At 52.9% G+C, this 115,343-nt stretch carries 110 protein-coding genes, 1 tRNA gene, 1 pseudogene and 1 riboswitch (2 of these 113 only partly in view); of the genes and pseudogenes, 57 read left to right on the forward strand and 55 right to left on the reverse strand.

The window, feature by feature from the left end:
- A protein-coding gene (rlmG, locus tag OGV75_RS03060) for a 23S rRNA (guanine(1835)-N(2))-methyltransferase RlmG (RefSeq protein ID WP_016157532.1) crosses the window boundary here: on the forward strand, positions 1–344 show its 3' end. The gene continues 793 nt to the left of window position 1, outside the view; 344 of the gene's 1,137 nt are visible here — the last part of the coding sequence; its start codon lies beyond the left edge, outside the window; it ends in the stop codon at positions 342–344.
- A 56-nt stretch (positions 345–400) separates the two neighbouring features.
- Here the strand turns inward: rlmG and OGV75_RS03065 are convergent, their stop codons facing one another.
- The 4 genes from OGV75_RS03065 to OGV75_RS03080 all read right to left on the reverse strand — a co-directional run bounded on the left by OGV75_RS03065 (position 401) and on the right by OGV75_RS03080 (position 6,085).
- Positions 401–2,419 carry an oxidoreductase gene (locus OGV75_RS03065; protein WP_016154607.1) on the reverse strand — a complete coding sequence of 673 codons (2,019 nt, stop codon included), beginning with the start codon at positions 2,417–2,419 and terminating at the stop codon, positions 401–403.
- Positions 2,420–2,560: 141 nt separating this feature from the next.
- Complete coding sequence (locus OGV75_RS03070; protein WP_049040409.1) at positions 2,561–3,628, reverse strand: ABC transporter ATP-binding protein; 1,068 nt, start codon at positions 3,626–3,628, stop codon at positions 2,561–2,563.
- Positions 3,625–5,013: a phosphohexomutase domain-containing protein gene (locus OGV75_RS03075; RefSeq protein ID WP_286480330.1), complete on the reverse strand. Its 1,389-nt coding sequence runs from the start codon at positions 5,011–5,013 to the stop codon at positions 3,625–3,627. Before OGV75_RS03075 ends, OGV75_RS03070 begins: the two co-directional genes overlap by 4 nt.
- 25 nt (positions 5,014–5,038) lie before the next feature.
- Positions 5,039–6,085 (reverse strand): LacI family DNA-binding transcriptional regulator, encoded by a 1,047-nt coding sequence (locus OGV75_RS03080; RefSeq protein ID WP_016154604.1) that lies wholly within the window; start codon positions 6,083–6,085, stop codon positions 5,039–5,041.
- 211 nt (positions 6,086–6,296) lie between these two features.
- Here OGV75_RS03080 and OGV75_RS03085 point away from each other — a divergent pair, with 211 nt between their 5' ends.
- Genes OGV75_RS03085 through OGV75_RS03105 form a run of 5 tightly spaced genes read left to right on the forward strand, consistent with a single transcriptional unit; the run spans position 6,297 to position 11,924 of the window.
- Entirely contained in the window at positions 6,297–7,583 is a 1,287-nt protein-coding gene (locus OGV75_RS03085) for an ABC transporter substrate-binding protein (protein ID WP_016154603.1), read from the forward strand.
- A gap of 9 nt (positions 7,584–7,592) precedes the next feature.
- Positions 7,593–8,459, forward strand: a complete 867-nt coding sequence (locus OGV75_RS03090; RefSeq protein WP_016154602.1) for a carbohydrate ABC transporter permease — start codon at positions 7,593–7,595, stop codon at positions 8,457–8,459.
- Positions 8,460–9,287, forward strand: coding sequence for a carbohydrate ABC transporter permease (locus OGV75_RS03095; RefSeq protein ID WP_016154601.1), 828 nt, complete (start codon positions 8,460–8,462; stop codon positions 9,285–9,287).
- Between the two features lie 11 nt (positions 9,288–9,298).
- Positions 9,299–10,882, forward strand: coding sequence for an alpha-glucosidase (locus tag OGV75_RS03100; RefSeq protein WP_286480331.1), 1,584 nt, complete (start codon positions 9,299–9,301; stop codon positions 10,880–10,882).
- Positions 10,866–11,924, forward strand: coding sequence for a glycoside hydrolase family 130 protein (locus OGV75_RS03105; RefSeq protein ID WP_019077748.1), 1,059 nt, complete (start codon positions 10,866–10,868; stop codon positions 11,922–11,924). The genes OGV75_RS03100 and OGV75_RS03105 overlap by 17 nt, the downstream gene beginning before the upstream one ends.
- Before the next feature lie 209 nt (positions 11,925–12,133).
- Here the strand turns inward: OGV75_RS03105 and OGV75_RS03110 are convergent, their stop codons facing one another.
- From OGV75_RS03110 to ebgR, 4 genes are all read right to left on the reverse strand, one after another.
- Positions 12,134–13,567 carry an amino acid permease gene (locus tag OGV75_RS03110; RefSeq protein WP_016154598.1) on the reverse strand — a complete coding sequence of 478 codons (1,434 nt, stop codon included), beginning with the start codon at positions 13,565–13,567 and terminating at the stop codon, positions 12,134–12,136.
- A gap of 65 nt (positions 13,568–13,632) precedes the next feature.
- Positions 13,633–14,082, reverse strand: coding sequence for a beta-galactosidase subunit beta (locus OGV75_RS03115; protein ID WP_016154597.1), 450 nt, complete (start codon positions 14,080–14,082; stop codon positions 13,633–13,635).
- The gene (gene ebgA / locus OGV75_RS03120) at positions 14,079–17,171 is read right to left on the reverse strand and encodes a beta-galactosidase subunit alpha (RefSeq protein WP_286480332.1); all 3,093 of its coding nucleotides are present in this window, start codon (positions 17,169–17,171) and stop codon (positions 14,079–14,081) included. Before ebgA ends, OGV75_RS03115 begins: the two co-directional genes overlap by 4 nt.
- A 206-nt stretch (positions 17,172–17,377) precedes the next feature.
- Entirely contained in the window at positions 17,378–18,361 is a 984-nt protein-coding gene (ebgR, locus tag OGV75_RS03125) for a transcriptional regulator EbgR (RefSeq protein WP_016157523.1), read from the reverse strand.
- Between the two features lie 209 nt (positions 18,362–18,570).
- On the opposite strand from ebgR, the gene OGV75_RS03130 reads away from it, so the two are divergent.
- The gene (locus OGV75_RS03130) at positions 18,571–18,903 is read left to right on the forward strand and encodes a tRNA-binding protein (RefSeq protein WP_016157522.1); all 333 of its coding nucleotides are present in this window, start codon (positions 18,571–18,573) and stop codon (positions 18,901–18,903) included.
- Positions 18,904–18,993: 90 nt separating this feature from the next.
- Here OGV75_RS03130 and ygjG read toward each other — a convergent pair whose 3' ends face one another.
- The gene (gene ygjG / locus OGV75_RS03135) at positions 18,994–20,373 is read right to left on the reverse strand and encodes a putrescine aminotransferase (protein ID WP_049259762.1); all 1,380 of its coding nucleotides are present in this window, start codon (positions 20,371–20,373) and stop codon (positions 18,994–18,996) included.
- 430 nt (positions 20,374–20,803) lie between these two features.
- Here ygjG and OGV75_RS03140 point away from each other — a divergent pair, with 430 nt between their 5' ends.
- A complete protein-coding gene (locus tag OGV75_RS03140) occupies positions 20,804–22,324 on the forward strand; it encodes a methyl-accepting chemotaxis protein (RefSeq protein WP_016154592.1) in 1,521 nt (506 codons plus the stop codon).
- 53 nt (positions 22,325–22,377) lie between these two features.
- Here the strand turns inward: OGV75_RS03140 and OGV75_RS03145 are convergent, their stop codons facing one another.
- On the reverse strand, positions 22,378–23,052 hold the full coding sequence (locus OGV75_RS03145; protein ID WP_161623113.1) for a PadR family transcriptional regulator: 675 nt from the start codon (positions 23,050–23,052) through the stop codon (positions 22,378–22,380).
- Between the two features lie 236 nt (positions 23,053–23,288).
- Here OGV75_RS03145 and OGV75_RS03150 point away from each other — a divergent pair, with 236 nt between their 5' ends.
- Positions 23,289–24,062 carry a siderophore-interacting protein gene (locus OGV75_RS03150; RefSeq protein WP_019077743.1) on the forward strand — a complete coding sequence of 258 codons (774 nt, stop codon included), beginning with the start codon at positions 23,289–23,291 and terminating at the stop codon, positions 24,060–24,062.
- Here OGV75_RS03150 and OGV75_RS03155 read toward each other — a convergent pair whose 3' ends face one another.
- Entirely contained in the window at positions 24,063–24,911 is an 849-nt protein-coding gene (locus OGV75_RS03155) for a helix-turn-helix domain-containing protein (RefSeq protein WP_047358672.1), read from the reverse strand.
- Between the two features lie 67 nt (positions 24,912–24,978).
- Here OGV75_RS03155 and cfa point away from each other — a divergent pair, with 67 nt between their 5' ends.
- The gene (cfa, locus tag OGV75_RS03160) at positions 24,979–26,133 is read left to right on the forward strand and encodes a cyclopropane fatty acyl phospholipid synthase (RefSeq protein ID WP_019077741.1); all 1,155 of its coding nucleotides are present in this window, start codon (positions 24,979–24,981) and stop codon (positions 26,131–26,133) included.
- A 65-nt stretch (positions 26,134–26,198) separates the two neighbouring features.
- On the opposite strand, the gene OGV75_RS03165 is transcribed toward cfa, so the two are convergent.
- The gene (locus OGV75_RS03165) at positions 26,199–27,857 is read right to left on the reverse strand and encodes a glycerone kinase (protein ID WP_131346913.1); all 1,659 of its coding nucleotides are present in this window, start codon (positions 27,855–27,857) and stop codon (positions 26,199–26,201) included.
- A gap of 561 nt (positions 27,858–28,418) precedes the next feature.
- On the opposite strand from OGV75_RS03165, the gene OGV75_RS03170 reads away from it, so the two are divergent.
- Positions 28,419–29,516: a glycerol dehydrogenase gene (locus OGV75_RS03170; protein WP_016154586.1), complete on the forward strand. Its 1,098-nt coding sequence runs from the start codon at positions 28,419–28,421 to the stop codon at positions 29,514–29,516.
- Positions 29,517–29,608: 92 nt separating this feature from the next.
- Complete coding sequence (gene dhaR / locus OGV75_RS03175; protein ID WP_080859518.1) at positions 29,609–31,534, forward strand: dihydroxyacetone kinase operon transcriptional regulator DhaR; 1,926 nt, start codon at positions 29,609–29,611, stop codon at positions 31,532–31,534.
- Here dhaR and OGV75_RS03180 read toward each other — a convergent pair.
- The 4 genes from OGV75_RS03180 to OGV75_RS03195 are packed head-to-tail and all read right to left on the reverse strand — an operon-like array spanning position 31,512 to position 34,027.
- Positions 31,512–32,042, reverse strand: coding sequence for a cob(I)yrinic acid a,c-diamide adenosyltransferase (locus tag OGV75_RS03180; RefSeq protein WP_101701238.1), 531 nt, complete (start codon positions 32,040–32,042; stop codon positions 31,512–31,514). The genes dhaR and OGV75_RS03180 overlap by 23 nt on opposite strands.
- Positions 32,043–32,396 carry a glycerol dehydratase reactivase beta/small subunit family protein gene (locus OGV75_RS03185; protein ID WP_016154583.1) on the reverse strand — a complete coding sequence of 118 codons (354 nt, stop codon included), beginning with the start codon at positions 32,394–32,396 and terminating at the stop codon, positions 32,043–32,045. It abuts the gene before it with no gap.
- Between the two features lie 16 nt (positions 32,397–32,412).
- Positions 32,413–33,576, reverse strand: coding sequence for a 1,3-propanediol dehydrogenase (dhaT, locus tag OGV75_RS03190; protein WP_016157511.1), 1,164 nt, complete (start codon positions 33,574–33,576; stop codon positions 32,413–32,415).
- A gap of 22 nt (positions 33,577–33,598) precedes the next feature.
- Positions 33,599–34,027, reverse strand: a complete 429-nt coding sequence (locus OGV75_RS03195; protein WP_047358664.1) for a GlcG/HbpS family heme-binding protein — start codon at positions 34,025–34,027, stop codon at positions 33,599–33,601.
- A gap of 391 nt (positions 34,028–34,418) precedes the next feature.
- On the opposite strand from OGV75_RS03195, the gene OGV75_RS03200 reads away from it, so the two are divergent.
- The 8 genes from OGV75_RS03200 to OGV75_RS03235 all read left to right on the forward strand — a co-directional run bounded on the left by OGV75_RS03200 (position 34,419) and on the right by OGV75_RS03235 (position 42,255).
- Positions 34,419–36,086 (forward strand): propanediol/glycerol family dehydratase large subunit, encoded by a 1,668-nt coding sequence (locus tag OGV75_RS03200; protein WP_095715260.1) that lies wholly within the window; start codon positions 34,419–34,421, stop codon positions 36,084–36,086.
- 11 nt (positions 36,087–36,097) lie between these two features.
- On the forward strand, positions 36,098–36,682 hold the full coding sequence (locus tag OGV75_RS03205) for a propanediol/glycerol family dehydratase medium subunit (protein WP_016154579.1): 585 nt from the start codon (positions 36,098–36,100) through the stop codon (positions 36,680–36,682).
- A gap of 2 nt (positions 36,683–36,684) precedes the next feature.
- A complete protein-coding gene (locus OGV75_RS03210) occupies positions 36,685–37,113 on the forward strand; it encodes a diol dehydratase small subunit (RefSeq protein ID WP_003024721.1) in 429 nt (142 codons plus the stop codon).
- Between the two features lie 10 nt (positions 37,114–37,123).
- Positions 37,124–38,935, forward strand: coding sequence for a diol dehydratase reactivase subunit alpha (locus OGV75_RS03215; RefSeq protein ID WP_286480333.1), 1,812 nt, complete (start codon positions 37,124–37,126; stop codon positions 38,933–38,935).
- Positions 38,936–39,048: 113 nt separating this feature from the next.
- Positions 39,049–39,372, forward strand: a complete 324-nt coding sequence (locus OGV75_RS03220; RefSeq protein WP_071524484.1) for a DUF1889 family protein — start codon at positions 39,049–39,051, stop codon at positions 39,370–39,372.
- Positions 39,373–39,864: 492 nt separating this feature from the next.
- Positions 39,865–41,289 carry a site-specific integrase gene (locus OGV75_RS03225; protein WP_096940674.1) on the forward strand — a complete coding sequence of 475 codons (1,425 nt, stop codon included), beginning with the start codon at positions 39,865–39,867 and terminating at the stop codon, positions 41,287–41,289.
- Positions 41,286–41,900: a hypothetical protein gene (locus OGV75_RS03230; RefSeq protein ID WP_096940675.1), complete on the forward strand. Its 615-nt coding sequence runs from the start codon at positions 41,286–41,288 to the stop codon at positions 41,898–41,900. Before OGV75_RS03225 ends, OGV75_RS03230 begins: the two co-directional genes overlap by 4 nt.
- Positions 41,901–42,048: 148 nt before the next feature.
- The gene (locus tag OGV75_RS03235) at positions 42,049–42,255 is read left to right on the forward strand and encodes a helix-turn-helix domain-containing protein (protein ID WP_064542224.1); all 207 of its coding nucleotides are present in this window, start codon (positions 42,049–42,051) and stop codon (positions 42,253–42,255) included.
- 108 nt (positions 42,256–42,363) lie between these two features.
- On the opposite strand, the gene OGV75_RS03240 is transcribed toward OGV75_RS03235, so the two are convergent.
- On the reverse strand, positions 42,364–42,546 hold the full coding sequence (locus tag OGV75_RS03240; protein WP_096940676.1) for a YlcI/YnfO family protein: 183 nt from the start codon (positions 42,544–42,546) through the stop codon (positions 42,364–42,366).
- 139 nt (positions 42,547–42,685) lie between these two features.
- Here OGV75_RS03240 and OGV75_RS03245 point away from each other — a divergent pair, with 139 nt between their 5' ends.
- The 9 genes from OGV75_RS03245 (at position 42,686) to OGV75_RS03285 (ending at position 49,615) form a co-directional block, all read left to right on the forward strand.
- The gene (locus OGV75_RS03245; RefSeq protein ID WP_096940686.1) at positions 42,686–42,928 is read left to right on the forward strand and encodes a host cell division inhibitor Icd-like protein; all 243 of its coding nucleotides are present in this window, start codon (positions 42,686–42,688) and stop codon (positions 42,926–42,928) included.
- Positions 42,921–43,121 (forward strand): hypothetical protein, encoded by a 201-nt coding sequence (locus OGV75_RS03250; protein WP_096940677.1) that lies wholly within the window; start codon positions 42,921–42,923, stop codon positions 43,119–43,121. The genes OGV75_RS03245 and OGV75_RS03250 overlap by 8 nt, the downstream gene beginning before the upstream one ends.
- Positions 43,122–43,125: 4 nt before the next feature.
- Positions 43,126–43,425, forward strand: coding sequence for a DUF4222 domain-containing protein (locus OGV75_RS03255; RefSeq protein WP_096940678.1), 300 nt, complete (start codon positions 43,126–43,128; stop codon positions 43,423–43,425).
- Positions 43,422–45,221, forward strand: coding sequence for a DNA primase family protein (locus tag OGV75_RS03260; RefSeq protein ID WP_096940679.1), 1,800 nt, complete (start codon positions 43,422–43,424; stop codon positions 45,219–45,221). Before OGV75_RS03255 ends, OGV75_RS03260 begins: the two co-directional genes overlap by 4 nt.
- A gap of 330 nt (positions 45,222–45,551) precedes the next feature.
- Positions 45,552–46,130 carry a DUF4145 domain-containing protein gene (locus tag OGV75_RS03265; RefSeq protein ID WP_096940680.1) on the forward strand — a complete coding sequence of 193 codons (579 nt, stop codon included), beginning with the start codon at positions 45,552–45,554 and terminating at the stop codon, positions 46,128–46,130.
- A gap of 144 nt (positions 46,131–46,274) precedes the next feature.
- A complete protein-coding gene (locus OGV75_RS03270; protein WP_096940681.1) occupies positions 46,275–46,478 on the forward strand; it encodes a hypothetical protein in 204 nt (67 codons plus the stop codon).
- A 12-nt stretch (positions 46,479–46,490) separates the two neighbouring features.
- Positions 46,491–48,311 (forward strand): ClpP-like prohead protease/major capsid protein fusion protein, encoded by a 1,821-nt coding sequence (locus OGV75_RS03275; protein ID WP_286480336.1) that lies wholly within the window; start codon positions 46,491–46,493, stop codon positions 48,309–48,311.
- Positions 48,312–48,518: 207 nt separating this feature from the next.
- Positions 48,519–49,001: a DUF1441 family protein gene (locus tag OGV75_RS03280; RefSeq protein ID WP_096940683.1), complete on the forward strand. Its 483-nt coding sequence runs from the start codon at positions 48,519–48,521 to the stop codon at positions 48,999–49,001.
- Between the two features lie 71 nt (positions 49,002–49,072).
- Positions 49,073–49,615, forward strand: a complete 543-nt coding sequence (locus OGV75_RS03285) for a HEPN domain-containing protein (protein WP_096940684.1) — start codon at positions 49,073–49,075, stop codon at positions 49,613–49,615.
- A gap of 475 nt (positions 49,616–50,090) precedes the next feature.
- Here OGV75_RS03285 and OGV75_RS03290 read toward each other — a convergent pair.
- Positions 50,091–50,166: transfer RNA gene (locus OGV75_RS03290), tRNA-Ile, on the reverse strand.
- Between the two features lie 125 nt (positions 50,167–50,291).
- On the opposite strand from OGV75_RS03290, the gene mug reads away from it, so the two are divergent.
- Positions 50,292–50,798: a G/U mismatch-specific DNA glycosylase gene (gene mug, locus OGV75_RS03295; RefSeq protein WP_053388745.1), complete on the forward strand. Its 507-nt coding sequence runs from the start codon at positions 50,292–50,294 to the stop codon at positions 50,796–50,798.
- Between the two features lie 45 nt (positions 50,799–50,843).
- Here mug and rpoD read toward each other — a convergent pair whose 3' ends face one another.
- From rpoD to rpsU, 3 genes are all read right to left on the reverse strand, one after another.
- Entirely contained in the window at positions 50,844–52,688 is a 1,845-nt protein-coding gene (rpoD, locus tag OGV75_RS03300) for an RNA polymerase sigma factor RpoD (RefSeq protein WP_016154549.1), read from the reverse strand.
- Positions 52,689–52,852: 164 nt separating this feature from the next.
- The gene (dnaG, locus tag OGV75_RS03305) at positions 52,853–54,598 is read right to left on the reverse strand and encodes a DNA primase (protein ID WP_003828467.1); all 1,746 of its coding nucleotides are present in this window, start codon (positions 54,596–54,598) and stop codon (positions 52,853–52,855) included.
- 240 nt (positions 54,599–54,838) lie between these two features.
- Complete coding sequence (gene rpsU, locus OGV75_RS03310) at positions 54,839–55,054, reverse strand: 30S ribosomal protein S21 (protein ID WP_001144069.1); 216 nt, start codon at positions 55,052–55,054, stop codon at positions 54,839–54,841.
- A gap of 235 nt (positions 55,055–55,289) precedes the next feature.
- Here rpsU and tsaD point away from each other — a divergent pair, with 235 nt between their 5' ends.
- On the forward strand, positions 55,290–56,303 hold the full coding sequence (tsaD, locus tag OGV75_RS03315) for a tRNA (adenosine(37)-N6)-threonylcarbamoyltransferase complex transferase subunit TsaD (protein ID WP_003024694.1): 1,014 nt from the start codon (positions 55,290–55,292) through the stop codon (positions 56,301–56,303).
- A gap of 48 nt (positions 56,304–56,351) precedes the next feature.
- On the opposite strand, the gene ureG is transcribed toward tsaD, so the two are convergent.
- From ureG to ttdA, 10 genes are all read right to left on the reverse strand, one after another.
- The gene (ureG, locus tag OGV75_RS03320) at positions 56,352–56,969 is read right to left on the reverse strand and encodes an urease accessory protein UreG (RefSeq protein ID WP_016154547.1); all 618 of its coding nucleotides are present in this window, start codon (positions 56,967–56,969) and stop codon (positions 56,352–56,354) included.
- Positions 56,970–56,978: 9 nt separating this feature from the next.
- Positions 56,979–57,650: an urease accessory protein UreF gene (locus OGV75_RS03325; protein ID WP_213239528.1), complete on the reverse strand. Its 672-nt coding sequence runs from the start codon at positions 57,648–57,650 to the stop codon at positions 56,979–56,981.
- Positions 57,650–58,108 carry an urease accessory protein UreE gene (ureE, locus tag OGV75_RS03330; RefSeq protein WP_016157501.1) on the reverse strand — a complete coding sequence of 153 codons (459 nt, stop codon included), beginning with the start codon at positions 58,106–58,108 and terminating at the stop codon, positions 57,650–57,652. Before ureE ends, OGV75_RS03325 begins: the two co-directional genes overlap by 1 nt.
- A gap of 9 nt (positions 58,109–58,117) precedes the next feature.
- Positions 58,118–59,821, reverse strand: coding sequence for an urease subunit alpha (ureC, locus tag OGV75_RS03335; protein ID WP_286480357.1), 1,704 nt, complete (start codon positions 59,819–59,821; stop codon positions 58,118–58,120).
- Positions 59,814–60,134 (reverse strand): urease subunit beta, encoded by a 321-nt coding sequence (locus tag OGV75_RS03340; RefSeq protein WP_016154543.1) that lies wholly within the window; start codon positions 60,132–60,134, stop codon positions 59,814–59,816. The genes ureC and OGV75_RS03340 overlap by 8 nt, the downstream gene beginning before the upstream one ends.
- A 9-nt stretch (positions 60,135–60,143) precedes the next feature.
- A complete protein-coding gene (locus tag OGV75_RS03345; RefSeq protein ID WP_016154542.1) occupies positions 60,144–60,446 on the reverse strand; it encodes an urease subunit gamma in 303 nt (100 codons plus the stop codon).
- Positions 60,447–60,456: 10 nt separating this feature from the next.
- Positions 60,457–61,281, reverse strand: coding sequence for an urease accessory protein UreD (locus OGV75_RS03350; protein WP_200084175.1), 825 nt, complete (start codon positions 61,279–61,281; stop codon positions 60,457–60,459).
- A 123-nt stretch (positions 61,282–61,404) separates the two neighbouring features.
- Complete coding sequence (locus tag OGV75_RS03355) at positions 61,405–62,868, reverse strand: anion permease (protein WP_046276256.1); 1,464 nt, start codon at positions 62,866–62,868, stop codon at positions 61,405–61,407.
- Between the two features lie 48 nt (positions 62,869–62,916).
- The gene (gene ttdB / locus OGV75_RS03360; RefSeq protein ID WP_016154539.1) at positions 62,917–63,522 is read right to left on the reverse strand and encodes a L(+)-tartrate dehydratase subunit beta; all 606 of its coding nucleotides are present in this window, start codon (positions 63,520–63,522) and stop codon (positions 62,917–62,919) included.
- Positions 63,519–64,427 carry a L(+)-tartrate dehydratase subunit alpha gene (gene ttdA, locus OGV75_RS03365; protein ID WP_047358656.1) on the reverse strand — a complete coding sequence of 303 codons (909 nt, stop codon included), beginning with the start codon at positions 64,425–64,427 and terminating at the stop codon, positions 63,519–63,521. Before ttdA ends, ttdB begins: the two co-directional genes overlap by 4 nt.
- A gap of 212 nt (positions 64,428–64,639) precedes the next feature.
- Here ttdA and ttdR point away from each other — a divergent pair, with 212 nt between their 5' ends.
- Entirely contained in the window at positions 64,640–65,581 is a 942-nt protein-coding gene (gene ttdR / locus OGV75_RS03370) for an L-tartrate utilization transcriptional activator TtdR (RefSeq protein ID WP_213239529.1), read from the forward strand.
- A gap of 31 nt (positions 65,582–65,612) precedes the next feature.
- Here ttdR and plsY read toward each other — a convergent pair whose 3' ends face one another.
- Positions 65,613–66,230 carry a glycerol-3-phosphate 1-O-acyltransferase PlsY gene (gene plsY / locus OGV75_RS03375; protein ID WP_047358671.1) on the reverse strand — a complete coding sequence of 206 codons (618 nt, stop codon included), beginning with the start codon at positions 66,228–66,230 and terminating at the stop codon, positions 65,613–65,615.
- A 106-nt stretch (positions 66,231–66,336) separates the two neighbouring features.
- On the opposite strand from plsY, the gene folB reads away from it, so the two are divergent.
- Together folB and bacA are read left to right on the forward strand one after the other, a co-directional pair.
- The gene (gene folB, locus OGV75_RS03380; RefSeq protein ID WP_003828442.1) at positions 66,337–66,705 is read left to right on the forward strand and encodes a bifunctional dihydroneopterin aldolase/7,8-dihydroneopterin epimerase; all 369 of its coding nucleotides are present in this window, start codon (positions 66,337–66,339) and stop codon (positions 66,703–66,705) included.
- A gap of 86 nt (positions 66,706–66,791) precedes the next feature.
- Entirely contained in the window at positions 66,792–67,610 is an 819-nt protein-coding gene (gene bacA, locus OGV75_RS03385; RefSeq protein ID WP_016154535.1) for an undecaprenyl-diphosphate phosphatase, read from the forward strand.
- A 52-nt stretch (positions 67,611–67,662) separates the two neighbouring features.
- On the opposite strand, the gene OGV75_RS03390 is transcribed toward bacA, so the two are convergent.
- Both OGV75_RS03390 and OGV75_RS03395 read right to left on the reverse strand, forming a co-directional pair.
- Positions 67,663–68,898 carry a multifunctional CCA addition/repair protein gene (locus tag OGV75_RS03390; RefSeq protein WP_047358654.1) on the reverse strand — a complete coding sequence of 412 codons (1,236 nt, stop codon included), beginning with the start codon at positions 68,896–68,898 and terminating at the stop codon, positions 67,663–67,665.
- A 61-nt stretch (positions 68,899–68,959) separates the two neighbouring features.
- Positions 68,960–69,580: a TIGR04211 family SH3 domain-containing protein gene (locus tag OGV75_RS03395; RefSeq protein ID WP_016154533.1), complete on the reverse strand. Its 621-nt coding sequence runs from the start codon at positions 69,578–69,580 to the stop codon at positions 68,960–68,962.
- A 241-nt stretch (positions 69,581–69,821) separates the two neighbouring features.
- Between OGV75_RS03395 and OGV75_RS03400 the strand changes: the two genes are divergently transcribed.
- From OGV75_RS03400 to glgS, 4 genes are all read left to right on the forward strand, one after another.
- Positions 69,822–71,123: a CYTH domain-containing protein gene (locus OGV75_RS03400; protein WP_065554300.1), complete on the forward strand. Its 1,302-nt coding sequence runs from the start codon at positions 69,822–69,824 to the stop codon at positions 71,121–71,123.
- 125 nt (positions 71,124–71,248) lie between these two features.
- Positions 71,249–74,089, forward strand: coding sequence for a bifunctional [glutamate--ammonia ligase]-adenylyl-L-tyrosine phosphorylase/[glutamate--ammonia-ligase] adenylyltransferase (gene glnE / locus OGV75_RS03405; RefSeq protein ID WP_286480337.1), 2,841 nt, complete (start codon positions 71,249–71,251; stop codon positions 74,087–74,089).
- 59 nt (positions 74,090–74,148) lie between these two features.
- The gene (gene hldE / locus OGV75_RS03410) at positions 74,149–75,582 is read left to right on the forward strand and encodes a bifunctional D-glycero-beta-D-manno-heptose-7-phosphate kinase/D-glycero-beta-D-manno-heptose 1-phosphate adenylyltransferase HldE (protein ID WP_075848574.1); all 1,434 of its coding nucleotides are present in this window, start codon (positions 74,149–74,151) and stop codon (positions 75,580–75,582) included.
- A gap of 307 nt (positions 75,583–75,889) precedes the next feature.
- On the forward strand, positions 75,890–76,096 hold the full coding sequence (gene glgS, locus OGV75_RS03415) for a cell surface composition regulator GlgS (RefSeq protein WP_019077704.1): 207 nt from the start codon (positions 75,890–75,892) through the stop codon (positions 76,094–76,096).
- A 34-nt stretch (positions 76,097–76,130) separates the two neighbouring features.
- On the opposite strand, the gene ubiK is transcribed toward glgS, so the two are convergent.
- Positions 76,131–76,427 carry a ubiquinone biosynthesis accessory factor UbiK gene (gene ubiK, locus OGV75_RS03420; protein WP_003024618.1) on the reverse strand — a complete coding sequence of 99 codons (297 nt, stop codon included), beginning with the start codon at positions 76,425–76,427 and terminating at the stop codon, positions 76,131–76,133.
- Positions 76,428–76,559: 132 nt separating this feature from the next.
- A riboswitch (FMN riboswitch) is annotated at positions 76,560–76,709 on the forward strand.
- 106 nt (positions 76,710–76,815) lie between these two features.
- Between ubiK and ribB the strand changes: the two genes are divergently transcribed.
- Complete coding sequence (gene ribB / locus OGV75_RS03425; RefSeq protein ID WP_016154529.1) at positions 76,816–77,469, forward strand: 3,4-dihydroxy-2-butanone-4-phosphate synthase; 654 nt, start codon at positions 76,816–76,818, stop codon at positions 77,467–77,469.
- Between the two features lie 83 nt (positions 77,470–77,552).
- Here ribB and dsbI read toward each other — a convergent pair whose 3' ends face one another.
- Genes dsbI through assT form a run of 3 tightly spaced genes read right to left on the reverse strand, consistent with a single transcriptional unit; the run spans position 77,553 to position 80,733 of the window.
- Positions 77,553–78,230, reverse strand: a complete 678-nt coding sequence (gene dsbI / locus OGV75_RS03430; RefSeq protein ID WP_286480339.1) for a protein-disulfide oxidoreductase DsbI — start codon at positions 78,228–78,230, stop codon at positions 77,553–77,555.
- A 14-nt stretch (positions 78,231–78,244) separates the two neighbouring features.
- Positions 78,245–78,913, reverse strand: coding sequence for a thiol:disulfide interchange protein DsbA/DsbL (locus OGV75_RS03435; protein ID WP_019077701.1), 669 nt, complete (start codon positions 78,911–78,913; stop codon positions 78,245–78,247).
- Between the two features lie 23 nt (positions 78,914–78,936).
- Entirely contained in the window at positions 78,937–80,733 is a 1,797-nt protein-coding gene (gene assT / locus OGV75_RS03440) for an arylsulfate sulfotransferase AssT (protein ID WP_286480340.1), read from the reverse strand.
- A gap of 397 nt (positions 80,734–81,130) precedes the next feature.
- On the opposite strand from assT, the gene OGV75_RS03445 reads away from it, so the two are divergent.
- Positions 81,131–81,307, forward strand: a complete 177-nt coding sequence (locus OGV75_RS03445; protein WP_016154525.1) for a hypothetical protein — start codon at positions 81,131–81,133, stop codon at positions 81,305–81,307.
- A 65-nt stretch (positions 81,308–81,372) separates the two neighbouring features.
- On the opposite strand, the gene zupT is transcribed toward OGV75_RS03445, so the two are convergent.
- Positions 81,373–82,146 carry a zinc transporter ZupT gene (gene zupT, locus OGV75_RS03450; RefSeq protein ID WP_016157488.1) on the reverse strand — a complete coding sequence of 258 codons (774 nt, stop codon included), beginning with the start codon at positions 82,144–82,146 and terminating at the stop codon, positions 81,373–81,375.
- Positions 82,147–82,293: 147 nt separating this feature from the next.
- Here zupT and ygiD point away from each other — a divergent pair, with 147 nt between their 5' ends.
- Positions 82,294–83,082 (forward strand): 4,5-DOPA-extradiol-dioxygenase, encoded by a 789-nt coding sequence (gene ygiD / locus OGV75_RS03455; RefSeq protein ID WP_286480341.1) that lies wholly within the window; start codon positions 82,294–82,296, stop codon positions 83,080–83,082.
- A gap of 85 nt (positions 83,083–83,167) precedes the next feature.
- On the opposite strand, the gene OGV75_RS03460 is transcribed toward ygiD, so the two are convergent.
- The 3 genes from OGV75_RS03460 to tolC form a co-directional block, all read right to left on the reverse strand.
- Entirely contained in the window at positions 83,168–84,328 is a 1,161-nt protein-coding gene (locus OGV75_RS03460; protein WP_016154522.1) for a glutathionylspermidine synthase family protein, read from the reverse strand.
- Positions 84,329–84,333: 5 nt separating this feature from the next.
- Positions 84,334–85,011, reverse strand: coding sequence for a DUF1190 family protein (locus tag OGV75_RS03465; RefSeq protein WP_016154521.1), 678 nt, complete (start codon positions 85,009–85,011; stop codon positions 84,334–84,336).
- Between the two features lie 147 nt (positions 85,012–85,158).
- Positions 85,159–86,637 (reverse strand): outer membrane channel protein TolC, encoded by a 1,479-nt coding sequence (gene tolC / locus OGV75_RS03470; protein WP_100250039.1) that lies wholly within the window; start codon positions 86,635–86,637, stop codon positions 85,159–85,161.
- Between the two features lie 199 nt (positions 86,638–86,836).
- On the opposite strand from tolC, the gene nudF reads away from it, so the two are divergent.
- From nudF to parE, 5 genes are read left to right on the forward strand one after another with little or no spacing between them, the layout of a single operon-like run.
- A complete protein-coding gene (gene nudF / locus OGV75_RS03475) occupies positions 86,837–87,469 on the forward strand; it encodes an ADP-ribose diphosphatase (RefSeq protein ID WP_016154519.1) in 633 nt (210 codons plus the stop codon).
- Complete coding sequence (locus tag OGV75_RS03480) at positions 87,466–87,888, forward strand: DUF1249 family protein (RefSeq protein ID WP_003024582.1); 423 nt, start codon at positions 87,466–87,468, stop codon at positions 87,886–87,888. The genes nudF and OGV75_RS03480 overlap by 4 nt, the downstream gene beginning before the upstream one ends.
- Before the next feature lie 24 nt (positions 87,889–87,912).
- The gene (gene cpdA, locus OGV75_RS03485; protein ID WP_016154517.1) at positions 87,913–88,740 is read left to right on the forward strand and encodes a 3',5'-cyclic-AMP phosphodiesterase; all 828 of its coding nucleotides are present in this window, start codon (positions 87,913–87,915) and stop codon (positions 88,738–88,740) included.
- Positions 88,740–89,321 carry an esterase YqiA gene (gene yqiA, locus OGV75_RS03490; RefSeq protein ID WP_003024575.1) on the forward strand — a complete coding sequence of 194 codons (582 nt, stop codon included), beginning with the start codon at positions 88,740–88,742 and terminating at the stop codon, positions 89,319–89,321. The genes cpdA and yqiA overlap by 1 nt, the downstream gene beginning before the upstream one ends.
- Before the next feature lie 28 nt (positions 89,322–89,349).
- Positions 89,350–91,242: a DNA topoisomerase IV subunit B gene (parE, locus tag OGV75_RS03495; RefSeq protein WP_003024571.1), complete on the forward strand. Its 1,893-nt coding sequence runs from the start codon at positions 89,350–89,352 to the stop codon at positions 91,240–91,242.
- A 100-nt stretch (positions 91,243–91,342) separates the two neighbouring features.
- On the opposite strand, the gene OGV75_RS03500 is transcribed toward parE, so the two are convergent.
- The 4 genes from OGV75_RS03500 to qseB all read right to left on the reverse strand — a co-directional run bounded on the left by OGV75_RS03500 (position 91,343) and on the right by qseB (position 94,384).
- Entirely contained in the window at positions 91,343–91,657 is a 315-nt protein-coding gene (locus OGV75_RS03500) for a putative quinol monooxygenase (protein ID WP_016154515.1), read from the reverse strand.
- 30 nt (positions 91,658–91,687) lie between these two features.
- The gene (locus OGV75_RS03505; protein WP_016154514.1) at positions 91,688–92,269 is read right to left on the reverse strand and encodes an NAD(P)H-dependent oxidoreductase; all 582 of its coding nucleotides are present in this window, start codon (positions 92,267–92,269) and stop codon (positions 91,688–91,690) included.
- Positions 92,270–92,378: 109 nt separating this feature from the next.
- Positions 92,379–93,728 carry a quorum sensing histidine kinase QseC gene (qseC, locus tag OGV75_RS03510; RefSeq protein WP_286480342.1) on the reverse strand — a complete coding sequence of 450 codons (1,350 nt, stop codon included), beginning with the start codon at positions 93,726–93,728 and terminating at the stop codon, positions 92,379–92,381.
- Positions 93,725–94,384: a quorum sensing response regulator transcription factor QseB gene (gene qseB, locus OGV75_RS03515; protein ID WP_046276171.1), complete on the reverse strand. Its 660-nt coding sequence runs from the start codon at positions 94,382–94,384 to the stop codon at positions 93,725–93,727. Before qseB ends, qseC begins: the two co-directional genes overlap by 4 nt.
- A 152-nt stretch (positions 94,385–94,536) precedes the next feature.
- Here qseB and OGV75_RS03520 point away from each other — a divergent pair, with 152 nt between their 5' ends.
- From OGV75_RS03520 to ftsP, 4 genes are all read left to right on the forward strand, one after another.
- Positions 94,537–94,932: a YgiW/YdeI family stress tolerance OB fold protein gene (locus OGV75_RS03520; protein ID WP_016154511.1), complete on the forward strand. Its 396-nt coding sequence runs from the start codon at positions 94,537–94,539 to the stop codon at positions 94,930–94,932.
- A gap of 118 nt (positions 94,933–95,050) precedes the next feature.
- Positions 95,051–97,309 (forward strand): DNA topoisomerase IV subunit A, encoded by a 2,259-nt coding sequence (parC, locus tag OGV75_RS03525; RefSeq protein ID WP_286480343.1) that lies wholly within the window; start codon positions 95,051–95,053, stop codon positions 97,307–97,309.
- A gap of 195 nt (positions 97,310–97,504) precedes the next feature.
- Positions 97,505–98,242: a 1-acylglycerol-3-phosphate O-acyltransferase gene (plsC, locus tag OGV75_RS03530; protein ID WP_016154509.1), complete on the forward strand. Its 738-nt coding sequence runs from the start codon at positions 97,505–97,507 to the stop codon at positions 98,240–98,242.
- Positions 98,243–98,313: 71 nt separating this feature from the next.
- Positions 98,314–99,726, forward strand: a complete 1,413-nt coding sequence (gene ftsP / locus OGV75_RS03535; RefSeq protein WP_046276172.1) for a cell division protein FtsP — start codon at positions 98,314–98,316, stop codon at positions 99,724–99,726.
- Positions 99,727–99,742: 16 nt separating this feature from the next.
- Here ftsP and OGV75_RS03540 read toward each other — a convergent pair whose 3' ends face one another.
- Positions 99,743–101,218 (reverse strand): TrkH family potassium uptake protein, encoded by a 1,476-nt coding sequence (locus OGV75_RS03540; RefSeq protein ID WP_016157477.1) that lies wholly within the window; start codon positions 101,216–101,218, stop codon positions 99,743–99,745.
- Between the two features lie 199 nt (positions 101,219–101,417).
- Here OGV75_RS03540 and OGV75_RS03545 point away from each other — a divergent pair, with 199 nt between their 5' ends.
- Positions 101,418–103,589: a YgiQ family radical SAM protein gene (locus OGV75_RS03545; protein ID WP_003024532.1), complete on the forward strand. Its 2,172-nt coding sequence runs from the start codon at positions 101,418–101,420 to the stop codon at positions 103,587–103,589.
- An 85-nt stretch (positions 103,590–103,674) separates the two neighbouring features.
- Here OGV75_RS03545 and OGV75_RS03550 read toward each other — a convergent pair.
- The 3 genes and pseudogenes from OGV75_RS03550 to yqhD all read right to left on the reverse strand — a co-directional run.
- A pseudogene (locus OGV75_RS03550) lies at positions 103,675–103,855 on the reverse strand (hypothetical protein); the annotation flags it as partial.
- Positions 103,856–103,903: 48 nt separating this feature from the next.
- Entirely contained in the window at positions 103,904–104,731 is an 828-nt protein-coding gene (gene dkgA, locus OGV75_RS03555; RefSeq protein WP_286480345.1) for a 2,5-didehydrogluconate reductase DkgA, read from the reverse strand.
- Positions 104,732–105,037: 306 nt separating this feature from the next.
- Complete coding sequence (gene yqhD / locus OGV75_RS03560) at positions 105,038–106,201, reverse strand: alcohol dehydrogenase (protein WP_131346881.1); 1,164 nt, start codon at positions 106,199–106,201, stop codon at positions 105,038–105,040.
- A gap of 194 nt (positions 106,202–106,395) precedes the next feature.
- Between yqhD and OGV75_RS03565 the strand changes: the two genes are divergently transcribed.
- Positions 106,396–107,295, forward strand: coding sequence for an AraC family transcriptional regulator (locus OGV75_RS03565; protein ID WP_029139662.1), 900 nt, complete (start codon positions 106,396–106,398; stop codon positions 107,293–107,295).
- 77 nt (positions 107,296–107,372) lie between these two features.
- On the opposite strand, the gene yghB is transcribed toward OGV75_RS03565, so the two are convergent.
- Together yghB and metC are read right to left on the reverse strand one after the other, a co-directional pair.
- Positions 107,373–108,032, reverse strand: coding sequence for a DedA family general envelope maintenance protein YghB (yghB, locus tag OGV75_RS03570; protein ID WP_046276174.1), 660 nt, complete (start codon positions 108,030–108,032; stop codon positions 107,373–107,375).
- Positions 108,033–108,163: 131 nt separating this feature from the next.
- Positions 108,164–109,351 (reverse strand): cystathionine beta-lyase, encoded by a 1,188-nt coding sequence (gene metC, locus OGV75_RS03575; RefSeq protein ID WP_016157474.1) that lies wholly within the window; start codon positions 109,349–109,351, stop codon positions 108,164–108,166.
- 250 nt (positions 109,352–109,601) lie between these two features.
- Between metC and exbB the strand changes: the two genes are divergently transcribed.
- Both exbB and exbD read left to right on the forward strand, forming a co-directional pair.
- A complete protein-coding gene (gene exbB / locus OGV75_RS03580; protein WP_286480346.1) occupies positions 109,602–110,336 on the forward strand; it encodes a tol-pal system-associated acyl-CoA thioesterase in 735 nt (244 codons plus the stop codon).
- 6 nt (positions 110,337–110,342) lie between these two features.
- On the forward strand, positions 110,343–110,768 hold the full coding sequence (gene exbD / locus OGV75_RS03585) for a TonB system transport protein ExbD (RefSeq protein ID WP_016154501.1): 426 nt from the start codon (positions 110,343–110,345) through the stop codon (positions 110,766–110,768).
- Between the two features lie 71 nt (positions 110,769–110,839).
- Here the strand turns inward: exbD and OGV75_RS03590 are convergent, their stop codons facing one another.
- Both OGV75_RS03590 and OGV75_RS03595 read right to left on the reverse strand, forming a co-directional pair.
- Positions 110,840–111,247, reverse strand: a complete 408-nt coding sequence (locus OGV75_RS03590; protein WP_142418105.1) for a cytoplasmic protein — start codon at positions 111,245–111,247, stop codon at positions 110,840–110,842.
- A 1-nt stretch (position 111,248) separates the two neighbouring features.
- On the reverse strand, positions 111,249–111,653 hold the full coding sequence (locus OGV75_RS03595; protein ID WP_137351820.1) for a hypothetical protein: 405 nt from the start codon (positions 111,651–111,653) through the stop codon (positions 111,249–111,251).
- A 104-nt stretch (positions 111,654–111,757) separates the two neighbouring features.
- Here OGV75_RS03595 and OGV75_RS03600 point away from each other — a divergent pair, with 104 nt between their 5' ends.
- Positions 111,758–112,261: an ESA_00282 family adhesion-associated protein gene (locus tag OGV75_RS03600; RefSeq protein ID WP_016154498.1), complete on the forward strand. Its 504-nt coding sequence runs from the start codon at positions 111,758–111,760 to the stop codon at positions 112,259–112,261.
- 68 nt (positions 112,262–112,329) lie between these two features.
- Here OGV75_RS03600 and OGV75_RS03605 read toward each other — a convergent pair whose 3' ends face one another.
- Positions 112,330–113,370, reverse strand: coding sequence for an aldo/keto reductase (locus OGV75_RS03605; protein ID WP_046276176.1), 1,041 nt, complete (start codon positions 113,368–113,370; stop codon positions 112,330–112,332).
- A 155-nt stretch (positions 113,371–113,525) separates the two neighbouring features.
- On the opposite strand from OGV75_RS03605, the gene yghX reads away from it, so the two are divergent.
- Both yghX and OGV75_RS03615 read left to right on the forward strand, forming a co-directional pair.
- Positions 113,526–114,413 (forward strand): YghX family hydrolase, encoded by an 888-nt coding sequence (yghX, locus tag OGV75_RS03610; protein ID WP_049268743.1) that lies wholly within the window; start codon positions 113,526–113,528, stop codon positions 114,411–114,413.
- A 214-nt stretch (positions 114,414–114,627) separates the two neighbouring features.
- Positions 114,628–115,343, forward strand: the start of a protein-coding gene (locus tag OGV75_RS03615) for a methyl-accepting chemotaxis protein (protein ID WP_181633239.1). The gene runs 925 nt beyond the window's last position; the window shows 716 of its 1,641 coding nt (coding positions 1–716); its start codon is at positions 114,628–114,630; its stop codon lies beyond the right edge, outside the window.

Below are 115,343 nucleotides of genomic sequence, written 5' to 3' on the forward strand. Positions count from 1 at the left end.
TGGCTTCAAGCCGCTTGAACGTGGAAAGTAACATGCCTGAAGCGCTGGATCGCTGTGAGTTTATGATCAACAACGCGCTGTCGGGCGTCGAACCGTTCCGCTTTAACGCCGTGCTGTGTAACCCACCGTTCCACCAGAAGCACGCGCTGACGGATAACATTGCCTGGGAGATGTTCCACCACGCTCGCCGCTGCCTGAAAATCAACGGTGAGCTGTACATTGTGGCTAACCGTCACCTTGACTACTTCCACAAGCTGAAGAAGATTTTCGGCAACTGCGTGACCATCGCCACCAATAATAAATTCGTGGTGCTAAAAGCGGTCAAAACCGGTCGCCGCCGCTAATCGTGTGTGCCGGATGGCGGCGTGACCGCCTTATCCGGCCTACGAAATACATACTGTTAAATTTCCAGCGCCAGCGTCGTCCCTTGGGCAATAGCGCGCCGGGCATCCAGCTCCATCGCCACATCGCAGCCGCCGATCAGATGTACCGTTTTACCTGCCGCGTGGAGTGGATCAACCAGTTCACGGCGCGGCTCTTGTCCGGCGCAAATCACCACGTTATCCACGTTAAAGATCAACGGTTCACCGTTCAACACGACGTGTAACCCATCATCATCAATTTTCTGATAGCTAACTGCCGGGATCATTTTCACGCCGCGTGAGAGCAGGGTTGCGCGATGGATCCAGCCCGTCGTTTTCCCTAAACCTTGTCCCGGTTTGCTGGCTTTGCGCTGCAACATCACTATCTGGCGCGGGCTGCGGGATAAGTGCGGGCCTTCCAGGCGTAAGCCGCCAGGCTGTTGCAGGCTGGTGTCGATCCCCCATTCCACGCAGAATTCCGCAATGTTTTGGCTGGTGGGCTCACCGGGCTGGCTCAAATACATGGCGGTATCAAAACCGATCCCGCCGCAGCCAACGATCGCCACGCGTTTGCCCACCGGCATTTTATCGCGCAGGACGTCGAGATAGCTGAGCACTTTAGGATGCGCGATCCCCTCGATCGGTGGCATACGTGGCTCGATCCCGCTGGCGAGGATCACTTCATCGAAGGGGTACAGATCGCGTGCGCTGACAAAGTGATTCAGCTTCAGCGACACGCCAGTCACATCGATCATCCGGCGGTAGTAGCGCAGGGTTTCATAGAATTCTTCTTTGCCGGGGATCTGCTTAGCGATATTAAACTGCCCGCCAATCTCGCTATGCGCGTCAAACAATGTCACGTGATGACCGCGTGCGGCGGCATTAATGGCGAAGGCGAGGCCTGCAGGACCTGCTCCGACAACCGCCAGATTTTTCGGCACAGTGGCGGCAACGATCGGCATTTTGGTCTCATGGCAGGCGCGCGGATTCACCAGGCAAGAGGTGACTTTGCCGACGAAAATCTGATCCAGGCAGGCCTGGTTACAGCCGATACAGGTATTGATCTCATCCGCTCGTCCGGTTTGCGCTTTTGACAGCAGTTCGGCATCGGCGAGGAACGGACGGGCCATCGACACCATATCGGCATCGCCACGGGCCAGAATGTCATCGGCGACTTGAGGATCGTTAATGCGGTTGGTGGTGACCAGTGGGATCGTCACATGCCCTTTCAGCTTACGTGTCACCCAACTAAACGCACCGCGCGGCACCGGGGTGGCAATAGTGGGAATACGCGCCTCATGCCAGCCAATACCGGTGTTAATAATGGTCGCCCCTGCAGCTTCTATCGCCTGCGCCAGTTGGACGGTTTCGTCGAAGGTTCCGCCGTTTTCCACCAGATCGAGCATCGACAGGCGGAAGATAATAATAAAGTCATTACCGGCACGCTGGCGTACCGCGCGCACCACTTCCACGGCAAAACGCATGCGGTTGGCATACTCGCCGCCCCATTCGTCATTGCGCTGATTGGTACGCAGAGTCAGGAATTCGTTGATGAGATAGCCTTCCGAGCCCATCACTTCGACGCCATCATAGCCCGCTTCCCTCGCCAGTTGAGCGCAGTGGGCAAAATCTTCAATCAACTGCAGCACCTCATCGTGCGTCAGCTCATGCGGCGTAAAGCGGTTGATTGGCGCCTGAATGGCAGAAGGTGCCACCAGATGCGGTTGGTAGCTGTAACGGCCAGTATGCAGGATTTGCAGGGCGATTTTGCCGCCTTCGTCATGCACGGCGTCGGTAATGACGCGATGATGTGCAAGCTGGCTGGTGTCGTTCAGCATCGCGCCGCCTTCCATCCCCACGCCGGAAAGCGCAGGCGCAATACCTCCGCTCACAATTAACGCTACGCCATGACGGGCGCGCTCGGCGTAGAACGCGGCCAGCCGTTCTGCACCGTCGGGATACTCCTCCAGCCCGGTATGCATTGAACCCATCAGCACGCGGTTTTTAAGCGTGGTGAAGCCTAAATCGAGCGGGGCGAACAGCGACGGATAGCTCATAAAGGTGTCCAGTATGTAAAATTATTGTTATGTGGTCGGATGAGTTAATAATTTAGCCGTCGCCGCGTAAAAGGGAAAAGGGGAATGCCGTGATTGTGATGGGATTCAAAAAATGCCCCTGCGGACGCAAGGGCAAGTGGGTCAGAACGCCAGTCGTTTACCCAGACCGTCAAAGAGATGCAGGTGCGACTCTTGTACGGTGAGCGTAAGTGGTGTATCCGGCATGAAGCTAAGCTGTTGAAAAGACTTCAGGCACACGGGGTGGCCGGCTAAATCCAACCACACCAGCGTAGAGTCGCCCTGTAATTCACACAGCCGGGTACGACCTTGCAATGTGAAATCCCCGGTCTGCTGGTACTGCATATGCTCCGGGCGGATGGCGACAAACAGTTTGTCCCCGTCGCTAACGCCTGCGGGCTGACGGGTGAGGCGGAAGACGAGGTTATCGGCGATATGCAGCGCGCCTTCACGCCATACCGCTGGCAGAACATTGATTTTCGGCGTGCCGATAAACTCAGCGACAAACAGGTTTGCCGGGGTGTTATACAGCTCCAGCGGCGTGCCCACCTGCTCAATTTTTCCCTTGTAAAGCACCACGATGCGATCGGCCAGCGTCATCGCCTCCACCTGATCGTGCGTTACATAGATCATGGTGTTTTTCAGGGTGTTATGCAGTTGCTGGATCTCCTGGCGCATCCCGACCCGCAACGCGGCATCCAGGTTAGACAGCGGTTCATCAAACAGAAACAGTTCCGGTTGCTGGACAATAGAACGCCCGATCGCCACACGTTGGCGCTGCCCGCCGGACAGATTCTGCGGCAGCCTGTCCAGCATCTCTTCCAGCTTCAGCATGCTGGCGGCGTGAGCGACCCGCTTATCAATCTCGGCGGCGGGCGTGTTGATATTACGTAAACCGAATGACAGATTTTCCCTGACGGTCATATGCGGGTAGAGGGCGTAGGACTGAAACACCATCGACAGGTTGCGTTTGCCCGCCGCAAGCCTGGTGACCTCTTTTCCCCCCATCACCAGTTTACCGCCGTCGGGGATTTCCAGTCCGGCGATGATCCGCAGCAGCGTGGATTTCCCGCATCCGGAAGGGCCAACCAGCACAATGAACTCCCCGGAGGCGATCTCCAGCGACAGATTTTCAATGATGGTGTTCTTGCCCCAGGCTTTATGAATATTGCTCAGGCTTAGCGCGGTCATAACCTCTCCTTGTCAGAATCCCAGGCTGCAATCAGCGTTAAAAGTTCATCGGTTTTGCGCGCCAGCAGTGCCGTATCCGCGCGGGTTTCCACGTTCAGGCGCAGCAGCGGCTCGGTGTTGGAGGCGCGTAAGTTGAAGCGCCAGTCAACGAAGTCGATGCTCAACCCATCGCAATCGTCACGCAGGCCGCCGGCTTGCAGATAGTGAGCGGCGATGGATTGCATGACCGATTGCGGATCGGCCACCGTCAGATTGATTTCGCCGGAAACCGGAAAGCGCACCTGGGCGTGTTCGATATACGCCGACAGCGGACGGCTGTCGCTGCCGATAATTTGCAGCAGCAATACCAGTGGGATCATCCCGCTGTCGCAATAGCCAAAATCGTGGAAGTAGTGGTGGCCGCTCATTTCTCCACCGTAGACCGCGTCCTCTTCGCGCATCCGCGCTTTGATAAAGGCGTGCCCGGTTTTGCTGATGACCGGGATTCCGCCGCAGCGAGTTACAACGTCCAGCGTATTCCACGTCAGCCGCGGGTCCAGAATGATGTGACTGCCTGCGGAGCGTTGCAGGAAGTGCTCGGCGAACAGGCCAACCAGGTAGTAGCTCTCAATAAAGCGGCCACACTCATCAAAGAAGAAGCAGCGATCGAAATCGCCATCCCAGGCGATGCCGAAATCAGCCTGATTCTCGATAACCGCCTGCTGGGTGATGAGGCGGTTTTCCGTCAGCATCGGATTGGGCACGCCCGCCGGGAAATGACCGTCCGGCTGATGGTGCAGGCGAATAAACTCAATCTGAACGCCCGCACGGGCCAGTCCGTCGGCGATCGCGTCAAGCGCAGGCCCGACGGTGCCATGTCCGGCGTTGGTCACAATACGTAACGGGCGAGTCGGCGGATGCTGAAGGAAGCGCAGCAGGCAGGCAATCCAGGCGGGGCGATTATCATAAGGGATGAGGCTGCCACGATGGACAATCGGTGCAAAGTCGTTGCGCTCCGCCAGCGCTTTTATCTCCAGCAGGCCGTTGTCGTTACTGATCGGACGCGCCTCTTCGCGCACCAGTTTCATACCATTGTACTGCGCCGGGTTATGGCTGGCGGTAATCTGAATGCCGCCGTCGGCACGCAGTTCCCGGGTGGCGAAATAGATCTCTTCGGTGCCTGACAGCCCAAGGTCGATAACATCCACGCCGCTGGAAATCAGCCCGTCGGTCACGGCGGATTTTAACGATTCCGAGCTAAGGCGAATGTCGGCGCCGATCACTACCCGGCGCGGATGGCGCCAGGCGGCGTAAGCGCGACCGATGCGAAAGGCGATATCCGGCGTCAGGTTGACGCCAACCTCACCGCGAATGTCGTAGGCTTTAAAACAGGTTAGTTCATCCATAATCTACTCTTCTGTAATTAATGAGTCAGGCTGACTCCCGAATGATGAGCTGGTAAGGCAATTCATAGTGGGTCACCGGTCCTCTGGTGAGCAGCAATTTGACGGCCATTTCCCCTTTCTTTTCCGCGTCTTGCGCGATGGTGGTCAGGCGTATTCCCGCCACCTCAACGGCGAGATTATCGAAACCGGTAACGGCAACCCGCTGCGGAACCGCCAGCTGCTGCCGTTGGCAGTAGTGGATCGCGCCGACGGCGAAGCGATCGGAAAGGCAGATAAGCGCAGTGATCTCCGGATGGGTTTCCAGTAACGCTTTGGCCGCCTGTTCGCCGTGTTCTTCATCGTGTCGGGTTTGATACAGCCAGCACGTATCAAGGGCGAAGCCGCGCTGCTGGAAAACCTCCCGGCAGGCATTCACGCGGGAGAGCATCAGCAGGTTGTCGCCGGTGACGGGGGCGGTCAGATCGCACATTCCCTGCGCCGAGGGCTGTGACGGAAAGGCGATGATGCCGAAATGTCGATGACCTTTATCGGCCAGATAGCGGGCAATATCGCGCATGGCGCAGGCGTTATCGATGGAGACGCTGCTGTGGTCGGGAAACTGAAAATCGAGCGTGACCACCGGACGCCCATGAGCCAGCGCGTGCTGGATCATGGCCGCATTGTTATGCGTGGCGTTGAGAATATAGCCATCAACCAGGGTGTTGAGCGGCGTCTGTTGCCGCTTACGCAAAGGGATCAAGACCAGATTGACGTTTTGTTCTTCACACTGGACGGCGATCCCCCGCATCAGCGCAATGTCGTGGGGATCGATAAACACGTAACTCATAGAGTCGTTGAATATCACGCCGATGGTGTCAGATTTGCCGGTACGCAGCGCGCGCGCCAGCTTGTCCGGTCCCTGAAAGCCAAGCTCGCTGGCATATTGCAAAATTCGCTGGCGCAGCTCCGGAGATAATTTTTCCGGATTATTCCATGCGTTCGACACCGTGGTATGGGAAATACCCATAATCTTGGCCAATGATTTTATCGTAATACGTTTCTTATCTTTATTATCATTAACGTTTATTTTCATGTTTAATATATTTGCTTGGTTTATATATTGGCGTGAATTATTTATTTCAATCGTCCATTGCGTTGAACGTTGATGCAAAGTTTAACGTTAAACAAAAATCGTTTTGTGATTTGTTTAACGTTAAACATAAAAAGGGGGTGTTAATTTACGCTCCATTCAATAGCAGGGTAGCGGTAAATCAATACTTATTGAAAGTAAATGGAGAGTTATCGTGAGAGTTGTAAAATTAGCTAAATTAACAGCCTGTGTACTATTCGCATTTTGTATTTCTGGCTGCGGTCCGGATGATAAAAAATCCGCAGAGACAGCAAAAACGCCAATTAAAATGTGGGTGGCACCAAACGAAAATGAAGAAGCCTTCTGGAATACTATGGTTAAAGAATGGAATAAAGACCCGGCGCATACCCCGGTCGAATTTACGCCCATTCCTGCCGCCAGCAGTTCTGAAGAGGCAATAATGAACGCGCTGGCTTCCGGCACGGAACCCGATATTTCCAGTAATATCTTTATCGGTTTTGCCAGCCAGTTGGTGGAAATTGGTCAGCTTGAAGACCTGTCTAAAATGAGTGGTTTTAATGAACTCGTTAATAACCGACAGATGGGCAAAATTATTCCTGCCTGGCAATTAAACGGCGAGCAACACGTTCTGCCAATCTATATTAATCCTATCGTCTGGTGGTGGCGGGGCGATTTACTCAAGCAGTATGGTTTTGATCATGTTCCGACCCGTTATGATGAGCTTTATCAACTGGCAGAGCGCCGGGCGGCGGATAATAACGGCTATGTTATCCAGATGACTGCCGGGAAAAACTGGTGGGAACGCTGGTTCGATTTTATTCCGCTTTATTATGCGCAAAACGGCGGTAAACCTTACCTCGCGGGTCATCAGGCGACGTTTGCCGATCCTGCCGGACAGGCGGTACTGACCTTTATGGGGAAAGTCTTTAACAGCAAGTGGAGCAGCTACGACTTCACCGCCGCCGACGATCCGTTAGCGACCGGACAGGTGCTGGCATCCGCGCGCGGTCCGTGGGATATCGCTCGCTATCACAAGCAGTATCCGGAGATCCTCAAAACGCTGCAAATTGGGCCGATGCTCACCGAGAAAGGCGACGCGCACCCGTATACGTTCGGCGACAGCAAAGGGGTGGTGATCTTCAGTTCCAGCAAGCGCAAAGCGCAGGCGTGGGCGTTTATTCAGTGGGTCTTTAACAACGCCGAGCACGACCGGAGCTGGCTGGAGCTGACCGGTATGCCGCCAGCACGCAGTGATTTAATGAGTAATCCGCTGTTTGTGAATTACTTTGAGAAAAACCCGCTGGAGAAGGCGATCGCTTCTTACGTGGACGTCGCGCTGCCGCCAGCGGCCACTACGCAAACCACGGAGATTCAGCGCAGCATGACGCAGATGCTGGAGCAGGTCATTTTCAACCACGCCGATCCGGCAGCCACCCTCGATAAATCCGCGCAGGAAATTAACACGTTGCTGGCGAAATAAGGGGAAAAAATGGCTGGATATGAATCCCGCACCGGAGGCCTGTTGGCCTCCACGTGGATCGGTTATTCGTTGCTGTTCTGGTTTTATCCGCTGTGCTGGCTGGTCGTGCTTAGCGTGACGAACTGGCAATTTATTGGCACGCCGACGTTTAGCGGATTACAGAATATCATTGGCGTGTTTCATGACGCGTTATTCTGGCAGTCGATGTGGAACGTGTGCCGTTTTTTAATGTGGTATATCCCGATTGTCTTTCTTGCCTCGCTGCTGTTTGCCGCGGGATTACGAAAAATTAAGTACGGGAAAAGTTTTATTGCCCTGAGCTTTTTACTGGCGAATATCTCTTCGGGGGTGGCCTATTCCATCGTCTTTGCAAAACTGTTCAGCGAATACGGGCCGGTCAATCAATTTTTACAGGCCAGTTTCGGCATCTCTGTGCCCTGGTTTACCAACCCTGACTGCGCCATGTTATCCATTGCGTTAATTGTTACCTGGAAATTCGTCGGTTATTACGGGCTGATTCTCTATTCCGGGATGGTGGCGATCCCCGCGGATATTTACAGCGCGGCGCAGTTGGATAAAACCGGGAAGTTTAAGCAAAGTTGGGCGATTACCCTGCCGATGATGAACGCGCAAATCGTGATGGTGATGGTGCTGGCGATTACCGTGGCGTTCAGCATCTTTACCGAGCCGTATCTTATCACCGGCGGCGGACCGCTCAACAGCACCACCAGTCCGATGGTGGTGATGTATGAAGTGGCGTTCCAGAAAATGAAGCCAACCTGGGCGGCGACCATGTCGATTATCGTTGCGGCATGCAGTTTCCTCGCCATCTGGGTCTTCCGCAAAGTATTCGAAAAACATATCGAGATTGTGTGAATGAAGAAACTGACTCCCTTAACGCTGCTCATTCACGCCGTGATGTTTTTGCTGGCGCTCACCTGGCTGTATCCTTTTATCTGGATGGTGATCTCCTCGTTGAAACCGACGGCGCAAATCTACACGACCGGGCTGTTTTCCGGTCATCTGACGCTGGAGAATTACGCTTTTCTGTTCGATAACAGCAACCGGGCGGACAAACCTTTTTTGCGCACCCTGGTTAACTCGCTGTTCGTGTCGCTCACCATTACCGTCTGCGTCACGCTGACCTCAATGCTGGTGGGATATGCCGTCGCGAAAACCGAGTTTCGCGGCAAAAATGCGTTTCGCAACCTGTTGATTGTGCAGATGGTTTTCCCGGTCTTTATGTTCATCATTCCACAGTTTGTCCTGATGCGTGAACTGGGGCTGATCAACAGCTACGGGGCGATGATCCTGCCGTATGCGATGAGCGCCTGGGGCATTTTTATGGTTTCGCAGAGCTTTAAAGGCACGCCGAATGATTACCTGTACGCCGCAAGGCTCGATCACGCCAGCCTGTGGGGGATCTTGCGGCATGTGATGATGCCGCTGAATAAATCCATTCTGGCGATTGTCGCGCTGTTCACCTTTTCCAGCTCATGGGACAACTTCCTCTGGCCGCTGATCGTGATGCGCGAAGTGGACAAAATGCCGTTTTCGGTGCTGCTCGCCACCTTCAGCAAATCCTATGGCATCTACCTGGGACCGGTGCTGGCGGGGTCGGTGGTGCAGATGCTGCCAATCGTTGTCCTGTTTATTCTGTTCAGAAAATACTTCCTCGAAGGCATGTCGTTATCACTGAAATAAGGAACGTGACGGTGAAAAAGCAACCGTGGTGGCAGGCGTGTACCTGTTATCAAATTTATCTGCCTTCGTTTTGCGACGGCAATAACGACGGGCTGGGCGATTTTCCGGGCCTGATTTCCCGGCTGGATTATTTGCAGGCGCTGGGCATCGGCGCGGTGTGGATCACGCCGTTTTATCCCTCTCCGCTGGTGGATAACGGCTACGATATCAGCGATTACTGCGCCGTTGACGCCCGTTTCGGCACTCTCGACGATTTTCGCCGGGTGGTTGACGGCTGCCACGCCAGAGGCATTCGGGTGATTATCGATCTGGTGGTCAATCACGTCTCCTCAGAACATCCCTGGTTTCGCGATGCGTGGAATAATCCGGGCAGCCGCTATCGTGATTATTTCCTTTTTCGCCGCCAGCCGAATAACTGGCGTTCTTTCTTTTCCGGCAGCGCGTGGACCGCGGAGCCTGACACCGGCGAATTTTATTACCATAAATTCGCGCCCGGCCAGGTGGATCTCAACTGGGCCAACCCCGCGGTGGAACAGGAAATTTACCGGGTGGTGGATTTCTGGGTTACGCAGGGGGTGGACGGTTTTCGCTTTGACGTTATCAACTTTCTTACTACCGACGGCATTGGGCCTGATAACCCGGAAGAGAACGGCGAGCAGCGCCATGAATTTGACATCAATCAGCCGCGACTCCCGGAGACGCTGCAACGGCTGTGTGCCCATGTTCGGGCGCAGGGTGACTATTTCCTGATTGGCGAAATCGGCAGCGAAGACCCTGACGTGCTCAGCCGCTATCAAAGTCCGCAGCTGATGGACGTGGTGTTTAATTTTAATATCGGCAGCCAGAAAACCTTTGATGTTTCCCGTCTTTTCAGCCAGTTAAAAACCACGCTGGTTGCGCAGTCGGGTTTACCGACGCTGTTTTTCTCCAGCCATGATATGTCGCGGATGATCAGCCGCTTTGGCGAAAACGAGCGCGATACCGGGCGGGCGCTGGCGGTGCTGGCGCTTCAGCTAACGGTGAGCGGCGTGCCGTTTATCTTCCAGGGAGAAGAGCTGGGGGTGACCGACTACCGTCCGCAAACGGCAGAGCAGCTTTTTGATATTCAGGGAATAACCCATTACCGCACCGCCCTTGCCGCAGGCAGCAGCCCGCAGCAGGCGCTGGCGCTGGCTATTGAACATTCGCGGGATGGTTCGCGTGCGCCGCTGCCCTGGCGCGACGCCCCCTTTGGCGGATTTTCCTCCGTCGTGCCGTGGATGCCCGTCGGCGGCGATATCGCCCTGATTAACGCGGAGCGCCAGCAGCAGGATGAGACATCGTTCTGGCATCAGTACCGACGGCTGATCGCCCTGCGCCACCGCGTTGCGGCGCTGCATCAGGGACAGCAGGACTCGCTCGACCTCACTGACGAATGCGTCTGGTTTACCCGTTCGACGGCGGCGGAGCAGGTCTGGGTCGCCATCAACTTTGGTGCGCCCGTTCGCAATCCGTGGCAGGAGATTGAGGCTGAAGTGCTGTACGGGGAGGACGCGCAATGGATTGGCAAGAATCAATGTTTGATCAAAAGGAGAGTACATGGACAGGCACAGTAAAAACCCGTTGATTACCCCGGCGGACGTGACGCCTTCACTGCCCGGCAGGAAGGTCGATTGTGTTTTCAATGCTGGCGTAACGGAGTGTGACGGGGAGATCGTTTTGCTGCTGCGGGTGGCGGAAAGCGTGATCAATTCCGACCCGCAGCAGCGTGTCGTACCGCTGTTGGAAAAAACCGATGCGGGCTGGGTACAGGCCACCGCGAGTTTCGATCGTCGCGATGAACGCTATGATTTCAGCGATCCGCGGGTGATCGTGCTGAAAAGCGATCCGGCGCGGGTGTGGCTGACCTCTATGTCGCATCTGCGTCTGGCGCGCAGTCGCGACGGGGTGAACTTCCGGATTGACAGCCAGCCGTTTATCATCGCCGATACGCAATATGAAGAGTTCGGCTGCGAAGATGCGCGGATCACCCGCATCGATGATACCGCGTACATCAACTACTCGGCGGTGTCGTCGCTGGGGATCTCTACCGCGTTAGCGGTGACCAAAGATTTTGTCACGGTGGAGAAAAAAGGGTTGATCCTCTGCCCGGACAACCGCGACGTCTGCTTTTTCCCGGAAAAGATCGCCGGTAAATATCACGCCCTGACCCGTCCGGCCCCGTGCCACTTCGGTCATCCGGAAATCTGGATCTGCGAGTCGCCGGATATGTTGCACTGGGGCAACCATCGCCACCTGCTGGGACGGTCCGGCGATGCCTGGGACTGCCGTAAATCAGGCGGCGGCGCGCCGGTATTAAAAACCGATCGCGGCTGGCTGGAGATCTACCACGGTGTGGATGCCGATCAGCGCTACTGCCTTGGCGCGCTGCTGCTGGATCTCAACGAGCCGACCCGCATTCTGGCGAAATCACCGGTACCGTTGCTGGAGCCAGATGCGCCCTACGAGCGCGAAGGCTTCTTCGGCAACGTGGTGTTCACCTGTGGGGCGCTGATCCGCGATGAGACGCTGCACGTCTGGTACGGCGCCGCCGATGAGTGTGTGGCGCTGGCGACAATGCCGCTGGACAAACTGTGGCGGCATCTGGGGGTTGAATAAATGCCGCAGAGCGTCCTGGGTTGCTAAACCTCCTTCTGGCAGGGGGCGATTCACACGTTGCGGCCGCTGGTGGACGAATCTTTGCTGCAAATAATGAAAGTACACAACAGAAGAGCAGGGCAATAAATGCCCTGCAAGTCTGTATATTTAATTTCACATTGTATTTCAGGTGAGCAAGAAAACAGACCGCTCTAATCGTTATTAATATTTTAATTAATATCTGACGCGGGAGCCGCCTCAATAGCTTTTTCTTCTTTGGTTAGCCCTTTGATGTATTTACTGTATTTCCACCAGGCAAAACCGAGAAAAATAACAATCCCCCCGACGTTATAGAATATAATTGTCATGATGTTACCGCCGGTCGGGAAGGTCGAGGCAATAAACCCGATGGTGAAAAGGACAATCAGCATCGATACCACAATAATGCCGGTTTTTTGCGAACCCATACGGAAGTCGCGCGGTAAGTGGTCCAGTTTTGCGCGCAGATTCAGGTAAGCCAGCATAATAAACAGCGGCGGCAGCATCGATGCGGCGGCTGTCATGTTGATGATGGTGTTCATTAAATCCTGCACGGTATTGGAGCCGAGCGTTGGGATAATCATCAGCGGGATAACAATCAGGAACTGAATCCAGGCTGCGCGGGCCGGAACGCCGTTTTCATTCAGTTCGACGGTTTTTTTACCGAAAATTCCCGCCGGAATTTCAGAGAAGAAAATTTTCACCGGCGTTGCGGTCCACATCAGCAGAGAGCCGAACATCGCGGTAAAGGAGACCAGGCCGACAAAGCGGTTAACGATCAGTTCCGGCAGGCCAAAGTATGCCGCCAGGCCGTGGAATACCTGTACCGAACCACCGGTAAATTTCAGCTCTTTGCTGCTCACGAAGACGTTGATCAGTACCGAGGAGATGGAATAGAGCACGCCAATAAAAATCCCGGCAATGATAATAACCTTCACGAACGATTTGGACCCGCCCTTGACGTCGTTGACGTACACTGCCACCGACTCCGCACCGCCTGCCGCCATAAAGATCCAGGTGGTGATACCGAGGAAGGCCCAGTTAAAATTCGGGATCATTGCGTCTACGGTGATAGGGTCAGCAGGCTGTACGCCGCCAACCAGCGCAGTACCCGCCAGCAGGATGTAGGACAGGGTCAGCAGCAGCATCAATGTGGAGGTGACCGAAGTAATTGGTCCTAACATTTTTGCGCCGTTGGTCGAAACCCAGGTGGAGAAGGCAAACAGCACCATACTTAACACAGTGGTTGCGAACGGCGTCAGAATGTATTCGTAGCCTAAAAAAGCATATGAGGCGTAGGCGATAACACGGGGTAACAGCGAGGTAAAAAAGAACAGGTTAACGAACCAATAGGTATAGGCGGTAATAAATGCCCAACGTCCGCCCAGCGAACTTTTCACCCATGCATAGACACCGGCTTCGGAGTTTTTATTCAGCGAAACAAATTCAGCGATGATTAAGCAGAACGGAATAAAGTAGAAGATCGTCGCGAGGAAAAACATCGGTGCGGATGCCAGACCCAGCTCAATATTATTGTTGATAACGTTATTAAAACTATAAACCGCGGCAAAGGTGAGTGAAAGTAAGCCGAACTTGCCGATGGTATTACGTTTGGTATCAGACATAGCACATCTCCGATTCCTGATTATTATAGGGTACTGGCGGCGCAACGTCGGCGCCGCCTGTGTTTTTATTTATTATGAAAATAACCATCTTCGATGGTGACTTTGAGTACGACTTTCTTCACTGCGTTATTACAAATAAAACGATAGGCTTCATGGTTGTCACAAATAACCATTTGTCCTTCGCGCACTTCTACGGTTTTTCCACAGCCTTTCAGATATTCGCGATCGGTTTCATCGCGATAATATTCAACCACCTGGAGATCCTCTTTGGCGGCATACTCTATTTTTTGCTGTCCTTGCAGGTAGTAATGGATCTCAAAATAACGACGATGACCGGTAAACAGCGCATCGGTCGCGGAGTCTGTCTCCACGCGATAGCTCAGGGAATCACCGATAGAGTGGGCGACGCCTGGTTGAATATTATCAATATTTTCAATCGCTTCGACGCAGCGCTGCCACTTCTTCCCGGATGCGTAAATTTGTTGGAACTGCGCTAAGTTGTCGATGATCCTCATTTTGTATTCTCACTGTGCAAATTCGTGGAAAAGAACCCGGTACCAAAGATGCGGCTGGCGGCGGTTTGAGCGCTAGATTCGCTACCGGAAACCGGCAACAACGTGAAGCCGTAGCTGAACGAACGGAACCAGACGCGCCAGGAATCAAGCACCTCGCTTCCCCACGAGTTGGAGCCTAAGCCCAGCACCTGGTGGTCCAGATTCAGGGTGATGTCATCGCTGCGCTGCAGCGCATTACAGTGCTGTGCGGCAAAGATATTTTCTGGCGTATAGCGCCAGGCGCTCAGGTTGACAGGGCGCTGCGGAATCACCAGCAGACCGTTGCCGTGGCGGTTGGTTAGCGTTGCCCAGCGCACGTCCTGACGATTGCCGTTGTTTTGCGGGAACGGATAGTTTTCGAACATCTCATCCACGCTGCTGCGCCAGATATCGATGATGTTGGCCTGCTGGCTATCGGCATAGTTTTCACCGGGACCACGTCCGTAATACGCCACCTGCCCCAAATCGCCGTTGATGCCCATCGTGAAGCCGATGCACGGAATAATGTCCCGGTACTCGCCGTAAGGCTGGCCGGAAAGCTCCACGTTCAACTGACCGTCTGCGGCAATCCGCCAGCGGTAGGTACAGCGCATACCGAAATCAAATACCGGCGGGGCGATAATCGTCTGGCTGGTTATCAACAGCGCGTCATCGGTTTGCTCAATGGCAAAATCGCGCAGATGCTCCTGCATAATCTGTAAATGATTTGGTTGCCAAAGGCCTTCGAACTCTTGTTTGTGGTTATCAATGGTTGGTTTGAAGAAATTAATCTTCGGTTCACGGGTAATCAGTTCCTCACCGTTAACGGTCCAGCTAATGGGCTTACCGTTCAGTTTTGAGAAGGTCAGATGGAAGTTATAACCGCGTATGGTGCAGCTCTGGCGGCTGTCTTCCAGCGTCAGAGGGGTAGCGTTTTTCAGGCTAAACGGTACGGCAGCCGCCGTTTTGGCCTTCAGCGGGAACTGATAAGTCGCGATGTGGTGCCCGGCTTCGCTGTATGCCGTACGGGAATCTTTCGTCACGATGACGTTGAGGAACGCTTCGCGCGCATCCAGCTCCGGCAGTGTGCATTGCACCAGGGTATCGCTGTCAGGAGGGACGTCGCGCAGTTTTATCTGCTGAGCAGAAAGCGTATCTCCTTCGGCGCGAACCTCAATATGCAAGGTGTAGTCGTCAAGCGTGGTAAACCACAGTTTGTTTTCTACCCGTAGCTCGCCGCGAGCCAGATCCTGTGCGCGTACTTTTACTGGCGCAATCACCTGCTTGTATTCCTGCAGACCCGGCCCCGGGGTTTGATCGGAATAAATCAGGCCATCAAGGCAGAAGTTGTAGTTGTTCGGATAGTCGCCGTAGTCGCCGCCATATTTGTACCAGACGTTGCCGTCGTCATCTTTGGCCTGAATCCCGTGATCGCACCACTCCCAGACATAGTGTCCCTGAATGCAGTCATGCTGATAAAAGACGTTCTGATATTCCGTCAGCCCGCCGGGACCGTTGCCCATGGCGTGAGCATATTCGCAGATGATGCGCGGCTTAGGATGTGGATATTCGCCAAACTCATTCATCAGCGGCACACGGGTGTACATGGTGGAGATGATATCCACCACTTCGGCGTCACGATCTTCTTCGTAATGGATCAGACGCGTGTCATCCAGCGCTTTCGCGGCGTGATACATGGCGCGGATGTTACAGCCGTATCCGGATTCGTTGCCGAGCGACCAGATGACGATCGACGGGTGGTTTTTTTGTGCATGGATGTGGCGCACGATGCGCTCAACGTAGACGTTTTCCCACAGCGGATCGTCTGTTATCCGGCTGATATCGCCGATATTGGCGAAGCCGTGAGATTCAACGTCGGTTTCGGCCATCACGAACAGACCGTAGATATCGCACAATTCATAGAAGCGCGGATCGTTCGGGTAATGAGCGGTACGCACGGAATTGATGTTGTGCTGCTTCATTAACAGCAGATCTTTTTCAACGCGATCCATGCCAACCGCACGGCCTTTAAGATGATCGTTGTCGTGACGGTTAACGCCATGCAGCATCACGTAGCGGTTATTGATGTAAAACAGACCGTCGCGAACTTTGATATCGCGGAATCCGACCCGCTGTGGCACGACCTCAAGGAGATTGCCGTTGGCATCTTTCAGCGTCATCACCAGATGATAAAGATACGGCGATTCCGCTGACCACTGCTGCGGCGCGCTAACCTTGAAATTAAAAGCGGTGCGGGTGTGTTGATCCACTGCCAGATTGTTAATCACGCCGCTATGCAGCGCCTGCTCACCGTCAAACAAGGTGTATTCGAGCGACGCCATCGCTGGCGTGGCAGCCAGGTTTTCCAGCGCAATGTCGCAGGTGAGGGTGGCGTCGCGATAGTCATCATCGAACTCGGTGCGAACGGTAAAATCCTGAATATGGGTCGCCTGTTTGCCTACCAGATAGACGTCGCGGAAAATTCCCGCCGACCACCACATGTCCTGGTCTTCAACGTAAGTGGAATCAGCCCATTGCATTACGCGAACGCACAGCAGGTTGTCACCGGTCTTTACCACCGCGCTGATATCAAATTCAGCCGTCAGGCGGCTGCCTTTGCTGAAACCGACGTACTGACCATTCACGTAAACTTCGAAGTAGGTTTCTACGCCATCAAATTTAATCAGCGTTTGTTTGCCCAGCCAGCCTTCGCTGAGGGAGAAAATGCGCTGGTAGGCTCCGGTGGGGTTATTGGTTGGAACGTAGGGGACATCAATCGGGAAAGGAAAACCTTCGTCGGTATACTGCAGTTTGCCATGTCCTTCCATCTGCCACATGCCTGGGACGGTGATGCTGCCCCAGTCATTCATAAACTGCGACGTAAAGGTTTCCGGCACCTGCAGCGGATGCTCAAAGAACTGAAAATTCCACTGACCGCTTAGCAACTGAAAGAGGCTGCTGGTTTCGCGGGCAAACGAGCGAGCCTGCGCAACGGAGTCATAAGAGAAAAAATATGCGCGTGGCGCCAGTCGATTTTCGTGGGTGAGCTGAATGTTTTCCCAGCGATTCATAAGGCCTCCCGGTGGAGAAAAATCGGAACCATTCATTTTAATGGTGAGTAAGTGTAATTGATGGTGATTTTAGTAAAAGTTTTACTAAAATATAGCGAGTGAGGTGATTTACTTTAACTGGATCACGAAAATAATGGGGCGCAGAAAATAATGCATGACAATGCGCGCCCGGCATCAGAAGAAACCGGGCGTGTTTACTGGGGATTTTAGCGGGTGGTGCCGCGCAGTTTCAGCTTGCTGGGAACAAAAACCAGCAGAGGAAGCGCACGCCCGTCGCGGGCTTTCTCAAACAGCAGGTTGACGCCCTGACTGCCCATCATTTCTGAATGGATGCGAACGGTGGAAAGCGGAGGAAAGGTGAAGCGCGCTGTCGGGATATCATTAACGCTAATCAGCGAAATGTCCTGCGGAATGTTCAGGCCACGCTCGTGAATGGCGCGCAGAACGCCAATAGCAATCGAGTCTGAAGCCACAAACAGGGCACCGGGATAGTCGGCTTTCGCCAGCATTTTTTTGGCCAGTTCATACCCTGATGAACTGGAGAAACCGCCGCGATAGATGTCCTGTTCAGAAACGACCTGCTGCAGACGACCGTATTCGACAAACGCAGCTTCACGGATATCTGCCTTGCCGGGTTCGTCTTCACCGCCGATGAAGCCAATGCGAGTGACGCCCTGGGCGATGAAGTAGTCGATACTCTCTTTACTGATGCGGGCCAGATCGATATCGACGGCGTCATATTCGCTGCCGGGTTCATGGAAATCGATAAAGCAGATGTTGTCGGTAAGCGCTGCTGCTGCATTACGCAAAGCCGAAGAAGGCTTGCCGACAATAAGAATGCCGGTAATGTTTTTGCTCTCCGGTAGCCCACTGTGCTCATAGCAGTTGGTCAGTTCGATCCCCAGCTTCTCACACTGGGTTTCTATTCCGTGACGGATCGCGAGATAGTAAGGATCGTTGATTTCCAAATCCTGCTGGTAGCTGTAGAGCGCCAGAATATGCTGGGGGCCGAGCGCGCTGGTCTGGTTTTTACGAGCACTGCTGGTTTTGTACTCCAGTTTTTCCGCGATCTCCAGAATGCGATGCTTGGTCTCTTCTTTTACATTCAGCGTGGGGTCATCGTTTAAAACCCGGGACACTGTCGCCAGGGACACGCCAGCTTCGATTGCGATGTCTTTAAGTGTTGCCATGTTTGCCTTTTCCCTGAGTTACCTGCGCATTGTAAATGAAGTGCTTATCTATTCATCTGTTTTCAGTAAAAAAAGTACGTTTAATTGACATGCCTGGGGTAAAACTGGGCTTTCAGAGTGTGATGACTACGTCATTTTCCCGCTTTTGAGAACCATGCCAAGAAAATATTTTGCTAGTATTTAGTAAAATTTTACCAAAGGAGAACACAATGGATACCGTCGCATTTGCTGATTTTGCCCGAATGGAAATACGTGTTGGAAAAATCGCACAGGTAAAACGCCATGACAATGCTGATAAGTTGTATATCGTGCAGGTGGATGTGGGAGAGCGTACGCTGCAAACCGTGACCAGCCTGGTGCCTTATTACAGCGAAGAGGAGCTGATGGGGAAAACGGTGGTGGTGCTGTGTAATCTGCAAAAGGCCAAAATGCGCGGGGAAACGTCAGAATGCATGTTGCTCTGCGCTGAGACGGACGATGGCAGCGAAAGCGTGCTGCTGACGCCAGAACGCCTTATGCCAGCGGGTGTGCGGATTGTTTAAGTTGTGCTAATTGCCGGATGGCGGCTACGCTTTTATCCGACCTACATTTGATCCCGTAAGCCTGAGATGCGCAGCGCCATCCGACATGTATTACACCTGCTCCACGCTCACCCGTAATGCTGCCAGGGCTTTGCGCGTCGATCGCAATACCAGATCGCATTGCTCGATCGTTAACGTTAACGGCGGTTCGATACGGATCGTCTTTGCATTGTTTAGCGTGCCGGCAACCAGTACCCGCTGGCGGAACATCTCACTGGCAAAGTTGTAGCCGATTTCATTATCGACAAACTCAATTGCCATCAGCATGCCTTTACCGCGTACATCATGCACCAGGTCTGGGTACTCCCGCGCAAGCTGGCGGAAACCATCCAGCAACATATCGCCTTTCTGCTCCGCCTGAGCCGGTAAATTTTGCTCCAGCAGGACGTTAATGGTGGCTAGCGCAGCCGCACAAGCGAGCGGGTTGCCGCCAAACGTGGTGGTATGCAAGAAGGGATTATCGAACAGGACGGAAAACACCTCTTCGGTGGCAATGGTTGCGCCAATTGGCATCACGCCGCCGCCCAGCGCTTTGGCCAGACACATAATGTCGGGCTGCACGTTTTCGTGCTCGCAGGCGAACATTTTGCCGGTACGACCCATGCCGGTCTGCACTTCATCAAGGATCATCAGTGCGCCAAACTCATCGCAAAGTTTACGCACGGCGGGCAAATACCCTTGCGGTGGCAGGATCACGCCCCCTTCACCCTGGATAGGTTCGAGGATCACGGCTGCGACGTCGTCACCGGTCTTTTTACACTCGCTGAGCATGGTGCGCATCGCGTTAATATCGCCAAACGGCACATGGCGGAAACCCGGCAGCAGCGGCATAAACGGTTTGCGGAAGGTTGATTTAGCCGTGGCGGACAGTGCTCCCAGTGATTTACCGTGGAATGCGCCGCTGGTGGCAATGAACGTAAATTTACCGCGCGGCGATTGATACGCTTTCGCCAGCTTCAGAGCGGCTTCAACCGACTCGGTCCCGCTGTTACAGAAAAAACTGTATTTCAGTTTACCTGGCGCCAGCGCGGCGAGGGTTTTTGCCAGCATGGCCCGCAGAGGGTCAAGTAACTCCTGGCTGTGCAGAGGTTGTTTCGCGAGTTGATTCTGTACGGCGGAAACCACGACTGGATTACGGTGCCCCACGTTGAAAATTCCAAATCCACCCAGGCAATCGACGAACTCCTGCCCCTGGGTGTCGACAAGCGTATTCAGGCTTCCCGCTTGCCACTCTACGGCTCCGTAATCCCCGCCTGCAGTTACAGATTTTCGATACTCTAAGAACCCCGGATTGACATGCTCCTTGAAGTATTCAATCACCTCTCGGTTTAATGATTTCATTTCCTCATGATCAAGCGTGCGCTTTTCGATGAGATTCAGTGCGTGTGCGCTGCAGGCCAGGGCCGATGCGCTGGAAGGTAACCTGTTCAAAATATGCTCCCGGAGCTCGCGTATCACATGATACTGATTTAAGTATTGCAGCGATTGCGCCATTCCGGCGCGCTTAGCAAAAATCGGGATAAACACCAGGAAACATCTCATTCACGCAACATTTAATTCTAATGTTTAACATTTGCTGGCATTTTGCCCAGGTTAAGACCGCGAAAACAGATCGGAAAAGCACTTTTCTGCGCTAAAAGTGAGCAATGTTTGCACTGTGACGGTGCGTTGGTAGAAGTGCAGTTGAATAGTTACTGAATGAAAGTATTTTAAATCAATGGATTAGAATGCGTACAGATTTTGAGGTTTAATCGCAAATTGCGATCTAAATCAAATTTAACAACTAAAGATAAAAAAATTATCGCCGAAATAACATAAGCCGAAAGAGTTAACAACCAGATAACCTGCACAGGACGCAATCATGTCTTCTCATCCCTACGTTAGTCAGCAAAATACACCGCTGGATGATGATATCACCCTCATGTCGACCACCGATTTACAAAGCTATATCACCCACGCGAACGATACCTTTGTCCAGGTCAGTGGCTATCAACTGAATGAATTGCTCGATAAGCCGCACAATCTGGTTCGTCATCCGGATATGCCAAAAGCGGCGTTTGCGGATATGTGGTACACCCTGAAACAGGGCGAGCCATGGAGCGGGATTGTGAAAAACCGGCGTAAGAATGGCGATCACTACTGGGTAAGGGCCAATGCGGTGCCGATGGTGCGGGAAGGTCGTGTCACCGGATATATGTCGATTCGTACCCGGGCCACTGACGAGGAGATTGCGGCGGTAGAGCCTTTATATAAAGCGCTGAATGAAGGGCGTTGCAACCGACGTATCCATAAAGGACTGGTGGTACGCAAAGGCTGGCTGGGTAAACTCCCGGCGCTGCCGATTCGCTGGCGAGTGCGCAGCGTAATGGCAATTATGTTTATCGTACTGGCGGCCGCATTGCAGCAAATGGGCGCCGAATGGCCGTTACTGCTGATAAGCGCGCTGGTGATGATGCTGGGAACGGCTATTTTCGAATGGCAGATTGTGCGTCCTATTGAGAATGTCGCTCGTCAGGCGCTAAAAGTGGCGACCGGTGAACGAAACAGCGTGTCGCATCTTAACCGCAGTGATGAACTGGGCCTGATGCTGCGAGCGGTTGGGCAACTGGGGCTAATGTGCCGTTGGCTCATCCATGATGTCTCCAGTCAGGTGAGCTGTGTGCGCAGCGACAGCGAAACGCTGGCGAAAGGCAGCGATGATTTAAACAAGCATACGCAGCAGACCGTAGAGAACGTGCAGGAAACGGTGACCACCATGAATCAGATGGCGGCATCGGTGAAGCAAAACTCAGAGACCGCCGCCGCGGCCGACAAGCTCTCCATTGCAGCCAGCAGCGCGGCGACGCACGGCGGCGAGGCGATGGATACCGTCATCAAAACTATGGACGATATCGCCAACAGCACCCAGCGGATCGGCACCATTACCACGCTGATTAACGATATTGCTTTCCAGACTAATATTCTGGCCCTGAACGCCGCTGTTGAAGCCGCACGGGCGGGTGAGCAGGGGAAAGGGTTCGCCGTGGTGGCGGGAGAAGTGCGTCATCTTGCCAGCCGCAGCGCCAGTGCAGCCAATGATATCCGCAAGCTGATTGATGCCAGCGCCGATAAGGTGCAGTCCGGATCCGACCAGGTTCACGCCGCAGGGCGCACGATGGATGATATTGTGGCGCAGGTGCAAAACGTGACGCAGTTGATTGCCCAAATCAGTCACTCAACGCTGGAACAGTCAGATGGTCTTTCGAGCCTGACTCGCGCAGTGAATGAATTAAGCAACATTACGCAGAAAAACGCCGAACTGGTTGAAGAGAGCGCCCAGATTTCCGCGATGGTGAAACATCGCGCTGGTCGTCTGGAAGATGCAGTCACGGTGCTGCATTAATATTAACGATAAAGGCGGAACGCAGGGTGAACGCGTTCCGCCTGCTCTGTAGATTAATCCAGTTGAGTAATATCCAGCGCAGCGCGATCGATAATACCGATGATTTTTTTGATCTGCGCATCGCTGGTATCACCATGATTGACCCGTAGGTCCAGCACGGCTTTGAAGTTCTCCAGCGCGCGTTTCATCTGCGGGTTCTTGCGTAATTCAAAACCCACGCAGCGGGCTTTAATACGTTCGTGGATATGTTCCAGATGCTCACGGTTTTCATCCAGCCACTGCTGGCCCTGGGTTGTGATCGCAATCTGTTTACGCCCGCCTTCCTCGTCGCTGATGGTGATCAGCTCTTGATCCTGCAAGAAATCCAGCGTCGGATAGACGACGCCCGGGCTCGGGGTATAGTTGCCCTGAGTCAGGGTTTCAATCGCTTTAATCAGCTCATAGCCGTGGCTGGCGTCGCGGGTCAGGATATCCAGAATGACCAGGCGTAATTCTCCGTGACCGAAGAAGCGCTGGCGACGACCGCCGCCGCGACCGTGGCGGTGTCCACAACCCTGTTCGTGGTGATGTTCTTTGTTGCAGCCTTCATGGCGATGTTCTTCACCTTTGCAGCAACCGGCATGGTGTTCGTTGTGGCGGCCTTCGTGGTGATGTCCTTCACCCTTGCAGCAGCCTTCGTGTTGGTGCTCTGTATGCTTGCAGCAACCTTCATGATGGTTTTGCATCATCGTCTCCTGATGTGTTTTAGATATATCTAATTTATATCTAAATATCATTTTTGCGCAAGGCTATAAAATATTTTTTATTTAACTTTATGATTTTTATCTGTTTTAAAGAGGTTGTTTTAGCCGGTTAATCAGAAGTCGACTATATCAAAAAAGTGCTTGCAATCTTTCTGATTAGCAATCATTATCATTTAAAAATTAATTTAGATATATCGTATTATCTTTCCGAAGGCGAAAAAATGACAAAAAACACCTCACGCTACCCGCAGCGCGTTCGCAATGAACTGCGTTTTCGGGAACTTACCGTCCTGCGCGTAGAACGTATTAGCGCGGGCTTTCAGCGCATTGTACTGGGCGGTGACGCTCTGGATGGTTTTAGCTCACACGGCTTTGACGACCATACCAAGGTCTTTTTCCCTGAACCGGGCAGCCACTTTGTGCCGCCGGTTGTCACCGATGAAGGTATTGTCTGGGCTGACGGCGTGCGTCCGATATCCCGTGATTACACGCCGTTGTATGATGAAGCACGCCATGAGCTGGCACTGGATTTCTATATTCATGACGGTGGCGTGGCAAGTACGTGGGCGATGAATGCCCGCGAGGGTGACAAGCTGACGGTAGGCGGACCGCGCGGTTCTTTGGTGGTGCCAGAGGACTATGCGTATCAGGTTTACGTGTGTGATGAATCGGGAATGCCTGCGCTGCGCCGACGCCTGGAGTCGCTCAGCCGTTTAGCGGTACGTCCGAACGTCACGGCGCTGGTAAGCGTGCAGGATGCCGCGTACCAGGACTATTTTGCCCATCTCGACGGATTTACTATTCAGTGGTTTATCGGCCATGACGAACAGGCGGTGAATGAACACTTATCGCAGCTAAGCGTGCCTGCAGATGATTATTACATCTGGATTACCGGCGAAGGTAAGGTGGTCAAAAACCTGAGTGCTCGCTTTGAAAGCGAGGCGTTCGATCAGCAACTTGTTCGCGCAGCGGCTTACTGGCATCAGCGTCGTTAATCAGTAATTAGATGGCGGAACGCCAAACGCCTGGCGGAATGCGTAGCTAAATGCCGCGGTGCTTGAATACCCTACGTCGAGCGCCACGGCGGTCACGCTTTTATTTTTCTTCAGCATTAATACGGATTCCAGAATACGCATTTTTTGCTTCCAGACGCTGAAAGGCAATCCGGTTTCTTTTTTGAAATGGCGTGAAAAGGTACGGGCAGACATACCCAGATGCTGCGCCCAGTATTCAACCGAATGCTCCAGCGCCGGGGATTCTTGTATTGTTCGGCAAACTTTGGTTAATTCGCGATCCTGCGGCCAGGGTAATACAAAAGCGACTTCCGGAAGCTGCAGAATAATGTCGACCAGGACGCTAACCAGCTTGCCCTCTTTTGACTGGCTATCATAATGGCCCGAAATTAAATTCGTGGCGTAATGAATAAACTCTCTGGCGAAATCACTGATAGCCACCACTTTACATTCATTGATGCTCTCTTCAAGAAAGCTCGGTTTAATATCCAGATTCTCTAAATACACATCATCCAATGCCCAAACCGCATGCTCCGTATTATTCGGGATCCAGATGCCATAATGCGCCGGGATTATCCAGCACTTGCCGGCAACATCAATACGCATACTGCCTTTGCGGGCGAAATGAAACTGCATAAAAGAGTGTGAATGCTGTGGAACATGATGATTGGCTTCCAGGACATAAGAGCGAAAGTAAACATCCTGCGGCAGTTCCGTCATGGAGTTATCCGGGAAGGAGTTCCACTGTTTTTGCACGAGAGTTTCCATAAATAGATCGTCAATGCTCCCGATGGTGTGTCCGCTGCTCGATAGATCTTGTCCGCGGATCATAATACATACACTCTTTTTTCCATAATAATCTTGCGTAAGAATTTTTAGCCCACCTTTGGTAAATACCATGAACTCGCTTTGTTCAGATGCTGTCATCGTCAATGAAACAAATGATAACTGGACCCGAATGGGAAAAGAGCTGCTTTCGCAAGCGGATATCAGGATTAATGGCTCCCGTGCCTGGGACATTCAACTTCATCATGCCGGTTTCTTTAAACGGGTACTGCAACAAGGCTCGTTAGGGCTTGGCGAAAGCTATATGGAAGGCTGGTGGGACTGCGAGCGGCTCGATATTCTGTTCTGCAAAATCCTGAAAGCAAAACTTGACCAGCAGATGCCGGGTAACCTGAAAGATATTTTACGTATTGCCAGCGCACGCCTGTTTAATTTGCAGTCGCGGAGCCGCGCGTGGATTGTCGGCAAAGAACATTATGATATTGGTAACGATCTCTTTGCGCTGATGCTTGATCCGCATATGCAATATTCCTGCGCTTACTGGAAAGATGCGACCACATTAGACGATGCGCAAAATGCTAAATTAAAAATGATCTGTGAGAAGCTACAACTTAAACCGGGTATGCGTTTACTCGATATTGGTTGTGGCTGGGGTGGGCTGGCGGAATATGCGGCGCGTCATTATGGCGTGGCGGTGGAAGGCGTCACCATTTCTAAAGAGCAGCAAAAAATGGCGCAGCAGCGCTGTGAAGGACTGGACGTTAAGATTCTGCTGCAGGATTATCGCGACCTCGATAAACACTACGATCGCATTGTCTCGGTGGGGATGTTTGAACATGTCGGGCCAAAAAACTACGACACCTATTTCAGCATCGCCGACCGTTGTTTAAAACCGGACGGACTGTTCCTGCTACATACCATTGGTAGCAATAAAAAAGGGATGAGCGTCGATCCGTGGATCAATAAATACATTTTCCCGAACGGCTGCTTACCGGCGATCTCCCATATTGCCGAAGCCAGCGAATCACGGTTTGTGATGGAAGACTGGCATAACTTTGGCAGCGATTACGATAAAACGCTGATGGCGTGGCACGAGCGCTTTAATCAAGCATGGCCGGAGCTGTCATCACGTTATTCCGCCACCTTCAGAAGAATGTTTAACTACTATTTATGCGCCTGCGCCGGGGCTTTCCGCGCCAGAGATATTGAACTTTGGCAGGTGCTGTTTAGTCGCGGCGTAGAGGGCGGGATCCGCGTTTATCGTTAACGTTCTGCCTGATAAGCGAAGCGCCATCAGGCAGTAAATACCTGAGAAGCGCTCCTTGTTACATCTTAGCCCAGCTCACTCTCCGCTAGCGCTTTAAACACCATCGCTACGGCGTGCGCGCCGGGGTCCATGTTTCCGAGCAGGCTTTCGCTGCTCAGATACGATGCGCGACCCGCATTGGCTTTGCTCGACAAACAGGTTCGTTCGGCTCCCGCTTGCGCGGCGTCGAATGCGGCCTGCAGATTTTTCGGCTGTGTGAGCAGCGAAGTCAGGGCCGGTTGCAGCGCATCAATCATCGTGCGATCGCCTTCGTCTGCGCCGCCGTAGAACTTCATCTGCGCCAGCCCCGTATTTAGCGCTTCGACAACGTTAGCGCCCTGTTCCAGTTTCTGCCCGGCGGCGGTAAAGAAGATTGACATCAGCACACCGCTGGAACCGCCCATCACCACGGTCAGACGTTCGCCAATCAGCGCGAACAGCGTGGCAAGGTTATCCAGCGGCAGCTGCTGGCGATGCAGCAGGCTGGCAATTTCACGCGCGCCGGCGGCAAAGGTCGAACCGGTATCGCCATCGCCGACTTTGGCGTCCAGCGCATTCAGATGAGTCTCCAGATCGGAAAGGGTTGCGGTGACCAGCTCCACAATCCCGGCCACCAGGGCGTTTGCCGAAGGCTGGAATTCCACGCGGGCGCTACGCTGAGATGACGCTATGCAGCTGATTTCACGCGGTGGGACCGGCGTCGGCCAGTTGCTGGTTTCCACTTCGGTGAGCAGTGCTTTTTCGATGCTCTCTTCCAGCACGATGGCCGTCAGTGAGAAGCCTTTCATATCCAGCGCAGTGACCAGCGAGGCCGGGCCAATTAGCCAGTCGATACGCGAGTGCAGCGGGCTGCTGGCGAGTTCGCGGGTGATGATGGCCATTTCGGCCACGGAAACGCCGCCAAGATTATTAATCATCACCGCCAGACGACCGGTTTCAGGCAGGGCGGCCAGCAGTTTATCCACCATCAGGTTCACCACTTGCGCACTGTTTTGGGTGTCGATAACCGATGCGCCTGGTTCGCCGTGAATGCCCATACCCAGCTCCGCATGACCCGGATGATGACGAGGGGCTGCGTCGGTTTCTTGCGGCAGATGACAGCTGGAAAGCGCTACGCCCAGGCTAAAGGTGTTGCTGGCTGCGTACTGCGCTTCACGCAGGACGGTGGCGAGGTTATAGCCGCGTTCGGCAAAATAGCCTGCGATTTTATGCACCAGGATAGTTCCCGCAATGCCACGTGGGTGTTTGTTATCCGGCAGGGAGATGTCGTCGCCGACAATCAGCATTTCAACGTTATAGCCAAGGCGACGCGCCTTCTCGGCGGCGAGACCGAAATTAAGACGGTCACCGGTGTAGTTTTTCACAATCAACAAACAGCCAGCCTCACCGGTCACCGCCTGAATCGCAGTCAGTACAGCATCCACGCTCGGGGAGGCGAAAACGTCGCCGCAGACCGCAGCGGTTAGCATGCCTTTACCGATAAACCCAACGTGCGCGGGTTCGTGTCCCGAACCGCCGCCGGAAATGACCGCTACGTTATTTTTATTAAGGTCACGACGGACCACGATGCGAATGGCCGGATCGCTTTCCAGACGCGCCAGGTTATTCCATGGGCTGGCGATAATCGCCCCGTCGATGACGTCGCTCACAAGATGGGTGCGTTGGTTAAAAAAGAATTGAGACATAACGGCTCCTCGAGGTTGAGTGAAAGACAAACCCCCGAATGTAGGATCATGGTGCGGAGGCAATGAAGAGATTCTGGCGAAGTCAGCGTGGAAAAAAACAACGCTAAAATGAGTTTCATTACGGAACGCTGGCGTTGTTTTTTGTTCCGAAATGAAACTTAAAAAGGCGGGGAATGATCATAATGCGAGCTCGCTCGACTTTTTTCTCCTGCGATCAGCGCCGCTCATACGGCGCAGCCAGCCTTTTTTTGCCGGTTTTAATACAACTGCATGAGTAAAAGAGGAACTGAGCTTCGTGTTTGCTGGAGATTTGGGGGTAAATGAACGGATCGGGATCGCAAACCTTATCATTTTTGTGGATAAGCGTTCCAGAATGGAACGTGCGTCGTTTTTATCTGTTTCATATCAGAACAAAATGACGAAAGATTTTTTTGTTCACGCCTCGCCATACAGTTATTGCATCGCTCCGGTACCTCCTGTTTTTGCCGACAGCAACAGGCCAAACAGGTTAACGCCAGGGCTCACCATGTAAAAACATGTACTTATTTGAGGATGAAAGGAATGCTAAAAGTTATTCAATCTCCAGCCAAATATCTCCAGGGCCCTGACGCTTCCACCTTATTTGGTCAATACGCTAAAAATCTGGCGGACAGCTTTTTCGTGATTGCGGATGACTTCGTGATGAAGCTGGCGGGAGAGAAGGTACTCAATGGCCTGCACAGCCACGACATTAGCTGCCACGCGGAACGCTTCAACGGTGAATGCAGCCATATTGAAATTAATCGCCTGATTGCCATTCTGAAACAGCATGGTTGCCGCGGCGTGGTTGGGATTGGCGGCGGGAAAACGCTGGATACCGCCAAAGCGATTGGTTACTACCAGAAGCTACCGGTGGTGGTGATCCCGACTATCGCCTCTACCGATGCGCCAACCAGCGCGCTGTCGGTTATCTATACCGAAGCCGGTGAGTTTGAAGAGTATCTGATCTACCCGAAAAACCCGGATATGGTGGTGATGGACACCGCAATCATTGCCAAAGCGCCGGTACGCCTGCTGGTGGCCGGGATGGGCGATGCGCTCTCAACCTGGTTTGAAGCGAAAGCCTGTTATGACGCCAGAGCGACCAGCATGGCGGGCGGACAGTCCACCGTAGCGGCGCTGAGCCTGGCGCGCCTGTGCTATGATACCCTGCTGGCGGAAGGCGAAAAGGCACGCTTTGCCGCGCAGGCTGGCGTGGTGACCGATGCGCTGGAGCGTATTGTCGAAGCGAACACTTACCTCAGCGGCATCGGCTTTGAAAGCAGCGGTCTTGCAGGGGCGCATGCTATCCACAACGGTTTTACGATTCTGGAAGAGTGTCACCATTTGTACCACGGTGAAAAAGTCGCCTTTGGCACGCTGGCGCAGCTGGTGCTGCAAAACAGCCCGATGGAAGAGATCGAAACCGTGCTGAATTTCTGTCAGAAAGTAGGCCTGCCGGTAACGTTAGCGGAAATGGGCGTAAAAGACGACATTGACGGCAAGATCATGGCCGTGGCCAAAGCGACCTGCGCAGAAGGTGAAACCATCCACAATATGCCGTTCCCGGTGACGCCTGAGAGCGTACATGCCGCGATACTGACGGCAGACCTGCTGGGACAGCAGTGGCTGGCGCGTTAATCAGTCGTCGGTAAGTTTTTATCCGGCATCTTCTCCCCCCTCTGACAGTCTCTGCCGGAGGGGTTGTCTATGGTAAAACAGCGGAAAGGGATATGACGACGCACACTCAGGACATTGGGAAGGAAGTCTCTTCGGTCATTGCCCAGTCATGGCATCGTTGCAGCAAGTTTATGCAGCGGGAAACCTGGCAGGCGCCGCATCAGGCGCAGGGCCTGACCTTTGAGTCGATCTGTCGTCGCAAAACGGCGCTGCTGACGATTGCTCAGGCCGCGCTGGAAGATGCCTGGGAGTTTATGGACGGCCGTCCGTGCGCGTTGCTAATTCTGGATGAATCAGCCTGTATTCTCAGCCGTTGCGGCGATCCGCAGACGGTGGAGCAACTGGCGGAGCTCGGTTTTCGCGACGGCAGTTACTGTGCGGAAAGCATTATTGGCAGCTGCGCGTTGTCGCTGGCGACGATGCCGGGGCAGCCGACAAAAACCTCTGGCGATCAACACTTTAAACAGGCGTTGCATCCGTGGTCGTTCTGCTCTACGCCAGTATTCGATAACCATGGTCGACTGTTTGGCTCCATCTCGCTGTGCTGTCTGGTAGAGCATGAGTGCGTTTCTGATTTATCCCTGACGCTGGCGATTGCCAGAGAAGTCGGCAACTCATTGCTGACTGACAGCCTGCTGGCTGAATCCAACCGCCATCTGAACCAGATGTACGGGCTGCTGGAGAGTATGGATGATGGCGTGATGGCCTGGAACGAACAGGGCGTATTGCAGTTCCTCAATGCGCGCGCGGCTCTGCTTTTGCATCTCGACGCGCAGGCCAGCCAGGGGAAGAATATTAACGACCTGCTCAATCTCCCCATGCTGCTGCGTCGGGCGATCAAACATGCCCGCGGCCTGAATCATGTCGAAGTCACCTTTGAAAGCCAGCACCAGTTTGTTGATGCCGTCATCACCCTGAAACCGATTGTTGAAGAGCAGGGCAACAGCTTTATCCTGCTGCTGCATCCGGTGGAGCAAATGCGTCAACTGATGACCAGCCAGCTCGGCAAGGTGAGCCACACCTTTGAGCAGATGTCGACAGACGATCCAGAAACCCGACGTTTGATCCACTTTGGTCGTCAGGCGGCGAGGGGAAGTTTCCCGATCCTGCTGTGCGGGGAAGAGGGCGTCGGTAAAGAGCTACTGAGTCAGGCCATTCACAATGAAAGCGAACGCGCCAGCGGGCCGTATATCGCCGTGAACTGCCAGTTGTATGCCAACAGCGTACTGGGGCAGGATTTTATGGGCAGTGCGCCTACTGATGATGAAAACGGTCGGCTGAGCCGTCTTGAACTGGCGAACGGCGGCACGCTGTTTCTGGAAAAAATTGAATATCTGGCGCCGGAGTTACAATCCGCGCTGCTGCAGGTGATCAAGCAGGGGGTTTTAACACGCCTGGATGCCCGGCGGCTGATTCCGGTGGATGTCAAAGTGATCGCTACCACCACGGTTGATCTCGCGAATCTGGTGGAGCAAAACCGCTTTAGCCGTCAGTTGTATTACGCGCTGCACTCTTTTGAGATCGTTATCCCGCCGCTGCGGGTGCGGCGTAACAGTATTCCATCGCTGATTTATACGCGGTTGAATAGCCTGAAAAAACGCTTTTCATCCAGCCTGAAGATCGACGACGACGCGTTGGCACAACTGGTGGCCTATTCGTGGCCGGGTAATGATTTTGAGCTGAACAGCATTATTGAAAATATCGCCATCAGCAGTGATAACGGCCATATTCGGCTGAGCAATCTGCCGGATTATCTGTTTGCCGAACGCCCGGGTCTGGAGACGGCATCTTCACTGCTGCCCGCCAGCCTGACCTTTACCGCCATCGAGAAAGAGGCGATTATCCATGCCGCCCGCGTGACCAGTGGGCGTGTTCAGGAGATGTCGCAACTGCTGAATATTGGTCGCACCACCCTGTGGCGTAAGATGAAGCAGTACGACATTGATGCCAGCCAGTTTAAGCGTAAACATCTGGAGTAGTTTCTTCGATTCTGGCCATCGAGAACAGCGCATCCGACAGCCGGTTGATATAACGCCTGGCCTCATCGCGTAACGTCAGCGTTCTGCCCATCGCGATGAGGATCCGCTCCAGCCGACGCGTCAGGGTTCGCGCAACGTGCAGCTGTGCCGATGCCAGATTTTTCCCCGGAATAACAAACTCTTTGAGCGGGCCGCTTTGCGCCATATTGCGGTCAATAAGCTGCTCCAGCGCCTGAATATCCTCTTCGCCAATACGCTGTTTTAAGCGTGTGAGTCCTTTCTGATCGCTGGCGAGTTCCGCCCCCAGTACGAACAGCATCTTCTGCATAGCGTGCAGTTCCTGGCGTAGCTCGGCCTGGCGCGTGCTGGCATAGCAGACGCCAAGCTGGGAAATCAGTTCATCCACCGTGCCGTAGGCCTCAACGCGGATGTCGTCTTTATCGATACGACTGCCGCCAAACAGCGCGGTCGTGCCGTTATCGCCGGTTCGGGTATAGATGCGGTACATTTATTTTATCTCGCTGAAGGGAAGAACTTTAACCAGTTGACCGGCATTGGCGCCGAGCGTGCGGATCTGTGCTGTCCCGGCGCGGGTATGCCCGCAGACCAGCGCCCGATCCTCGGGCAACTGGGCATGGGTTAAGGCAATATCTCCGGTGGCGTTGAGACCGAGACCCACGCGCAGCGCCGAACTTTTGGCCGCCAGTTTGCCGAGAGCCAGCGCGCAGTCATGATCGTCGCAACAGATTGCCCGGCAGGGAACGCCTTGCTCTTCCAGTCCCCAGCACAGCTCATCAAGCACGCGAGTACCCTGCCAGCGTGAGTGATAAAACAGATGTACGCCCGGTGATGAAAGTGACATTGCGCCCCCTACGTTATCAGAATGCCTGACGGAAGATCTCGGCAATTTCTTTCTCGTTCCCTTTGCGCGGGTTGGAGAAGGCGTTGCCGTCCTTCAGCGCCATTTCCGCCATATACGGGAAATCGGCTTCTTTGACGCCCAGATCGCGCAGATGCTGCGGAATACCGATGTCGGCGGAGAGGCGGGCAATAGCATGAATGGCCAGCTCGGCGGCATCCATGGTGGAGAGTCCGTCAGTGTTTTCGCCCATAAACTCTGCGATGTCGGCAAATTTTTCCGGGTTAGCGATCAGGTTATAGCGTGCCACGTGCGGCAGCAGTACGGCATTCGCCACGCCGTGCGGCATGTCGTAAAGACCGCCAAGCTGATGCGCCATCGCGTGAACGTAGCCGAGGTTGGCGTTGTTGAAGGCCATACCCGCCAGCAGGGAGGCGTAGGCCATGTTCTCGCGAGCTTTCAGGTTGCTGCCCAGCGCCACGGCCTGGCGCAAGTTACGGGCGATCAGGCGGATCGCCTGGATAGCGGCAGCGTCGGTGACCGGGTTGGCATCTTTGGAAATGTAGGCTTCCACGGCGTGGGTCAGGGCGTCCATCCCGGTGGCCGCAGTCAGTGGGGCTGGCTTGCCGAGCATCAGCAGCGGATCGTTAATGGAGACCGACGGCAGGTTGCGCCAGCTGACAATCACAAACTTCACTTTGGTTTTGGTATTGGTCAGCACGCAGTGGCGGGTAACTTCGCTGGCGGTACCGGCGGTGGTATTCACCGCAACGATCGGCGGCAGCGGGTTGGTCAGGGTTTCAATTCCGGCATAGCTGTAGAGATCCCCTTCGTGAGTCGCCGCGATACCGATGCCTTTACCGCAGTCATGCGGGCTACCGCCGCCAACGGTAACGATGATGTCGCAATGCTCTTTCCGAAAGACCTCCAGGCCGTCGCGCACGTTGGTGTCTTTGGGGTTTGGCTCAACGCCGTCAAAAACTACGACGTCAATACCGGCTTCACGCAGATGTGTGAGGGTTTTATCTACCGCGCCGTCTTTAATTGCCCGCAGACCTTTATCAGTGACCAGCAGCGCTTTTTTACCGCCCAACAGTTTACAGCGTTCGCCGACCACGGAAATAGCATTGGGGCCAAAGAAGTTCACATTTGGCACCAGGTAATCAAACATACGATAGCTCATAATATACCTTCTTAGATTTAAATTATAATTCAGAGAAACAATTTAATGCGGTTTCTGCTAATAATCTGTCTTGTTCGACGGTACCGCCACTTACGCCAACGGCACCGATTAATTCGCCGTTTAATATGACAGGTAAACCGCCGCCAAAAATAACAATTCGTTGTTGATTGGTGAGCTGCAAGCCATATAGAGAGGCACCTGGTTGTACCGCATCGGTAATTTCATGGGTACCCTGTCGCAGGCAGCAGGCGGTATAAGCTTTATTAAGAGAGATATCACAGCTGGTGACAAACGCGTCGTCCATACGTTGCATTAGCAGCGTGTTCCCGCCGTGATCCACCACGGAAAACACCACCGGAACGTTGATTTCAAGCGCTTTAGCCTCGACGGCCTGCGCCATTTTCTTTGCAGCCGCCAGCGTAATGGTGGCGATTTGTTGGCTCTTATTCACAGTCTCTCCTGAAAAGGTTGTAGGGCTGAGGTCACGAAAATATCGCGCAACAGCTATTTTTATCATTGGCTTTATCTTATTTTCTCGCCCCGCGTTATTAAGTCAATAGGGTGGGAATTTCAAAAATATTACGTTCAGTTTCCTGTTGCGGTGTTTATTGATAATGATCATTTAACCTCGTCACAATTCGCGGTGAATATTCCTGAGCCGCGTTTCAATATGAAACGATGGTTTTTTATTACGTGCCAAATTGGAACGAAATTAATTTTATTTTTTTATTGTCCTGCTCATTTAGAGTTCGGCTATTGCTGATGAAAGGCGAATGCCGGGTGTTGTGTCCCCGGCAATACGGCCCGGCGTCCCTATTTTTTATCTTTTGAGTCCATAAACTATGAGAAGATCAAAACGATTCGAAGTGCTTGCCCAGCGGCCTGTAAATCAGGATGGGCTAATTGGCGAATGGCCTGAAGAGGGGCTGATCGCAATGGAAAGCCCTTACGATCCGGCTTCGTCGGTGAAGGTGGAAAATGGTCGTATTGTTGAGCTGGACGGCAAGAGCCGCGCCGAGTTCGACATGATTGACCGGTTCATTGCCGATTACGCGATTAACGTGCCCGAGGCCGAGCGCGCCATGCAGCTCGACGCGCTGGAGATCGCCAGAATGCTGGTGGATATCCACGTCAGTCGGGAAGAGATCATTGCCATTACGACTGCCATCACCCCGGCGAAAGCGGTGGAGGTGATGGCGCAAATGAACGTGGTGGAGATGATGATGGCGCTGCAAAAAATGCGCGCCAGACGCACCCCCTCCAATCAGTGCCACGTGACCAACCTGAAAGATAACCCGGTACAGATTGCTGCCGACGCTGCTGAAGCGGGGATCCGTGGCTTTTCCGAACAGGAAACAACGGTCGGGATCGCCCGCTATGCGCCGTTTAACGCCCTGGCGCTGCTGGTGGGGTCCCAATGCGGTCGCCCCGGCGTGCTGACGCAATGCTCCGTTGAAGAGGCCACGGAGCTGGAACTGGGAATGCGCGGGCTAACCAGCTACGCCGAAACGGTGTCGGTATATGGCACGGAGTCGGTGTTTACCGATGGCGATGATACGCCGTGGTCAAAAGCGTTTCTTGCCTCGGCGTATGCTTCTCGTGGTCTGAAGATGCGCTACACCTCCGGCACCGGCTCGGAAGCGCTGATGGGCTATTCCGAAAGTAAATCGATGCTTTATCTGGAGTCGCGTTGCATTTTTATCACCAAAGGCGCGGGCGTACAGGGGTTACAAAACGGCGCGGTCAGCTGTATCGGCATGACCGGCGCTGTGCCGTCGGGGATTCGCGCGGTGCTGGCGGAAAACCTGATTGCCTCGATGCTCGACCTTGAAGTGGCCTCCGCCAATGACCAGACCTTTTCCCACTCCGATATTCGTCGTACTGCTCGCACCCTGATGCAGATGCTGCCGGGCACCGACTTTATCTTCTCCGGCTATAGCGCGGTACCGAACTACGACAACATGTTTGCCGGGTCGAACTTCGACGCTGAAGACTTCGATGATTACAACATTCTGCAACGCGATCTGATGGTTGACGGGGGCCTGCGTCCGGTCACGGAAGAGGAGACAATCGCCATCCGCAATAAGGCCGCGCGCGCCATTCAGGCGGTGTTCCGCGAACTGGGCCTGCCGCTGATTAGCGATGAAGAGGTGGACGCCGCCACTTACGCTCACGGCAGCAAAGATATGCCCGCGCGCAATGTGGTGGAAGATTTGGCTGCCGTGGAAGAGATGATGAAACGCAATATCACCGGGCTGGATATCGTCGGCGCGTTGAGTTCCAGCGGCTTCGAAGACATCGCCAGCAATATCCTCAACATGCTGAGGCAGCGTGTTACTGGTGATTATCTGCAAACGTCGGCCATTCTGGATCGTCAGTTCGACGTCGTCAGCGCCGTTAATGACATCAACGATTATCAGGGACCCGGCACCGGCTATCGCATCTCTGCCGAACGTTGGGCGGAAATTAAAAATATTGCGGGCGTGGTTCAGCCCGGCTCGATCGAATAAGGCGGTACACAGTGGAATGCACAACTGAACGTAAGCCGGTTTTCACCTTGCAGGTGAGCGAAGGCGAGGCGGCTAAAGCGGACGAACGCGTGGATGAAGTCGTGATAGGCGTCGGCCCGGCCTTTGATAAGTATCAGCACAAAACATTGATTGATATGCCGCACAAAGCGATTTTGAAAGAACTGGTTGCCGGCATTGAAGAAGAGGGCCTGCATGCTCGGGTGGTGAGGATTCTGCGCACTTCTGATGTTTCATTTATGGCATGGGATGCGGCAAATCTCAGCGGTTCTGGCATCGGGATTGGTATCCAGTCGAAAGGAACCACGGTGATTCATCAGCGCGATCTGCTGCCTCTGAGCAACCTTGAGCTGTTCTCTCAGGCTCCGCTGCTGACGCTGGAAACCTATCGCCAGATTGGTAAAAACGCCGCGCGCTATGCACGTAAAGAGTCGCCTTCGCCAGTGCCAGTGGTTAATGACCAGATGGTACGCCCCAAATTTATGGCCAAGGCCGCGCTGTTTCATATCAAAGAAACCAAACACGTGGTGCAGGATGCTGCGCCTGTCACGCTGCATATTGCACTTGTAAGGGAATGACCATGAACGACAACATCATGACCGCGCAGGATTATCCATTAGCGACCCGCTGCCCGGAGAAAATCCAGACTCCTACCGGCAAACCGCTAACCGATATTACCCTTGAGAATGTGCTGGCGGGCCGCGTAGGTCCGCAGGATGTGCGTATTTCTCAGCAAACGCTGGAGTACCAGGCGCAGATTGCCGAACAGATGCAGCGTCACGCCGTGGCGCGTAATTTCCGTCGTGCGGCAGAGCTTATAGCAATCCCGGATGCCCGTATTCTTGAAATTTATAACGCGCTGCGGCCGTTTCGTTCTTCGTTCGCCGAGCTTCAGGCCATTGCCGATGAACTGGAACATACCTGGCATGCCACGGTGAACGCCGGGTTTGTCCGCGAGTCGGCAGAGGTGTATCAGCAGAGAAACAAGCTGCGTAAAGGCAGCCAGTGACGGAGGTTGTATGCCGTTAATTGCAGGGATTGATATCGGCAACGCCACCACCGAAGTGGCGTTGGCGCAGCATGGCCGGTTTATCGCCAGCGGGATTGTCGCCACGACCGGTATGAAAGGTACACGGGACAATATTGCCGGGGTGGTGGCCTCCCTGCAGCAGGCGCTGAATAACACCCTGTGGTCGCTTCAGGACGTGGCGAAAATCTGCATCAACGAGGCGGCACCGGTGATTGGCGATGTGGCGATGGAAACCATCACTGAAACCATCATTACCGAATCAACAATGATTGGGCATAACCCGCAAACGCCCGGCGGCGTTGGCGTGGGAATGGGAACTACCATCGCCGTGGAGAAGCTGGCGGCGTTGAGTGAAGATCGGTTTACCCAGGGCTGGATCCCGCTGGTTGGCGAGGAGAGGGATTTCCTCGAGGCGGTTTGGTTTATCAATGAGGCACTGGATCGCGGCGTCAACGTGGTAGCGGCGATCCTCAAAAAAGATGATGGCGTGCTGGTGAACAATCGCCTGCGTCGAACAATGCCGGTGGTAGATGAAGTCACCCTGCTGGAGAAGGTGCCGGAAGGTGTGCTGGCGGCGGTGGAAGTGGCGGCCCCAGGACAGGTGGTGCGTGTGCTGTCGAATCCTTATGGCATCGCGACCTTCTTTACCCTGACGCCCGAGGAAACGCAAACCATCGTCCCCATCGCCAGGGCGCTAATTGGCAACCGTTCCGCCGTGGTGCTGAAAACCCCGCAGGGTGATGTGCGCTCAAGGGTGATCCCGGCGGGTAAGATCTTTATCCGCGGCGAAAAGCGTGGCGGTGAAGCCGACGTAGCGCAAGGCGCACAGGCCATTATGCAGGCGATGAGCACCTGTGCGCCCGTGTGCGATATTCGTGGTGAAGCAGGTACGCATGCAGGCGGCATGCTGGAGCGAGTGCGTAAGGTGATGGCCTCGCTGACCGGTCACGACATGAACGCGGTGTATATTCAGGATCTGTTGGCGGTGGATACGTTTATTCCCCGCAAGGTGCAGGGCGGTATTGCCGGGGAGTGTTCAATGGAGAACGCCGTTGGCATTGCGGCGATGGTGAAATCCGATCGCTTACAGATGCAGGCCATCGCCAGTGAACTGAGCGTCCGGTTAAACATCCCGGTTGAAGTCGGCGGCGTGGAGGCCAACATGGCTGTCGCCGGTGCGTTAACAACGCCCGGATGTGCTGCACCGCTGGCGATCCTCGATTTAGGCGCAGGCTCTACCGATGCCGCCATTATCAATAGCGATGGCGTTGTGAAAGCGGTCCATCTGGCTGGCGCGGGGAATATGGTCAGCCTGTTGATTCAAACCGAGCTGGGCTTAAGCGATCCGTTTCTGGCGGAGGAAATTAAAAAATACCCGCTGGCAAAAGTGGAGAGCCTGTTCAGCATTCGCCACGAGAACGGCGCGGTGGAGTTTTTTCGCGAACCGCTCAGTCCGTCAGTGTTTGCCAAAGTCGTTTATCTGAAAAACGGCGAGCTGATCCCCGTAGATAACCAGACCTCGCTGGAAAAAATTCGGTTGGTGCGCCGACAGGCCAAAGAGAAAGTTTTTGTGACCAACTGCCTGCGCGCTTTACGCCAGGTGTCACCCGGCGGCTCTATTCGCGATATGACTTTTGTGGTGCTGGTGGGCGGCTCCTCGCTGGATTTCGAAATCCCGCAGATGATCACCGACGCGCTGGCGCATTACGGCGTGGTTGCCGGACAGGGCAACATCCGTGGTACCGAAGGGCCGCGTAATGCGGTAGCGACCGGGCTGGTTTTGGCCGGGATAGCGAATTAATCGTGCAGAAAACAGCCGCCGCAAGCGTTTAGCTGCGGGGTAAATCAAATAAAGGTGATGTTCTCTTTGATATCCCGGCGGAGTTGGGTACATAGTATAAATGTGTCTCTCACGTGGTTAATTTTAAGGATAAGAGCATGCCAACAGCAATTGAGAAAGCATTGGATTTTATTGGTGGTATGAACACTTCGGCGTCAGTACCCCATTCAATGGATGAAAGTACCGCTAAGGGAATCTTAAAGTATTTGCATGACTTAGGTGTGCCAGCAAGTCCAGAAGCTGTGATGGCACGGGGTGAGCAGGAGGGATGGAATCCCGAGTTCACGAAAAAAGTGGCCGGATGGGCAGAAAAAGTGGCCTCCGGTAACCGCATCCTTATCAAGAACCCAGAGTATTTTTCAACCTATATGCAGGAGCAGCTCAAAGAGCTAGTTTGAGCTGACTATCGAATCAAACTCTAACGGACGTTTCCATCTCTGGATGGCGACGTCCAGAGGGGGACAGTGACCAGCTTGTTGCTGGACAGAGGCATCCCGTAATATATCTTCAGGCCCCGCCTGCCGTATTCTTCCCGGCTCTTATTTCACATTTTGGTGCGAACAGATATTGATTTGTTCCAGCAGGAATCCTTTTGGCTCGCGCCAACAGCTACGGAAGAACCCCCAAAAAAAAGGACCTGCGATTTCTCGCAAGTCCTTGATTTTTGGTGGCCCCTGCTGGACTTGAACCAGCGACCAAGCGATTATGAGTTAGAATGCAATTTCTTACCTTAAAATACTTATCTATAATTTTCAGTAACTTAATTGATACCGAAATACTGTATAAATAACCAGAAATACTCTAAAATACTCCTTTGCGGTATCCTATAGGTATCCTAGAGCAAAACAAGCGATTTGCAGGATACCCCGATCGCTTGGTGTGGAGTGTTTGTGGAAACATTCAAATTTACGAAAACAAAGCTCGAAAACCTCCCACCAGCCGAACGTGGACAGGTTGAGTACGGCGATACCATTGTTAATGGCCTGCGCATCCGTATTGGCACCAGTGGTGTGAAAAGCTTCTGTATCTCACGTAAGAGAAATGGAAAATTCATTCGTGCCACGCTGGGCCGTTTCCCGGACCTTACTATTGATAACGCCAGAGCAAAGGCTCTCGAGATGCTGGGCGACGTAGCGACCACCGGGAGAAATCCTAATGTGGAAAAGCGTGTCAATGAGAAGGCATCTGTCACGCTTGCCGATGCGCTGGATGCCTATATAAAGAACCGTGGCCACCGCCTGAAACCCACAACCGAAAAGCAGTATCGCGCTATCTTGCAAAATTACTCCGGCGACTGGATGAAACAATCACTCGCGACCATTTCGCGTGAACGTGTTGAACATCGGCATAAAGCGGTGACTGATGGTTCTGTCTGGTTTGGCGCTGATAAAGAAACGCTCCGAGCAGGGGTAGGAACCGGTAGTAAAGCCCAGGCTGACCTGTGGGCCAGAGCACTCCGCGCAGTTTATCGTTTTGCACATGATCATTATCGTGACGAAGAAGGGATAACGCTGTTACCTGACCCGCCAACACTGGTGCTGAGTACAAAACGTCAGTGGCATGGCACGATCAGAAAGACGGAGCGCATCCGCACCCATGACTTTGCTCGTTGGTTAAATGCCGTTGCTGTAGTTCGTGATAAGGCCGAAGAAGGACGAGACGATGTAGCGGCCGCAATATGTGACGCTGTAGAAATGTCGATGTTCACCGGGCTGCGTAAATCTGAAATATTCGAACTAACCTGGAGTCGAGTAAATATTGGCGGTCGTTATTTCTGGATAGATACCACCAAGAACGGCGATCCACTCGAGCTGCCAATCACTGAAACTCTGCTGAATCTGTTCCGGCGCCGACTGAAAATGAAAAACGGAAATGAGGCTTTAGTATTTCCTGGAGTTAAAGGAGTCATTAAAGAATATCGCCATGTAATTGATCGAATCAGTGCCGCCACCGTTCCAGACCCCAATCCTGATTTGCTCCAGCCAATCCCATTCAAATGGCACGATGCCCGCCGTACATTCGGTACAGTTGCCGAGCTGGTGGGCGTTGGTAGTTATATTCTCAAACGACTGATGAACCACCGAACGATGCGTAGTGCAGATGTTACTCAGGGCTATCTTCATTTTGGTGCTGATGAACTACGCGAGCCAGCTACCCGAATTGAACGGGCCATCCTGGAACATGCTGGGTTTGTGGAAAGCAAGAAAGCCATTGATGCACAATTATTGTCTGCTTTAGGCAATTTGACTGATGAAGAGAAGCGTAAGATGCTTTTTGAAATACTAAGCCAAAATCATATGCAGGTTAAGAAATGAGTTATTTAAAACGAGTGGATGCCGAGCATGTGGCAAGAATGTATGCCTTTCAGCAATTGGTAAAAAGTTACTCTTCGGAAAACGCCGATGAGCATGTGAATCGTATTGAAAAAGAAATAGCTGGGAAAACTATTAAAGAAAAGAAATGGATAGCGAATAGCCTCACCGAAATGCAAATGGTAGAGAAAAACAGGCCGTTATCGGATGATGAAAATGTGTTGGTTAAAGCTGTGAACGTACTAACAGTTCTTGGATATACAGATCTAGCCAAGGAGTTAGGCGCTTTGGCAGACAGAGTTGGGCGATGTGTGACGTTATCAGATGTTTATATGAATCACATTATTGACGGTGCGGTGAAAAAAAATAGAAGTGACGCAGCCTCAGGACACCGACATCATTTGCATGATGAAATTGTGGCAATTATCAAAACCACCTGGGAGAAAAACCCTGCTTTATCTAAAAAGAAAATGATCGCAAAGTTGATGAATCGTTATGAGGGGCGAGTGGATGAAGGAACGGTGGATAGCTGGATAAAAAAAGAAAAGTTATTACCGCCTAAGCCTAAGAAATACATTAATTCTGATTTGGTTTTTCCACCGGAGTACGCATAGCGCTAGATTACAAAATAGGGAGGGGGAATAGCTGATACCCCTCCCCATAAGTAGCTCTCCATCCTGAATATTTGCTTCTCACCTTATTGGCGAAAAATCAAAACATTAGAGTGGCCTCGTTGTTAACCAATAATACACGGAGCTACTTATGCATTTGGTTGAATCGAATTATTCTAAAAGACTCACTCGTAATGAGGCCGCAGCTCATCTTGGTGTGAACCCCCAGACGTTGGCTAACTGGGCGCATACTGGCAAGGTAAAAATTCCCTTTCATAAGGTCGGTCGGAAGGTCATTTACTTCAAGTCTGATCTGGATGCTTATCTGGATTCCACCCGCAGAACGCAGACGGTTTAAGGGGCTGGATATGGTACATAAAACAAAGGCGGCCATGCCGGGCCGCCAGAGTTACAACGTCTTATTGAAGCGTATACAAGGTACCAGGCCCAGCGCTGGTGGTCAAAATCAGGCTTTTGGCTCAATACCTAATTTGCGAAGCTTTTCCCGGCAGGCTTCTTTAACCCATGAGCTGAATTGTCCCGGGCCAGCAGCATCGTTGATTTGTTCCAATAATTCATCTTCAAAGCGAATATTTTTTTTGGTGCTGCCTGAACGCTCGAAAGCTGCCTTTAAATTTTTATCTTGCATCGGTACGTACCACAGGGTTAAACTCAAAACATCATGGTACGTACCGTTTTTGGTTTATGCAACCATGAAATTAACGAAGCCCGGAAGTGGTGGAACACTAACCGGGCTTCTGACCAAACCGTTAATAGGAGTAACAGTTATGGCTGGAATACAGCATACCCAAACTCACCCCAAATTTACATGGCTATTCCTCGGTATACCGAAGGGGCAGACCTGCACGCCTGTAGTTATCCGCATTGCCGCCGACACTGAAGAAGAAGCCCGCGAATGGTATTCCCGCTGGGAGCTAACCTTTGCCGCGAAGATTCGCTCTGAGTGCTCTCTGTACCAGTACGCCAACGGCGCTTACGAACTGAATGTGATGGGTGGGCATCATGGATAACCAAATCCCTATGCTGAATGTCTCACTGCATGTCTCCCCTAATTTTTCCGGGCGTATTTTGCTTTATGTTGAAAATGGTTTAGTTAAAGGAGATACGGTATTACGTCCGGATGAAATTATAGGTACGCCATCACTCTTTGATCACATCCTTGAACGCGCTGGTTATCGCGTAACGCCAGTCAAAAAGGACTAACGCCATGAAAAAGAAAATTAACAGCTTAACTGCTGGTGGCCAGACTCGGCCTGAAATCCTCCCGGGCGATATTTTCCAGGATAACCGGGGCGAACGGGTAACGGTGAAAATGGTTACTGATAACCGAATTACCTATATCAGGGATGGGTATTCCGGAGAGTGCGTTTTCCCTGTTGAACGATTCAAAAGGGAGTTCAACCCGGTAAAACGCCAGACGTTCAGCGAATGGTGCAAATCGAATAACACAGCAGAAAAAATACAGAACCTGCGGGCGTTGATTGCCGCTAAGAGAGCGGGCAAATGAAACGTGCACCGAACTTAAAATTTCTGCCAAAGGAAAAATTTACAGAGGCAGTCATTTTTGCCGGGACTGATGCTTACGCTCATGCAAAGGGATGGGAAGAGGGGCTGGGTAAACAAATTGCCGAAGATACAACGCCCCCTGTCTGGCTGGGGCCAAAGCAACTGGCGGAACTGGATAACCTTCAAATTGTTGATAAAGGTCGCCGTAGTGCCCGTGTATATATTGCCGGAGATATCGAGCCGATACTGATTAACGCCATTGGTGCGAAGCTGGCGTGGGCAGGAGTGCAGGACGCCAAATTATATAAGGGCATTCCGGATCGCCAGCCAGAGGACTGGCATGATTATCTGGAGAGGATCCGAACGGATAGTATCGTTGTCGATCTTCCGGTTACAAAACGCGAACCAGCCCATATCGGAGTAGCACCGGCATTGAACCAGATGGGGGCCAGCCAACGCGGTGAAGTCTTACTGGCGCATTATGACGGCGACCTGGCAATTCACGCCGACTCTGACACGGTGCACCACTATAACGGCGTGGTGTGGAATCCGCTTCCGGACAAAGAGCTGCAGCGCGAAATGGCGCAAATTTACATTGATGCTGAGGTCGCCTATTCGCAGAACGCCGTCAAATCGGCGGTGGAAACCATGAAACTGAGCCTTCCGGTTATGGGGGTGACAGAGCGAAATCTGATTGGCTTTAGTAATGGGGTATTTGATACCCGAACAGGACAATTCAGGCAGCACAGCAAAACAGACTGGTTGCTGATCGCAAGTGAACTACCGTTCAGCCCACCAGCAGAAGGAGAAACGCTGGCCAGCCATGCACCGAACTTCTGGAAGTGGCTCCGCCGTTCCGTGGCCAGTAATGACCGTAAAACAGATCGCGTGCTGGCAGCCTTGTTTATGGTGCTGGCGAACAGGTACGACTGGCAATTATTCCTGGAGGTAACGGGGCCTGGTGGCAGCGGTAAAAGTGTGATGGCAGAAGTCTGCACCATGCTGGCAGGTAAGGCTAATACGGTCTCAGCCAGCATGAAGGCGCTGGAGGATGCAAGGGACAGGGCGCTGGTGGTGGGCTACTCGCTGATCATTATGCCTGATATGACCCGGTACGCGGGCGATGGTGCAGGTATTAAGGCCATAACGGGTGGTGACAAGGTGTCTATCGATCCGAAACATAAAGCGCCATATTCAACCCGTATTCCGGCAGTGGTGCTGGCGGTCAACAACAATGCTATGACATTCAGCGATCGCAGCGGGGGGATCTCGCGGCGACGGGTGATATTCAACTTTTCGGAGGTTGTACCGGAAAACGAGCGAGACTCGATGCTGGCAGAGAAAATAGAAGGGGAACTGGCTGTAGTTATCCGCCATCTGCTTACACGTTTTGCAGACCAGGACGAAGCCAGGCGGTTATTGTATGAGCAGCAGAAATCAGAGGAGGCTCTGGCGATCAAACGAGAGGGGGATTCGCTGGTGGACTTCTGCGGTTACCTCATGGCGTCTGTAGTGTGTGACGGGATGTTTATCGGCAATGCCGAGATAGTACCATTCAGCCCACGAAAGTATCTGTATCACGCCTACCTCGCCTACATGCGCGCCAATGGTCTCAACAGGCCCGTTTCGTTGATGCGGTTCGGAACAGATATGCCTGGCGCAATGGCTGAATATGGTAAGGAGTACCAGAAGAGGAAAACAAAGCATGGGATACGTTCCAACGTAACTCTGCACGATGATTCAGACGACTGGATGCCATCATGTAACAGTGTTTCTGACAGTGGTGGGATAGAGTAAAGTTACGGATAAAGTGTTCACCAGTATTCACCGTGTTAAAAAGTTTATCTATAACAGCGGGTTAAGGGGTGAACACTTATTTATTAAGTATTCACCAGGTATTCACCTGTTCACCTTTTGACTGTTTTTTGTTCTAAATGGTGAAGGGTAGGGTGAACACTAGTGAATACCTGAAAGAAGAGTATTCACCATATAACTACATGAATTTAATTAAAAAATCCGTGATGGTGAACAGGTGAACACTTAAACGTATATTTTTTAATTTTATACTTTCAGATTAAGCAGCTAAGAGGGAAAATGAGGCCTATGGAGAGTGCCTGAGGAACATAAATGTCTACGATAGTTGATTTGGTGTCGGTTCTGGTTTGGCCCGGAGTAACCATTTGGTTTATTAAAAAATACGGTGATGATGTTAAGTCTCTCATACTAAGATTATCTCGTATCAAAATGGGGGGCGCTGAGGCGGAATTCGCTGAAAATCTTGATGTGGCTGAGGCACTGGCTGTTGATACTCCAGTAGTAAATATTCAAGATGCCGTACACGATGAAGATACCGAGTTTTCTCGCAGATTATCTGCTCTACAACGAATCGCTGATGTTTCTCCTCGAGCTGCAATAATGGAGTCATGGCTATTAATTGAGGAAGCCGCAGGTAAAGCTGGGTTCGTTCAGGGCGCGACGATCCCTCGCATAAACATTCCTCTTTTTTTAGATTGGTTGGCTCGTGAACATAGAATAGATAAGAACACCGCTAAATTAGTAGAAAAAATGCGGCATTTGCGAAATTCAGCCGCACATTTAAGAGATTTCGAATTAACACGAGATGAAGCTGAACGTTATCTGAAACTAGCAACAAGACTTTCTCTTATCATTGTCGACCCAGAAGTTGATCTCGTTAATAAAGATTAACTATCGGCAACAAGAATGAACCGGCATTAGCCGGTTTTTTTACATCCAAAATTCATTTACCACTTTTAATGGTAAATAATGGTTTAACTACCACATTTATTGATCAATACTGTATGTACATCTAGTACATATGGAGATCCAGAAGTGACTAAACAGAAAGCAATGTCGGTATATATCGATGATGAAACCACCTTAGTGCTCAATCGTCTGCGTGAAGAAATTCGCCAGCGCTATGAGCGTGAAGGTATCCCCGGTAATGCCCCCACCATTGGCTGGCTTGCTCGTTCCCTGCTGCGTGAAAAATTGGGGATGGCTCCTGCAAAAAACGACGCGCCCGGTGCGCTGTAAGGCTGGTCTGCAATGGAAATATCACTGTATGAACCGATAGAAGGGATGACGGCGAAACGCTTCCGTGATGCCCTGCAGGTGGCACAAGGCCCGGTAACAGTCGCAATCAATAGCGGTGGCGGAAACGTTACTGACGGAATGGCGATTTTTAACGCCTTACGCGGTTACAAAGGCCATACGGTTGCCCGCATTGATGGTATTGCCGCATCAATGGCGACCATCGTTGCGCTGGGAGCTAAACGTGTTGCTATGGCCGATAACGGCTGGTGGATGGTTCACAATCCTTGGGGGGTTATGGCGGGTGAGGCTGGGGACATGCAACGGCATGCGGAAGTGCTGGAAAAAATCGGTAAAACGATGCTGGCCACCTATGTAGCTAAATCCGGTCTTCCCGAAGCGGAAGTAAAAGCCATGATGGATGCAGAAACCTGGCTGACGGCAGCGGAGGCAAAAGAAAAAGGTTTTGTGGATGAAATCTACCCGGCAGAAGGGCAGATGTTCGCGATGGCGCCGGGCTGTGATTCGCTGGTGGCCAAATTTACCCGAACGCCGGAACAACTGCGTGAAGCGATGAAGACCACCAGCCAGCCAGAAAACACAGAGCAGAAAGCAGATGTTCTTTTTGCTGCTTTTACGGGGCATGAGTGGGCGGCCGGTATCCGGGCTGAGTTTGTGAGCGGCTCCATCACCGAGGCACAGGCCCGACAAAAAATTCTAACCAATCTGGCTGCGGGAACGACACCGTGCGCCGGACCAGGAGCATATAACGTGTACTCAGGTAACGGGAACATTGTAGGGGACTCAGTTAAGGCGGCATTGCTGGCGCGTACAGGGCTGGAAAAAGCTGAAAAAGATAACCGTTATAACGGCTATACGCTGCGGGAACTGGCGCGAGCTTCGCTGGTGGATCGTGGAGTAAGTGGTATTCCGGGGAATCCGCTGGGTATGGTCGGAATGGCGTTTACACACAGCAGCAGTGATTTTGGTGGCATCCTGGCGGACGTTGCGAATAAATCTCTGTTGAAAGGCTGGGATAACTCGCCTGAAACATTCCAGCAGTGGACGAAAAAAGGGACTCTGCCTGATTTCAAAGTATCCCATCGGGCTGGTCTGGACGGCTTCAAGTCGCTGCGAGAGGTTCGCCCGGGGGCTGAATATAAATATGCCACGACCTCAGATCGTAGCGAGCCAATTGCTCTAGCGACTTACGGCGAACTGTTCAGCATCGATCGCCAGGCCATCATTAACGATGATATGAGCGCTTTAACCAGCATTCCTCAAAAAATGGGCGCGGCCGCAAGCCGTACGGTCGGGGATCTGGTCTATGCCGTGTTGCTGGGCAATCCCAAAATGGGTGATGGCAAAGCGATTTTCGATGCAGTACATAACAACCTGATGAAGATTGCACTGGATATCCCGGGGCTGAGTGCCGGGCGAAAAGCGATGCGTATGCAGAAGAACGGCGCTGGTGCTGTTCTTAATATCCCGCCACGCTTCCTGCTGGTTCCGGTTGAATTGGAGGATAAGGCCAATCAACTGATTCGTTCCACCTCGTTACCTGAAGCGCAGAACAGTGGAGTATTCAACCCATATAACGATGCGCTGACTGTCATCACGGAGCCGCGGCTGGATGCTGAAAGCCTTAAGGCTTGGTACATGCTGGCGGGGCAGGGAGAAGACACAATCGAGGTGGCTTATCTGGACGGCATTGAAACGCCATACCTGGAGCAGCAGCAGGGCTTTACCGTTGATGGTGTAACGTTCAAGGTACGTATTGATGCGGGAGTTGCCCCACTTGACTGGCGTGGCATGGTGAAATCAGAAGGGGCGTAATACATTCTGGTGGTAATCCTTTTGGCGGTCTTCGGGCCGCCTTTTTTACGGGTCCTCCTGGCGATTATGTACACCGAGGGGGCGACGACACGCGGAAAACGGCTGATTTTTCGCATTTTATGCGTGCAGCAGCGACAGGTTAACTAACTGAAAAATAATGATTCAGGTTGCTTTTGCTGCAAAAGTGACCGTGCAGCAGAGGTAAGAATGAAACTGAGTAAAACGCAGGTAAATGTTACGCAACTGGCGGAGCTGGTGGGCATGAACCGAAACCTTGTTGCCCGGCGTCTGCGCGATATGGAGCTGGCTGGCGGTAATGGTGAAAATCTCAAGTTGTACGAACTAGGGGCAGCGCTTCAGGCATTACTGACACCATCAATGAAAGAAAATGGTGAAATGTCGCCGCAGGACCGAAAAGCCTGGTATCAGTCAGAAAATGAAAGGCTGAAATTTGAAGCAGCCTCACGAGAATTGATTCCTGTAGAGGAAGTGGCCCGCGAATATGCATCACTGGCTAAAGCGGTAGTAATGATGCTGGAAACCCTGCCAGATATTCTGGAACGTGACTGCGCTCTTACACCAACAGCCGTTACACGTGTCCAGACCATTATTGACGATCTGCGGGATGAAATGGCGAGAAAAATTGCCGAAAGTGATTCATGTGATGGTTGGCCTGCGGCAATGAGCTAATGACTGAGATAATCAACCATTGTATAAGAGCATTATCTTCTTAATTTCGTTGATAGTAATGGGGCTGTAAGATGAAAGATAGGATTACAAATGACCGTAAACATCCTAACCATTGGTTTAATCGGGCGTCTGACCTAAAAGCTTCCGCTCATGTTCTTTGGTTAACTATGCAATCAGATAGTTTACAAAAAGAAATGGGATATGGTGGAGGTTTTTCTTTGAAGGTTGCATGCCACCCAGTTTATGAAATGCTCTGCGGGTTGGCATTAGAGTTAATTCTTAAAGCTGTTATTGTTCAAAAAAATAAGCTAGTGCCAAACAGTCATAATTTAAATCACTTAGCTAGTATGGCTGATATAAAAATCAACAAGACAACTGCGGACTTACTGAAATTTTATACAGAAGTGATCATCTGGTCGGGACGCTATCCTGTCCCTCGGGATTGTGACGACGAGAAGTTAACAGATTATTGGAAATTAGTTTCGAATACACTGACAGAACGTGTAGGAAAGGTTGGAACATTGCAAATTCGCCGTAGTAATGGGGCATCCAATTGGGATAATTTTAATGAGATTTATAATTTATTTATGAAGGATTTTAAGTTCGGTGTTTAAGAGAACCTGATTACAAACTTTGAGAGACTGCGGCTTAACTTGTAGAGCTAGCCTTCATTAAGGGTGGCCCGACTTTCGTCGGGCCGGGCTTGTTACGCTGTTACTTACGTAATACATAGACAAGAGCAACACTAACTGGCAGAGCAACAAATGGGCTTAGACCAATATTGCTTAGCGTCATTAGCAAGCCACTCAAGGCAAGCATACGCTTTGACAGCAGGTCTGAGCCCTTAATAGAGTTAGTCATTGAGACCTCCATTAGGGGTTCCTGCCGTCTCATGAAGAGTTGGGAGCAAGAAATACAGACCCGTAGCGCTTGTGTTCTTAGAACATCTTCCAGTGAAAGAGGCCGCTACGACCCAACTGGACGTTTAGGCTTTTAGCCAAACCGTTACTCCAAAATACCTAGTTAAAGTATCCTATAGGTATCCTAGAGATTCTTTAAATTCACGATTCCTCGCAAACCCTTGATATTTGGTGGCCCCTGCTGGACTTGAACCAGCGACCAAGCGATTATGAGTCGCCTGCTCTAACCACTGAGCTAAGGGGCCGTGGCGGTGGATTATAAAGTAACTCCGCGTTGCAATCCAGACATAAGCGTACGGATGCTGTTTTTATAAACAATGTATTTTCAGTCCGTTATACTTGTTCCTCTGATGTATTGATGGGAGTAATTATGGTTAAGGACATACTGGCGCCGGGGCTGCGGGTGGTGTTTTGCGGCATCAATCCGGGGTTGTCTTCCGCAGGTACAGGATTCCCCTTTGCACATCCCGCTAATCGCTTCTGGAAGGTCATCCATCAGGCGGGATTTACCGATCGCCAGCTCAAACCCGAAGAGGCACAACACTTGCTGGACTTCCGTTGCGGCGTGACTAAATTTGTCGACAGACCGACGGTGCAAGCCAATGAAGTGAAGTTACAGGAGATGCGCAACGGCGGTCGTAAGCTCATTGAGAAAATAGAAGAGTATCAGCCCGCCGGACTCGCAATCCTTGGGAAGCAGGCATTTGAGCAGGGCCTCAGCCAGCGTGGGGCGCAGTGGGGAAAACAAACGCTGACTATTGGCGCGACGCAAATATGGGTTTTGCCGAATCCCAGCGGGTTAAGCCGGATTACGCTGGATAAACTGGTGGAGGCGTATCGGGAAGTGAATGACGCCCTGGCCAGACGGGGACTATAAAGAAAAACGCCACCTTGCGGTGGCGTTTATGCTTATGCGGCGAGATTAATCGTCGAGGAAGCTACGCAGCACTTCAGAGCGGCTCGGGTGGCGCAGTTTACGCAGCGCTTTCGCTTCGATCTGACGGATACGTTCGCGGGTAACGTCGAACTGTTTACCGACTTCTTCCAGTGTGTGGTCGGTATTCATATCGATACCGAAACGCATACGCAGAACTTTCGCTTCACGGGCGGTCAGGCCTGCCAGAACGTCGTGCGTTGCGGCACGCAGGCTCTCGGTGGTAGCAGAATCCAGCGGCAGCTCGAGGGTGGTATCCTCGATGAAATCACCCAGATGCGAATCTTCATCGTCGCCGATCGGCGTTTCCATGGAGATAGGCTCTTTAGCGATCTTCAGCACTTTACGGATCTTGTCTTCCGGCATCAGCATGCGTTCAGCCAGCTCTTCCGGCGTCGGCTCGCGGCCCATCTCTTGCAGCATCTGACGGGAGATACGGTTGAGCTTGTTGATGGTCTCAATCATATGTACCGGGATACGGATGGTACGTGCCTGATCCGCGATCGAGCGGGTGATCGCCTGACGGATCCACCAGGTTGCATAGGTAGAGAACTTGTAACCACGACGGTATTCAAACTTATCAACCGCTTTCATCAGACCGATGTTACCTTCCTGAATCAAATCCAGGAACTGCAGACCACGGTTGGTGTATTTCTTGGCGATAGAGATAACCAGACGTAAGTTCGCTTCAACCATCTCTTTTTTCGCACGGCGGGCTTTCGCTTCACCGATGGACATGCGACGGTTGATGTCTTTAACCTGCTCAATGGTCAGGCCGGTTTCTTCTTCAATCTGCTGCAGTTTCTGCAGTCCGCGGTGAACATCATCTGCCACGTCGTGCAGTTTTTCAGACCACGGTTTGTTCATCGCGATTGCCGCATTGAACCAGGTTTCGCTGGTTTCGTTGCCAGTGAACAGGGTGATGAAGTTTTTCTTCGGCATTTTGCACTGCTCAACGCAGAGCTTCATGATCAGACGTTCCTGAGTACGCACGCGGTCCATCATGACGCGCATGCTGTTTACCAGGTAGTCGAACTGCTTCGGCACCAGGCGGAACTGTTTGAACACTTCAGACAGCTTCTGAATTTCTTCCTGCGCGGCAGCATGGCTGCGGCCTTTCGCTTTGATGGTGTCGCGAGTGATTTCGTACTGAGTACGCAGTTCACCGAATTTTTCACGCGCTAATTCAGGGTCGATGCTGTTGTCGTCATCGCTGCTGTCGTCGTCATCTTCTTCATCTTCGTCTGCATCGTCATCCATCTCTTCCTGAGAGAGCTCAGAACCGACGTGTGTCGCCGTTGGCGCCATGTCTTCTTCCGCGTTCGGATCGACAAAGCCGGTGATCAGATCGGAAAGACGCGCTTCTTCAGCTTCTACACGATCGTATTGCTCAAGCAGGTAGGTGATGGCTTCCGGGTATTCGGCAACGGAGCATTGAACCTGGTTAATCCCGTCTTCGATGCGTTTAGCGATGTCGATTTCGCCTTCACGGGTTAACAGTTCAACGGTACCCATTTCACGCATGTACATGCGGACCGGGTCAGTTGTACGACCGATTTCGGACTCAACGCTGGACAGAACCTGGGCAGCCGCTTCTTCCGCGTCTTCATCGGTGCTGTTGGAGGTTTCAGCAAGCAGCAGATCATCGGCATCAGGTGCTTCTTCCATCACCTGAATACCCATGTCATTGATCATTTGGATGATGTCTTCGATTTGATCTGAATCGACGATATCTTCCGGCAGATGGTCATTGACCTCGGCATAGGTCAGATAGCCTTGCTCCTTACCACGTTGGACAAGTAGCTTCAGCTGTGACTGCGGGTTTTGCTCCATAAGACGGTATCCACACTTAATTCGTTTGATTGGTGTTGGGCGGTAAAACCGCCAACGGCAAAACGAGGGCATACTTATATTTTGCCGCTGCCTCTCCGTGCGGCTGTCGGGGGCTTCCCGAGCGATATTCGGCAGTTAAGCCGTTAAATACTTTTGTCTTTCTGTTATTTCTTGGCCAGTTCCTGATTCAGCGTCCAGAGTTCCCGGCGTTCTTCGCTGCTTAAACCGTGTGTGCGCTCACGAGCTATCAACTCTTCCTGGCGCAGCTCAAGCATCGAATCAAACATATGGTTGAGTGAGTCGGTGAAGGTTTTTTCTGCGATATCTTTATCTGCTATATCGTCCCACATCGACAGTTTTTCAAGGGTCGCAGCATCATTTGTGCCACGATAGTGTTCTAAAAGTTGTCCGGTGGTCAGACCTGGCTGAGCCAGACAAGTGTTGACCAGTTCTCTGAATAAGCCAAGTCCAGGCAGCTTATTGCTATCCAGTGCGCCTAACGGCGGAACCAGCGGGGCGAGACCCGGGTTCTGTACCAGCAACCCTATAAGTATACGCATGGTCGTACGTTTTAGCTGTGGAACAGGGCGGGAAGCCCCATTTTCTGCCAGTTTTGGCATTAAACGTTCAAGCTGACTGTCATCCAGAATGCCGAGCTTGTTTCCCAACTCCTGTCGCAGATAAATGCGTAACGTTTCGCCTGGTACCTGAGTAATCAGCGGTAATGCCAGCGTGCTGAGCTGTGCGCGTCCGTCCGGGGTACTCAAATCCACCTGCGGCAACAGGCTGTTGAATAAAAACGCGGAGAGTGGCAGCGCCTGCTCCATCCGGGCTTCAAAGGCCTCTTTCCCTTCTTTACGCACCAGCGTATCGGGGTCTTCGCCGTCAGGTAAAAACATAAAGCGTAGCTGGCGTCCGTCTGTCATATAGGGCAGTGCGGTTTCCAGCGCGCGCCATGCTGCGTCGCGTCCGGCACGGTCACCGTCGTAACAGCAAATTACGTTGTTCGTCGCGCGGAACAACAACTGGATGTGATCGGCGGTGGTTGACGTCCCAAGGGATGCCACAGCGTAGTTAATGCCGTATTGCGCCAGCGCCACCACATCCATATAGCCTTCTACCACTAACAGGCGCTGCGGATCGGCGTTATCCTGCTGGGCTTCATAAAGGCCATACAGCTGGCGACCTTTATGGAAAATATCGGTTTCCGGGGAGTTGAGATACTTCGGCAGGGCATCGCCCAGCACGCGTCCACCAAAACCAATGACTCGACCACGTTTGTCGCGGATGGGGAACATCACCCGTTCGCGGAAGCGATCGTAACTGCGTCCCTGATCGTTGGTGACCAACATTCCCGCATCGACCAGCGATTTACGATTCTCAGCATTGCCGCCAAACCGTTTCAGGACGTTGTCCCAGCCGGGGGGCGCAAAACCAATAGCAAAACGGGTGATAACGTCGCTACTTAATCCTCGCTTTTCCAGGTACTGGCGCGCGGGGGTAGCGGCGGGTTGCATCAAAGACTGTTGATAAAAAGTGTTCAGGCCGTCCATCAATTGATAAAGGCTTTGCCGTTGATGGCGCTCTATCTGACTAGGGCCACTGCCTGCTTCATAGGGCACTTCAAGGTTGTGCATTGCGGCCAGTTCTTCGACGGTTTCCACAAACTCGAGCTTGTCGTAGTTCATGAGAAAGTCGACGGCGTTGCCATGTGCGCCACACCCAAAGCAGTGATAAAACTGTTTCTCACCGTTTACGGTGAAAGAGGGGGTTTTTTCGTTATGGAACGGACAGCACGCGTGATAATTTTTGCCCTGCTTCTTCAGCTTTACCCGCGCGTCGATGAGATCGACAATGTCGGTTCTTGCCAGCAGGTCATTTATAAATACGCGTGGAATTCGTCCAGCCATATGCCCCGTTTATTTTTTTATGACTTATATACACAAAATCATTCAAGATGCTTCAAGACGGCAAGGGAGCGAATCCTCAGGAGCGTACATCAGTACGTGACTGGAGGGAACGACTGCAGCCAACGCAGAGGCAGCTTGAATGATGACGCGTATAAACGAAAACAAGCCGCGCATTCCTTCCGGAAGCACGGCCTTACAACTACAACTCTGTCTGAATTGAGAGCCTTGGCTCTCAATGGATTAGTACAGACGAGTACGGCGTGCGTTTTCGCGAGCCAGTTTCTTCGCGTGACGTTTCACAGCAGAAGCTTTAGCGCGCTTACGTTCAGTAGTCGGTTTTTCATAGAACTCACGACGACGAACTTCCGCCAGAACACCTGCTTTTTCGCATGAACGCTTGAAGCGACGCAGTGCTACGTCGAACGGCTCGTTTTCACGTACTTTAATTACCGGCATGTAACTCTCACCTTTATAAATTCGGTTTGCCGCTGGCATCAACGCCAGCTTATTTCAAAATGGTGCGGAATTTTACTGCAATTGCTGCTGCTTTGTAAAGCACCGACGCGATTTTGAAAGGGACTTTTATAAGGATAAGGAGTATACACGAGCGGAACTCCTGGGGCGAACAAAGTTTTACATCAACCCGCATTGGTCCTACACTGCGCGGTAATAGAGCGAGGTAAAACAAGTCATGCGTGTACTGGGTATTGAAACATCCTGCGATGAAACCGGCATCGCCATTTACGACGATGAAAAAGGTCTTTTAGCCAACCAATTGTATAGTCAGGTGAAATTACACGCTGACTACGGCGGCGTAGTGCCAGAACTGGCCTCGCGCGATCACGTACGTAAAACCGTACCGCTGATCCAGGCCGCGCTGAAAGAAGCGGGACTGACGGCAAAAGAGATTGATGCGGTGGCGTATACCGCAGGTCCTGGTCTGGTTGGCGCGCTGCTGGTCGGCGCAACCGTAGGACGTTCGCTGGCGTTCGCTTGGGGCGTACCGGCAATTCCTGTGCACCATATGGAAGGGCATCTGCTGGCGCCGATGCTGGAAGATAATCCCCCTGCTTTCCCGTTCGTTGCGCTGCTGGTTTCCGGCGGTCACACGCAACTGATCAGCGTCACCGGTATTGGGCAGTATGAATTGCTGGGTGAATCGATAGATGATGCCGCTGGTGAAGCGTTCGATAAAACGGCCAAGCTGCTGGGGCTGGATTATCCTGGCGGCCCAATGCTGTCAAAGCTTGCATCGCAAGGCGTTGAAAAACGCTTTGTCTTCCCGCGCCCGATGACCGACCGTCCGGGTCTGGATTTCAGCTTCTCCGGCCTGAAAACCTTCGCCGCGAATACCATTCGTAATAACGAAAATGACGATCAGACGCGTGCAGATATCGCCCGTGCGTTTGAAGATGCTGTGGTTGATACGCTGATGATCAAGTGTAAACGCGCGCTGGATCAAACCGGTTTTAAACGTCTGGTGATGGCGGGGGGCGTGAGCGCTAACCGTACGCTGCGCGCAAAACTGGCCGAGATGATGCAAAAGCGTCGTGGCGAAGTGTTTTACGCGCGTCCGGAATTTTGCACCGATAACGGGGCGATGATCGCCTACGCGGGCATGGTGCGTTTTAAAGCGGGTGCAACGGCGGATCTTGGCGTGACCGTGCGTCCTCGCTGGCCGCTGGCGGAATTACCGGCGGCATAAGCACATAATATTGTAGGCCCGGTAAGCGTAGCGCCACCGGGCAATACTCTACTCCCGCAGCATCCCTTTCTCTTCCAGAAACGCGATAATTTTTTCCAGACCCTCTCCGGATTTTAAATTACTAAACGTCCACGGACGCTCGCCGCGCATGCGTAGGGTATCGCGCTCCATCACCTCCAGCGAGGCGCCCACGTAAGGGGCCAGATCGGTTTTATTGATCACCAGAAAATCAGATTTGGTGATCCCCGGGCCACCCTTACGCGGGATCTTCTCGCCTTCGGCAACGTCGATCACATAGATCGTCAGATCCGCTAATTCCGGGCTGAAGGTGGCGCTCAGGTTATCGCCGCCGCTTTCCACAAAAATCAGATCCAGATTGCCGAATTTCTCGCTCAGCGCCTCTACGGCGGCCAGATTCATCGACGCATCTTCACGGATAGCGGTGTGCGGGCAACCGCCGGTTTCCACGCCGACGATCCTGTCTGGCTCCAGTGCGCCTGCTTCGGTGAGAATGCGCTGATCTTCTTTGGTATAGATATCGTTGGTTACCACCGCCAGTTGATAGCTGCTGCGCATGGATTTGCATAACGCTTCCAGCAGCGCCGTTTTGCCGGAGCCAACCGGGCCGCCAACGCCCACGCGCAGGGGATGCTTGTTGTTACTCATTTTTTCTCCTCAGGAGCGGAATAATCGGGAATATTGGGTTTCATGCCGGGCAGATGCGATGGCCGCCAACGGCGTTGCGGAGCCGAGGCTGGCGTCAGGACACGCCAGCGCCTGTGCCAGACCTTGTGCATACCGGTTGCAGAGCGCAAAGATCAAACGCTGGGCCGCCTGCTGCCCAAAAGGGACCAGTTTGACGCCAGCCATCACTGCGCTCTCAATCCAGCTGTAGCCGAGGCTTAATGCCAGCTCCGTCAGGGGGATTTTCCAGCGCACGCCCAGCCAGGCCATACCGCAGAGTTGGCTGTCGACAAAGAGCGCGCGCCACTCCCGCGAGCAATCTGCTTCCCAGTCGGTGACCAGCCGCGTAAACGCCGCGCCCCGACTGCGTTCTTCATCCCGTAGTTCGCGGGTTTCCCGACAGGCCAACAGGTAAGCGATCCAGCGGCGTGCTGCAGCCAGATCGTCCTGCTCGCAGGCGCGATACAGTCTCGCCAGTAGCGGTAGGTCGACGGTAAAGAAGTTCTGCTCCATCTGCTGGATTTGCCAGTCAGAGAAGTCATCGGCGCTTTTCACCCAGCCGATTTCAACCGCCCACTCCAGACCCTGGGACCAGGTAAACGACCCCACCGGGAGAGCGCTGCTGGCGAGCTGCATCAGACGCAGCTGTTGGATGTTATGCATCAGTGCGCATGGGCGTGATGATGCCCGTGTGATTCACTGGCATAAGCGCCTGCTTCCGGTTCAAACGGTAGTTGAGCGAACGTCACCTCCAGGCTGAACTGGCGCAACATGGCGTCCAGCACATGATCGTGATGGTAGCGCAACTCATCCGGCAGAATTTGCAGCGGAACGTGGCGATTGCCGAGGTGATAACAGGCTTTGGCGAGCAGGAAAGGATCGGCGCAGCGCACCACGGAAACTGACTCCGGCGCGGCGATCACTTCGATCACCTCGCTGCCATCTTCGGTGGTCAGCAGATCACCACTGCGTAACAGCAAACCGCGCGGAAGCATTAGCCCGGCTTCGCGACCGTCGTTCAACGTCACTCTGGCACGGCTTTTTACTCGAATATCAATGGGTAGCGTGACGCTTGCGGTGACGCGGTGGGCGTGGTCAAGGCGTTGGGTCAGGTAGATCATCGTCACTCCTCAAAACAGGAAATAGCGTTGCGCCATCGGCAAAACGTCTGCCGGTTCGCTGGTGATAAGTTCGCCATCAATGCGCACCTCATAAGTCTGAGCATCGACGGTGATATTGGGTTGCAGGCCGTTGTGGATCATGTCGGCCTTTTTCACCGTCCGACAGCCTTTGACGACGGCGATGGCGCTTTGCAAATTGAGCTGCTGCGGGATGTTTTGCGCGTTAGCGGCCTGCGAAATAAAGGTCAGCCGAGTACGATGCCGCGCCGCGCCAAGTGCGCCGAACATCATGCGGTAATGCACCGGCTGCGGGGTGGGGATCGAGGCGTTGATATCGCCCATCGGCGCACAGGCGATCATCCCGCCCTTTACGATCGTCGCTGGTTTTACGCCAAAAAAGGCTGGGGACCACAGCACCAGATCGGCCAGTTTGCCAGGCTCAACGGAGCCAACTTCGTGGGCGATGCCGTGGGTTAGCGCCGGGTTGATGGTGTATTTGGCGACGTAGCGTTTAACGCGCTGGTTGTCGTTGTCGCCTGTTTCTTCTGCCAGCGGACCACGCTGAACCTTCATGCGGTGCGCCACCTGCCAGGTGCGCAGGAGCACTTCGCCCACGCGCCCCATCGCCTGTGAATCGGACGAGGTCAGGGAAAACGCGCCAATGTCATGCAGCACATCTTCGGCAGCGATCGTTTCCCGGCGAATGCGTGATTCGGCAAAGGCCACGTCTTCGGCGATATCCGGATCGAGGTGGTGGCAAACCATCAGCATGTCGAGATGCTCGTCGATGGTGTTGACGGTATAGGGCAGCGTCGGGTTAGTGGAGGAGGGCAGAATATTCGGATGCGCGCAGGCGGTGATGATATCTGGCGCATGGCCGCCGCCCGCGCCTTCGGTGTGGAAAGTATGAATGGTGCGATCGCCAATCGCCGCCAGCGTATCTTCAACGAAACCGGACTCATTGAGCGTATCGCTGTGCAGCGCCACCTGGATATCCATCTCCTCTGCTACTTCCAGGGAACAGTTGATGGCGGCTGGCGTAGCGCCCCAATCTTCATGGATTTTCAGGCCAATGGCGCCCGCGGTGATTTGCTCGCGCAGGGCGTCAGGGTTTGAGCCGTTGCCTTTGCCGAGCAAACCGATGTTAACCGGCAAGGCGTCTGCCGCCTGCAGCATGCGCGCGATGTACCACGGACCCGGCGTGCAGGTGGTGGCGTTAGTTCCTGCTGCCGGGCCGGTGCCGCCGCCGATCATCGTCGTTACGCCGGAAACCAGCGCCTCCTGTGCCTGCTGTGGGCAGATCCAGTGAATATGCGTATCCACACCGCCCGCGGTGACGATCTTGCCTTCCCCGGCGATGACTTCAGTGCCCACGCCGATCGGGATCGTAACGTCGGGCTGAATATCAGGATTACCCGCTTTGCCGATGGCGAAGATCCTGGCGTCCTTGATGCCGATATCCGCTTTCACGATCCCCCAGTGATCGACGATCAGGGCGTTGGTTATCACCAGATCCACACACGCTTGCGCGCGCATTTGTCCCTGACCCATGCCGTCGCGGATCACTTTCCCGCCGCCGAATTTGACCTCTTCGCCGTAGGTGGTGAAGTCTTTTTCCACCTCAATCCACAGGTCGGTATCCGCCAGACGTACCTTATCGCCGGTGGTTGGGCCAAACATGTCGGCGTACGCCTGCCGTGAAATTTCACTCATCATTTGCCTCCAGTGCCCCCATCACTTCGCTGCGAAAACCCACGATCCTTTGTGCGCCAGCGACGCGCACCAGTTCGACTTCGCGTTTTTGTCCCGGCTCAAAACGTACCGCCGTGCCCGCAGGAATGTTTAGACGAAAGCCGCGTGCAGCCCGCCTGTCAAAGCGCAGCGCCGGGTTCACCTCGGAAAAGTGATAGTGCGATCCCACCTGGATGGGTCTGTCGCCATGGTTTTCCACCACGATCGTACAGGTTTCCCGCCCCTGATTGAGCGCGATATTGCCTTTGGCTATCTGATATTCACCTGGGATCATTGCCGCTCCTTAAACGATCGGATTGTGGACGGTGACCAGCTTTGATCCGTCCGGAAACGTCGCTTCAACCTGAATATCTGGGATCATCTCCGGCACGCCTTCCATCACCTGATCGCGGCGCAGGACGTGACGCCCGTCTTCCATCAGCGAGGCCACAGTTTGACCATCGCGTGCCCCTTCCATGATGAAAGCGCTAATTAGCGCCACCGATTCCGGATAGTTCAGCTTCAGCCCGCGGGCCAGGCGACGTTCTGCCACCAGCGCGGCGGTAAACAGCAACAGCTTGTCTTTTTCTCTGGGGGTTAGTTCCATACGGGGTCTCTTAGGTTTGCCAGATTCGCGGTAGTACGGGCGGTTTGTGTGTCAAAAGCGGGCGCAGAAATTGCCAAATGTCTCGCATAACGCGCTGAACAATCAGGTTGTCGTCGGCAAGAAAGCGGATCGTCAGCAGTGAGTCGTTAAGCGTTGCCCCGGCGTAATCGCCAAGCGGCGTCAGCCGCTCGCGCGTGCCTTCCAGCATGTTTTCAGTGGCCGGATAACACAGCAACGTGCCGACCCACGGATGGTGCGCGACGCCGCTCAACTCCCCCTTCTGCAACTGCAAGCGCTCTATCAGCAGCGGCTGCCCATTTCGCCACACTTCCAGACGGTTTTGCAGCGAGCCGTGGCTGAAGGACTCCTGCATAACTGGTCGCCCGAGGCACAGCAGATCCCAGGCCAGCAGTCGACTCTCCGACGCGATGTGAAAGACGGACTGGATAGTGGCGTTGGCGCCAGGAAAGAGGATCGTATCCTGGGGGAGCCACTCCAGCGTGGCGTGCGGGGCGAGCGTGAAATGTTGGCGCAGCAACGCCTGCGGGCCACCGCTGCGATAAAACTTTCCCGCGCCGGGCTGGGTGATTAACGCATGACTGTTTTCGTTGAGAGTTACGGCAATGTGTAGTTCATCCCCGCCGACGATCCCCGCGGGTGGATGAAGCAAATAGAGGTGGCAGACGTCCTCTTCCGGGTAAAACGGGCGCTGAACCGTCAATGGACCCTGATGACGCGCCGAGGCGAGCACCGTGTTGTGCCCAGTGCGGGTGAAATGCAGATCCAGTTCGGCCTGCCAGCCCCGTGTGAGTGTCTCGTGCGCAACCGTGTCCAGAGCGTTTCCCTTATCAGCATGAGGGTGTTTGCATACAAAAAAGTATGCCTCAGCACATCGGGAAATCGATCATATGAGAAGCTTATGGATAAAGGGGCGACAATATGCCGCCCCAATGGGGTTTTACAGTAAAACGAGGGGCATCCAGACCAGACCGGTAATCACTAGTAGCACAAGGAAAATCAGGCCAAAAATAGCACCGAGTCGCCAGTAATCCACCGTCGGCAAATAGCCGCTGCCGTAGTAGATAGGGCTAGGACCGGTGGCATACGGAGTCAGAATGCTGCCGAGACCAATGGCTGCGCCGACCATCAGGCAGAAGACCGGGAGTGGGATTTCCGGCATCGCCAGCGCGGCGGCAATCATCATCGGTGCCAGGGCGGAGGTATACGCCGTGGCGCTGGCAAAGAAGTAGCGCAGCAAATAGAACACCACAATGAGCGCCACCATCACCATCATCGGTGAATAGCCGCTCAACCCGTTTGCCAGCAGCTTGCCGAACCAGGTAATAAAACCGGTGTTATTGAGCCCGGTCGCCAGCGTTATCAGCGAGGCCAGCCAGAAAAAGACGTTCCACGCGGCTTTATTACTGACGATGTCATCCCAGCTAATGATGCGCAGTACCAGCATCAACGCCACTACGCTGTATCCGACCATCGCAGCGTCAATGTAATCGCCGCCGAAGATCCACAGCACCAGTGCGCCGACCATCAGCACCAACATCTTTTTCTCGCGTGCGCAGAGCGGTCCCATTGCTTTTAGCTCTGTATCCGCCCAGCGCGGAACCTGATCGCCGGATTTCAGCACCGGTGGATACAACACGTACGCCAACCAGGGCACAATCAGCACCAGTAAAATACTCAGCGGCAGCATGCCTAAGAACCAGTCGCCCCAGCTCAGCGCCGTGTGGGACGCGCCTTTCATCAGGCCGATTAACAGCAGGTTCGGCGCCATCGCCGTTAAGAAAATGGCGCTGGTGACGCAGTCGGCGACAATGCCCATCCACATAATGTACGAGCCAATGGAGCGAGAACTGGCGCTATTGGGCTGCGAGTTATACAGCGGCGGCAGGTTGCGGATAATCGGGTAGATTATTCCGGCCCCGCGCGCGGAGTTGGACGGCGTGACGGGAGCGAGGATAAGTTCAGAGAACATCACCGCATAGCCGAGAAACAGCGTCCGGTGCCCCATCTTTTTCACCAGCATCAGCGCGATACGTCGACCGAGCCCGGTTTTCTCATAGCCGGTACCAAACATAAAGGCCGCGAAGATAAGCCAGATTACCGAGTTTGAAAAACCTGATACCGCCCATGACAGCGATTTGGCGGTAAATTTAAAACCGTCCTGCGCGAGTTGCTCCGGGCTGAACAGCAGCCACGGTGAAAGGACGGCGATGATCGAAATGCCAATCATCGCTACCACCGCGCCCGGTACAGGTTCCAGAATAAGGCCCACAATCACACCGGTAAAGACGGCAAAATAGAGCCAGGTGTGGTTCTCAAGACCGTTGGGGACGGGCAGTACAGCAATAATGGCGATGACCACCAGCGGAGCCAGGTATCGCCACCAACCAGCTAAAGGTGCCATTGTTGTATCCCTACGAAAAGGGAGAGGCGCAGCGCCTCTCCGGGAGGGTTATTTGATGTAGTGCACGTGCTCGCAGATTTCATCGACGATAGGATCGCGACGTTCAGCGAACAGCTTTTTGTTTTCGGCGATCAGGTTATTGCCGTGGGTATCGATGGAAACGATCAGCGGGCCGAACTCTTTCACCCGACATACCCACAGGGACTCCGGCATGCCAAGTTCGGTCCAGTGTACCTCTTCGATCTCTTCAACCTGGGTTGCCGCCACGACCGCACAACCTGCCGGGAAGATTACGTGCAGCGCTTTAAACTGTTTGCAGCCTGCTTCCGTTAGCGGTCCCATGCCGCCCTTGCCGACCACCAGTTTGACGCCCGTCTGCTCGATAAAGTCTTTCTCAAACGCTTCCATACGCATGCTGGTGGTTGGGCCAACGGAGACCATCTCCCATTTTTCACCGTTCTTACGTACGATGGGCCCCGCGTGGAAAATGGCTTTGCCGTTCAGGTCATAAGGAATCGGGCGCTTCAGTTCGATCAGGCGGCGGTGACACACGTCACGACAGGTCACCAGCGTACCGGTCAGGTAGATGACATCGCCAACGCGAATGTCGGCCAGATCTTCGGCTTTGATCGGGGTTGTGAGGATCTTTTTCATAACGCGCTCCGGGTGTGAGACAGGTTTTCGAAGGAGAGGTCAGCATGAACCAACAGCGTGCCGCGACGGTGTGCCCAGCAGCCGGTAGAAACGGCAACGCCGATAGTCGACGGATGGCGTGCGGCGGATTCGATATGCACGCCCATCACCGAGCTATTCCCGGTCAACCCTTGCGGGCCAATGCCCAGACGGTTCAGCCCTTCTTCAAGACGCAGTTCCAGTTCGGCCGCTTTTGGATTCGGATGACGTGATCCGATAGGACGTAGCACCGCTTTACGAGAAAGGACGGCGGCGGTTTCCACGGAGGTGGCAATACCTACGCCCACCAGCACCGGCGGGCAAGCGTTGACTGCCAACGTGGAGATATTTTCGAAGACAAATTTCACCACGCCCTCGTAGCCTTCAGAAGGCATTAACACTTTTGAACGTCCCGGCAGCGTACAACCGCCGCCTGCCATGTAGACTTCGATTTCCGCGTCGTCGTTATCAGGGATGATGTCCCAGGTGACCCACGGCACACCGGTACCGGTATTTTTGCCGGTATTCACTTCGTCAAAAATCTCGACCGCGTTATGGCGCAGCGGCGCTTTTACCGTGGCGTCTTCAACGGCCTGTTTCAGGATGCTTTGCAGTTCGCCCAGCAGCGGAAAACGGGAGCCGACCTTCACAAAGAACATAATCTCGCCGGTGTCCTGACAGGCCGGACGGTTCAGGTCGATAGCTTTCTGCATGTTGTCAAACATGGTGTGGTAGATGATTTTACCCATCGGCGAAGTTTCGCCTTCACGCAGCTGTGTTAATTTATCTACGACGTCGTCAGGCATGCGGGTAGAAATCATGGCGGTAAAATCGGCGACAATGTTTGTCAGCGTAGTTATCGCATTTTGGTTATTTTGATTGCTCATCTTGTTAACTCCAGTTCTTTTATTTATCTGGAAATAAATTCTCCGCCACAAACTACCACTAAAAATGTGGGTTTATATTATTTGCCACTGTGAATATCCAATTAACAGATCGTGAATGATGTTCAGATAAGCAATAAAAATTGCACAAAGGCAGGGTTTAATACGCATGAGGGAATTACACTGCGGTTAACAACTTTACGGATATACCGATCATGCTGAACACGTATCCCCTCGCGAAAGACCTGCAGGTCCTGGTTGAAATTGTTCATAGCGGTAGCTTCAGTGCCGCCGCCGCGGCGCTCGGCCAAACGCCCGCGTTTGTGACGAAACGCATTCAGATCCTTGAGTCCACGCTGGGGACGACGCTGCTAAGCCGCTCCGCGCGCGGCGTGACACTCACGGAGAGTGGTCAACGTTGTTATGAACATGCGCAGGCTATTCTTGCGGGCTATCAGCATCTGGTCGATGACGTCACGCAACTCAAAACGCGCCCGGCAGGGATGATTCGTATCGGCTGTAGCTTTGGCTTTGGGCGCAGTTATATTGCACCAGCTATTACCGAACTGATGCATAGCTATCCTGAATTACAGGTGCATTTTGAACTTTATGATCGGCAAATTGATTTGGCGCAGGATAATATCGATTTGGATATTCGTATTAATGACGAGATTCCGGATTATTATATTGCGCATTTGTTAACGAAAAATAGAAGAATATTATGTGCAGCACCGACGTATTTACAAAAATACGGTGAGCCGACAACGCTGCAGGAATTAAGTAGTCATGATTGCCTGGTCACTAAAGAACGCGATATGACCCACGGGGTGTGGGAGCTGGATAACGGCCAGGAGAAAAAGTCGGTCAAGGTGGCGGGACATCTCTCCTCTAACAGCGGCGAGATTGTGTTGCAGTGGGCGCTACAGGGAAAAGGGATTATGCTGCGTTCCGAATGGGACCTGCAGCCGTTTCTGGCAAGCGGTGAACTGGTGCGCGTGCTGCCGGACTATGCGCAAAGCGCCAATATCTGGGCGGTTTATCAGGAGCCGCTGTATCGCAGCGTGAAGCTTCGGGTGTGCGTGGAGTTTCTGGCGACGTGGTGCCAGAACCGATTAGGCAAACCGGTAGAGGGGTATCACATTCCCCACGCCGGATAAGACGCTGTTGCGTCGCTATCCGACATTAAAATCACTCTGGGTCTCTTTCGCGTTTTTTCTTCAGCTTGGTCCAGATCTTTGGCTCCTGACGACGCCACAGACGCTGAATGTTGTCATGGTGGCGTAACAGAATTAAGCACGACAGCATGGACACCGGGAAAGTGAACTGGGGATTGAACCACCAGACGTAAAAGGGGGCGATCAGCGCGCTGACGATAGCGCCTAATGATGAATAGCCGCTTAATAAGACGGTCAGCAGCCAGGTTCCGGCCATCACGCCGGTTAAGTCCCAACCAATCGGCGCAATTGCGCCAAAGGCGGTGGCAACGCCTTTCCCACCTTTAAAGCCGAAGAAGACCGGCCAAATGTGACCCAGACAGGCGGCGATCGCGATCAATCCCAGCCAGAAGGGGCTAATGCCTAGCACATAGGCACCCCAGACGGGTAACATACCTTTCAGGACGTCGAAAATTAGCACCGCGACGGCGGCTCCTTTGCCACCGATGCGCAATACGTTTGTCGCGCCCGGATTCCCAGATCCGCTGTCACGCGGGTCCGGTAATCCAGCAAGGCGGCATACCAGAATAGCACTGGAAATTGAGCCACAGAGGTACGCGAAGATAATCATTCCAGGCGCGATTGCACTCATAAGCTGTTCCGTTTTGAAAATGTCGTGTAAAACGCTACTTCTGTGGATAATACGCATATTTCGCCGGAAGTGGTATCCGGGTTAGCCAAAAAGCAGGCAGGTCGTGATGGATATTGTATTTATAGAGCAACTTTCTGTAATCACCACTATTGGTGTTTACGACTGGGAACAAACGATCGAACAACAGTTGGTGTTCGATATCGAAATGGCGTGGGACAACCGTAAATCGGCTAAAAGCGATGATGTGGCTGATTGCCTGAGCTATGCTGATATTGCTCAAACGGTTGTTAATCATGTGGAAGGCGGGCGCTTTGCGCTGGTCGAACGCGTGGCGGAAGAAGTGGCGGATCTGCTGCTGAGCCGTTTTAATTCTCCATGGGTGCGGATCAAACTCAGTAAACCTGGCGCGGTTGCCCGTGCGGCGAACGTCGGGGTTATCATTGAGCGTGGCAATAATCTGAAAGAAAATAATTAACTTAATAATATCTAAACCAAACGGGTATAAAAGGGTCTTTATGTCGGCTCGTTTTCGCCGTGGTTTCTCTATCTAGAGGTTCATTAATGAGTGATATGCACTCGCTGCTGGTGGCGGCAATTTTGGGTGTGGTCGAAGGATTGACGGAGTTTTTACCCGTTTCCAGTACCGGCCATATGATTATTGTTGGCCACTTGTTGGGTTTTGAGGGTGACACCGCAAAAACATTTGAGGTGGTAATCCAGTTGGGCTCTATCCTGGCGGTCGTGGTGATGTTCTGGCGACGCCTGTTTGGCCTGATTGGCATTCACTTCGGTAAGGTCCCACATGAAGGCACTGGCAAAGGTCGGCTGACGCTGGGCCATATCCTGTTGGGGATGGTTCCTGCCGTCGTACTGGGACTGATTTTCCACGACATCATCAAATCGCTGTTTAACCCGATCAACGTGATGTATGCGCTGGTGGTAGGGGGCGTGCTGCTGATTGCCGCAGAATGCCTGAAGCCGAAAGAGCCGCGTGCGCCGGGTCTGGATGATATGACTTATCGCCAGGCGTTTATGATTGGCTGTTTCCAGTGTCTGGCGCTGTGGCCGGGTTTTTCTCGTTCCGGGGCGACGATTTCTGGCGGTATGCTGATGGGAGTAAGCCGTTACGCGGCCTCCGAATTCTCCTTCCTGCTGGCCGTGCCGATGATGATGGGCGCAACGGCGCTGGATCTCTACAAAAGCTGGACGTTCCTCAGCGCATCAGATATTCCGATGTTTGCAGTTGGTTTCGTGACGGCGTTTATCGTGGCGTTGGTGGCGATCAAAACCTTCCTACAGCTGATTAAGCGCATCTCGTTTATTCCGTTTGCGATTTACCGCTTTATTGTGGCGGCTGCCGTTTACGTCGTGTTCTTCTGATTTTACTAGCTTGCCGGATAGCGGCGTTAACGCTTATCCGGCAATGCACTGTCTACGCTTTCGGGCAACGTTGTTCTTTCCAGTCGGCTACCGCCGCGATACGACGCCGGGTCAGTTCCTCGCGAATAGCCTGACCTTTGAATCCCGCCTCAACGACGTCTTTCGTTGGTACCGCCTGCGCAACCTGCCAGGCTTCACGCAACAGCCTGCCTTGCGGATAATCCGCCGCTTCAAAACCGGTTCGCCCACGCACGTCGGCCTCGCTGGTCAGGGCGATTTGCTCCACGCGCTGCGGTTTGCGCCAGGCATCGATGGAATCAAACAGCTTAACGATGGTTTTCGGCTGCAGGATCGGGAAGGTATGAATGAGGTCGTGGAACTCGGCTACCAGTTTGGCTAAATCACGGATGTCATTCGGCACGCGCAGGCGTTGGCACAGTTGCTCGACCAGCTTCACGCCAGCCGGACCGTGACCGTGGTGGCGTGGCCACAGCGCTTTTGGCGTCAATGCCTTGCCAAGATCGTGGCACAGCGTGGCGAAACGCACGTCGACCTCCGGACTTAACATGGCCGCCATCGACAGCGTCATCAGCGTGTGAATACCTGTATCAATTTCCGGATGCCATTGCGCGGGCGCGGGAACGCCAAACAGAGCATCTACTTCCGGAAACAGGACGTGCAGTGCGCCGCAGTCGCGCAGGACCTGAAAAAATACCTGTGGGTTGCGGGTGGTTAAAGCACCTTCTGTTTCTTTCCACACCCGCTCTGGCGTCAGGTGCTCCAGTTCCCCTGCGGCGTTCATATCGCGCATCAGCGTCATGGTTTCTTCAGCGATACGAAAACCGAGGTGCGCATAGCGGGCAGCAAAGCGCGCCACGCGCAGCACGCGCAATGGATCTTCGCTAAAGGCGGGGGACACATGGCGTAGCAGACGGTTTTCCAGATCATCGCGTCCGTTATACGGATCGATAATCTCGCCGTCGTCATCGCGGGCCATTGCGTTGATGGTCAGATCGCGACGCTGAAGATCAGCCTCCAGCGTTACATCCGGCGCGGCGTAGCAGGTGAATCCGGTATACCCCGAGCCTGATTTGCGTTCGGTACGCGCCAGCGCATACTCTTCCCGGGTTTGCGGATGCAGAAACACGGGAAAATCGCGGCCTACCTGCTGGTAGCCCGCGTCGAGCATCTCTTGCGGCGTGGCGCCGACAACAACCCAATCTTTATCTTTAATCGGTAGCCCTAATAACGCATCCCGAACAGCACCACCGACCAGATAAATCTTCACGCCACTTTCCTTTTGAAATTATGATCCCTTAATCATATGTCAGTGCGGCGGAGAAGGCGATTCAGTTCATCCAGCGATCTTTGCGTTTACGGCTGGGGATCATGTGTGGCAGAACCAGGCCGAGCAACAAACCAAGACCCAGCACGCCGCCGCCGTACATAAACCACTGCATGATGATGGTGCGCTGTTTGTCATCAAGCTGAAGGTTGGCTGCGCTGACCTTCTTTTGCGCCACGATAAGCTCGTTCCTCAGCTTCTGGTTTTCTTGTTTCAGCCCGTCGATTACGCTGTCGCTTTGCGACACTTTTTGCTGCATATCGGCGGTGCGCTGATTCCACGTGGTGTCGATATTATTGAGCTTATCGGTCAAGGTCTTGACCTGGTTTTCCAGATCGGGAACGCGGGTACGCAGGCTCGGCGTACTGTTCAGCTCTTTCAGTGGGATCCAGGCGGTACGTCCGGTGCTGTCTTTCACCTGGGCGTAGTTGGTATTGGCATCGGTCTGTAATAGCGTGACTTCCTCGCCGGCGTTAACCGTACCCACGAGGCGATAATTATCTCCCGGACCGCTGCGGACCCAGGTGTTCAGTTCGTCAGAAACATAGCGCTTTTCTTCGGCATGAGAGACTGCAGTGGCGCTAAGTGCGAGTAAAGTTAATCCAATCAGGCGTAATTTTGGCATCAGGCTGTCGTTATTGTCATAGAAAGTGGAACGATAGTAGTGGCATCAGTGTCTCTACGCAAAGCATTCGACATCAATCGGAATCATCTGTGTCCTTTTTGCCACCACTCAAAACTTTTACGCCCGTCAAATTGCTCGTTGCATGGCAATTTGGCGCAAAATACTATCTACTGACCATAAAGAACGAGCTTAGTTCGCAGTCAGTTTTCTCAACTGTGACATAACCCATAAGTACAAGACCATGGCCCAGGAAATCGAATTAAAATTTATCGTCAATAGTGACGCTGTAGATGCGCTACGTGAACGTCTGAATACGCTGGGGGGAGAGCATCATGCGCCCAGCCAGTTGCTGAATATCTACTACGAAACGCCGGATGCGTGGCTGCGTGGTCACGATATGGGGCTGCGTATTCGCGGTGAGAACGGTCATTACGAAATGACCATGAAAATTGCCGGACGAGTGACGGGCGGCCTGCATCAGCGGCCGGAGTTTAACGTTGCGCTGAACGCGCCAGAGTTGGATCTCTCCCTGTTTCCAACGGAAGTCTGGCCTGATGGCGAACTGCCCGCTGAACTTGCCTCTCAGGTACAGCCGCTCTTCAGCACCGATTTTTACCGTGAGAAATGGCACCTTGATATCGACGGTAGCCGCATTGAAATGGCCCTCGATCTCGGGGAAGTGAAAGCGGGCGAGTTGGCTGAACCTATCTGTGAGCTTGAACTGGAGCTGTTAAGCGGCGATACCCGAGCAGTATTGAAGCTGGCAAACCAGCTGGTATCGCAAACCGGTTTACGCCAGGGCAGCCTGAGTAAAGCGGCGCGCGGCTATCATCTGGCTCAGGGGAATGCACCGCGTGAACTCAAACCGACGCGCATTTTGAAGGTTCCGGCAAAAGCGAGTATTGAGCAAGGGCTGGAAGCGGCGCTGGAGCTGGCATTATCACAGTGGCAGTACCATGAAGAGCTGTGGGTGCGCGGCGTCAAAGGGGCGAAAGCCGAGGTGCTGGCTGCGATGGGCCTGGTGCGTCACATTCTGATGCTGTTTGGCGGTAATGTGCCGCGAAAAGCGAGTGCTCACTTACGTGATTTGCTGACCCAGTCGGAAGCGATCATTGCGTCTGACGTTTCTGCCGTTTCCGCGGTTTACAGCACGCAAACGGCGATGACCAAGCTGGCGCTGACCGAATGGCTGGTGACCAAAGGGTGGCAGCCGTTCCTTGATGCGAAGGCGCAGGGTAAAATAGCCGACTCCTTTAAGCGTTTCTCAGATACCCATCTCTCGCGCCATGCTGCTGAACTGAAAACAGCTTTTGCTCAGCCGCTGGGCGATCAGTACGCCGATCAGCTTCCGCGCCTGACGCGCAACATTGATAGCATGCTGATGCTGGCGGGATACTACGACGAAAATGTCGCATCGGAATGGATCGCCACCTGGCAGGGTTTACGTCACGCCATTGCGGCCAACCAATACATTGAAATTGAACACTTCCGCAACGAGGCGATTGCTTTAGAACCGTTCTGGCTGCACAGCGGAAAACGATAATCAGGGTGAGGCCGGGATGCCTGATGGCGCTGCGCTTATCAGGCCTACGCGATGGGCGGAAGCGTCATGCAGGCTGGATAAGGCAACATGCCGCTGCCCGGTACTATTCAAAGGATAATCCATAAATGAAGCAGCTCTCTTCACCGTTACAGCATTACTGGCCGACCGTTGTTGAGCGGCTGCCAGCAGCAATATCTGAGTCCTCGCTTAGTATTCAGGCGAAGTCAGTGCTTACATTCAGTGATTTTTTTCGCGACAGCATTATTGCCCATCCCGAATGGCTGGTCGAACTGGAAAGCACGCCACCCGGGGCGGATGAATGGCAACACTATGCTGATTGGTTACAGCAAGCATTGGTCGACGTTAGCGACGAAAACACGCTGATGCGTGAGCTGCGCCTGTTTCGCCGTCGCATCATGGTGCGTATCGCCTGGGCGCAGACGCTGTCGCTGGTGACGGAAGAGAGTATCTTGCAGCAGCTAAGCCATTTGGCTGAAACGTTGATCGTCGCCGCGCGTGACTGGTTATACGCCGCCTGCTGTCGTGAATGGGGTACGCCCTGTAATCCACAAGGTGTTGCGCAACCGCTGCTGATTTTAGGCATGGGGAAACTGGGTGGCGGCGAACTGAATTTTTCCTCTGATATCGATCTGATTTTTGCCTGGCCGGAGCACGGCAGTACGCAGGGTGGACGTCGCGAGCTGGATAACGCGCAGTTCTTTACCCGTATGGGCCAGCGGCTCATCAAAGTGCTGGATCAGCCCACAATGGATGGATTTGTCTATCGGGTGGATATGCGTTTACGCCCGTTTGGCGACAGCGGCCCGCTGGTGCTGAGCTTCTCCGCGCTGGAGGATTATTACCAGGAACAAGGGCGCGACTGGGAACGCTATGCGATGGTCAAAGCCCGCATTATGGGCGATTGCGACGGTACTTACGTCAGTGAGCTTCGCGCTATGCTGCGGCCTTTTGTCTTCCGCCGCTATATTGATTTCAGCGTGATCCAGTCTCTGCGTAACATGAAAGGAATGATTGCCCGCGAAGTGCGCCGCCGTGGCCTGAAAGAAAACATTAAGTTGGGCGCGGGTGGTATTCGTGAAATCGAATTTATCGTGCAGGTCTTCCAGCTTATTCGCGGTGGGCGCGAGCCGTCATTGCAATCCCGCTCGCTGTTACCCACGCTCAGCGCCATCAATGCGTTGCACCTGCTGTCAGACACCGACGCGGAACAACTGCGTGCAGCCTATCTCTATTTACGTCGTCTGGAGAACCTGCTGCAAAGTATCAATGATGAGCAGACCCAGACCTTGCCAGGCGATGAACTGAACCGCGCGCGGCTGGCGTGGGGGATGAACGTCGATGACTGGCAGCAGCTAACCGATGTGCTGGCCAGTCATATGGACAACGTGCGCCGGGTGTTTAACGAGTTGATTGGCGATGACGAAGCAGAAACCCAGGAAGAGTCGCTCTCAGAACAGTGGCGTGAACTGTGGCAGGACGCATTACAGGAAGATGACACCACGCCGGTGCTGACGCATCTGGCGGATGACGATCGCCGGCGCGTGCTGTCTCTGATTGCCGATTTTCGCAAAGAGCTGGATAAACGCACCATTGGCCCACGCGGACGCCAGGTGCTGGATCACTTAATGCCGCATCTGCTGAGCGATGTCTGTTCGCGTGACGACGCCTCAGTCCCGCTGTCGCGCATCACACCGCTGCTGGTAGGCATAGTGACCCGTACGACCTATCTGGAGCTGCTGAGCGAATTCCCCGGAGCGCTTAAGCATCTGATTTCGTTATGTGCCGCCTCGCCGATGATCGCCAGCCAGCTGGCGCGGTATCCGCTGTTGCTCGATGAACTGCTGGATCCGAATACCCTGTATCAACCCACCGCGACGGATGCCTACCGTGATGAACTGCGCCAGTATTTGCTGCGCGTGCCGGAAGATGACGAAGAGCAGCAGTTGGAAGCGCTGCGTCAGTTTAAGCAAACGCAGCTGCTGCGCATTGCCGCGGCAGATATCGCTGGTACGCTGCCGGTGATGAAGGTGAGCGACCACTTAACCTGGCTGGCGGAAGCTATTATTGATGCGGTAGTCCAGCAGGCGTGGATGCAGATGGTCGCTCGCTACGGGCAACCCTCTCATCTTAACGAGCGCGAGGGGCGCGGTTTTGCCGTCGTCGGGTATGGCAAACTGGGCGGCTGGGAGCTGGGCTACAGTTCGGATCTTGATTTGATCTTCCTGCATGACTGTCCTATGGACGTGATGACGGATGGTGAGCGTGAGATTGACGGGCGACAGTTCTATTTGCGTCTGTCGCAGCGCATTATGCACCTTTTCAGCACCCGCACCTCATCCGGTATTTTGTATGAAGTGGATGCGCGGTTGCGTCCGTCCGGCGCGGCGGGAATGCTGGTGACATCAACCGAGGCTTTCGCTGATTACCAGCGCAACGAAGCCTGGACGTGGGAGCATCAGGCGCTGGTGCGCGCTCGAGTGGTGTACGGCGACCCACGGTTGACCTCTCAGTTTGATGCGATTCGTCGCGATATCATGACCCTCGTCCGCGATGCGAAAACCTTGCAGACCGATGTGCGCGAAATGCGTGAGAAAATGCGGGCCCATTTGGGCAATAAGCATCGCGATCGTTTTGATATCAAAGCGGATGAAGGCGGCATCACCGACATTGAGTTTATTACGCAATACCTGGTGCTGCGCTATGCGCATGAAAAACCGAAGCTGACGCGCTGGTCGGATAACGTGCGCATTCTGGAGTTACTGGCGCAAAACGACATTATGGATGAGCAGGAAGCGCTGGCGCTTACCCGTGCTTATACGACGCTGCGCGATGAACTTCATCATCTTGCATTGCAGGAACTTCCGGGCCATGTGGCACCGGAGCACTTCGACGCTGAACGTACGCTGGTGCGTGACAGCTGGCAGAAGTGGCTGGTTGCCGAGTGAAGTGTGCTATTATCGCGCGCAAATTTTAAGACCCTCAGAGAATCTCTCAGGAGACAGGAATGAAAGTAACGCTGCCAGAGTTTGAACGTGCAGGAGTCATGGTTGTCGGTGATGTGATGCTAGATCGCTACTGGTACGGTCCTACCAGCCGTATTTCACCTGAAGCGCCGGTTCCGGTGGTGAAGGTTGATACCATTGAAGAACGTCCCGGTGGCGCAGCAAACGTGGCGATGAACATTGCCTCTCTGGGAGCGAATTCGCGTCTGGTCGGCCTGACTGGGATTGACGACGCGGCGCGTGCGCTGAGCAAAACGCTGGCGGATGTGAACGTAAAATGTGACTTCGTTTCTGTGCCAACTCATCCGACGATCACCAAACTGCGCGTGCTTTCCCGCAACCAGCAACTGATTCGCCTGGATTTCGAAGAAGGTTTTGAAGGCGTGGATCCGCAGCCGCTGCATGAGCGTATTAACCAGGCTCTGGGCTCCATTGGCGCTTTGGTGCTCTCCGATTACGCCAAAGGCGCACTGGCAAGCGTGCAGCAGATGATTGCTCTGGCGCGTAAGGCTGGGGTGCCGGTGCTTATCGATCCGAAAGGGACCGATTTTGAACGCTATCGTGGCGCAACGCTGCTGACGCCGAATTTGTCTGAATTTGAAGCGGTGGCCGGTAAGTGCAAAAGCGAAGATGAACTGGTTGAGCGCGGCATGAAAGTGATTGCAGATTTCGACCTTTCCGCGCTGCTGATCACGCGTTCCGAACAGGGTATGACGCTGCTGCAACCGGGCAAATCGCCACTGCATATGCCGACGCAGGCGCAGGAAGTGTATGACGTGACGGGGGCGGGCGATACGGTGATCGGCGTGCTGGCTGCGACGCTGGCGGCGGGGAACACTCTGGAAGAGGCGTGCTATTTTGCTAATGCCGCAGCGGGTGTTGTCGTCGGTAAACTGGGGACTTCCACCGTTTCCCCGATTGAACTGGAAAACGCCGTGCGCGGTCGGGCCGACACTGGCTTTGGCGTGATGAGCGAGTCTGAGCTGAAACAGGCCGTAGCCAGCGCCCGCAAGCGCGGTGAGAAAGTGGTGATGACCAACGGCGTGTTCGACATCCTACATGCTGGCCACGTTTCCTATCTGGCGAATGCGCGCAAGCTGGGCGATCGTCTGATCGTGGCGGTAAACAGCGATGCTTCGACCAAACGTCTGAAAGGCGATACGCGTCCGGTCAACCCGCTGGAACAGCGCATGATCGTGCTGGGCGCGCTGGAAGCCGTCGACTGGGTGGTCTCTTTTGAAGAAGACACACCACAGCGTCTGATTGCCGGCATCCTGCCGGATCTGCTGGTAAAAGGCGGCGACTATAAGCCGGAAGATATTGCGGGCAGCAAAGAAGTGTGGGCGAACGGCGGTGAAGTGCTGGTGCTGAACTTTGAAGATGGCTGCTCAACGACCAATATCATCAAGAAGATCCAAAAAGACAGCGATAAATAACAAATGCTGGAAACGTATCGAACTTTTGGATGCGATACGTTTCTTGCTGTTGATGCTGCTGTTTTCTTCAACCCAGAGTAAAGGAATAAGGGGAGAAGGGATTTCTCCCCCCGATTTACTTTTACATGACGTTACAATAAGCGTGCGTCACGCTGACCTTAAATCCGACCCCTCTTAGATTTCGTGGGAAACTGTGAACCAGCGCAGTGGTTTTGCGCACAATATGTACAGAATAACTTCGCATCCAGGGAAATACTGAAATTAGAAAAAGCATATGGCCTTAACAGATATTCAATAACTGGAGGGTATGCTCATGAACAGCAATATGTATTCAATGAACAATTTCGATTTCCTGGCCCGTAGTTTTGCCAGGATGCAAGCTGAGGGCCATCCCGTAGATATCCAGGCGATAACTGGGAATATGGATGAAGAACATCGTAGCTGGTTTTGCAAACGCTATGCGCTGTACTGCCAGCAAGCGACGGAGGCCAGGAAGCTAGAACTGGAACACTAACAGAAAAAACGGGCCTTGCGGCCCGTTGTCGTTTTTACTCTTGCGGATCGACTGACGGGATCGCGGGAGCAGGTTTAACTTCTGCCGTTTTTTCACGCGATTCCAGCTCAGTCAGACGTTGCTCAAGCAGCGCCAGCTTTTCACGGGTACGCAGCAAAACCTGAGTCTGTACATCAAACTCTTCACGGCTTACCAGATCCAGACGGGTCAGCTGTGACTGCAGCGTTTGACGAATTTTCTTCTCGACGTCTTCGCCAAACTCGCGGATCCCTTTCGGCATCGACTCGTGAACCTGACGAGCAATCTGCTCAATTTTTTTCGGGTCAATCATTGTGGTTTCCCTGAACTGGTACGTGTTGTTGCCTATTGTAGTGCGAACTGGCACAGGCATAAACCAGAATTGTGTGAAGCTAAGACGAGCAAAGGCGTTGATGAAGGTAATCAATAGCGTTATAGTTAACCCGCTTATTCTCAGGGCGGGGCGAAATTCCCCACCGGCGGTAAATCAACTCAGGTTGAAAGCCCGCGAGCGCTTTGGGTGCAAACTCAAAGGTCAGCAGATCCGGTGTAATTCCGGGGCCGACGGTTAGAGTCCGGATGGGAGAGAGTAACGATCCAGTCGGGCATGGACCCGCTCACGTTATTTTTTTGCCGCTTATACGGTACTCCTAAGACTGCCCTGATTCTGGTAACCATAATTTTAGTGAGGTTTTTTTACCATGAATCAGACGCTACTTTCCTCTTTTGGTACGCCTTTCGAACGTGTTGAACTTGCGCTGTCTGCGCTGCGTGAAGGACGCGGTGTGATGGTGCTTGACGACGAAGATCGTGAAAACGAAGGCGATATGATTTTCCCGGCAGAAACCATGACCGTTGAACAGATGGCTCTGACCATCCGTCACGGCAGCGGTATTGTATGCCTGTGCATCACTGAAGACCGACGCAAACAGCTCGATCTGCCAATGATGGTGGAAAATAACACCAGCGCTTACGGTACCGGTTTTACCGTGACCATTGAAGCAGCAGAAGGCGTGACCACCGGCGTTTCCGCTGCGGACCGTGTTACTACGGTACGTGCGGCAATTCAGGATGGCGCTAAACCTTCCGATCTTAACCGTCCGGGGCACGTTTTCCCGCTGCGTGCTCAGGCAGGTGGCGTGTTGACCCGCGGTGGTCACACTGAAGCAACCATCGACCTGATGACGCTGGCAGGGTTTAAACCGGCAGGCGTACTGTGCGAACTGACCAATGACGATGGCACCATGGCGCGTGCGCCAGAATGTATCGAATTTGCCGGCAAGCATAATATGGCGGTAGTTACTATCGAAGACCTGGTGGCTTATCGTCAGGCGCATGAGCGCAAAGCCAGCTAATCGCAAATTACCACGTTAGTCGCGGTAAGCATAAAAAACCGAAGCCATCTTCCAGGCTTCGGTTTTTTTGTTTCTTGCTCCGATTATTTGGTTCTCACCCGCTTTAATGCCCATGCGCCGCTCATAATGACGAGCAACAGTAAGCACAAACTAAAGGCCAACAAACAGGCCTGCGCCATGTTCATAAAATGCCAAGGCGGGATCAGATACCAACCTTCTGACTGCTGGTACAGATCGACAAACCACTTTTGCGTACTGCTGAGCGCCACGCCGTCGGGAACAATGGGAGCGTCATAGCCGCAATCTCCTGTGGGTTTAAACCACTCCGGTGCCCAGTTGGCCAGAGGCAAATTAAAAGGGAATGTCGGATCGGTGGAGCATCCCTGTACGCCAAACAGCGAATCCGGGTCCGGGTTATGTACAGCATAATGAATGCCGTTAAGTTTGATGGAGAACTTAATGCCCATGATGCTGCCGTAAAATGCCGCGATACAACCGATGAGCTTCAGAGCAACATTTTTGGGGTTGATTGCCGCAATCAATCCGCCAAAAACCATCACCAGCATGGCAAAGCGAATGTAGACACATTGCTCGCAGGGGGCCATGTAGAGATAGATTTGGAAGAACGAGTGCGCCAGAATAATCAATCCACCCATTGCGCAAGCCATCAACAGCCACAGAAAGCGCTGTTCCTGCCATCTCACCAGGGTATCAACCGGTGTATTGCGTAAGTCTCGCCACGATCCTTTTATGAAAGCCATAGCCGGGTCCCTGTTTATTTTTTCGCGAGCTCTCTGACAAGCTCAGCCATGGAATCAATAGATTTGATATTTTTGGTGTAGATCAGGTATTTACCATTGACGACGTAAGCCGGAACGCCCTGGATTTTGGCGACATCATATGCTGCTTTCCATTTCTCCAGCGTTTGCTGGACGGCTGGATCCTTCAATGCCGCGTCAAAATCAGCCTGGCTCATGCCCGCTGCATCCAACCCTGTTTTGATGAATGAGGCGGGATCTTTACCCTCTGACCAGCGCTCTTTCTTATCGTGGTAGGCGGCGTAATAAGCGAACTTGGCTTTTTTAAACTGTGATTTGGCGTCAAACAATGAAATACCTGCAGCCATGTCCCTGGCAATCATTACGGCAAAGATTTCACTGGCCTGCTTACCGTATTCCCCTTTGGTTTCCAGATGAAACGGAGTGAAAGTAACGACATCGGCGACTTTGTCTGACACGGGCCCTGTCACGGCTTTATCATATTTGTAGCAAAATGGGCAGGCGTAACTGAATACTTTGATCAACGTCTTATCGGCATTGGGAATTGGTTTTTCCAGAACCATATAATCAGTGCCTTCAGTAAACGCTGATGCTGCAAACGGTGAGGCAAGCGCGGCGGTTAATACCACGCTTTTAAATAATGAAGTGATCCATTTAGATGACATAATTAATCCTTAATCTAACGTAATTATTTAAACATTTGGCGTGGATGAACCAGCAATGCACGGTAGTGAGTTTGATTTGGCTTATCGGACAGGACATTAATTTCGACTTTGACTTCTTTTGTTTTGTAGTCAATTTCGTTGATTTTGCCGATGGTTGGCTGTCCAACGTCAAATAAATTAATCGAACCACCAAAGCCAAACATGGTGTCGCGATCTTTTTGATATTCGATAACCGAGGTGATAGGGCTATAAAAATCATAACCGCGCTCTTTTCCGTACTCCCAAATTTGCTGGACGGTCCCTTTTTTCTCGTCAATTTTATATTCGACGAAACGGGAGTATTTCATTGTTGGTAACGCCGGTTGTTCGAGTCCGCGGCCATCGCCGTTGTCAAAAATGGTAAGCGTTCCTTTGCTGGAGAGCCATGCGGTGTGTTGAGTGTAGGTAAAATCGAAATCGGTATTCTCGCACTTGCCATTTTCATCACATTTCAGTGCGTTGCCTTTATCATCAACCGGTTTTAACAGCTTGCTTGCCAGCGCCTTATTCCAGCCTTTAGACGGTGCAAGGATCCACTTAACCTGTTTATCGCGACCGATTTTGACAACCCCCTGATGGCGGGAAGAGATAATGATGGCGTCGTCTTTGGCGTCAAAGGCGATGGAGTTAACGTGCGCCCAGTTACGACCAGCACCCACGCCGAGGGCGTCACCGTAGGGGGTATCTGGCTCCAGTTTTGCCTGCTGGCCGGCATGAGCGAGGTCCACGTTGACGCATACCGCGCCCGCATCCAACGCACCCAGCAGTGCATCACGCATCGGATCGAGAATTTTTGTCAGATCCCACACGTCAACAACACGACCGGATTTGTCGACTTCAATAATCTGGTCGCGGATAGTTTGTACGTGAATGCCATCTTCCTTGCGATAGTCCCGTTTACCCACGCGAAGCAGTACGGTGCCGTTCACCGTTTCGACGGACTCATGCGATGCGTCGAGGAATCCGCGCGGCAGCTTATGGTCGGCCAGAATCTGGCCCATCATATCGAATTCATACCAGTGCTGGCCCTGTACGGCGGTGAAGGTGCCGCGCGGTGTCTCTCGTATGCCCATCAGGTAACCGCGCTTGTTGATATCCATGTCATGACCGTCATAGAAAGTGTCCTGATCCAGCCACCAACGATATTCACCTTCCGTATCAACGATAAAGGTAAAGGGTGCGATATCAAAGGGTAATGCGCCACCGGCCGGACCAGCATCCAGGATACCGGCATTTTTATCTTTTTCACCATGCCAGTGGAATTCTGCGCCCTGCGCGGTAAAGGTGTGGGTATTCACCAGATAGAGACGGTCTTCAAAGCCAGGTGCGACCTTAATAACGTTTGTTTGCTGTAAATCGGAAATAGAACGGTTATCCATGTAGTGATTAACGATGGCAGATGTTTGCACCACGTAATCTTCCTTGATGGCCTTGCCATTTTCTTTATATTCAACAGTGACTTTATTAGCGAACTTTTGATAAAGGCCAAAAATAGGAACCCCATCGTAGGTGGCGAGGGATTCTTTGCCGACGGTATAGGTAATTGGGACTCCTTTTTCACCTTTACCATGAACGGTAACTTTAACATCCGAAATAACATGACTATCTAATTCAACCAGTGCGGTAAGAGGGGCGTTTCCGTATGGGTCAACGACTATCGCACCCAATTTTCCTGCAGGCTGGGCTGGTTGGAAACCTGCGGCAAATGAATTCCCTGCGGCAAAGCCAAACGTCAGTGCAAGCGTTCCGGCTAGAAGTGTTTTTCGGTACTGTGTAAACATGGATATATCTCCTTATATTATCTTTAAATATAACAGTGCTGAATATATTATGTTTTTACGATGTGAATATAATAAAAAATGGTATTGCCGATGCTACTTTTATGGTGAATATACTAATATTGATGAGGTGTATTATTTTGCAGGCGCTAATTTTTATTATTTTTTGGATGGTATGAGTGCGTTATTTTAAGGGCAATATTTATTATTGCGCAGTGTGATCTTGTCGACATTGTTTTATTTTTTATAACGGTGTCAACTATTTGCATAGCTGCTGGTTTATATGATCGAAATCATATATTTGTTTCTGGAATATGCCACTATAGGAGTATGTAAGAATAAGGTTGTGTAAAATTTTAACGTTAAATGTTTAATGATGTTAAATTTTAAGGGTAAAAGAATGTTTATCGCCTGGTACTGGATTGTATTAATTGCACTCGTTGCAGTTGGTTATTATTGCCATATGAAGCGTTATTGTCGGGCATTTCGGCAAGACCGGGATGCATTACTCGAGGCGCGAAACAAACTCTTTCGTCGTTCTGGCGAAGATAACAGCGCGGTTAAGGAACAGGAATAGTCCTTCACGTTCTGCTATGGATGAGCGGATGCTGTAAATTAGCAGGGTGGCATCCGCCCTCTGAATTAGCCGATTCCCATGGACTGGAGGATGACAAGACTTAATCCCATCACCGACATTCCACAAAGTACCCCATAGCTGGGATTATTATTCGGGTCGATCTCTTTTGCCAACGGCATTAGCTCATCGACGGACAGCGCCACCATAATTCCTGCGACTGCTGCCATTATTGCCGCCATCACTACCGGTGAGATCAGGCTTCCCAGAATTAACCACGCCAGTACGCCGCCCAGGATTTCCGCCATGCCCGAGATCCCGGCCCAGAATATCGCCGTACGTTTGGAGCCCGTGGCTGCATAGACTGGACCCGCAACGGCTAATCCTTCAGGAATATTGTGTAATGCGACGGCAAGGGCAATACCAAAGCCCAGCTCGAGGTTGCTGCTGGCGGTAACAAACGTCGCTATCCCTTCCGGGAAGTTGTGCAGGCTAATGCCGAGCGTTAATAAAATCGCGGTACGTTTAATGGAGCCGGGCAGAGGCCGCGTGGTTTTCTGTACCAGATCCTGAGGGTGCGCGTGCGGCAATAGGCGGTCCAGGCCAAAGTATCCCAGTAAGCCAACGATAAACATTCCGTAGCCCAATACCGGCGACATGCCTTCAGCAGCCAGTGCGGCTGGGAGCATCTCCATCAGTGAGATCAGTAACATAATCCCTGCGGCGAAGCCTAACGAAAAGGCGAGCACGCGGTTGGAGGGTTTTTGCCCTAACACGCCGAGAAATGCGCCGATAAACGTGGCGGCGCCTGCCAGTAAAGTCAGAAGTAAAGGTACTGACATCGACAAATAAAACTCCTTATCAATCTGCTGTCCGGGTCGGATCGTCAAAATAACTGATGATCTTCATCATGGTTATCTGAGTTCTTCATCAGCCGAATAAGCGTATTGTGGTGGTATCAAAATGACTCCCTCAGTAAGGATATCATCATGTCTTCAACTCGTATGCCAGCATTGTTTTTGGGTCACGGTAGCCCGATGAATGTTCTGGAAGATAACGTTTATACCCGCGCCTGGCAGCAACTGGGGGAAACGTTGCCGCGCCCGAAAGCCATTGTGGTGGTCTCGGCGCATTGGTTCACTCGTGGCACGGGCGTGACGGCGATGGAAGCGCCTAAAACGATCCACGATTTTGGCGGTTTTCCGCAGGCGTTGTATGACACCCATTACCCGGCTCCTGGATCACCGGAACTGGCGCAGCATCTGGTTGACTTGCTGGCCCCGGTGCCCGTTACCTTAGACAAAGAGGCCTGGGGTTTTGACCACGGTTCATGGGGCGTGCTGATCAAGATGTACCCGCATGCGGATATTCCGATGGTGCAGCTGAGCATTGACAGTACCAAACCTGCGGCCTGGCATTTTGAAATGGGCTGCAAGCTGGCGGCACTGCGTGATGAGGGCATTATGCTGGTAGCCAGCGGTAACGTGGTGCATAACCTGCGCACTGCGCGTTGGCACGGTGAGAACACGCCATATCCGTGGGCGACCTCATTCAACGATTATGTTAAAGCAAACCTGACATGGCAGGGACCGGTTGAACAGCACCCGCTGGTGAACTATCTCGATCATGAAGGGGGATCGTTATCGAACCCGACACCGGATCACTATCTGCCGCTGCTGTATGTATTAGGTGCCTGGGATGGCAAAGAGCCGGTGACTATTCCTGTTGACGGGATTGAGATGGGAAGTTTGAGTATGTTGTCGGTGCAGGTCGGATGATAAATGCCCGATGGCGCTGCGCTTATCGAGCCTACAGTTCGTGCTGTAGGCCGGGTAAGACGCAGCTACCACCCGGCACTCTCAGTCATTCGACAAAAATATGCGGATAGAAACGCGAGAGATCCTGCGTGATCAACGCGCGGTCTTCGCGAATGCCAATGCCAGCTGGTTGATCGTTGATTAGCCAGCTGCCGATCAACATATAGCTGTCGCCAAACTTCGGTAGCTGATGGAACTGCTGCACGATCATACCTTCTTCGCCGTACGGCCCTTCCACTGCTTCGATCGTTTTACCGTTTTCGATAATGGAAACGTTCGCGCCTTCACGTGAGAAGATCGGCTTTACGACGAATTTATCCATCTGAGGATAGTCATCTTCGGCGAAATACGCAGGCAGCAGATTCGGATGATCCGGGAACATTTCCCACAACAGCGGTAATAACGCTTTGTTGGAGATGATGCTCTTCCAGGCTGGTTCCAGCCAGCGAACGCCAGCGTCTTCCAGCTTGGTGGAGAACATTTCGCGCAGCATGAATTCCCACGGATAGAGCTTGAACAGGTTAGCTATGACCTGATCTTGCATATCCGTGAACTGACCCTTTTCACCAAGACCAATATCTTCGACATAGAGGAATTCAGTGGCGATTTCAGCTTCGGCAGCGCAATCCTGCAGATACTGGATCGTTCCGCGATCTTCCACCGTATCGCGACAACAGGTCAGATGTAGCAACTGAAAACCATACTGCTCACGCAGCTCGGCGAAACGCTCGATCAGCTTTTCCTGCAGACTGTTGAATTGATCGCTGCCTTCCGGCAGGTTGCCTGCATTGAGTTGGTCTTCCAGCCAGATCCACTGGAAAAACGCAGCTTCGTACAGAGAGGTTGGCGTATCGGCGTTGTTTTCTAACAGCTTAGGCTCGCCCGTGCCGTCCCACGCCAGATCGAGACGCGAATAGAGCGACGGTTGCTGTGTCTGCCAGGACTGGCGGACAAAGCCCCAGGTATGCTTCGGAATGCGAAACTTGGTCATCAGCTCATCGCTGGCGATGACCCTTTCCACCACTTTGAGACACATTTGATGCAGCTCTGCAGTGACCTCTTCCAGCTTTTCGACCTGAGCAAGCGTGAGCTTATAATACGCATCCTCACACCAGTACGGCTCGCCGTACATAGTGTGAAAGTTGAAACCGTATTCGGTGGCTTTATCGCGCCAGTCCGGGCGCTCAACAATACTGACTCTTTCCATGACGATCAGCCGCCCATTGAACGTGTGGTAGTACCGCTTGCGCTACGCTGCATGGTGCTCTGTTTAGCCACAGATTCGCCAAATCCACCGCGGGTTACGGTAGAGGTGGTAGCCGGTTTCGGCGCCATGGCGGTTTTCGGTACGGTCATGGTGCGACCCGGCGTTGCGGCGCCGTAGTTTTTGCCGCCGGCATCCGTATATTTGCCGTATGCCGGGCTGGCCGGATTTTTCGAGCTGAACAGCGGCTGCTGAGCGCCCATACCGCCACCCATCATGCGGCCCATCATATAGCCTGCCATTAGCGGCATCCAGAAGCTGCCGCTGCTTTGATTCTGCGCCTGAGCCTGGCCTTCACCGGTCGGCGCCATGCCCGCTTGTGCAGGTGCCTGTTGGCACTGGCCTTCGCCGAATTCAGCGATACAGTCTTCGCGAGTGGCGTATTTTGGCGCGGTGCGTTCAGCTTCTTTCAGCGCATTGTTAAACGCAGTGGTACATTCGGCGCTTTTACCCGGATTAGCTGCAGAGCAGTCGTCCGCGTTCTGATAAAGCGAAACCGTTTCGTCACTCTTTTCACAGCCCGCGAGCATAAAAACAGCGGTAACTGCCAGAGCGACAGGAGTCAGGTGGCGCGCGCTCCAGCTTTTGCGGAACGAGGCGTGATGTATAGATTTTGTCCGTTTCATTTATGTCTTCCAGGACCCAGTGGTAACTCTGCTCAGAATAGAGGATGACTGGTCGAAATTGAAGCGGGAAGAGGCGAGAATGCGGAAGAAGGGGCGGATCTTTACGTTGCCTTACGTTCAGACGGGGCCGAAGCCCCGTCATCAGCATCAGTTACGGAACGGGTTGTTACCGTTGCTGCTGGTTGAACGTGCAGCCGTTGGTTGAGCCGCAGGCATATTGCCGTTGCTGTTAAAGTCATTCACAGCGGCATCTTGCTGCGGATTTTGCGGCGCTACGTTATCCGGAGAAGTCGGGATCGGTTTACCCAGCGTATTGTTCAGCGCCACCAGATCCTGCTCGTTCAGCGTACCGAGCGCAGATTTGACGTTAAGCTGGTTGATAAGATAGGTATAACGCGCATTCGCCAGTTGCTGCTTGGCGTTGTACAGCGTGGTGGTGGCATCCAACACATCCACGATGGTACGGGTACCTACGGAATAGCCTGCTTCCATCGCATCTAAAGAGCTTTGGGCAGAGACAACCGCTTGTTTGTACGCGTTAATGCTACTGATAGAAGCATTAATGTTGTTGAACGAAGAACGCACGGTTTGCACCACGCTGCGGTGCGCGCTTTCCAGTTGTTCGCTCGCGCCAACAAAGTTGTACTGCGCTTGTTTCACCTGCGAGTTAACCATCCCACCCTGGTACAGCGGCAGCGAGAAGTTCAGACCGATTTTGTTCTGGCCCATGTTGCTGTCGTCATACTGGGAGGTGTTGGTTTTCGACCCGTTGTAGGAGGTGTCAGAAACGCCGGTAGAGGCGGTCAAACCCAGCGTCGGTAAGTGACCATCCTGCGCCAGACGAATCTGTTCACGCGCCAGATCCTGGCTCAAACGCGCCTGCAATAATGAGAGGTTGCGGTTTTCTGCTTCTTTCAGCAGCGCGTTCACCGCCTGCGGTTTGTTGGTTTTAAAGCCATCAACGTTCAGCGAAGCCAGTTCCGGGTAGTAGTTACCGGTCACCTGGCGCAGCTGTTCTACCGCGTTGTCGAGATTGTTACGCGCGGTAACTTCGTTCGCCAGTACGGTATCGTATTGTGAACGGGCGTTCTGTACGTCAGTGATGGCGACCAGGCCCACGTTAAAACGCTGTGTGGTCTGATCTAACTGACGATAGACCGCATCTTTCTGTGCCTGAGTGTAAGACAGCACGTCAATCGCGTTCAGTACGTTAAAATAAGCGGTAGCGGTATTCAGGATCAGCGTTTGCTGATCGGTCTGATACGTTACGTCCTGGATGCCTGCTGATTTTTCTTGCAGCGTCAGGGCACGCCATTTAGACATGTCGAACAGCGTCTGAGTCAATTGTAATGACGCGCTGGTTGCGTTGGAGTTGACGCCATTTGCATCACGGTAGCCATTGCTGTAGGTGTAATCGGCACCTAAACCTAGTTGCGGCAGTAATGGGCTACGCGCTTCGTTAATTTTTTCGAATGCAGCATCGCGATCGGCGGCGGATTTACGCAATTCCGGGTTGCTCAGGCGTGCTTGCTGATAAACCTGCATCAGGTTTTCAGCCTGGCTTAAAGTAGTGAACCCCGACAGGCTCAGGCCGATAAGGATGGGGAGCAATTTCTTCATTTGCATTCCTTGTTGTGAAGCAGTATTTAGCGCTGATCAAATTGTAAAAATATTTGCTGATTCTAGCAGAATCCGCCACTTCAAAAAGTTGGCGTTACGTGCCATACGGCGTTAATTTGCATCAATTTAACACAAGGGCGTTCAAACATCAGTCAAACGACCTTGAAATTCACATTTTAATCACTATTGGTTTCAGGACAGCACAATGCGTAAACCAGACAACTTGCCAATGACTTTCACTAAAAATGATGTAGAAATTATTGCACGAGAAACGCTATACCGCGGTTTTTTTTCACTGGATCTTTATCGGTTCCGCCATCGCCTGTTTAACGGCGGTATGAGCGGTGAGGTAAAGCGCGAAATTTTTGAGCGCGGACACGCGGCAGTCTTGCTACCCTTTGACCCTGAGCGGGACGAAGTTGTTCTGGTCGAGCAGATCCGTATCGCGGCGTTTGATACCAGCGAAAGCCCGTGGCTCCTGGAAATGGTGGCCGGAATGATTGAAGAGGGCGAAACCGTTGAGGATGTGGCTCGTCGTGAAGCGATGGAAGAGGCCGGGCTGGAAGTTAAACGTACCAAGCCCGTTCTGAGCTATCTGGCAAGCCCTGGCGGCACCAGTGAGCGCCTGTCTATTTTAGTTGGCGAAGTGGACGCCACGACCGCGAGCGGGATCCACGGTCTGGCTGATGAAAACGAAGATATTCGTGTTCATGTGGTGAGCCGGGAGCAGGCTTATCAATGGGTTGAAGAGGGGAAAATCGACAACGCGGCTTCTGTCATCGCCTTGCAATGGTTACAGCTGCACTATCAAGAGTTAAAAACTGAGTGGAAAAAATGAAGCGTTACACACCTGACTTCCCTGAAATGATGCGCCTGTGCGAAACCAACTATTCGCAATTGCGCCGCCTGCTGCCACGTAATGATGCAGCCGGTGAAACAGTGAGCTATCAGGTAGCAAACGCACAATATCGGTTAACGATCGTTGAATCGACCCGATACACTACGCTTGTCGCGATCGAACAAACGGCACCCGCGGTCACTTACTGGAGCCTGCCGTCATTGACAGTCCGCCTGTATCATGACGCGAGGGTGGCCGAAGTGTGTTCGAGTCAGCAGATCTTTCGCTTCAAAGCGCGGTATGATTATCCAAATAAAAAGTTGCATCAACGCGACGAAAAGCATCAAATTAATCAGTTTCTGGCCGACTGGTTACGGTACTGTTTAGCACATGGAGCGATGGCGATTCCGGTTTATTAGCGTCGTGAAACCTAAGGACACCATTTGGAAAGCCTGTTAACCCTTCCTTTGGCTGGTGAGGCCAGAGTCAGGATCTTACAAATTACAGACACTCACCTGTTTGCCGAAAAGCATGAAACGCTGCTGGGTGTAAACACCTGGGACAGCTATCAATCCGTACTGGATGCAATACATGCAGAGTCGCCTGAATACGATCTGATCGTCGCGACTGGTGATTTGGCGCAGGATCAATCCGCTGCGGCCTATCAGCATTTTGCTGAGGGCATCGCAAGCTTTCGTGCGCCCTGCGTTTGGCTACCGGGCAATCACGATTTTCAGCCGGCAATGTACAGCGCGCTACAGGACGCGGGGATTTCACCCGCTAAACGCGTCTTTATTGGTGAACAGTGGCAAATCCTGTTGCTGGACAGCCAGGTGTTCGGCGTTCCCCACGGTGAATTAAGCGAATTTCAGCTCGAATGGCTGGAACGTAAACTTGCCGATGCGCCTGAGCGCAATACTTTGCTGCTTCTGCATCATCATCCTCTGCCAGCAGGTTGTAGCTGGCTCGATCAGCATAGCCTGCGTAATGCCGCAGAGCTGGATAACGTGCTGGTGAATTATCCTCGTGCCAAGTATTTGTTGTGTGGGCATATTCATCAGGAACTGGATTTGGACTGGAACGGACGCCGCCTGCTGGCGACGCCGTCGACCTGTGTGCAGTTTAAGCCACACTGTTCCAACTTCACGTTAGATACCATCAGCCCCGGCTGGCGGACGTTGGAGCTTTTTGCTGACGGGACGTTGCAGACGCAGGTACGCCGTCTGCAGGGTAATCGGTTCCACCCTGATACCGCTTCAGAAGGCTACTGATGTCTACGCTTCTTTATCTTCACGGATTTAATAGTTCTCCTCGTTCGGCGAAGGCATGTTTGCTGAAAAACTGGCTGGCGGAGCATCATCCGCACGTTGAGATGATCGTACCCCAGTTGCCACCGTATCCGGCCCAGGCCGCAGAGATGCTGGAATCGATCATTCTCGAACATGGCGGAGAGTCGCTGGGAATTGTCGGTTCCTCGCTAGGAGGCTATTACGCCACTTGGCTGTCGCAATGTTTTATGCTGCCCGCGGTGGTGGTGAACCCTGCTGTCCGACCTTATGAACTGCTGGTCGACTATCTCGGTCAAAACGAGAACCCCTACACGGGGCAGCAATATGTGCTAGAGTCACGCCATATTTACGATCTTAAAGTCATGCAGATTGACCCGCTGGAAGCGCCGGATTTGATCTGGCTGCTTCAACAAACGGGCGATGAAGTGTTGGACTACCGCCAGGCGGTGGCGTATTACGCCTCCTGCCGCCAGACAGTTATTGAGGGCGGAAACCACGCATTCACGGGCTTCGAAGATTATTTCAACCCGATTGTCGATTTCCTTGGACTGCACAGTTTCTGACGATCAATTCGAATTGCTTATTTAAACCATGACGCAAACTTATAACGCTGATGCCATTGAGGTACTCACTGGGCTTGAGCCGGTACGCCGTCGCCCGGGGATGTACACCGATACAACCCGTCCGAACCATCTTGGACAGGAAGTGATTGATAACAGTGTGGATGAAGCACTGGCAGGCCACGCAAAACGCGTGGACGTGATTTTACATGCCGACCAGTCTCTGGAAGTTATTGATGATGGCCGCGGCATGCCGGTAGACATTCACCCTGAAGAGGGCGTTCCGGCGGTAGAGCTGATCCTCTGTCGTCTGCACGCAGGCGGTAAGTTCTCCAACAAAAACTATCAGTTCTCTGGTGGTTTACATGGAGTAGGGATCTCCGTGGTCAACGCCCTGTCGAAGCGTGTGGAAGTGAACGTGCGCCGCGACGGGCAGGTGTACAACATCGCGTTTGAGAACGGCGATAAGGTGCAAGATTTACAGGTTGTCGGTACCTGCGGTAAACGCAATACCGGAACCAGCGTGCACTTCTGGCCGGATGAAAGCTTCTTTGACAGCCCGCGTTTTTCCGTTTCGCGCTTAACGCACGTACTGAAAGCCAAAGCTGTGCTGTGCCCAGGCGTTGAGATCACCTTTAAGGATGAGGTCAATAACAGTGAACAGCGCTGGTGCTACCAGGATGGCCTGAATGACTATCTGAGCGAAGCGGTAAATGGCCTGCCGACGCTGCCGGAAAAACCGTTTATCGGTAATTTCAGCGGTGAAACAGAAACTGTGGACTGGGCGCTGCTCTGGCTGCCGGAAGGCGGCGAGCTGCTGACTGAAAGCTATGTGAACCTGATCCCAACCATGCAGGGCGGTACGCACGTTAACGGCCTGCGCCAGGGTCTGCTGGATGCAATGCGCGAGTTCTGTGAATACCGCAATATTCTGCCGCGCGGTGTGAAGCTGTCGGCGGAAGATATCTGGGATCGCTGTGCTTACGTGCTGTCGGTAAAAATGCAGGATCCGCAGTTTGCCGGACAAACCAAAGAGCGCCTCTCTTCGCGGCAGTGCGCGGCATTCGTCTCTGGCGTGGTGAAAGATGCTTTCAGCCTGTGGCTGAACCAGAACGTGCAATCAGCCGAACTGCTGGCTGAGATGGCGATTTCCAGTGCCCAGCGTCGTCTGCGTGCGGCGAAAAAAGTGGTGCGTAAAAAGTTGACCAGCGGTCCGGCGTTGCCGGGGAAACTGGCGGACTGTACCGCACAGGATCTTAATCGCACCGAACTGTTCCTCGTCGAAGGTGACTCGGCGGGCGGATCGGCTAAACAGGCGCGCGATCGTGAATATCAGGCGATCATGCCGCTGAAAGGTAAGATCCTCAACACCTGGGAAGTCTCTTCCGATGAAGTGTTGGCTTCGCAGGAAGTTCACGATATTTCGGTGGCGATCGGCATCGATCCGGACAGTGATGATCTGAGCCAGCTGCGCTACGGTAAGATCTGTATTCTGGCGGATGCGGATTCCGATGGTTTGCACATCGCCACGCTGCTGTGCGCGCTGTTTGTGAAACACTTCCGTACGCTGGTGAAACACGGTCACGTCTATGTGGCGCTGCCGCCGTTATACCGTATCGACCTCGGTAAAGAGGTGTATTACGCGCTGACGGAAGAAGAGAAAGCGGGCGTGCTGGAGCAGTTAAAACGCAAGAAAGGCAAGCCGAACGTGCAGCGCTTTAAAGGTCTGGGTGAAATGAACCCGATGCAGCTGCGTGAAACCACGCTGGATCCGAACACCCGCCGCCTGGTGCAGCTCATCATCGATGACGAAGACGATCAGCGTACCAACGCAATGATGGATATGCTGCTGGCCAAGAAGCGTTCTGAAGATCGCCGTAACTGGTTGCAGGAGAAAGGCGACCTGGCGGATCTCGAAGGGTAATTGACCGTGAATGCCTGGTGACGCTGGGCTTACCAGGCCTGAGGATTGCAATATAAGCCGGATACGTCTGTTTATGGCGTTATCCGGCAAATCGACAATCTTAAATGCCAGACTCCAGAATACGAATACTCATGTCCAGCACGTCGCCTTTCACGGCTTCGCTATAGGCTTTCATATGCGGTGTCTGCAAATGCGCTTCAAGATGCGCAATGCTTTCCCACTGTTCAACCATCACGATTGAGTCCGGGGCTGTGGTCTGAAAACTAACGCCAGCTGCATGATCGACCATCGGCGCGTAGCCGTGGCAGCCTTCCTCTTTCAGTACGGTTGGAACGATTTTAGCGAATTGATCCAGTACCGCCTGGCGGTGATGTTGACCTGGACGTGTACGGATTTCTGCAATAACGGTAAGCATGGTTAACTCCTTCTAATTCCAGGTTACCAGTTAACCAAAAATTTCGCTCAGATGCTTGCGATATTCTGCGATATAACGCGGGACGTCCGGCATTTTAATCACGTCATTGGTGATAAAGGTCGGCAGCGCTTCCATTCCCAGGAACTGGTTTGCTTTATGGAACGGGAGATAAACGCCATCAACGCCAACGCCATGGAAGAACTGATCTTTTTCAGTGAAAGCTTCCATCGGTGCGTTCCAGGTCAGTGACAGCATGTATTTTTTGCCCTGAATCAGCCCACCGGAGCCGTATTTTTTAGACGCATCTGAACGCGTGCGACCATCGCTGGCGTACAGCGTACCGTGACCTTCGGTAAACACGTCATCAATGTATTTTTTCACGGTCCACGGCGCACCCATCCACCAGCCAGGCATTTGCCAGATAACCACATCGGCCCAGACGAAGTTCTGTACTTCATCAGAAATGTCATAGTCGCTGTCGGCGCGCACGATTTTAACATCATGCCCGAGGTCGCGCAGAAGACCATCCGCGACCTCGGTCAGGGTGTCGTTTAACTGACCGTTGGAGTGGGCGAATTTTTTCGCACCATTGATAATCAGAATGTTGCTCATTTTGTGTCCTCAGGGAAATACGTTTGAAGACGATTTTACCCCTACCAGCGACGCGGTGAAATTAGCAAAATGTGCAAAGTCTTTTGCTATTTGAGCAATAATAACGCAATTACCAACTGACCTTCGCTTCAAAGCCACCTTGCGGAGCGTTGCCAAACGAGGCTGACATTCCATGCAATATTGCGATACGGCGGACAATCGATAGGCCGAGACCGCTGCCAGTCACGCTTTGTCCCGGTGGACGATAAAAGCGTTCCCCGATGTGCGTAAGGACCTCTGGCGCAACGCCAGGACCATTATCCTTGACGCTAAAATTACGGGCGTTGAGCGTCACTTCCACAATGCTACCCCGCGGGCTGTAGCGGATCGCATTATCCAGCAGATTTCGTACCATCAGGCTCAGCAACAGCGGCTGTCCTGTGCGCATGATGTTGTGCGCGTTAATCTGCAAACGCACGTCGATATGCGCCTGCTGGGCTGGATGGTAGATATCCATCACCGCGGATTGTAAAAGCTCCTCCAGCGAGATTTCCGCCACATCCTGAAGATTGTCGAGGGAGTCGAGGCGTGAAAGCGTTAGTAACTGATCGACCAGCCGGGTGGCGCGTTCAATTCCCGCATGCAACTGTACCAGCGCTTTTTCCCGCGTTTGCGGGTCGTCGTCTGACAGTTGCACCACTTCAGTTTGTACTTTCAGCGCGGTCAACGGGCTGCGCAGCTCGTGGGCAGCATCAGAAGTGAAGCGCCGTTCGCGGACCATCATGGAATGGGTGCGGGTAAACAACTGATTGAGCGATTCAACCAACGGGCGTACTTCGCTTGGCACACCTTTCGGGTCGAGCGGCTCCTCCGATTCCGGTGAGCGCCAGCGCAGAGCCTGCGCCAGTTTTTTCAGCGGCCAGAGTTCACGGCTAATCATGACCACCAGGATTAGCAACATCAGCGGCAGCGCAATCAACCACGGTGTTAACTGGGCGGTGACGATCGACAGCGCCATATCCTCTCGATACTCCCACTCCTGGCCTACCACAATGCGGTATTTGCCGTCAGCGGAATTCAGCCACAGAAAACGCCATGCGTCGTTGTCCCCCTTGAGTTGGCCATCGGTAAAGCCTTCGCGGGTGTAGCTGTAGGGAATATCCTGGCCGTTGTCGCCATCGTGCAATACCATTTTGCCGTCGATGGTGAAGATGGCAAACGTCAGCGCGTCGTCATCAATATGGCCGTGCTTGAGCTTCTTCGGCGTGCGAGCCATATTGCTTGAGGTGGTGACGTCGCTGATATCCAGCGTGCTAAGCCGCTTGGCGAAAAACATCAGTTGGGTATCAAACAGCTCATCGACATTGTCGGTGGTCTGCTTCCAGGCTACAAAGCTCGAAACGGCCCAGGTTGCCGATGCCAGAATCAGAAAAATAAGCGTTAGCCTGACGCGCAGGCTGAGGCGTTGTGTGAGTTTCATGTGTCACCCAAGGTGTAGCCAATGCCATGCACGGTACGGATAAAGTCGCTGCCGAGCTTACGGCGTAAGTGATGGACGTGTACCTCAATCGCATTGCTGGAGACGTTTTCGTCCCAGGTATACAGTTTTTCTTCAATCAGTTTGCGGGGCAGGACGCGACCCTTATTGCGCATCAGCAGCTCCAGTAGAGCGAACTCTTTGGGTTTGAGAGACAAAGGCTCATCTGCCGCCGTGGCAACCAGCGCACCGGGATCGAGCGTCACCTGGCCATGGCGCAATATGTTGCTCGCCTGGCCGCTGGCACGGCGCACCAGCGCCTCCAGCCTGGCGGCAACTTCGATCAGCGCAAAGGGTTTGCACAGATAGTCATCCGCGCCGAGACGCAGACCCTCAACGCGTTCCGCCAGCGCGTCGCGAGCGGTCAGAATCAGCACTGGCTCCTGCTTTCCGTTGGCTCGCCATTCGCGCAAGATGTCCCGTCCGTCGATGCCTGGCAGCGTCAGGTCGAGGATCACCGCATCATAAGGGGCGCTGTAGAGCGCTTCTTTCCCCTGTCGACCCTCGGTAAACCAGTCGATGCTGAAACCCATTTTACTCAGACCTGTTTTCAGGCCGTCGCCGATCAATGTGTCATCTTCGATCAGTAAAATACGCATATGTTCTTCCCTGCAGCCGCTCTCATTAGCGTCAGTAAACCTTGTGACTACAGCCTCTGTACAGCAAAAAAAGTATCTTTTTTTGCCTTAAGAACTTGTTAAGGATTAACTTATTTAATAGTCGTAAACCAAAATGAAAGGGAGACATGACGATGAAAAAATTAGCTGCAATGGTTGCCGTAATGGCACTGTGTTCCGCACCTGTTCTGGCAGCGCAGCAGGGCGGTTTCTCTGGACCGACAACCACCACGCAAAGCCAAAATGGCGGATTTGTCGGCCCGAATGGTAGCAGCGCGACGGTAGAAAGCGCCAAATCACTGCGTGATGACACTTGGGTTACCCTGCGCGGGAACATCGTTGAGCGTATTTCCGACGACCTGTATGTGTTTAAAGATGCGACCGGCACAGTGAATGTGGATATCGACCACAAGCGCTGGAACGGCGTAACCGTCACACCGCAGGATGTGGTTGAAATCCAGGGTGAAGTGGATAAAGACTGGAACTCCGTTGAAATCGACGTGAAACAGATTACCAAAGTTGCCAAATAATCCCCATTTGGGCCGCACTCGTGGCCCTTTTCTTTGTGACTCAACACGCCAGATAGGGTAGTATCTGCGGCAATATTGCCCTTCAATAGAGGGGTACAAAGTTGAGGAACCACGATTAATGAGCGATATGGCAGAGCGCCTGGCGCTGCATGAATTCACGGAAACCGCCTATCTGAACTACTCCATGTACGTCATCATGGACAGGGCGTTGCCGTTTATTGGCGATGGTTTGAAACCCGTTCAGCGTCGCATCGTGTACGCGATGTCCGAACTGGGGCTGAATGCCAGCGCCAAATTTAAAAAATCCGCCCGTACCGTCGGTGACGTACTGGGTAAATACCACCCACACGGCGACAGCGCTTGTTATGAAGCGATGGTGCTGATGGCGCAGCCGTTCTCTTACCGTTATCCGCTGGTTGACGGGCAGGGGAACTGGGGGGCGCCGGACGATCCGAAATCCTTCGCGGCGATGCGTTATACCGAATCCCGCCTGTCTAAATATGCGGAAGTTCTGCTGGGTGAACTCGGCCAGGGTACGTCGGACTGGGTGCCAAACTTCGACGGCACCATGCAGGAGCCGAAGATGCTGCCTGCGCGTCTGCCAAATATTCTGTTGAACGGCACGACCGGTATTGCCGTTGGTATGGCGACGGACATTCCGCCACATAACCTGCGTGAAGTGGCGAAAGCGGCGATTACCGTGATTGAGCAGCCGAAAACAACGCTGGATCAGTTGCTGGACATCGTGCAGGGGCCGGATTACCCGACCGAAGCGGAGATCATTACCTCGCGGGCAGAGATTCGTAAGATTTACGAAAACGGGCGCGGCTCCGTACGTATGCGCGCGGTATGGACGAAAGAAGACGGCGCGGTGGTGATTTCCGCGCTGCCGCATCAGGTTTCCGGGGCAAAAGTGCTGGAGCAGATCGCCGCTCAAATGCGCAATAAAAAGCTGCCGATGGTAGACGACCTGCGCGACGAATCGGATCACGAAAACCCGACCCGTCTGGTGATTGTCCCGCGCTCCAATCGTGTGGATATGGAGCAGGTGATGAACCACTTGTTTGCCACCACCGATCTGGAAAAAAGCTACCGCATCAATCTGAATATGATCGGTCTTGATGGTCGTCCGGCGGTGAAAAATCTGCTGGAGATCCTCACCGAATGGCTGGCGTTTCGCCGCGATACCGTACGTCGTCGCCTGAACTATCGTCTGGAAAAAGTGCTTAAACGCCTGCATATCCTTGAAGGTTTGCTGGTGGCGTTCCTCAACATTGACGAAGTAATCGAAATTATTCGTCATGAGGATGAACCTAAGCCCGAGCTGATGTCGCGGTTTGGCATTTCTGAAACCCAGGCTGAAGCCATTCTTGAGCTGAAATTGCGCCACCTTGCCAAACTCGAAGAGATGAAAATCCGCGGCGAGCAGGATGAGCTGGCGAAAGAGCGCGATCAGCTGCAAGGCATTCTGGCTTCTGAGCGTAAAATGAGTAACCTGCTGAAGAAAGAGCTGCAGGCTGATGCCGAGGCCTATGGCGACGAACGCCGCTCTCCGCTGCAGGAACGTGAAGAAGCGAAGGCGATGAGCGAGCACGACATGCTGCCGTCAGAGCCAGTGACCATTGTGCTGTCCCAGAGTGGTTGGGTGCGTAGCGCGAAAGGCCACGACATTGATGCGCCGGGATTAAGCTATAAAGCGGGCGACAGCTTTAAGTCTGCGGTGAAGGGTAAGAGCAACCAGCCGGTGGTGTTCGTGGACTCGACCGGACGCAGCTACGCCATCGACCCGATTACGCTGCCGTCGGCGCGTGGACAGGGTGAACCGCTGACCGGGAAGCTCACGCTGCCGCCGGGCGCGACGGTTGAGCACATGCTGATGGAAGGCGACGATCAGAAACTGCTGATGGCATCCGATGCGGGTTACGGTTTTGTCTGCACCTTCAACGACCTGGTAGCTCGTAACCGTGCTGGTAAGGCATTGATTACGCTGCCAGAAAATGCGCGCGTTATGCCGCCGGTTGTGATTGAAGATGAAACCGATATGCTGCTGGCAATCACCCAAGCTGGTCGCATGTTGATGTTCCCGGTAAGCGATTTGCCGCAATTGTCAAAAGGCAAAGGGAACAAGATTATCAATATCCCTTCAGCGGAAGCGGCGAAAGGTGAAGATGGCCTGGCGCAGCTCTACGTGCTGCCGCCACAAAGCACGCTGACTATCCACGTTGGTAAGCGCAAAATTAAACTGCGTCCTGAAGAGTTGCAGAAAGTGACCGGCGAGCGTGGCCGTCGCGGTACGCTAATGCGTGGTCTGCAGCGTATCGATCGCATTGACATTGACTCGCCTCGACGCGCCAGTCACGGCGACAGCGAAGAATAACGCTACCGTCCGGCTCTCCCTGTTTTAGCCCGGGGAGAGCCAAGGTTAAAAATTCCCGTGAAACCGTTGTTTATTCGTGCGTTGCGATTAACAATACGCTTTTCCAGAGAGCCGCCCTTAACAAAGCCCTAACCTGATACTGCGTGATGAATCAGGTGACGTAAAATGCCAGGCTCTTAGGCCTCAGAGGTTGTTATGCTATATATTTTTCGTTTAATCATTACTGTTATTTACTGCGTTCTGGTCTGTATTTTCGGTTGCATATACTGTCTGTTCAGCCCACGAAATCCAAAACACGTCGCAACGTTCGGTCATATGTTTGGCCGCTTGGCTCCCCTTTATGGCCTGAAGGTTGAGTGCCGCATGCCGGCAGACGCGCAGAACTATGGTAATGCTATCTATATTTGTAATCATCAGAACAACTATGACATGGTTACCGCTGCGAATATCGTTCAGCCGCCGACGGTGACAGTCGGCAAAAAAAGCCTGTTGTGGATCCCATTCTTCGGGCTGCTGTACTGGTTAACCGGCAACCTGCTGATTGACAGAAACAACCGTACCAAAGCGCACAGCACCATTGCGGCGGTGGTGAATCATTTCAAAAAACGTCGTATTTCTATCTGGATGTTCCCGGAAGGAACGCGTAGTCGTGGTCGCGGTCTGTTGCCGTTTAAAACCGGCGCGTTTCATGCGGCGATTGCGGCGGGTGTCCCGGTTATTCCGGTGTGCGTTTCAACCACCTCGAACAAGATAAAATTAAACAGACTCAATAATGGTCTGGCGATTGTCGAGATGTTGCCGCCGGTGGATATTAGCCACTTTGGCAAAGATCAGGTTCGTGAACTGGCAGCACATTGCCGCACGCTGATGGAACAAAAAATCGCAGAACTCGATAAAGAAGTTGCTGAGCGGGAAGCCGCCGGTAAGGTTTAATCCGCGCAATTCGGGTTTGTTACAGGAAAAGATTTCCTGCGTGTTAATCGCCAGTTTTTCATGGAGTTTATATGTCATTCAGTCGGCGTCAGTTCATTCAGGCATCGGGGATCGCACTGTGTGCAGGTGCTGTTCCGCTGAAGGCTAATGCTGCCGGTCAGCAACAACCGTTACCCGTACCTCCGCTGCTGGAGTCCCGTCGGGGGCAGCCGTTATTTATGACGCTGCAACGCGCCCACTGGTCCTTCACGCAAGGCACGCGCGCACCTGTCTGGGGGATTAACGGTCGCTACCTGGGACCGACGATCCGCGTCTGGAAAGGGGATGACGTCAAACTTATCTACAGCAACCGTCTGACTGAAAATGTCTCGATGACTGTCGCTGGATTACAGGTGCCAGGCCCGCTGATGGGCGGCCCGGCGCGCATGATGTCCCCTAATGCAGACTGGGCACCAGTGCTGCCGATTCGTCAGAATGCCGCTACGCTGTGGTATCACGCCAATACGCCAAATCGTACTGCCCAGCAGGTTTATAACGGTCTTGCCGGAATGTGGCTGATTGAAGATGAAGTGAGTAAATCACTGTCTATTCCCAACCACTACGGCGTGGATGATTTTCCGATCATTATCCAGGACAAGCGTCTGGACAACTTTGGTACGCCGGAATATAGCGAACCCGGCAGCGGTGGTTTTGTCGGTGATACCCTGCTGGTCAACGGGGCGCAAAGCCCATATGTCGAAGTCTCTCGCGGCTGGGTGCGTTTGCGTTTGCTGAACGCTTCAAACTCGCGTCGTTACCAGTTGCAAATGAGCGATGGCCGCGCGCTGCATGTGATTTCCAGCGATCAGGGCTTTTTACCTGCGCCCGTTTCGGTGAAGCAGCTCTCGCTGGCGCCTGGCGAGCGCCGTGAGATCCTGGTGGATATGACTAACGGAAATGAGGTCTCTATCACCTGTGGTGAGGCGGCCAGCATTGTCGACAGGATCCGCGGATTCTTTGAGCCTTCCAGTATTCTCATCTCCACGCTGGTATTGACGCTGCGCCCGACGGGTCTCCTGCCGCTGGTGACCGACAGTCTGCCAATGCGCCTGCTGCCAACGGAAATCCTCAGTGGTTCACCGATTCGCAGCCGTGATATCAGTCTGGATGACGATCCCGGCATCAACGGTCAGCTGTGGGACGTCAACCGCATGGATATTACCGCTCAGCAGGGCTCCTGGGAGCGCTGGACGGTACGAGCGGATATGCCTCAGTCTTTCCATATCGAAGGCGTCTCGTTCCTGATCCGTAATGTGAATGGCGCAATGCCGTTCCCGGAAGACCGGGGCTGGAAAGATACCGTCTGGGTCGACGGCCAGGTTGAATTACTGGTCTACTATGGACAACCTTCCTGGGCTCATTTCCCGTTCTACTTTAACAGTCAGACGCTGGAAATGGCGGATCGTGGTTCGATCGGACAGATATTGGTGAACCCGGCGCCGTAATGCGCCGGAGTTTCCGTTACGCCCGCCAGAACATGCGCGAGAATAGGATCAGTATGGGGTAAATCTCCAGACGCCCCATGATCATGGCCGCGCACATCAGAAGTTTTGCCTCCTCGTTTAAGGTGCCAAACGTCGTTGCGGTGATGCCAAATCCCAGCCCCATGTTATTGATGCAGGCGGCAACGGTGGCGAAAGAGGAGAAGAGATCATAGCCCATCAGATTGAGCGCCCAGATAAAAAAGCTGGTAAATAAAACGTAGAGAAAGAAAAAGCTCCATACCGAACGCACTACTCGGTCGCTTACCACGTTATTGCCCACTTTGATATTCAGCAGGGCGCGAGGATGCGCGAGCTGATGTAACTCCTGACGGCATTGCTTGAACATAATCAAAAAACGCAGCACCTTAATCCCCCCGCAGGTCGAGCCGACACAACCGCCGAAGAAACTGGCGCTGAGCAGCATGAATATCGTGTGCGAAGGCCACTGCGCATAATCCGCCGTCGACAGGCCATTATCTGTCAGCATCGAACTGGCCAGAAAAAAGGCATGCACCAGGCTGTCCGTTATCCCGTACATACCCGCCCGCCAGACCTGCCAGGTGGCGATCAAGGTGACAACCAGCGCAATAAGCAGAAAGAAACGCAGCTCGGCATTACGACGAAAGGGCTTAAAGGTACGTTTCACAATAGCTACGTACCAGAGGGTGAAGTTAAACGCAGACAGCAGTGAAAACAGTCCGGCGACTAACTCAATAGCGTGGCTGTTATAAAAGCCGATGCTCTCGCTACGGGTAGAAAATCCGCCGAGAGAGACCGTCGACAGCCCGTGGCATAAGGCATCGAAAAACGACATCCCGGCAACCCAGTAGGCCAGAGTACAAATAAGGCCCAGAATGACGTAGGTCAGCCACAGCGTACGTGCGGTATCAGCAAGCCTTGGCGTGAGGCGTTCTTCTTTAAAGGGACCTGGCATTTCAGACTGATACAGCTTCATACCACCAATACCCAGCAGGGGTAGTACCGCCACGGCAAGGACAATAACCCCCAGGCCGCCAATAAAATTGAGCTGAGCCCGATAGTACAGATACGATTTCGGCAAGGCGCTGACGTCGTCAATTACCGTAGCGCCAGTGGTGGTTATCCCGGAAACCCCTTCGAACAGGGCATCGGCAAAGGAGAGATTTAAGCCATCGTCCATCCACATCGGCATGGCGCTGATAAACGAAAACAGCAGCCAGAACAGGACGATAATGACGAAGCCATCCCGGGTTCGGAGTTGAATTCCTGCATGTTTGGTTGCCAGCCACGCTCCACCGCCGAGGGTAAAGAACGTCATAAATGTGCTGAAAAAAGCGAAAAAGCTCCGCTCTTTATTTAACAGAGCAATGGTCATCGGCGGCAGCATGGAGAAGCTGTAGAGAAGAACCAGAAATCCGCACAGGTGAACAACTACCCGTAACTGGGAAATATGCAGTGAATCGTTGAGTCGCAATGAAAAATCCCCCGCCGAAAAAGAGTTATCTCAGCTGGCCGGCATGGTGTTAATTATGAATGATAAAAATGGGCGTCGTAAAATTTAACAATTTAAATCACTTTCTACTTGTCCGACTCAGACTCCACTTCATTTCTTGCCGACATACAGCGTATAATCCCCGGCCTTTGATTATTTTTTTACCATTTTTGGAAGCACTATGAGCGCAATATCCCTGATCCAGCCGGACAGAGACCTTTTCTCCTGGCCGCAGTACTGGGCTGCCTGTTTTGGCCCGGCACCATTTTTGCCGATGTCACGTGACGAAATGGACCAACTTGGCTGGGATAGCTGCGACATCATTCTGGTTACCGGCGATGCATACGTCGATCATCCCAGCTTTGGCATGGCAATTTGCGGCCGTATGCTGGAAGCGCAGGGCTTTCGTGTTGGGATTATCGCCCAGCCGGAGTGGAACAACAAAGACGATTTTATGCGTTTGGGTAAACCGAACCTGTTCTTTGGTGTAACCGCAGGCAACATGGATTCGATGATCAACCGTTATACCGCCGATCGCCGACTGCGCCATGACGATGCTTATACGCCAGACAACGTGGCGGGCAAACGCCCGGACCGCGCGACGCTGGTCTATACCCAGCGCTGTAAGGAAGCATGGAAAGATGTGCCGGTTATTCTCGGCGGTATTGAGGCCAGCCTGCGCCGTACCGCGCACTACGACTACTGGTCTGATACCGTTCGTCGCTCCGTGCTGGTGGATTCAAAAGCCGACATGCTGATGTTCGGTAACGGCGAACGTCCGCTGGTGGAAGTGGCGCATCGTCTGGCGATGGGTGAAACTATCGATCAGATCCGCGACGTGCGTAACACCGCGATTATGGTTAAAGAAGCGCTGCCGGGCTGGAGTGGGGTGGATTCCACGCGTCTCGACACGCCGGGCAAAATTGACCCGATCCCGCATCCATACGGCGAGGATTTGCCGTGTGCCGACAACAAACCTGTCGCACCGAAAAAGCAGGAAGCGAAAGCGGTAACTGTACAGCCGCCGCGCCCGAAACCGTGGGAAAAAACCTACGTGCTGCTACCGTCCTTCGAAAAAGTGAAGGGCGATAAAGTGCTGTATGCACATGCGTCGCGCATCCTGCACCACGAAACCAACCCAGGCTGTGCGCGCGCGCTGATGCAGAAGCATGGCGATCGCTACATCTGGATCAACCCGCCAGCCATTCCGCTCTCTACCGAAGAAATGGACAGCGTCTTTGCGCTGCCGTACAAGCGCGTGCCGCATCCGGCGTATGGCGACAGCCGCATTCCGGCCTATGAGATGATCCGTTTCTCGATCAACATTATGCGTGGCTGTTTTGGCGGCTGCTCGTTCTGTTCGATCACCGAGCACGAAGGCCGCATTATCCAGAGCCGCTCTGAAGACTCGATCATCAATGAAATCGAAGCTATTCGCGACACCGTTCCGGGCTTTACCGGCGTGATTTCCGATCTCGGCGGCCCAACGGCGAATATGTATATGCTGCGCTGTAAGTCACCGCGTGCGGAGCAAACCTGCCGTCGTTTGTCATGCGTCTACCCGGATATCTGTCCGCATATGGATACCAACCACGAGCCGACGATTAACCTCTATCGCCGTGCGCGTGATTTGAAAGGCATTAAAAAGATCCTTATCGCTTCAGGTGTGCGCTATGACATCGCGGTCGAAGATCCGCGCTATATCAAAGAGCTGGCGACCCACCACGTGGGCGGTTATCTGAAGATTGCGCCAGAGCATACTGAAGAAGGCCCGCTGTCGAAGATGATGAAGCCGGGGATGGGCAGCTACGATCGCTTTAAGGAATTGTTCGACACCTACTCTAAACAGGCCGGTAAAGAGCAGTACCTGATCCCGTACTTTATTTCTGCGCATCCTGGGACGCGTGACGAGGATATGGTGAATCTGGCGCTGTGGCTGAAGCAACGTCGTTTCCGTCTGGATCAGGTGCAGAACTTCTATCCATCACCATTGGCGAACTCCACAACCATGTATTACACCGGGAAAAACCCGCTGGGTAAAATTGGTTACAAGAGTGAAGACGTGGTGGTGCCGAAAGGTGATAAACAGCGTCGTCTGCATAAAGCGCTGCTGCGTTACCACGATCCAGCCAACTGGCCGTTAATCCGCCAGGCGCTGGAAGATATGGGTAAAAAGCATCTGATCGGTGGTCGTCGAGAATGTCTGGTTCCGGCGCCTACGCTGGAAGAGATGCGCGAAGCGCGTCGCCAGAACCGTCATACCCGTCCGGCGTTGACCAAGCACACGCCTGTGGCGCATCAGCGCCAGACGCCCGCCGCGAACAAAAAACGTGGGAAAGTAGCTGGGCGCTAATCTGTCTTGCCCGGGAGTGAAATGTTTACCGGGCCTGAAAGACAGTCGGCCGGATAAGGTGCCATCTGGCAGAAGTGCTCAGTAATTATGCCTCACGAATTCTGGCCGCTAATGCGGCCAGTTTTGCATCATCCGCCCGTTCATGATCGTGTGACGACAGATATCCTTCATACTGCTCGAAAAATTTGTTCTGCTGCGATTCAGTCGGCTTCCAGTGGGGCAGATCGCATGGGACTCAATTAGCTGTGCACGTGGTCTACGCCGAAATTCAAATCAGTAAAGGCCCGACGAGAGGTCGGGCAGGAGAGAAGGGGTTAACCGCCGAACTGGTCCGGGTCTGGTCCCAGACGTTTGCCCTGATCGAGCTTTGCGATTTCGCCTAATTCATCTTTATCCAGGCGGAAGTCCCAGACGTTAAAGTTTTCTGCGATACGCGCAGGAGTGACTGATTTCGGAATAACCACCAGGCCGCTATCCAGATGCCAGCGGATGACAATCTGCGCCGGTGATTTGCCATATTTCTCCGCGAGATCGCGGATGATCTTTTGATCAAAGACGTCTTTGCCGCCCTGCGCCAGCGGGCTCCAGGATTCGGTCTGGATTTTATGCGTTGCGTTCCAGGCGTGCAGTTGGCGCTGTTGCATAAGCGGATGAAGTTCTATCTGGTTAATCACCGGTGGTACGCCGGTTTCATCCATCAGTCGCTGGAGATGATTGATCTGAAAGTTACACACGCCGATGCTCTTAATCAGCCCTTCTTTTTGCAGATCGATCATGCTTTCCCACGCTTCAACGTAGTGGTCGATCGCCGGAACTGGCCAGTGCATCAGATAAAGATCAAGGTAATCGAGCTGGAGTTTCTCCATGCTTTCGTGCAAGGCTTCCCGAGGGCGTTTCTGGTCATCATTCCATAGCTTGGTGGTGATGAATAACTCTTCCCGCGGTACGCCCGCATCGCGTATTGCTTTGCCGACACCTTCTTCGTTTTTGTACGCCGCAGCGGTATCAATTGAGCGATACCCCACTTCCAGCGCTTTATGAATGGCAGTGATGACCTCTTCGTTACTTGCCTTCCAGACCCCCAGGCCCAGCTGCGGCATGACGTTACCATCCTGTAGTTTAATAATGGTTGGACCGGTCATAATTCCTCCCCTGAATTGAGTTTACCGAGGCAAGCCCCGGTAAGTTAGGTGTGACTTAAGTCTGGCCTATCCTCGTCATACTTCAAGCTGCATATGCGTTGGCTTTATTACGCGGCCCATCCATGAGCCTCGCCCTTTCAGGTCCGCTGCAAGCAGCGTTCAAATCTGCTCCCGGCAGGTTTGTCGTTTCACCCCCAGTCACTGACTTATGTAAGCTCCTGGGGATTCTCTCCTTTGCTGCCTTTATGCAACTCGAAATATTTAGAATATAAATACCCAAAAATGAAAGGCGGAGGTGAAAAAACCTTAGCGGGCAGCTTCGTAAATCCGACGGCTGACCTCGAGCGTAATGTCCTGATGTTCGCCCAGTTTCGTACCGCCGTGCGCTTGCAGTTTTTCCAGTAGCGCTGGGATGGAGCTACCGTCCAGGCCGTAGTCAGACAGACGAGTCGGTACGCCCATTTGTTCGAAGAAAGCGCGGGTTGCGGCAATAGCGGCGTCGATGCGTTGGTCATCGGAACCTTCGGTGATATTCCAGATACGCTCTGCGTATTGCAGCAGTTTGGCACGTTTGGTATCGCGTTTTTCATTCCACAGCGCTGGCAGAACGATAGCCAATGTTTGAGCATGATCCAGACCGTGCATTGCGGTCAGTTCGTGGCCCAGCATATGCGTTGCCCAGTCTTGTGGTACGCCTGCGCCAATCAGACCGTTCAGCGCCTGGGTTGCCGCCCACATAACGTTCGCACGCACGTTGTAATTTTCCGGCTCCTGCAATGCTTTCGGGCCTTCTTCTACCAGCGTAAGCAGAATACCTTCAGCAAAGCGATCCTGAATTTTCCCGTCTACCGGATAAGTCACATACTGCTCAACGGTATGTACGAAGGCATCTACGACGCCGTTCGCAACCTGACGCGGCGGCAGGGTATAGGTATAAACCGGATCCAGCACGGCGAATACCGGCTGCACAAATGGGGTCATAAAGGCCAGCTTATCGCCGGTGGTTTTACGCGAAATGACCGCGCCGGAGTTAGATTCAGAGCCGGTTGCTGGCAGGGTTAATACGGAGCCCATCGGGATAGCGCTTGTTACGTCGTTGCCGTGGGTTTCCAGAATGCGCCATGGATCGATGCCGTCAGCGTATTGTGCCGCAGCCGCGATGAATTTGGTGCCATCCAGCACCGAACCGCCGCCTACCGCCAGCAGGAACGTCACTTTCTCATCACGCACGATTTTTACCGCGTTCATCAGCGTTTCATAAGACGGGTTCGGCTCAATACCGCCAAACTCCAGCACGTCCAGGCCTTTCAGCGCATCCTGAACCTGTGCCAGGACACCGGTTTTTTTCACGCTACCGCCGCCATAGGTAACCAACACGCGAGTATCCTGAGGGATTTGATCGCGCAGCTCAGCAATCGCACCTTTACCAAACAGAATGCGGGTTGGGGTATGGAGATTAAAGTTGTTCATTGCTCGTTCCCTTATGTGGGTAAAAAAAGAGGGCAGGAGAGTGTCTGCCGGATGATGAACATTGTGGTCGTCAGCCGCGCTGCTCTCAATGCTCATTTCTGCCGATGTCTTGCCCATTTCTACAGACTGCTGGAGAAAACGGATAAATCTGCGCATTATGTCATGGTTGCAAACCGATGATGAAATGGTGCTCTATGAACCGTGATGAGATCTGCCTTCTGCTGACAGATAAAATTAAGCAGCTGAAAAACAATGAAAATAAACTCAGCGAACTGCTGCCAGATGTCCGCCTGCTGCACGGCACTGAGCCGGCAGCGCGCACACCGGTAATGTATCAGCCAGGAATCATATTTCTCTTTTCGGGACATAAAATTGGTTATATCAATGAACGTGTATTTCGTTATGACGCCAACGAATACCTGTTGCTAACCGTACCGTTACCCTTTGAATGTGAAACGTATGCAACGCCGGAGGTTCCCCTGGCCGGTATCTACCTGAATGTCGATATTCTGCAATTGCAGGAGTTGTTGATGGACATTGGGGAAGATGAGCTGTTCCAGCCCGCCATGGCGGCCAGCGGGATCAACTCCGCGACGCTTTCTGACGAAATACTGTGCGCCGCTGAGCGCCTGCTGGATGTGATGGAGCGACCGCTGGATGCGCGTATTCTGGGGAAACAGATTATTCGCGAGATCCTCTACCATGTGCTGACCGGGCCGCGCGGCGGCGCATTACTGGCGCTGGTCAGTCGCCAGACGCATTTCAGTTTGATAAGTCGTGTGCTAAAGCGCATTGAAACCAAATACACCGAAAATCTTAATGTCGAACAACTGGCGGCAGAAGCGAACATGAGCGTGTCGGCGTTTCATCATAATTTTAAAGCGGTGACCAGCACGTCGCCGCTGCAATACCTGAAGAGCTATCGTCTGCATAAAGCACGGATGATGATGATCCACGACGGGATGAAGGCCAGTGCGGCTGCCATGCGCGTCGGCTATGAGAGCGCATCGCAATTCAGTCGGGAATTCAAACGTTTCTTTGGCGTAACGCCGGGGGAGGATGCGGCCAGAATTCGAATGATGCAGGGGAGTTAAACTTACTCAGCGCTGGCCTGATAAGCGAAACGTCATCAGGCGAAAATGCCGGGGGAACCCCGGCCTACGGTTAATACTCAGGCGCTACAGTATTTTTTTTTAATCACTACAAACAGGGTACCCAACAGACCCGCGGTTAACAGGACAATCGGCAGGATCATTAAAAAGGTCATCACCTGATCTTCATGGCGTTTGACGAACGGGATCATGCTCAGCGCATAGCCAAAGCCGGTGACGACGGTGACCCACAGCAGACCGCTCAGCCAGTTAAAAAACTGGAACCGACGGTTTGGCAGGCCCGAAATTCCCGCCATTGTTGGCAGCAAGGTACGAACGAATGCCAGGAAACGCCCAGCCAGCAGTGCCATCAGCCCGTGTTGGTCAAACATGCAGGTAGCGCGCTGATGATATTTATCAGGTAATTGCGCCAGCCAGCCTTTTACCGTCCGCGTGTTGCCCAGCCAGCGTCCCTGAATGTAGCTTAGCCAGCAGCCCAGACTGGCGGCGGCAGTCAGAATAGCTATGGTAGGTATAAAACTCATCACGTCCTGAGCGATCAGCGCCCCTGCCAGCAATAACAGGCTGTCTCCGGGTAAAAAGGAGGCAGGCAGCAGGCCATTTTCTAAAAACAGTGTGGCGAACATTACGAAGTACACCACGCTCACAACGTGCGGATCCGCCAACGCGGCAAAATCGTGTTGCCAAAGCGCGGAGACAATATCTTGAATGACTACCATGGACTTTCCTGTGGAACAGCGTTTATGTGTGGATTGTACTCCTGAATTGTCCGGGATGCCTTGATCCCGGACGCAACAATTGCAGACTTTTCCACCAGAAGTGTCTGCATATATGTCCATCTATGGCAATTTTACTCGATTCGGGCAAATCCTGCGGCCAAATCGGCAATCAGATCGTCAACATTCTCTAAACCGATATGCAAACGGATGAGCGTTCCGCTGAAGTCCACCTCGCCTTGCGGACGGATTGCCGCAATGTGTTCCGGCTGATTAGCGAGAATCAGCGACTCAAAACCGCCCCAGGAGTAGGCCATGCTGAACAGGCTGAAGTGGTCCAGATACGCGGCCAGCTCTTCATGATTTAGTTTCTTATTCAATACAAATGAGAACAGTCCGCTGCTGCCGGTGAAATCACGCTTCCAGAATTCGTGGCCTTTACTGCCGGGCAGCGCGGGGTGGTTCACGCGGGCGACCTGCGGATGGCTGGCCAGCCACTCGGCGACCTTTAAGCTGCTTTCATGATGTTGGCGCAGGCGAACGCTTAGCGTACGCAGTCCGCGGCTGGTCATATAGGCGGTATCGGCGTCCAGCATTTGCCCCATCAGATAGGCATTTTCGCGCAGTTGATCCCAGCAACGGGCATTAGCTACCGCAGTGCCGACCATGGCGTCGGAATGGCCAATCAGATATTTGGTGCCAGCCTGAATAGAAATATCGATGCCAAAATCCAGCGCTTTGAACAGCACCCCGGCAGCCCAAGTGTTATCAATTATGATGATCGCATCCGGCGCGACGCTTCTGACGGCGGCAACAATAGCAGGAACATCATGTACTTCCATGGTGACAGAGCCGGGAGATTCCAGAAATACGACTTTAGTGTTCGGCTGTATGTGCTTCACAATATCGGCACCAACCAGCGGATCGAACCATCCGGTGGACACGCCGAGTTTGCCGAGAATTTTGGTGCAGAAATCCTGGCTGGGTTCATAGGCGGTGTTGGTCATCAGCACATGATCCCCTTGTTCCACAAAGGCGAGGATGGTGTTGGCAACGGCCGCCGCGCCGCAGGGGAACAACGCGCAACCCGCGCCGCCTTCCAGTTCACACATTGCCTCCTGCAGGGAAAAATGCGTCAGGGTTCCGCGACGTCCATAGAAAAGCGCACCGTTAGCACGGTTGTGCGTAGCCTGCTTTTTGGCCTCTACGGTGTCAAACACTAGCGAAGAAGCGCGCTGGATCACGCTATTTACCGCGCCCAGCGTGTACTTTTTACTGCGTCCTGCGTGAACGAGTTTGGTTTCAAGTTGCTTATCTGCCATGTCGTCTTACCTGTTTTTATACGTCTGGATGTCTAAACTACCATGAATCAAAGATGACGCATCCTGCAGAACGGTCATACAGTAGAAAATAATCTCAAAATGCTTCTGGTGACTTTTTTACTGCGTAAGCGCAAGGAAAAGAAACCAAAGGTGCGGCAATATGTAAATAGTAATGAGAACGACTATCAATTCGACGTCGTTTTGATATCATTACGCTCAGATTTTGTGATTTGCGTCCTGGAGATACAGAGTGGGTAATAATTTGATGCAGACGGATCTTTCCGTCTGGGGTATGTATCAGCACGCCGATATCGTGGTTAAGTGCGTGATGATTGGGCTGATTTTGGCATCAGTGGTCACCTGGGCTATCTTCTTTAGTAAGAGCCTTGAGTTCTTTACTCAGAAACGCCGCCTTAAGCGTGAACAGCAACTGCTGGCGGACGCCCGCTCTTTAGACCAGGCAAATGAGATTGCTGCAGGATTCGATGGCAAAAGCCTGGGCGCACAGTTGATTTACGAAGCGCAGAACGAACTGGAATTGTCAGAAGGCAGCGACGACAGCGAAGGTATTAAAGAGCGTACCGGCTTCCGTCTGGAGCGTCGTGTGGCGGCGGTAGGTCGTCATATGGGACGTGGTAACGGCTACCTGGCCACCATCGGGGCTATCTCTCCATTTGTGGGTCTGTTCGGTACCGTGTGGGGCATCATGAATAGCTTCATCGGGATTGCACAAACCCAAACGACCAACCTGGCCGTTGTTGCGCCGGGTATCGCAGAAGCACTGTTAGCGACGGCGATCGGTCTGGTCGCGGCAATTCCAGCGGTCGTTATCTACAACATTTTCGCACGTCAGATTGGCAGCTATAAAGCGATGCTGGGCGATGTCGCGGCACAGGTACTGTTGCTGCAAAGTCGCGATCTGGACCTGAACGCTAGCGCTTCTGCCCATCCGGTACGTGCAGCGCAGAAATTACGTGTAGGATAATGTTCCATGGCAATGAGCTTTAATGAAAACCTGGACGATAACGGTGAAATGCATGAAATCAACGTGACACCGTTTATCGATGTTATGTTGGTTTTATTGATCATCTTTATGGTGGCCGCACCGTTGGCAACGGTGGATGTGAAGGTGAATCTCCCGGCTTCCACCAGCACGCCGCAGCCGCGTCCAGAAAAACCGGTTTACCTGTCTGTTAAAGCCGATAAGAGTATGTTTATTGGCAACAATCAGGTGACGGATGACACCATGATTAGCGAATTAAATACGCTGACCGATGGGAAGAAAGACACCACGATTTTCTTCCGTGCGGATAAAACCGTCGATTATGAAACCATGATGAAAGTTATGGATACGTTGCATCAGGCGGGTTTCCTGAAGATTGGTCTGGTCGGTGAAGAGACCGTGAAAGCGAAGTAATCCTGATTGCCGGGTAATGGTTGTTGCCTTACCCGGCCTTCCTCTCCTGATTCAGCTCTCCCCAGACGCCCTTATCTGTCCTCATCCAGTGCGACTGCCGTTATCCTGGTGGGTTCGTAGTTCCCTTCAGACAGTTTACGCGTCAGGCGTAAGGTGGCTGTTTCTTGCTTGAGTATATGCTGGTATGTGCTCTCCAGCCGGGCCATGATTTTGTCCCGTAGTTCTGGTTGCTGCTCCATAATGGCTTCAATCGCGGCGCCATAGATCTCTTCTTTAGCCTGTAGCGCATAAATTTCGCGACGATTTTGCCATTTCATCCGCACTAGCGCGGCGGGAATAGAGACCATCTCCTGGGCAACGCTTTCCAACGTCGCATTTTTATTGGCAATCAATACGGCCAAATTTTGCTTTAAGACAAACTCATCGCTTTTATGGTCATCTAAAGCCAAATAAACATTATTATCCTCAACATCTTTCATTTTATTTCTCTTCCAGAGAATAAAAAATAGGATCGCTGGTCTCACGCGTAATTAAATTAAGCCAAATTTTATTGCCCTGTTCATTTACGCTGGCTGTTTTTGTCGATAAAATTTTACTTAATTCTTGAGCGTTAATGTCGCCTTCCGCTTGTAGTGAATTGAGCAGGCGAGTGAAGGACTCAATTTTCGCGGCACGAAACAGGCGCTCTTTTAAATGGCGATCGCACTCTTCAAATAACATATTGCGCGCCTGGCCGTTAGCTGTAGAGCTAATCAAAATATCGGGTTCGTAATCGCTTAATGTTCTCTTTCCCTGAGTCAAATTTTCACTATTATCTGTGGGACGGGTATTAGTAGATGAGCTGGATAAGTGAAAACGCGAGGGAACAAGATGCTCGGGAAGCATGTTGAAATATCCTTTGATGCCAATGATATGTTGTTCTAAATAAACCAGGCTGCGTTGACAATAGCATGGCGTAATTTTAAAATCAAAAAAAATGGAGCCAGTATATGAACAGTATATTTTATTCTGTTATTACCCTGCTATTGCTTACCTGCGGGGTACTTTTGTTGATGCGCAGTGCAAATAAAAACCGATATGCAGAAAATGGGCACTCTGAAAACCAGCCGGAAATGCTGAGTAAAGAAGAGGGGGAAGATCATTTTTCGGTACTGATGAATTCGATTACCCCAGTATGGTATTGGCGCGTTAATCACGAATATATCGATTTTATCCACTCCACGATCAAGCGGATGACAATGGTAGAGCTAAATGAGACGCCAGGGCTATTTGATGCACAGCGGCGTTGTAGCGATCTCAACTCTGCGGTGTATAAATATTACGACAATATAAAAAAGCGCTGTCTGAGCGGTGAGAAAGTCCCGCATGCCGATCTGGATGTGCTTAACTTACGCCAGTGCTTCAGGGAGTTCAGTCTGGAGGCTTATCCTGCGCTTGTCGCGCTGGTGTGGCCGGAATTTCAACGTCCAGAGATCAAAGCGGAAGAGGTGTGAAGGGATTGGCTGGCCCTGTTACGTGCCGGGGAGGCTAACGCCGCTTCCCGGCACAGAGTTACAAACGGCTATTTGTCAGATGAGGCCTGCCACAGGTTCAGCTTACCATCCGCGACATGCTTATCGATCTGCGCCAGTTCTTCGGCGCTGAACGTCAGGTTAGACAACGCCTGAACGTTCTCCTCCAGTTGCTCCGGTCGGCTGGCGCCAATTAATACCGACGTCACCCGGTTGTCTTTCAGCAGCCAGCTTAAGGCCATTTGCGCCATCGACTGTCCGCGCTGTTGCGCCATTTCATTGAGCAAACGCAGGCTGTTAAGGTTTTCTTCCGTCAGCATATTTTCCGTCAGCCCACGAACTTTTTTCCCTTCACGCTGCATGCGTGAACCTTCCGGAATGCCGTTGAGGTATTTCCCCGTCAGCAGCCCCTGGGCCAGCGGCGTAAATGCGATGCAGCCCATGCCGTTGGATTCCAGCGTATCCAGCAGACCGCTGCTGTCTACCCAACGGTTAAGCAGGTTGTAAGAAGGCTGGTGGATCAGCAGCGGAATTTTCCATTCCCGCATCAGCTCGGCCATTTTCTGCGTACGCTCCGGGGAATAGGATGAGATGCCGACATACAGCGCTTTACCGCTTTGCACCGCATGGGCCAGCGCTGAGGCGGTCTCTTCCATTGGCGTATTTTCATCAACGCGGTGAGAGTAGAAGATATCGACATAGTCGAGGCCCATGCGTTTAAGGCTCTGGTCGAGGCTGGCGAGCAGGTATTTGCGCGAACCGCCAGAACCGTATGGGCCTGGCCACATGTCATAGCCTGCCTTGGTGGAGATGATCAGTTCATCACGATAGTGTGCAAAATCCTCGCGCAGTAATCGGCCAAAATTCTCTTCTGCGCTGCCCGGAGGCGGCCCGTAGTTATTGGCTAAATCAAAATGCGTGATGCCTAAATCAAATGCTTTACGCAGCAGAGCGCGCTGTGAATCCAGCGCCTGAACGTGCCCAAAACTGTGCCACAAACCCAGCGATAGCGCGGGTAAACGTAAACCGCTGCGCCCACAGTAGCGATAGAGCATCTGCTCGTAACGTTCAGGATTGGCAAACCAGTCCATGAGATCTCCTTAGTGCAGGTGAATTTCGAAACAACGTTTCTATTCTAGCGGGTTCATGGTGAATATCCCGTTCACCAGGTCACACTGGAATGAAAAACTGGGCAAAAACAGACCACTGTGCTTTGCTTAAAAAAACATCGATCCGGAGTGCTGCCATGTCGCGTCTAACTGCCAAAGACTTTCCGCAAGAATTGCTCGACTACTATGACTATTACGCTCATGGCAAAATAACGAAACGCGAGTTTCTCAATCTTGCTGCGAAATATGCAGTCGGTGGTATGACGGCGCTGGCTTTATTCAATGTATTGAAACCCAATTATGCCCTCGCAACGCAGGTGGAGTTCACCGATCCTGATATCCTGGCGGAATACATGACTTACCCTTCACCTGAAGGGCATGGTGATGTGCGTGGGTATCTGGTCAAACCTGCGAAAGCGACGGGGAAAGTTCCGGCGGTAGTGGTGGTGCATGAGAATCGTGGGCTGAATCCGTATATTGAGGATGTGGCACGGCGGGTGGCAAAGGCGGGCTATATTGCGCTCGCGCCTGATGGCTTAAGTTCAGTGGGGGGCTATCCTGGCAATGATGATAAAGGTCGGGAGTTGCAGCAGCAGGTTGACCCCGTAAAGCTGATGAATGACTTTTTTGCCGCCATTGAATTTATGCAGCGTTATTCAGGCGCGACGGGAAAGGTGGGTATCACCGGATTTTGCTACGGTGGCGGCGTGTCGAACGCCGCAGCCGTTGCTTTTCCTGAACTGGCCTGCGCAGTGCCTTTTTATGGGCGTCAGGTTCCTGCATCAGATGTCCCTAAAATAAAAGCGCCTTTATTACTGCACTATGCGCAATTAGATACCCGAATTAATGAGGGATGGCCCGCCTATGAAGCGGCGCTCAAAGCCAATAAGAAAGTCTATGAGGCATATATCTATCCCGGCGTTAATCATGGTTTTCATAATGACTCGACACCGCGTTATGATAATGCTGCCGCTGATTTGGCCTGGGAACGTACTCTTGCATGGTTTAACAAATATTTACGATAGAAAACAAGGGATTATTTAATGCTTCAGGTTAATTATCTGAATAATAATGCTAGCTAATTTCATTAGCATTCATGTTGATATAGTGTAAATAATATTGGATGTACTTAAGAAAGTAAAAAAATAAAGAATGCATTATATCTTCTCTGTTGCCTGCCGATAACAAGGATAAGTATCGCCTGATGGCGAATTCCTCATCAACGGCAAGGAAATTATTATGCGTTTGCTGAAAAACTTCACTATTCGTATTGTCATGTTGGCAATACTGGGACTTTTTTGCCTGCTCTGGTCGGGCGTGGGTTTATTCAGTCTTCATTCTTTATCAAAAATATCTGAAGGCAATGATATTGACCGTCATCTTGTCCATCAGATGACGGTGCTCAGTCAGGGGAACGATCAGTATTTTCGCTTCGTAACGCGCTTAAGTCGCGCCATGGATGTCAAAATGAGCGGCGGAACGCCTGATTTTGCACCAGCGCAGCAGTCCCTGGAGAATATGAGCAAAAAACTCCAGGAGATGAAAACGTTGTCTCCGGGGCCTATGGATCCGGATGTTGCCGCGGCGGTACTGACGAAGTGGCAGGCGCTGCTGGATAACGGGGTGGTTCCGCAAATGCAACTGGCGCAGCAGGGCACGCTTACGGCCTTTGCGGAGCATGCCAGCACCGTTACGCCAGCGCTGAGCCGTGAATTTGGCGCCAGTGCCGAACGTTTTAACGCCACGGCAGGTGAGCGGCTTGATACCACGCGTGTCATGGTCGATGGCAAAACGTCTATCATCCGGACGCTAATTATTACCGCAGTGATCCTCGGTATTGCTCTCCTGTTCTTCACAGATCGTTACCTCGTCGCCATGATGGTGAAACCCCTGGGACGTATCCGCCAGCAGTTCCAGCAGATTGCTCAGGGCGATCTCAGCCATCCAATCGAAGA

This window comes from Citrobacter sp. Cb028 (genome assembly GCF_030336705.1).
In the GTDB taxonomy this organism is placed as follows: domain Bacteria; phylum Pseudomonadota; class Gammaproteobacteria; order Enterobacterales; family Enterobacteriaceae; genus Citrobacter; species Citrobacter braakii.

Coding starts and splice junctions, on each gene's coding strand:
- OGV75_RS03065 (WP_016154607.1), bottom strand. CDS start 2,419: ATGAGCTATCCGTCGCTGTTCGCCCCGCTCGATTTAGGCTTCACCACG.
- OGV75_RS03070 (WP_049040409.1), bottom strand. CDS start 3,628: ATGACCGCGCTAAGCCTGAGCAATATTCATAAAGCCTGGGGCAAGAAC.
- OGV75_RS03075 (WP_286480330.1), bottom strand. CDS start 5,013: ATGGATGAACTAACCTGTTTTAAAGCCTACGACATTCGCGGTGAGGTT.
- OGV75_RS03080 (WP_016154604.1), bottom strand. CDS start 6,085: ATGAAAATAAACGTTAATGATAATAAAGATAAGAAACGTATTACGATA.
- OGV75_RS03090 (WP_016154602.1), top strand. CDS start 7,593: ATGGCTGGATATGAATCCCGCACCGGAGGCCTGTTGGCCTCCACGTGG.
- OGV75_RS03095 (WP_016154601.1), top strand. CDS start 8,460: ATGAAGAAACTGACTCCCTTAACGCTGCTCATTCACGCCGTGATGTTT.
- OGV75_RS03105 (WP_019077748.1), top strand. CDS start 10,866: ATGGACAGGCACAGTAAAAACCCGTTGATTACCCCGGCGGACGTGACG.
- OGV75_RS03110 (WP_016154598.1), bottom strand. CDS start 13,567: ATGTCTGATACCAAACGTAATACCATCGGCAAGTTCGGCTTACTTTCA.
- OGV75_RS03115 (WP_016154597.1), bottom strand. CDS start 14,082: ATGAGGATCATCGACAACTTAGCGCAGTTCCAACAAATTTACGCATCC.
- ebgA (WP_286480332.1), bottom strand. CDS start 17,171: ATGAATCGCTGGGAAAACATTCAGCTCACCCACGAAAATCGACTGGCG.
- ebgR (WP_016157523.1), bottom strand. CDS start 18,361: ATGGCAACACTTAAAGACATCGCAATCGAAGCTGGCGTGTCCCTGGCG.
- OGV75_RS03130 (WP_016157522.1), top strand. CDS start 18,571: ATGGATACCGTCGCATTTGCTGATTTTGCCCGAATGGAAATACGTGTT.
- OGV75_RS03140 (WP_016154592.1), top strand. CDS start 20,804: ATGTCTTCTCATCCCTACGTTAGTCAGCAAAATACACCGCTGGATGAT.
- OGV75_RS03145 (WP_161623113.1), bottom strand. CDS start 23,052: ATGATGCAAAACCATCATGAAGGTTGCTGCAAGCATACAGAGCACCAA.
- OGV75_RS03150 (WP_019077743.1), top strand. CDS start 23,289: ATGACAAAAAACACCTCACGCTACCCGCAGCGCGTTCGCAATGAACTG.
- OGV75_RS03155 (WP_047358672.1), bottom strand. CDS start 24,911: ATGATCCGCGGACAAGATCTATCGAGCAGCGGACACACCATCGGGAGC.
- cfa (WP_019077741.1), top strand. CDS start 24,979: ATGAACTCGCTTTGTTCAGATGCTGTCATCGTCAATGAAACAAATGAT.
- OGV75_RS03165 (WP_131346913.1), bottom strand. CDS start 27,857: ATGTCTCAATTCTTTTTTAACCAACGCACCCATCTTGTGAGCGACGTC.
- OGV75_RS03170 (WP_016154586.1), top strand. CDS start 28,419: ATGCTAAAAGTTATTCAATCTCCAGCCAAATATCTCCAGGGCCCTGAC.
- dhaR (WP_080859518.1), top strand. CDS start 29,609: ATGACGACGCACACTCAGGACATTGGGAAGGAAGTCTCTTCGGTCATT.
- OGV75_RS03180 (WP_101701238.1), bottom strand. CDS start 32,042: ATGTACCGCATCTATACCCGAACCGGCGATAACGGCACGACCGCGCTG.
- OGV75_RS03185 (WP_016154583.1), bottom strand. CDS start 32,396: ATGTCACTTTCATCACCGGGCGTACATCTGTTTTATCACTCACGCTGG.
- dhaT (WP_016157511.1), bottom strand. CDS start 33,576: ATGAGCTATCGTATGTTTGATTACCTGGTGCCAAATGTGAACTTCTTT.
- OGV75_RS03200 (WP_095715260.1), top strand. CDS start 34,419: ATGAGAAGATCAAAACGATTCGAAGTGCTTGCCCAGCGGCCTGTAAAT.
- OGV75_RS03210 (WP_003024721.1), top strand. CDS start 36,685: ATGAACGACAACATCATGACCGCGCAGGATTATCCATTAGCGACCCGC.
- OGV75_RS03215 (WP_286480333.1), top strand. CDS start 37,124: ATGCCGTTAATTGCAGGGATTGATATCGGCAACGCCACCACCGAAGTG.
- OGV75_RS03230 (WP_096940675.1), top strand. CDS start 41,286: ATGAGTTATTTAAAACGAGTGGATGCCGAGCATGTGGCAAGAATGTAT.
- OGV75_RS03235 (WP_064542224.1), top strand. CDS start 42,049: ATGCATTTGGTTGAATCGAATTATTCTAAAAGACTCACTCGTAATGAG.
- OGV75_RS03240 (WP_096940676.1), bottom strand. CDS start 42,546: ATGCAAGATAAAAATTTAAAGGCAGCTTTCGAGCGTTCAGGCAGCACC.
- OGV75_RS03245 (WP_096940686.1), top strand. CDS start 42,686: ATGGCTGGAATACAGCATACCCAAACTCACCCCAAATTTACATGGCTA.
- OGV75_RS03250 (WP_096940677.1), top strand. CDS start 42,921: ATGGATAACCAAATCCCTATGCTGAATGTCTCACTGCATGTCTCCCCT.
- OGV75_RS03255 (WP_096940678.1), top strand. CDS start 43,126: ATGAAAAAGAAAATTAACAGCTTAACTGCTGGTGGCCAGACTCGGCCT.
- OGV75_RS03260 (WP_096940679.1), top strand. CDS start 43,422: ATGAAACGTGCACCGAACTTAAAATTTCTGCCAAAGGAAAAATTTACA.
- OGV75_RS03265 (WP_096940680.1), top strand. CDS start 45,552: ATGTCTACGATAGTTGATTTGGTGTCGGTTCTGGTTTGGCCCGGAGTA.
- OGV75_RS03275 (WP_286480336.1), top strand. CDS start 46,491: ATGGAAATATCACTGTATGAACCGATAGAAGGGATGACGGCGAAACGC.
- OGV75_RS03280 (WP_096940683.1), top strand. CDS start 48,519: ATGAAACTGAGTAAAACGCAGGTAAATGTTACGCAACTGGCGGAGCTG.
- OGV75_RS03285 (WP_096940684.1), top strand. CDS start 49,073: ATGAAAGATAGGATTACAAATGACCGTAAACATCCTAACCATTGGTTT.
- mug (WP_053388745.1), top strand. CDS start 50,292: ATGGTTAAGGACATACTGGCGCCGGGGCTGCGGGTGGTGTTTTGCGGC.
- rpoD (WP_016154549.1), bottom strand. CDS start 52,688: ATGGAGCAAAACCCGCAGTCACAGCTGAAGCTACTTGTCCAACGTGGT.
- dnaG (WP_003828467.1), bottom strand. CDS start 54,598: ATGGCTGGACGAATTCCACGCGTATTTATAAATGACCTGCTGGCAAGA.
- rpsU (WP_001144069.1), bottom strand. CDS start 55,054: ATGCCGGTAATTAAAGTACGTGAAAACGAGCCGTTCGACGTAGCACTG.
- tsaD (WP_003024694.1), top strand. CDS start 55,290: ATGCGTGTACTGGGTATTGAAACATCCTGCGATGAAACCGGCATCGCC.
- ureG (WP_016154547.1), bottom strand. CDS start 56,969: ATGAGTAACAACAAGCATCCCCTGCGCGTGGGCGTTGGCGGCCCGGTT.
- OGV75_RS03325 (WP_213239528.1), bottom strand. CDS start 57,650: ATGCATAACATCCAACAGCTGCGTCTGATGCAGCTCGCCAGCAGCGCT.
- ureE (WP_016157501.1), bottom strand. CDS start 58,108: ATGATCTACCTGACCCAACGCCTTGACCACGCCCACCGCGTCACCGCA.
- ureC (WP_286480357.1), bottom strand. CDS start 59,821: ATGAGTGAAATTTCACGGCAGGCGTACGCCGACATGTTTGGCCCAACC.
- OGV75_RS03340 (WP_016154543.1), bottom strand. CDS start 60,134: ATGATCCCAGGTGAATATCAGATAGCCAAAGGCAATATCGCGCTCAAT.
- OGV75_RS03345 (WP_016154542.1), bottom strand. CDS start 60,446: ATGGAACTAACCCCCAGAGAAAAAGACAAGCTGTTGCTGTTTACCGCC.
- OGV75_RS03355 (WP_046276256.1), bottom strand. CDS start 62,868: ATGGCACCTTTAGCTGGTTGGTGGCGATACCTGGCTCCGCTGGTGGTC.
- ttdB (WP_016154539.1), bottom strand. CDS start 63,522: ATGAAAAAGATCCTCACAACCCCGATCAAAGCCGAAGATCTGGCCGAC.
- ttdA (WP_047358656.1), bottom strand. CDS start 64,427: ATGAGCAATCAAAATAACCAAAATGCGATAACTACGCTGACAAACATT.
- ttdR (WP_213239529.1), top strand. CDS start 64,640: ATGCTGAACACGTATCCCCTCGCGAAAGACCTGCAGGTCCTGGTTGAA.
- plsY (WP_047358671.1), bottom strand. CDS start 66,230: ATGAGTGCAATCGCGCCTGGAATGATTATCTTCGCGTACCTCTGTGGC.
- folB (WP_003828442.1), top strand. CDS start 66,337: ATGGATATTGTATTTATAGAGCAACTTTCTGTAATCACCACTATTGGT.
- bacA (WP_016154535.1), top strand. CDS start 66,792: ATGAGTGATATGCACTCGCTGCTGGTGGCGGCAATTTTGGGTGTGGTC.
- OGV75_RS03395 (WP_016154533.1), bottom strand. CDS start 69,580: ATGCCAAAATTACGCCTGATTGGATTAACTTTACTCGCACTTAGCGCC.
- OGV75_RS03400 (WP_065554300.1), top strand. CDS start 69,822: ATGGCCCAGGAAATCGAATTAAAATTTATCGTCAATAGTGACGCTGTA.
- glnE (WP_286480337.1), top strand. CDS start 71,249: ATGAAGCAGCTCTCTTCACCGTTACAGCATTACTGGCCGACCGTTGTT.
- hldE (WP_075848574.1), top strand. CDS start 74,149: ATGAAAGTAACGCTGCCAGAGTTTGAACGTGCAGGAGTCATGGTTGTC.
- glgS (WP_019077704.1), top strand. CDS start 75,890: ATGCTCATGAACAGCAATATGTATTCAATGAACAATTTCGATTTCCTG.
- ubiK (WP_003024618.1), bottom strand. CDS start 76,427: ATGATTGACCCGAAAAAAATTGAGCAGATTGCTCGTCAGGTTCACGAG.
- ribB (WP_016154529.1), top strand. CDS start 76,816: ATGAATCAGACGCTACTTTCCTCTTTTGGTACGCCTTTCGAACGTGTT.
- dsbI (WP_286480339.1), bottom strand. CDS start 78,230: ATGGCTTTCATAAAAGGATCGTGGCGAGACTTACGCAATACACCGGTT.
- OGV75_RS03435 (WP_019077701.1), bottom strand. CDS start 78,913: ATGTCATCTAAATGGATCACTTCATTATTTAAAAGCGTGGTATTAACC.
- assT (WP_286480340.1), bottom strand. CDS start 80,733: ATGTTTACACAGTACCGAAAAACACTTCTAGCCGGAACGCTTGCACTG.
- OGV75_RS03445 (WP_016154525.1), top strand. CDS start 81,131: ATGTTTATCGCCTGGTACTGGATTGTATTAATTGCACTCGTTGCAGTT.
- zupT (WP_016157488.1), bottom strand. CDS start 82,146: ATGTCAGTACCTTTACTTCTGACTTTACTGGCAGGCGCCGCCACGTTT.
- ygiD (WP_286480341.1), top strand. CDS start 82,294: ATGTCTTCAACTCGTATGCCAGCATTGTTTTTGGGTCACGGTAGCCCG.
- OGV75_RS03460 (WP_016154522.1), bottom strand. CDS start 84,328: ATGGAAAGAGTCAGTATTGTTGAGCGCCCGGACTGGCGCGATAAAGCC.
- OGV75_RS03465 (WP_016154521.1), bottom strand. CDS start 85,011: ATGAAACGGACAAAATCTATACATCACGCCTCGTTCCGCAAAAGCTGG.
- tolC (WP_100250039.1), bottom strand. CDS start 86,637: ATGCAAATGAAGAAATTGCTCCCCATCCTTATCGGCCTGAGCCTGTCG.
- nudF (WP_016154519.1), top strand. CDS start 86,837: ATGCGTAAACCAGACAACTTGCCAATGACTTTCACTAAAAATGATGTA.
- OGV75_RS03480 (WP_003024582.1), top strand. CDS start 87,466: ATGAAGCGTTACACACCTGACTTCCCTGAAATGATGCGCCTGTGCGAA.
- yqiA (WP_003024575.1), top strand. CDS start 88,740: ATGTCTACGCTTCTTTATCTTCACGGATTTAATAGTTCTCCTCGTTCG.
- parE (WP_003024571.1), top strand. CDS start 89,350: ATGACGCAAACTTATAACGCTGATGCCATTGAGGTACTCACTGGGCTT.
- OGV75_RS03500 (WP_016154515.1), bottom strand. CDS start 91,657: ATGCTTACCGTTATTGCAGAAATCCGTACACGTCCAGGTCAACATCAC.
- OGV75_RS03505 (WP_016154514.1), bottom strand. CDS start 92,269: ATGAGCAACATTCTGATTATCAATGGTGCGAAAAAATTCGCCCACTCC.
- qseC (WP_286480342.1), bottom strand. CDS start 93,728: ATGAAACTCACACAACGCCTCAGCCTGCGCGTCAGGCTAACGCTTATT.
- qseB (WP_046276171.1), bottom strand. CDS start 94,384: ATGCGTATTTTACTGATCGAAGATGACACATTGATCGGCGACGGCCTG.
- OGV75_RS03520 (WP_016154511.1), top strand. CDS start 94,537: ATGAAAAAATTAGCTGCAATGGTTGCCGTAATGGCACTGTGTTCCGCA.
- parC (WP_286480343.1), top strand. CDS start 95,051: ATGAGCGATATGGCAGAGCGCCTGGCGCTGCATGAATTCACGGAAACC.
- plsC (WP_016154509.1), top strand. CDS start 97,505: ATGCTATATATTTTTCGTTTAATCATTACTGTTATTTACTGCGTTCTG.
- ftsP (WP_046276172.1), top strand. CDS start 98,314: ATGTCATTCAGTCGGCGTCAGTTCATTCAGGCATCGGGGATCGCACTG.
- OGV75_RS03545 (WP_003024532.1), top strand. CDS start 101,418: ATGAGCGCAATATCCCTGATCCAGCCGGACAGAGACCTTTTCTCCTGG.
- dkgA (WP_286480345.1), bottom strand. CDS start 104,731: ATGACCGGTCCAACCATTATTAAACTACAGGATGGTAACGTCATGCCG.
- yqhD (WP_131346881.1), bottom strand. CDS start 106,201: ATGAACAACTTTAATCTCCATACCCCAACCCGCATTCTGTTTGGTAAA.
- OGV75_RS03565 (WP_029139662.1), top strand. CDS start 106,396: ATGAACCGTGATGAGATCTGCCTTCTGCTGACAGATAAAATTAAGCAG.
- yghB (WP_046276174.1), bottom strand. CDS start 108,032: ATGGTAGTCATTCAAGATATTGTCTCCGCGCTTTGGCAACACGATTTT.
- metC (WP_016157474.1), bottom strand. CDS start 109,351: ATGGCAGATAAGCAACTTGAAACCAAACTCGTTCACGCAGGACGCAGT.
- exbD (WP_016154501.1), top strand. CDS start 110,343: ATGGCAATGAGCTTTAATGAAAACCTGGACGATAACGGTGAAATGCAT.
- OGV75_RS03590 (WP_142418105.1), bottom strand. CDS start 111,247: ATGAAAGATGTTGAGGATAATAATGTTTATTTGGCTTTAGATGACCAT.
- OGV75_RS03595 (WP_137351820.1), bottom strand. CDS start 111,653: ATGCTTCCCGAGCATCTTGTTCCCTCGCGTTTTCACTTATCCAGCTCA.
- OGV75_RS03600 (WP_016154498.1), top strand. CDS start 111,758: ATGAACAGTATATTTTATTCTGTTATTACCCTGCTATTGCTTACCTGC.
- OGV75_RS03605 (WP_046276176.1), bottom strand. CDS start 113,370: ATGGACTGGTTTGCCAATCCTGAACGTTACGAGCAGATGCTCTATCGC.
- yghX (WP_049268743.1), top strand. CDS start 113,526: ATGTCGCGTCTAACTGCCAAAGACTTTCCGCAAGAATTGCTCGACTAC.